The sequence below is a fragment of the Arthrobacter sp. ISL-65 genome, from assembly GCF_018613795.1.
Lineage (GTDB): Bacteria > Actinomycetota > Actinomycetes > Actinomycetales > Micrococcaceae > Arthrobacter.
Window position 1 is genome coordinate 1 of sequence record NZ_JAGGPN010000008.1, and the last position, 102,154, is coordinate 102,154.

General features: G+C 63.8%; 84 protein-coding genes, 7 tRNA genes, 3 pseudogenes and 1 riboswitch. Of the genes and pseudogenes, 42 read left to right on the forward strand and 52 right to left on the reverse strand.

Annotated features, from left to right (window positions below):
- Positions 1-338 precede the first annotated feature (338 nt).
- Positions 339-2,492 (forward strand): annotated as a pseudogene (locus J7I85_RS03670) (glycogen debranching N-terminal domain-containing protein).
- 20 nt (positions 2,493-2,512) lie between these two features.
- On the opposite strand, the gene J7I85_RS03675 reads toward J7I85_RS03670, so the two are convergent.
- Genes J7I85_RS03675 through J7I85_RS03690 form a run of 4 tightly spaced genes read right to left on the reverse strand, consistent with a single transcriptional unit; the run spans position 2,513 to position 6,050 of the window.
- Complete coding sequence (locus tag J7I85_RS03675; protein ID WP_214846755.1) at positions 2,513-3,952, reverse strand: carboxylesterase family protein; 1,440 nt, start codon at positions 3,950-3,952, stop codon at positions 2,513-2,515.
- Between the two features lie 21 nt (positions 3,953-3,973).
- Positions 3,974-5,311 (reverse strand): replication-associated recombination protein A, encoded by a 1,338-nt coding sequence (locus tag J7I85_RS03680; RefSeq protein WP_308159384.1) that lies wholly within the window; start codon positions 5,309-5,311, stop codon positions 3,974-3,976.
- A complete protein-coding gene (locus J7I85_RS03685; protein ID WP_214846757.1) occupies positions 5,308-5,667 on the reverse strand; it encodes an MmcQ/YjbR family DNA-binding protein in 360 nt (119 codons plus the stop codon). Before J7I85_RS03685 ends, J7I85_RS03680 begins: the two co-directional genes overlap by 4 nt.
- Positions 5,664-6,050, reverse strand: a complete 387-nt coding sequence (locus tag J7I85_RS03690) for an MmcQ/YjbR family DNA-binding protein (RefSeq protein ID WP_214846764.1) — start codon at positions 6,048-6,050, stop codon at positions 5,664-5,666. Before J7I85_RS03690 ends, J7I85_RS03685 begins: the two co-directional genes overlap by 4 nt.
- A 77-nt stretch (positions 6,051-6,127) precedes the next feature.
- Between J7I85_RS03690 and J7I85_RS03695 the strand changes: the two genes are divergently transcribed.
- The 9 genes from J7I85_RS03695 to J7I85_RS03735 all read left to right on the forward strand — a co-directional run bounded on the left by J7I85_RS03695 (position 6,128) and on the right by J7I85_RS03735 (position 13,661).
- On the forward strand, positions 6,128-6,721 hold the full coding sequence (locus J7I85_RS03695; RefSeq protein ID WP_214846766.1) for a TetR/AcrR family transcriptional regulator: 594 nt from the start codon (positions 6,128-6,130) through the stop codon (positions 6,719-6,721).
- Positions 6,714-7,514 (forward strand): zinc-binding dehydrogenase, encoded by an 801-nt coding sequence (locus J7I85_RS03700; RefSeq protein WP_214846768.1) that lies wholly within the window; start codon positions 6,714-6,716, stop codon positions 7,512-7,514. The genes J7I85_RS03695 and J7I85_RS03700 overlap by 8 nt, the downstream gene beginning before the upstream one ends.
- Positions 7,515-7,552: 38 nt before the next feature.
- On the forward strand, positions 7,553-7,708 hold the full coding sequence (locus J7I85_RS03705; protein WP_214846770.1) for a zinc-binding dehydrogenase: 156 nt from the start codon (positions 7,553-7,555) through the stop codon (positions 7,706-7,708).
- Between the two features lie 65 nt (positions 7,709-7,773).
- A complete protein-coding gene (locus J7I85_RS25495; protein WP_214846772.1) occupies positions 7,774-8,322 on the forward strand; it encodes a TetR/AcrR family transcriptional regulator in 549 nt (182 codons plus the stop codon).
- Complete coding sequence (locus J7I85_RS03715; RefSeq protein ID WP_214846774.1) at positions 8,319-8,672, forward strand: multidrug efflux SMR transporter; 354 nt, start codon at positions 8,319-8,321, stop codon at positions 8,670-8,672. The genes J7I85_RS25495 and J7I85_RS03715 overlap by 4 nt, the downstream gene beginning before the upstream one ends.
- Positions 8,669-8,998, forward strand: coding sequence for a multidrug efflux SMR transporter (locus J7I85_RS03720; RefSeq protein WP_214846776.1), 330 nt, complete (start codon positions 8,669-8,671; stop codon positions 8,996-8,998). Before J7I85_RS03715 ends, J7I85_RS03720 begins: the two co-directional genes overlap by 4 nt.
- Positions 8,999-9,718: 720 nt before the next feature.
- Positions 9,719-11,233 carry an MFS transporter gene (locus tag J7I85_RS03725; RefSeq protein WP_214846778.1) on the forward strand — a complete coding sequence of 505 codons (1,515 nt, stop codon included), beginning with the start codon at positions 9,719-9,721 and terminating at the stop codon, positions 11,231-11,233.
- Positions 11,234-11,671: 438 nt separating this feature from the next.
- Positions 11,672-12,625, forward strand: coding sequence for an esterase family protein (locus J7I85_RS03730; RefSeq protein WP_214846780.1), 954 nt, complete (start codon positions 11,672-11,674; stop codon positions 12,623-12,625).
- A gap of 97 nt (positions 12,626-12,722) precedes the next feature.
- A complete protein-coding gene (locus J7I85_RS03735; protein WP_214846781.1) occupies positions 12,723-13,661 on the forward strand; it encodes an aldo/keto reductase in 939 nt (312 codons plus the stop codon).
- A gap of 458 nt (positions 13,662-14,119) precedes the next feature.
- Here the strand turns inward: J7I85_RS03735 and istB are convergent, their stop codons facing one another.
- The 5 genes from istB to J7I85_RS03755 all read right to left on the reverse strand — a co-directional run bounded on the left by istB (position 14,120) and on the right by J7I85_RS03755 (position 18,366).
- Positions 14,120-14,917, reverse strand: a complete 798-nt coding sequence (gene istB, locus J7I85_RS03740; RefSeq protein WP_308159385.1) for an IS21-like element helper ATPase IstB — start codon at positions 14,915-14,917, stop codon at positions 14,120-14,122.
- 15 nt (positions 14,918-14,932) lie between these two features.
- The gene (locus J7I85_RS24860) at positions 14,933-15,250 is read right to left on the reverse strand and encodes a hypothetical protein (protein ID WP_374102428.1); all 318 of its coding nucleotides are present in this window, start codon (positions 15,248-15,250) and stop codon (positions 14,933-14,935) included.
- Positions 15,166-15,861, reverse strand: a complete 696-nt coding sequence (locus J7I85_RS24865; RefSeq protein ID WP_251023906.1) for a hypothetical protein — start codon at positions 15,859-15,861, stop codon at positions 15,166-15,168. The genes J7I85_RS24860 and J7I85_RS24865 overlap by 85 nt, the downstream gene beginning before the upstream one ends.
- 543 nt (positions 15,862-16,404) lie before the next feature.
- On the reverse strand, positions 16,405-17,190 hold the full coding sequence (locus J7I85_RS03750) for an enoyl-CoA hydratase/isomerase family protein (RefSeq protein ID WP_285289531.1): 786 nt from the start codon (positions 17,188-17,190) through the stop codon (positions 16,405-16,407).
- A 219-nt stretch (positions 17,191-17,409) separates the two neighbouring features.
- Positions 17,410-18,366, reverse strand: coding sequence for a nitronate monooxygenase (locus J7I85_RS03755; RefSeq protein WP_308159386.1), 957 nt, complete (start codon positions 18,364-18,366; stop codon positions 17,410-17,412).
- A 668-nt stretch (positions 18,367-19,034) separates the two neighbouring features.
- On the opposite strand from J7I85_RS03755, the gene J7I85_RS03760 reads away from it, so the two are divergent.
- The 3 genes from J7I85_RS03760 to J7I85_RS03770 all read left to right on the forward strand — a co-directional run bounded on the left by J7I85_RS03760 (position 19,035) and on the right by J7I85_RS03770 (position 23,043).
- Positions 19,035-20,312: an MFS transporter gene (locus J7I85_RS03760; protein ID WP_214846787.1), complete on the forward strand. Its 1,278-nt coding sequence runs from the start codon at positions 19,035-19,037 to the stop codon at positions 20,310-20,312.
- 1,278 nt (positions 20,313-21,590) lie between these two features.
- Positions 21,591-22,349, forward strand: coding sequence for an IclR family transcriptional regulator (locus tag J7I85_RS03765; protein ID WP_214846789.1), 759 nt, complete (start codon positions 21,591-21,593; stop codon positions 22,347-22,349).
- A 391-nt stretch (positions 22,350-22,740) separates the two neighbouring features.
- A complete protein-coding gene (locus J7I85_RS03770) occupies positions 22,741-23,043 on the forward strand; it encodes a substrate-binding domain-containing protein (RefSeq protein WP_214846791.1) in 303 nt (100 codons plus the stop codon).
- A gap of 922 nt (positions 23,044-23,965) precedes the next feature.
- On the opposite strand, the gene J7I85_RS03775 is transcribed toward J7I85_RS03770, so the two are convergent.
- The 5 genes from J7I85_RS03775 to J7I85_RS03795 form a co-directional block, all read right to left on the reverse strand.
- Entirely contained in the window at positions 23,966-25,420 is a 1,455-nt protein-coding gene (locus J7I85_RS03775) for an APC family permease (RefSeq protein WP_214846793.1), read from the reverse strand.
- A 766-nt stretch (positions 25,421-26,186) separates the two neighbouring features.
- The gene (locus J7I85_RS25880) at positions 26,187-26,285 is read right to left on the reverse strand and encodes a helix-turn-helix domain-containing protein (protein WP_214847001.1); all 99 of its coding nucleotides are present in this window, start codon (positions 26,283-26,285) and stop codon (positions 26,187-26,189) included.
- A 1,527-nt stretch (positions 26,286-27,812) separates the two neighbouring features.
- Complete coding sequence (locus J7I85_RS03785; RefSeq protein WP_214846795.1) at positions 27,813-28,046, reverse strand: hypothetical protein; 234 nt, start codon at positions 28,044-28,046, stop codon at positions 27,813-27,815.
- Between the two features lie 43 nt (positions 28,047-28,089).
- Positions 28,090-29,565 (reverse strand): Re/Si-specific NAD(P)(+) transhydrogenase subunit beta, encoded by a 1,476-nt coding sequence (pntB, locus tag J7I85_RS03790; protein ID WP_251023907.1) that lies wholly within the window; start codon positions 29,563-29,565, stop codon positions 28,090-28,092.
- Entirely contained in the window at positions 29,562-31,118 is a 1,557-nt protein-coding gene (locus J7I85_RS03795) for a Re/Si-specific NAD(P)(+) transhydrogenase subunit alpha (protein ID WP_214846798.1), read from the reverse strand. Before J7I85_RS03795 ends, pntB begins: the two co-directional genes overlap by 4 nt.
- Positions 31,119-31,704: 586 nt before the next feature.
- On the opposite strand from J7I85_RS03795, the gene J7I85_RS03800 reads away from it, so the two are divergent.
- The 5 genes and pseudogenes from J7I85_RS03800 to arfB all read left to right on the forward strand — a co-directional run bounded on the left by J7I85_RS03800 (position 31,705) and on the right by arfB (position 36,722).
- A complete protein-coding gene (locus J7I85_RS03800; protein WP_214846800.1) occupies positions 31,705-32,361 on the forward strand; it encodes a GntR family transcriptional regulator in 657 nt (218 codons plus the stop codon).
- Complete coding sequence (locus J7I85_RS03805; RefSeq protein ID WP_214846802.1) at positions 32,358-33,878, forward strand: MmgE/PrpD family protein; 1,521 nt, start codon at positions 32,358-32,360, stop codon at positions 33,876-33,878. Before J7I85_RS03800 ends, J7I85_RS03805 begins: the two co-directional genes overlap by 4 nt.
- Positions 33,879-34,784 (forward strand): methylisocitrate lyase, encoded by a 906-nt coding sequence (gene prpB, locus J7I85_RS03810; protein WP_214846804.1) that lies wholly within the window; start codon positions 33,879-33,881, stop codon positions 34,782-34,784. It begins immediately after the preceding gene.
- A gap of 28 nt (positions 34,785-34,812) precedes the next feature.
- Complete coding sequence (locus J7I85_RS03815) at positions 34,813-35,949, forward strand: bifunctional 2-methylcitrate synthase/citrate synthase (RefSeq protein WP_214846806.1); 1,137 nt, start codon at positions 34,813-34,815, stop codon at positions 35,947-35,949.
- Between the two features lie 351 nt (positions 35,950-36,300).
- Positions 36,301-36,722: pseudogene (gene arfB, locus J7I85_RS03820) on the forward strand (alternative ribosome rescue aminoacyl-tRNA hydrolase ArfB).
- 1,148 nt (positions 36,723-37,870) lie between these two features.
- Here the strand turns inward: arfB and J7I85_RS03825 are convergent.
- Positions 37,871-38,974, reverse strand: a complete 1,104-nt coding sequence (locus J7I85_RS03825) for an acyl-CoA desaturase (RefSeq protein ID WP_214846809.1) — start codon at positions 38,972-38,974, stop codon at positions 37,871-37,873.
- Between the two features lie 147 nt (positions 38,975-39,121).
- On the reverse strand, positions 39,122-40,246 hold the full coding sequence (locus J7I85_RS03830; protein WP_251023916.1) for an acyl-CoA desaturase: 1,125 nt from the start codon (positions 40,244-40,246) through the stop codon (positions 39,122-39,124).
- 217 nt (positions 40,247-40,463) lie between these two features.
- Between J7I85_RS03830 and J7I85_RS03835 the strand changes: the two genes are divergently transcribed.
- Positions 40,464-41,057 (forward strand): TetR/AcrR family transcriptional regulator, encoded by a 594-nt coding sequence (locus tag J7I85_RS03835; RefSeq protein ID WP_214846810.1) that lies wholly within the window; start codon positions 40,464-40,466, stop codon positions 41,055-41,057.
- A 583-nt stretch (positions 41,058-41,640) separates the two neighbouring features.
- On the opposite strand, the pseudogene J7I85_RS03840 reads toward J7I85_RS03835, so the two are convergent.
- A pseudogene (locus J7I85_RS03840) lies at positions 41,641-42,112 on the reverse strand (ATP-binding protein); the annotation flags it as partial.
- Between the two features lie 295 nt (positions 42,113-42,407).
- Between J7I85_RS03840 and J7I85_RS03845 the strand changes: the two are divergent.
- Positions 42,408-43,598, forward strand: a complete 1,191-nt coding sequence (locus J7I85_RS03845) for an integrase core domain-containing protein (RefSeq protein WP_214846817.1) — start codon at positions 42,408-42,410, stop codon at positions 43,596-43,598.
- 1,079 nt (positions 43,599-44,677) lie between these two features.
- Here the strand turns inward: J7I85_RS03845 and J7I85_RS03850 are convergent.
- The 7 genes from J7I85_RS03850 to J7I85_RS03880 all read right to left on the reverse strand — a co-directional run bounded on the left by J7I85_RS03850 (position 44,678) and on the right by J7I85_RS03880 (position 54,118).
- Complete coding sequence (locus tag J7I85_RS03850; RefSeq protein ID WP_214846819.1) at positions 44,678-44,866, reverse strand: hypothetical protein; 189 nt, start codon at positions 44,864-44,866, stop codon at positions 44,678-44,680.
- Positions 44,867-46,220: 1,354 nt separating this feature from the next.
- Positions 46,221-46,928, reverse strand: a complete 708-nt coding sequence (locus tag J7I85_RS03855; RefSeq protein WP_214846821.1) for a bacterial transcriptional activator domain-containing protein — start codon at positions 46,926-46,928, stop codon at positions 46,221-46,223.
- A gap of 1,063 nt (positions 46,929-47,991) precedes the next feature.
- Positions 47,992-49,638, reverse strand: a complete 1,647-nt coding sequence (locus tag J7I85_RS25715; protein WP_214846823.1) for a PKD domain-containing protein — start codon at positions 49,636-49,638, stop codon at positions 47,992-47,994.
- 53 nt (positions 49,639-49,691) lie between these two features.
- Complete coding sequence (locus J7I85_RS03865) at positions 49,692-51,293, reverse strand: CFI-box-CTERM domain-containing protein (protein ID WP_214846825.1); 1,602 nt, start codon at positions 51,291-51,293, stop codon at positions 49,692-49,694.
- 542 nt (positions 51,294-51,835) lie between these two features.
- On the reverse strand, positions 51,836-52,144 hold the full coding sequence (locus J7I85_RS03870) for a DUF3303 domain-containing protein (RefSeq protein WP_214846827.1): 309 nt from the start codon (positions 52,142-52,144) through the stop codon (positions 51,836-51,838).
- Positions 52,145-52,174: 30 nt separating this feature from the next.
- Complete coding sequence (locus tag J7I85_RS03875) at positions 52,175-52,735, reverse strand: hypothetical protein (protein WP_214846829.1); 561 nt, start codon at positions 52,733-52,735, stop codon at positions 52,175-52,177.
- A 1,301-nt stretch (positions 52,736-54,036) separates the two neighbouring features.
- Positions 54,037-54,118, reverse strand: a tRNA-Leu gene (locus J7I85_RS03880).
- A gap of 206 nt (positions 54,119-54,324) precedes the next feature.
- Here J7I85_RS03880 and J7I85_RS03885 point away from each other — a divergent pair.
- Complete coding sequence (locus tag J7I85_RS03885) at positions 54,325-54,930, forward strand: ANTAR domain-containing response regulator (RefSeq protein ID WP_102973101.1); 606 nt, start codon at positions 54,325-54,327, stop codon at positions 54,928-54,930.
- A gap of 139 nt (positions 54,931-55,069) precedes the next feature.
- Here the strand turns inward: J7I85_RS03885 and pyk are convergent, their stop codons facing one another.
- The 11 genes from pyk to hisI form a co-directional block, all read right to left on the reverse strand.
- Positions 55,070-56,584, reverse strand: a complete 1,515-nt coding sequence (gene pyk / locus J7I85_RS03890) for a pyruvate kinase (protein WP_214846831.1) — start codon at positions 56,582-56,584, stop codon at positions 55,070-55,072.
- Between the two features lie 69 nt (positions 56,585-56,653).
- Entirely contained in the window at positions 56,654-58,111 is a 1,458-nt protein-coding gene (locus J7I85_RS03895) for a glutamate synthase subunit beta (protein ID WP_214846833.1), read from the reverse strand.
- The gene (gltB, locus tag J7I85_RS03900; RefSeq protein WP_214846840.1) at positions 58,104-62,720 is read right to left on the reverse strand and encodes a glutamate synthase large subunit; all 4,617 of its coding nucleotides are present in this window, start codon (positions 62,718-62,720) and stop codon (positions 58,104-58,106) included. Before gltB ends, J7I85_RS03895 begins: the two co-directional genes overlap by 8 nt.
- Before the next feature lie 267 nt (positions 62,721-62,987).
- The gene (gene lgt, locus J7I85_RS03905) at positions 62,988-64,235 is read right to left on the reverse strand and encodes a prolipoprotein diacylglyceryl transferase (RefSeq protein ID WP_214846848.1); all 1,248 of its coding nucleotides are present in this window, start codon (positions 64,233-64,235) and stop codon (positions 62,988-62,990) included.
- 7 nt (positions 64,236-64,242) lie between these two features.
- Positions 64,243-65,061, reverse strand: coding sequence for a tryptophan synthase subunit alpha (trpA, locus tag J7I85_RS03910; RefSeq protein ID WP_214846850.1), 819 nt, complete (start codon positions 65,059-65,061; stop codon positions 64,243-64,245).
- Complete coding sequence (gene trpB, locus J7I85_RS03915; protein ID WP_214846852.1) at positions 65,058-66,383, reverse strand: tryptophan synthase subunit beta; 1,326 nt, start codon at positions 66,381-66,383, stop codon at positions 65,058-65,060. Before trpB ends, trpA begins: the two co-directional genes overlap by 4 nt.
- A gap of 94 nt (positions 66,384-66,477) precedes the next feature.
- The gene (gene trpC / locus J7I85_RS03920) at positions 66,478-67,296 is read right to left on the reverse strand and encodes an indole-3-glycerol phosphate synthase TrpC (protein ID WP_214846854.1); all 819 of its coding nucleotides are present in this window, start codon (positions 67,294-67,296) and stop codon (positions 66,478-66,480) included.
- A 2-nt stretch (positions 67,297-67,298) separates the two neighbouring features.
- On the reverse strand, positions 67,299-67,583 hold the full coding sequence (locus J7I85_RS03925) for an HGxxPAAW family protein (protein WP_214846856.1): 285 nt from the start codon (positions 67,581-67,583) through the stop codon (positions 67,299-67,301).
- A 97-nt stretch (positions 67,584-67,680) separates the two neighbouring features.
- Positions 67,681-68,316 (reverse strand): Trp biosynthesis-associated membrane protein, encoded by a 636-nt coding sequence (locus J7I85_RS03930; protein ID WP_214846858.1) that lies wholly within the window; start codon positions 68,314-68,316, stop codon positions 67,681-67,683.
- Entirely contained in the window at positions 68,316-69,911 is a 1,596-nt protein-coding gene (locus tag J7I85_RS03935; RefSeq protein ID WP_214846860.1) for an anthranilate synthase component I, read from the reverse strand. The genes J7I85_RS03930 and J7I85_RS03935 overlap by 1 nt, the downstream gene beginning before the upstream one ends.
- A 111-nt stretch (positions 69,912-70,022) precedes the next feature.
- Complete coding sequence (hisI, locus tag J7I85_RS03940; RefSeq protein WP_214846862.1) at positions 70,023-70,466, reverse strand: phosphoribosyl-AMP cyclohydrolase; 444 nt, start codon at positions 70,464-70,466, stop codon at positions 70,023-70,025.
- A 139-nt stretch (positions 70,467-70,605) separates the two neighbouring features.
- Between hisI and J7I85_RS03945 the strand changes: the two genes are divergently transcribed.
- Positions 70,606-71,250, forward strand: coding sequence for a TIGR03085 family metal-binding protein (locus J7I85_RS03945; protein WP_214847008.1), 645 nt, complete (start codon positions 70,606-70,608; stop codon positions 71,248-71,250).
- 72 nt (positions 71,251-71,322) lie between these two features.
- Here the strand turns inward: J7I85_RS03945 and hisF are convergent, their stop codons facing one another.
- The 15 genes from hisF to J7I85_RS04020 all read right to left on the reverse strand — a co-directional run bounded on the left by hisF (position 71,323) and on the right by J7I85_RS04020 (position 83,340).
- Positions 71,323-72,099, reverse strand: coding sequence for an imidazole glycerol phosphate synthase subunit HisF (gene hisF, locus J7I85_RS03950; RefSeq protein ID WP_214846865.1), 777 nt, complete (start codon positions 72,097-72,099; stop codon positions 71,323-71,325).
- A gap of 47 nt (positions 72,100-72,146) precedes the next feature.
- A complete protein-coding gene (gene hisG, locus J7I85_RS03955) occupies positions 72,147-73,007 on the reverse strand; it encodes an ATP phosphoribosyltransferase (protein ID WP_214846867.1) in 861 nt (286 codons plus the stop codon).
- A gap of 58 nt (positions 73,008-73,065) precedes the next feature.
- Entirely contained in the window at positions 73,066-73,329 is a 264-nt protein-coding gene (locus J7I85_RS03960; RefSeq protein ID WP_003801526.1) for a phosphoribosyl-ATP diphosphatase, read from the reverse strand.
- A 135-nt stretch (positions 73,330-73,464) separates the two neighbouring features.
- Positions 73,465-73,947: a 6,7-dimethyl-8-ribityllumazine synthase gene (ribH, locus tag J7I85_RS03965; protein ID WP_003801528.1), complete on the reverse strand. Its 483-nt coding sequence runs from the start codon at positions 73,945-73,947 to the stop codon at positions 73,465-73,467.
- A gap of 18 nt (positions 73,948-73,965) precedes the next feature.
- A complete protein-coding gene (ribA, locus tag J7I85_RS03970; protein ID WP_214846869.1) occupies positions 73,966-74,667 on the reverse strand; it encodes a GTP cyclohydrolase II in 702 nt (233 codons plus the stop codon).
- Complete coding sequence (ribB, locus tag J7I85_RS03975) at positions 74,664-75,377, reverse strand: 3,4-dihydroxy-2-butanone-4-phosphate synthase (protein ID WP_214846871.1); 714 nt, start codon at positions 75,375-75,377, stop codon at positions 74,664-74,666. Before ribB ends, ribA begins: the two co-directional genes overlap by 4 nt.
- Complete coding sequence (locus J7I85_RS03980) at positions 75,374-76,078, reverse strand: riboflavin synthase (protein WP_214846873.1); 705 nt, start codon at positions 76,076-76,078, stop codon at positions 75,374-75,376. The genes ribB and J7I85_RS03980 overlap by 4 nt, the downstream gene beginning before the upstream one ends.
- Positions 76,078-77,268, reverse strand: a complete 1,191-nt coding sequence (ribD, locus tag J7I85_RS03985) for a bifunctional diaminohydroxyphosphoribosylaminopyrimidine deaminase/5-amino-6-(5-phosphoribosylamino)uracil reductase RibD (RefSeq protein ID WP_214847011.1) — start codon at positions 77,266-77,268, stop codon at positions 76,078-76,080. Before ribD ends, J7I85_RS03980 begins: the two co-directional genes overlap by 1 nt.
- An 11-nt stretch (positions 77,269-77,279) precedes the next feature.
- Positions 77,280-77,990, reverse strand: coding sequence for a nicotinamide riboside transporter PnuC (gene pnuC / locus J7I85_RS03990; protein WP_214846875.1), 711 nt, complete (start codon positions 77,988-77,990; stop codon positions 77,280-77,282).
- A 95-nt stretch (positions 77,991-78,085) separates the two neighbouring features.
- A riboswitch (FMN riboswitch) is annotated at positions 78,086-78,233 on the reverse strand.
- A gap of 120 nt (positions 78,234-78,353) precedes the next feature.
- Positions 78,354-79,010: a ribulose-phosphate 3-epimerase gene (rpe, locus tag J7I85_RS03995; protein ID WP_214846883.1), complete on the reverse strand. Its 657-nt coding sequence runs from the start codon at positions 79,008-79,010 to the stop codon at positions 78,354-78,356.
- 73 nt (positions 79,011-79,083) lie between these two features.
- The gene (locus J7I85_RS04000; RefSeq protein WP_214846885.1) at positions 79,084-80,733 is read right to left on the reverse strand and encodes an RsmB/NOP family class I SAM-dependent RNA methyltransferase; all 1,650 of its coding nucleotides are present in this window, start codon (positions 80,731-80,733) and stop codon (positions 79,084-79,086) included.
- Positions 80,730-81,650 (reverse strand): methionyl-tRNA formyltransferase, encoded by a 921-nt coding sequence (gene fmt, locus J7I85_RS04005; RefSeq protein WP_214846887.1) that lies wholly within the window; start codon positions 81,648-81,650, stop codon positions 80,730-80,732. The genes J7I85_RS04000 and fmt overlap by 4 nt, the downstream gene beginning before the upstream one ends.
- Entirely contained in the window at positions 81,647-82,249 is a 603-nt protein-coding gene (gene def, locus J7I85_RS04010; protein ID WP_214846890.1) for a peptide deformylase, read from the reverse strand. The genes fmt and def overlap by 4 nt, the downstream gene beginning before the upstream one ends.
- A gap of 57 nt (positions 82,250-82,306) precedes the next feature.
- Entirely contained in the window at positions 82,307-83,152 is an 846-nt protein-coding gene (locus J7I85_RS04015) for a cytochrome (RefSeq protein ID WP_214846892.1), read from the reverse strand.
- Between the two features lie 116 nt (positions 83,153-83,268).
- Positions 83,269-83,340: transfer RNA gene (locus tag J7I85_RS04020), tRNA-Val, on the reverse strand.
- A 304-nt stretch (positions 83,341-83,644) separates the two neighbouring features.
- On the opposite strand from J7I85_RS04020, the gene J7I85_RS04025 reads away from it, so the two are divergent.
- The 6 genes from J7I85_RS04025 to J7I85_RS04050 all read left to right on the forward strand — a co-directional run bounded on the left by J7I85_RS04025 (position 83,645) and on the right by J7I85_RS04050 (position 84,590).
- Positions 83,645-83,717: transfer RNA gene (locus J7I85_RS04025), tRNA-Gly, on the forward strand.
- Positions 83,718-83,764: 47 nt separating this feature from the next.
- A tRNA-Cys gene (locus tag J7I85_RS04030) sits at positions 83,765-83,835 on the forward strand.
- Positions 83,836-83,873: 38 nt separating this feature from the next.
- A tRNA-Val gene (locus tag J7I85_RS04035) sits at positions 83,874-83,948 on the forward strand.
- Positions 83,949-84,004: 56 nt separating this feature from the next.
- Positions 84,005-84,077, forward strand: a tRNA-Gly gene (locus J7I85_RS04040).
- A 56-nt stretch (positions 84,078-84,133) separates the two neighbouring features.
- A tRNA-Val gene (locus J7I85_RS04045) sits at positions 84,134-84,205 on the forward strand.
- A gap of 148 nt (positions 84,206-84,353) precedes the next feature.
- A complete protein-coding gene (locus tag J7I85_RS04050) occupies positions 84,354-84,590 on the forward strand; it encodes an antitoxin (protein ID WP_214846900.1) in 237 nt (78 codons plus the stop codon).
- Positions 84,591-84,708: 118 nt separating this feature from the next.
- On the opposite strand, the gene zapE is transcribed toward J7I85_RS04050, so the two are convergent.
- Positions 84,709-85,749, reverse strand: a complete 1,041-nt coding sequence (gene zapE, locus J7I85_RS04055; RefSeq protein WP_214846914.1) for a cell division protein ZapE — start codon at positions 85,747-85,749, stop codon at positions 84,709-84,711.
- Positions 85,750-85,967: 218 nt separating this feature from the next.
- On the opposite strand from zapE, the gene J7I85_RS04060 reads away from it, so the two are divergent.
- The 3 genes from J7I85_RS04060 to ybaK are packed head-to-tail and all read left to right on the forward strand — an operon-like array spanning position 85,968 to position 87,919.
- A complete protein-coding gene (locus tag J7I85_RS04060; protein WP_214846916.1) occupies positions 85,968-86,891 on the forward strand; it encodes a sulfurtransferase in 924 nt (307 codons plus the stop codon).
- A 51-nt stretch (positions 86,892-86,942) separates the two neighbouring features.
- On the forward strand, positions 86,943-87,401 hold the full coding sequence (locus J7I85_RS04065) for a SufE family protein (protein WP_214846918.1): 459 nt from the start codon (positions 86,943-86,945) through the stop codon (positions 87,399-87,401).
- Positions 87,402-87,415: 14 nt separating this feature from the next.
- Positions 87,416-87,919 (forward strand): Cys-tRNA(Pro) deacylase, encoded by a 504-nt coding sequence (ybaK, locus tag J7I85_RS04070; protein WP_214846928.1) that lies wholly within the window; start codon positions 87,416-87,418, stop codon positions 87,917-87,919.
- On the opposite strand, the gene J7I85_RS04075 is transcribed toward ybaK, so the two are convergent.
- On the reverse strand, positions 87,907-89,178 hold the full coding sequence (locus J7I85_RS04075; RefSeq protein WP_374102429.1) for an alpha/beta hydrolase family protein: 1,272 nt from the start codon (positions 89,176-89,178) through the stop codon (positions 87,907-87,909). The genes ybaK and J7I85_RS04075 overlap by 13 nt on opposite strands.
- Before the next feature lie 118 nt (positions 89,179-89,296).
- Between J7I85_RS04075 and J7I85_RS04080 the strand changes: the two genes are divergently transcribed.
- The 11 genes from J7I85_RS04080 (at position 89,297) to J7I85_RS04130 (ending at position 102,102) form a co-directional block, all read left to right on the forward strand.
- Positions 89,297-89,788 carry a hypothetical protein gene (locus J7I85_RS04080; RefSeq protein ID WP_214846930.1) on the forward strand — a complete coding sequence of 164 codons (492 nt, stop codon included), beginning with the start codon at positions 89,297-89,299 and terminating at the stop codon, positions 89,786-89,788.
- Between the two features lie 14 nt (positions 89,789-89,802).
- Positions 89,803-90,267, forward strand: coding sequence for a peptide-methionine (R)-S-oxide reductase MsrB (msrB, locus tag J7I85_RS04085; RefSeq protein ID WP_214846963.1), 465 nt, complete (start codon positions 89,803-89,805; stop codon positions 90,265-90,267).
- A 145-nt stretch (positions 90,268-90,412) separates the two neighbouring features.
- Positions 90,413-91,816: a DUF6421 family protein gene (locus tag J7I85_RS04090; RefSeq protein WP_214846965.1), complete on the forward strand. Its 1,404-nt coding sequence runs from the start codon at positions 90,413-90,415 to the stop codon at positions 91,814-91,816.
- The gene (locus J7I85_RS04095; RefSeq protein ID WP_214846977.1) at positions 91,813-92,589 is read left to right on the forward strand and encodes an SDR family oxidoreductase; all 777 of its coding nucleotides are present in this window, start codon (positions 91,813-91,815) and stop codon (positions 92,587-92,589) included. Before J7I85_RS04090 ends, J7I85_RS04095 begins: the two co-directional genes overlap by 4 nt.
- Before the next feature lie 21 nt (positions 92,590-92,610).
- Positions 92,611-93,723 (forward strand): low specificity L-threonine aldolase, encoded by a 1,113-nt coding sequence (locus J7I85_RS04100; RefSeq protein WP_214847020.1) that lies wholly within the window; start codon positions 92,611-92,613, stop codon positions 93,721-93,723.
- 68 nt (positions 93,724-93,791) lie between these two features.
- Positions 93,792-94,454 (forward strand): DUF3000 domain-containing protein, encoded by a 663-nt coding sequence (locus tag J7I85_RS04105; RefSeq protein WP_214847022.1) that lies wholly within the window; start codon positions 93,792-93,794, stop codon positions 94,452-94,454.
- 161 nt (positions 94,455-94,615) lie between these two features.
- Entirely contained in the window at positions 94,616-95,467 is an 852-nt protein-coding gene (gene efeU, locus J7I85_RS04110) for an iron uptake transporter permease EfeU (protein ID WP_214846983.1), read from the forward strand.
- 95 nt (positions 95,468-95,562) lie between these two features.
- Positions 95,563-96,759, forward strand: a complete 1,197-nt coding sequence (efeO, locus tag J7I85_RS04115) for an iron uptake system protein EfeO (protein WP_214846985.1) — start codon at positions 95,563-95,565, stop codon at positions 96,757-96,759.
- On the forward strand, positions 96,756-98,123 hold the full coding sequence (gene efeB / locus J7I85_RS04120) for an iron uptake transporter deferrochelatase/peroxidase subunit (protein WP_214846987.1): 1,368 nt from the start codon (positions 96,756-96,758) through the stop codon (positions 98,121-98,123). Before efeO ends, efeB begins: the two co-directional genes overlap by 4 nt.
- Before the next feature lie 141 nt (positions 98,124-98,264).
- Positions 98,265-99,596 (forward strand): HRDC domain-containing protein, encoded by a 1,332-nt coding sequence (locus J7I85_RS04125; protein WP_214846995.1) that lies wholly within the window; start codon positions 98,265-98,267, stop codon positions 99,594-99,596.
- A gap of 352 nt (positions 99,597-99,948) precedes the next feature.
- Entirely contained in the window at positions 99,949-102,102 is a 2,154-nt protein-coding gene (locus tag J7I85_RS04130) for a 3-hydroxyacyl-CoA dehydrogenase NAD-binding domain-containing protein (protein ID WP_214846997.1), read from the forward strand.
- Positions 102,103-102,154: the final 52 nt, after the last annotated feature.

Sequence of the window (102,154 nt, forward strand, 5' to 3'; positions counted from 1 at the left end):
AGTCAGCTCAACGACCTCGTCCAGGATCCTTCCCTTCCGGACCCTGTCCCCGGCCCGATAGGACCTCGCCAGCTGCTTCGTCACGGCCTTGCGCTCAGCCATCGTCAATCCCATCCACCCGGCGTAACCCGCATCCGCCCACCCCGGCAACCGCCGACCCAGCCGGAGGATTATTAATGAGGCAACGTATCCCCCTTCGCGGAGGTTATTTACGACTCAACGCGCACTCTGGCCTAAAAGCACAAGCGAGAGTAGCGTCCATTTCGGAGCAATGTTCACTTGCGACCGTGTGGCGCCTCGGTGGCTAAACGGCGCTGGCCTTTATTCGGAGGGCTGGAATGTCCGGTTGGAATGCTGATAACGCTGCGGGGCCTCTAGGTGCCGGGACGGTTACCCTGGTTGAGGGTTCGTCTTTCTGTATCTCCTTGGGGAATGGAGATATCCATCCCGGGAATCCACATGGGCTTTTCGTCCGAGACACTCGTATCCTGTCGCACTGGGGCTTATCAGTTAACGGCCAGGTGGTAGAAGAGCTGGGGGCCGAAACGAAGGAACCGTACCGCGCGCTATTTGCGGGACGTGTCCCCGGCCTAAACGGGCATGCCGACAGCCCCCCTTATTGTGGAGCGGCTGCGCGAAGTGGGGTCCGGAATCCACGAACAGATCACCGTTCGGAACTACTCGCTGGTGCCAGCCGACTGCGTGGTTTCGCTAAGAGTTGCGGCCGATTTCGCTGATCTTTTCGAAGTGAAGGAGGCGCGAATCAAAAGGCGTTGGGACGAAATGCAGCAGAACCGGGGCAATGAGCTGGTTATTCAGGCCAGCTGGCAAGATGTCCGAAAGGGCGTTAGCATTCATGCGCCTGGCGCAGAGGTTACGCCGGAAACGTTGACATACAGGGTGACCATTGCACCGCACGGCCAGTGGAGCACAACCCTGACGGTGATGCCCGAAACCGAGAGCGGCAGTCGTCCGCCGTCTTTCGTCCACGCGGACGGCGAACTCTCCCCCAGTGACTTGCGCCGACAACAGTGGGTGGCCAAGATTCCGGTCCTGCAGATGGGGAACCGGTCGATTGAACGGACTATGCGGCGTAGCTATGACGATCTGGGTGCACTCAGGATCGAGGACCCTAACCACCCGGACCGGGTTGTCGTGGCCGCCGGTGCACCGTGGTTCATGACCCTTTTGGCCGGGACTCGTTATGGGCCTCGGAAATGTCCCTTCCAATTGATCCCTCCTTAGCGCTGGGCACGCTGCAAACGCTCGCCGACCGCCAGGGCCGCGCAGTTGATCCAATAAGCGAAGAAGAACCCGGCAAAATTCTGCATGAGGTCAGGCTTGATGTCTCCAGCGCACTGGCGCTGGGAGGCAAAGCCACCTATTACGGCAGCGTTGATGCCACCCCTCTGTTCGTCATGGTTCTCGGGTCGGTCAGCCGTTGGGGATTCGCCGCGGACACCATCGCTGCTCTGCTGCCTCACGCAGACCGCGCAATGGAGTGGATTCAGAAATACGGGGACAAAGACGGCGACGGTTTTGTCGAATATGAGCGCCTGAACAATCGGGGCTTGATCAACCAAGGATGGAAGGACTCCTGGGACGGCATTAATTTCGCAGATGGAAGCATGCCTGAGCCACCGATAGCTCCGTGTGAGGTCCAAGCGTATGTCTACGGAGCCTACGCGGCCCGCGCCTGGATGGCTTACGATGCCGGAGACGAGGCCCTGGGCAACGAGTATGCCGATCTTATGGTGAAGTTAAAGAAGCGCTTCAACGAGCAATTCTGGATGCCGGAACGCGGATATTACGCCGTTGCTTTGGACGGAAAGAAGCGCCAGGTCGACGCTTGCGCGTCCAACATGGGTCACTGCCTATGGCTCGGACTTGTGGATGAGGACAAGGCACCGTCGGTGGTGGAACACCTCATGTCCCCAGAGATGTTCAGCGGATGGGGCGTCCGAACCTTGGCCACGGACATGGGCGCCTATAACCCGGCCAGCTATCACAACGGTTCGGTATGGCCTCACGACAACGCAATTATTGCAGCTGGACTCCTGAGATATGGGTTCGTGGACGAGGCGCAACGGATCTCGACTGCCCTGCTGGCGGCGGCCGAGTTTTCCGGCGGCCGCCTCCCTGAATTGTTCTGCGGTTTCAGCCGGGAACAATTCGCCGTGCCTCTGCCCTATCCGACGGCCTGTTCACCTCAGGCCCGGGCGTCAACGACGCCCATACTGCTGGTGACAGGCCTGATGCGGTACGACGCACACGTTTCGCAAGGCGGAGTGTGGATGGACCCAGTCCTCCCTGAGTCTTTTGGCGACGTCCACATCACCGTTGCACCCATGGCCGGCGGCAGGATCAGCATCGACATCGCCGACTCCGTCCCGGTAGTCAAGGGCCTACCAGAGCAGGTGACTTTTCATCGCGGGCACAGGCCATGGATTACGGAGCTAGTAGAGCAAGCTGATCGACGCCGAAAGGGCTAACAGCATACCCGGAACGGTGGTTACGGCCGCTCGATACCTGAGAATGTTTGCAGGACTTCGATCGCATGCCTGGTGGGGTCGTGTGGAGTATCGCCGATGCCCTTTGTCACAGGAACGGTCGTCACCGGTTCCCACAATTGGTCGGTGGTGCCCGATGCGAGGGCGAGAAGAGCGTCCCGAACGAAGGTGTCGCGGAGTACCTGCTCGTCGCTGGCGCCGGGGCGTTTCTGTCCAACGATGCCGTACATCTCCGTGCCGTGCACGGAGGGTGCTCCCTGAACGGGGCCGACGGAGAGCAGGTGCGCGCTCCCTCCGGCCGCGGCGTGCGCGATCGCGCCACGTGCCTGGGGCAGGGTGAAGGAGTAGTCGGTGAGCAGGGCGCCGCGAACCTGGACAGGGGTGCGCCCGCCGGTGTCGTATGCGGCGATGATCTTCCGGGCGCGGCTGCGTGGGAGGCGGTTCCGGGTGGCGAATTCCTCGACCAGGTCGTCGATGCTGCCGGGATCGAAATCCTCGGTCCTGTGAAGGACCCACCAGTCAGTCTCGTGGGTGGTGCTGCTGAACAGAATGTCGACGTCCCGACGCCGTCCGGACTCGAGGACTCGCATGGGATGATCGGCGAGGATCCCGTTCGGCTGGGTGCGGTCATCGACGATGGCGATGACCTCATTGTCGACACCGTGCGCTGCGCCAGGGTCTGAGGATTGCGTCTTACTCATCGTCGCGGCGAGGAGCTCCGCGTCCACGTTCAGCAGCTGTTCGGGATCGTCCCGAATTCCCAGCTCGGTGAGGACTTCCAGCGCGCGCTCTTCTGCCCCCCAGGCCGGCACCAGGCGCGAGGGCATGCCGGAGAAGGCGGCGATGTGGTGGAAGAGCCCGTCGGCCGACGGTACGGCGAGCAGGGCTAAGGCGGAGAAGGCGCCGGCGCTGTGGCCGGTGAGAGTGACGTTGTCCGGGTCGCCGCCGAAGCGGGCGATGTTTTCTCGCACCCACTGCAGGGCGGTGATGATGTCCTGCAGGCCAAGGTTTGTGGCTTCCTCGAGCGCACCGCCGTATTGGGAGAGGGAGAGCGCCCCGAACGGACCGAGCCGGTAGTTCAGCGACACCCCGATGGCGCGTCCGGTCGCGGCGAGTCCGGACGCGTTCGAGGTGGTCTGGGTGTTCGCGCCGAGCATCCACCCCCCGCCGAAGATGTAGACGACGACAGGGAGGGGCGCGTCCCCGGCGGCTTCGGGCGCCCAGATGTTGAGGTTCAGGCAATCCTCACTGAAACCGCTGTCGGCTTCCAGCCATGAGGTGTCCCCAGCTTGCAGTGGCGCGGGTCCCTTCTGGTCGTAGGGCAGGTCCGGGTTGAAAGGCAGCAGAACGGGCCGGCGGAACCGTTCGGCGGTAGCGAACGGAATGCCCAGCCAAGCACGCACTGCGTGTTCATTGGTGAGGGTGCTGCTCGTGTCAATCATTAGCATGTCCTTTCGAAGAGTTCAGTCGGTTTCGGGAGTCGTGGAGTCGTCGCCTGCGACGGCCTTGGGGCTTGTGGAGCGCAGGTTCGCCCAGTATTGGAGTCGTTCGCTGATGGCGCGTTCGTATCCGTTGGTTGTGGGTTCGTAAAAGGTCTGCCGGGGCATGCCGTCCGGGAAGTAGTCGGCGCCGGAGAACCCGGTGTCGGTGTCGGGGTCGTATTGGTAGCCCTTGCCGTAGCCGAGGTCCTTCATCAGCCGGGTCGGGGCGTTGAGGATGTGCGAAGGCGGCATCAGCGACCCGGTGCTTTGTGCTGCGGCGCGGGCCTTGTTGAAGCCGCGGTACACGCCGATCGACTTCGGTGCGGTTGCCAGATACAGCACCGCCTGGGCGATGGCGAGTTCCCCTTCCGGGGAGCCCAGGCGTTCGTAAACGTCCCAGGCGGCAAGGGCTTGCTGTACCGCATTGGGGTCGGCCATGCCGATGTCTTCGGTGGCGAACCGTGTGATGCGGCGGGCGATGAACAACGGGTCTTCGCCGCCGTCGAGCATTCGGGCCAACCAGTACAGGGCAGCGTCCGGGTCCGAGCCGCGCATCGACTTGTGGAGCGCCGAGATCAGGTTGTAGTGGCCCTCCTGTGCCTTGTCGTATAACGGCGCGCGCTTCTGCACCGCGGCGGCGAGGGCGGCCGGGTCTACGGGCGCGGGGAGGGCGTGCACCTGTTCGATCATGTTCAGCAGGTACCGGCCGTCCCCGTCCGCCATCGCGATGAGGGCCTGCCGTGCGTCCTCGTCCAGCGGCAGAGGTGCCCCGAGGATGTCTTCGGCGCGGTTGATGAGGGCGCCGAGAGCAGTATCGTCGAGGCGTTTGAGGACGAATACCTGGCAGCGGGACAGCAGTGCGCCGTTGAGTTCGAAGCTGGGGTTTTCGGTGGTTGCGCCGACGAGGACGATCGTGCCGTCTTCAACGTAGGGCAGGAACGAGTCCTGTTGGGCGCGGTTGAAGCGGTGGATCTCGTCGACGAACAGGAGTGTTCCCTGTCCGATCTCCCGGCGGCGCTGGGCTGCCTGGAACACCTTCCGGAGGTCCGCGACACCGGAGAAGGTGGCGGAGAGCGGTTCGAATGCGAGGTTGGTTTGCGTTGCGAGGAGGCGCGCGATGGTCGTTTTCCCGCAGCCGGGCGGGCCCCACAGGATCATCGAGACGAGTCGTTGCGCGCCGACCATGCGCCCGATCGGGGCGTCTGGGGCGAGGAGGTGGTCCTGGCCGAGGACGCCGGCCAGGGTGCGCGGGCGCAGCCGGTCGGCTAGGGGCCGGGAGGAATCGTCCATCTCGAACAGCGACGGCGGTTGCTCGCTCACGATCGCTGCTCCCGGTGGTGGCCGGAGGCGAGGTCGTAGGAGTCCTGAACCAGGTTCTCTATGAGCCGCTTCGTGACGCCGGGGCCGGGTCCGACGGAGATCCAGTGCAGTTTGTTCAGGTAATGCCCGGGGGTGATCGAGTCGTGGTCGCGGCGGAGCGCGTCGCCGTGGTGCGGTTCGGACTTGACGGTGATGATCTGCTGATCCGGGTCGTCCTCGGTGACGATGAGGAACACCTTGTCACGCACCTTCCACACCTCCAGGTGCGGTGTGAACGGCCGGCCATTGCTGACGTCCCCCAGCGCGGCCGCGGTGTCGCGGGCGGTCTGTTGCAACCGTTCACCGGAGAGGGTCATCGGCCTGTCCTGCCAAACACGGCGGGGTCCACGGGACGCTTCGCCCGGGGCAGGTTCTCGACGACGAGCAGATAGGACTCGGTGACCAGGTCCTCAACGAGGCTCTTCTGCAGGGTTCCGCCGGGGTGCAGCGTGAGCCAGTGCTCCTTGTTCATGTGGTAGCCGGGGGTGATGTCATCGTACTCCTCGCGGAGTGCTTCCCCGTCTTCCGGGTCGGCCTTGACGATCACGATGGGTTGCCCGGTGACCTCAGTCATCAGCATGAAGACCTTGCCCCGCACCTTGAACACATCCCAGTCGGGCCCGAACGGGTGCTCCAGATCCGCGCCGGGGAGCTCTTGTACTCGCGCCCGAGCATGTTCCTGCAGTTCTTCGCCATTCATGCGATCCCACTCATCCTGGACTATATTGAAACCTGGTACGTACGAGTGTACGCACTGGGTCAGACATTGGAGAAACTGTGCGCCGAGGGAAACCGAACGACCCGGGACGTCGCTCCCGGATTCTGCAAGCGACGCTCGACGTAATCAGGTCCGACGGCATAGGTGCGGCGTCTTACCGGGGCATCGCCGCGCACGCCGGCGTTCCGCTGGGGTCGATGACCTACTACTTCCCCAACCTTGAGGGCCTCATCCTGAGTGCACTGGACTCGACCCGCAGTGATCTCGAACCCCGCTATGCGGCCCCGCTCCTTGAGGCGCGCACCCGGGCCGACGTCGTCGACGTTCTCGTCGACGCGACGATCGGTGCGACGAGCCCCAGCCTCGCCGACATCCGCCTCTATGAGGAGATACGCCACCACGGCGCGCGGAACCCGAAGGTGGCAGCCGTGCTCCAAGCGGTCGAGGACGATTCCCTCGTGATGCTCAATCGCGTGCTCCCGAACAGGTCCGCGCTTGCTGTCAACGCCTTGCTGTGGGGCTGGTGGAGCCACCGCCTGGCCCACCCCGATACTGTGCTCGACGAGCTGGCGGTGCGCCAAGCCTACGAAGCCCTGGTCGCACTCCCCGCCTCCGGCCACCCATTCCACAATAAGGAGCAGAATCATGTCTGAACCAATGTGCGCCATCCGACTCACCGGCCCCGTTGACATCAACGGCCTTACCGTCAGCGAGGCCCCAATCCCCGAGTTGCGTCCCGGGTGGGTGCGTATTCGGGTGACGGCGTTCGGGGTCAATGAGTCCGAAATCACGAGCCGTAAGGGTGAATCCGGTCCCGACTTCTGCTTCCCCCGGATCTTGGGCATCGAAGCCGTCGGCGTCGTCGATGCCGTCGGGGACGGCGTCGCGCTTCGCCCAGGGCAGAAAGTCGCCACCATGATGGGTGGTCTCGGCCGCGCTATCGACGGCAGCTACGCCGAGTACACCGTCGTCGACGCGGCCAATGCGGTCCCGTTCGATACGAACCTAGGCTGGGATGTCGTTGGCGCGCTCCCGGAGATGCTGCAAACCGCACACGGTTCTATCACCTCTGGACTAGGCTTAGAAGCCGGACAATCAATCCTCATTCACGGCGGTACCTCCACCGTGGGACTCACCGCAATCGCAATCGCTCACCAGCTCGGCGCCACAGTCATCGCAACAACCCGAAACCCAGCCAGCCTGGAGCTCCTCACCCAAGTGGGCGCCGACCATGCCCTGCTCGATGACGACACCCTGCCGGACGCGATCCGCACGATCGCACCAGGCGGCCTCGACGCCGCACTCGAATTCGTGAGCGCAACAGCCCTCCCAGACACACTTTCTCTCACTCGGCAAGGTGGCACAGTCTGCTTCGTGGGAGCCCTCAGCGGAGTCTGGAGCATCCCTGACTTCTCACCGTTCACCATCCCCACCGTGTCCGGCTAACGAGCTACGCCGGCGAAGCCGAAGATCTGCCCGCAGTCGTGTTGGCACAGTACCTTCGCGCGATCGAAGCCGGCTCACTCGGCATCGTTGTTGCCGGCACCTATGCGGGCCTCGACAAGGTGGCAGAAGCACAGCACGACCTCGAGTCCGGTCATCGCCCCGGAAAGCGCGTCGTCGTCCTCGCCACAGCCTGACAATGAACGACGGGCCAGCCGTTCATCCCCGCCATACTTTACCTTCCGGATGGTAAAGTTTGAGGGTGCGAGAAAGTCAACGCCCCCAAATCCTTGACGCAGGCCTGCGCGTAGCGGGCTCCGGCCAAGGTGCCACGATCACCCTTGAGCGGGTTGCCAGCGAAGCTGGGGTAACCAAGCCGGGCCTGATGTACCACTTTCCGAACCGGGATGCACTCATGGTGGCCCTGGTGGAACATGCCGCCATCCAGCTGCGGCGAAGAATGATTGACCTCCTAAGTACGAGCCTGGAGATGGCAACAGTAGCTGACCGGTACCGGGCCTACGTTCAGGCTGCGGCCGAGGGGGAGAACATGCGCGCGGAATGGGCGCTTTGGTTTCAGTCCGCATTTTGCCCTGAACTGCAGGCGGCATGGACACGCCAACTTGAACCCTGGCTGTCACTGCCCGACGGAACGCCACCCTGGCAGCGCAGCCGGCTCATGACCGCGCGCTTGGCTGCGGATGGATTATGGGCCGCGCAAGCCAGCGGGGTACACAAGCCAAGCGCGGCAGATCGATCCGTAATACTGGCGCAACTGATCGACCTGACCCGGGACGGAGAAGCAGAGTGAAGAAATGGCTATCACTCGGCGGAGCCGTACTAACAGAGGTGAGCGCTACCCTCGCCCTCAAAGCGGCCATAGAAGCGCCGGGCTGGTATGTGCTTGTCGTCGTCGGATACATCGCCGCCTTCGGTCTGCTCACAGTCTGCCTGCGCACGGGGATGACTATTAGCGTGGCCTATGGCGCCTGGGGCGCAGGTGGCGTCACCACCACCGCTCTTTTATCCGCCCTCATCTTTGACGAGACTCTTACGTGGCTGATGGGCCTAGGCATGATGTTCATCCTCGCAGGCGTTGTAACGGTCGAACTCGGCTCGCAAAACGCCAAGCGCCCCCAACAAGAGAGAGACGCGAAATGAGCTGGGTTTTCCTGAGCTTGGCCATCGTCACAGAAGTTGGTGCAACCATGTCCTTGCGGGCTTCGGACGGACTGAAAAAGAAGCTGTGGCTCATTCCCATCGTCGCTGGCTATATCTTTGCGTTCTGCTTCCTAGGTCTGGCCTTGAATGAAGGGCTTGCACTTGGGGTGGGGTACGGAATCTGGGTTGCCTGCGGTGTGGCACTCACAGCAGTATCGGCCCGCATCTTCTTCAACGAACATCTGACACCACTCATGGCATTCGGAATACTGCTCATAGGCGCCGGAGTTTTGGTGGTTGAAATCGGCGCGGGCCTCGCTCACTGAACGCCGAAGCTTCCTGGCCACTAATGACGTGCCCATGACAGCAGCGACTAACGGGACTCCAGGCAAAAACATCCAGGTCGTTGGCAGGCTTCGTCATACGGTCCTATCAGCGTTCGCGTGCTGTCGGCTGTTTCCCATCCTCCTGACCGCCACGCACCTGATTCATTGGGAGTCGAGTTTCGAGACTTCACTGTTCAGCCCCACCCTCTACGGTTCCACTCGAACTTCTGCGACCCTGTCCGGCTTTAACTCAAACGTACGAGCCAAAGATTTCCACCGTTAACGTTCCGCATTTCCGGAACGTTAAAACCCCTGTACCGTCGATTCGGAAGAAGCTGCTTAGGACTCCCAGCCGAAGTTCAAGCTAGCGAAATCCAGAGCACTGGCCGTTTTATCCCAAGCGAACCGTTGGTTGGCGACCTCCGCGCCGAACTCGACCAGGAGTTCTCCGTGCCGCCAAGCAGGATTCCGGCCGACATGCACCTCTCTCGAAGCCGCCGCAGGGTCCATCCTCGGCGTGCGAGACAAGGGATGAGTTTCACACGGCACCATGCAGAGGATCGGGGACTATACAACCTTGCGAGTGTTCCGTTGGCGAATGTCTTATGGTTCACACTGAAGATAGCTGCTTAGGTATCCCTACCGAAGCAAGAACGCGGCCTTTCGGCCTGCGATCCACTGCGACCTCACCTAGCATCAGTGAATCGACGAAGGATACCAATGTCCACTGGAGACCAAAGATTTGGGAGTGCCAACAGCGCCCATGATGGCAAGCGGCGTTTGAAAGTAAGCCACATCCGCATAGTCAACAAGGCCGCCTTGAGGCGCGCTGTTGCCGGAACGGTCGTCGGAAACATTATCGAATGGTATGAGTTCGGTGTATTTGCCTACCTCATAACCGTAATGGGCCCTGTCTTCCTGCCGCAGGCCGACCCGACGGTCCAGGCTTTATACCTATATGGGACATTCGCAGTAACGTTCGTTGCCCGACCGCTGGGCGGCGTATTCTTCGGATGGCTGGGAGACAGGATCGGGCGAAGGAAGGTCCTGACCTTCACACTGCTCCTGATGTCTGTCGCCACGTTTGCTACCGGCCTGCTCCCGGGCTACGCCGTCATCGGCCTCTGGGCTCCGGCGCTTCTCGTGTTCCTGAAACTGCTGCAAGGGTTCTCAGCCAGCGGAGAATACACCGGTGGTGCGACCTTCTTGAGCGAATACGCCCCGGATAAGCGACGGGGTTTCTATGTTGGATTCATGGGCTCCAGTTACCTCGGATTCGCCTTTGGGGCTGGTTTGGTAGCTGTTCTACAGCTAGGTCTTGGTCAGGACGCGATGCAGTCCTTCGGCTGGCGTATTCCATTTCTCATCGCTGGGCCGCTTGCCGTCATAGCCCTGTATTTCCGCTATCGGATCGAAGAGTCACCTACCTTCAGTGCCGTTTTGAAGGAGCGGGCTGAGGAATCCCGGAAAACCGGTGAGTTGGCAAAGGACCCGGGTCTAGTGCAGGTCATTCGGGCCCACGGGCGCTTTATTCTGCCGGTCATGGGCGTCGCGGCCGCCGGCAATGTCATTGCCTACACCATGACGTCGTTCACTCCCACATATCTGAACCAGACGCTGGGGTTCCAAGGATCCCTCGGCACCCTTGTGATCTTTCCCTTGTTCGTCCTTGCGGCCTTCGCAACCCAGTTCTTTGCCTCGCTCTCGGACAAGATAGGCAGGAAGCGGATCCTGTTCAGCGGCGCAATCCTGGGCGTCGTGCTTCCGGTTCCAGCGTTCATGATGATGGCGTCCGGCCAGCTTTGGGGCGCACAGCTCGGGACTCTTTTCATCATGATCTGCGCCACTCTTTTTTCGTCGAGCTACGCTTCTTCGCTGCCCGAGCAGTTCCCGACGCCGTCGCGTTCCAGCGCTCTTGGGCTTGCATACAATGTGGGAAATGCTGCCTTTGGCGGTACAGCTCCACTGGTTATTGCGGCGCTTATCGGAGTTACCGGGAACAAGATGGTGCCCGCCTACTACCTGATGGGTGCTGCCCTTCTGGGACTAATTTCCGTCTTTTTCCTCAAAGAAACCAGTAGGAAACCACTAAATGGGTCCATGCCCAACGTGGAAACAAGGGAAGAGGCTCAGTACCTCGTTGACACCCAGGACACCAACAACCTCCTCGATTCAGCGGAACTGCCTCGCACCCTAGTTGCTCATTCAGACACCGAGCGGGGAAAGCACATTTAATCGTTCCGAGGGCTTCATGACTAGCGAACCGGCGGACCTCACTGGGACGTATCCGCGGCCGCAATAACCCTGATATCGACATGAACTAAGAAGGGGGCGCCTGGACGTCATTCCAGGAGCATCAAAGCCTCCAAGGAATTTGGACCTCAAAGCAGCAGATAAGTGGCCCGGGAGTATCGAACAGCAGTAGTCGACTGGAGACCTTCGCGCAGGGCGACCAGCAGTTAGGGCATGGCAGTTCTGAGAGCACTACCGGGACTTGTTATACAACCCTCCTGCGGAACGGACTGGGTGTAGGCCAAGCCGTTCCCGCCGTTCCTTTGTTGCACAGAGTGCCAGCGGTCGAAGCTCTTGACGAGAACAGTCTCGCTCTCGGCATCACCGACTCCGAGTCGATCCGGATCTTGACCACCTTGAGAAGAAGAAGGGTATTCCACTATGAACCATTCGCAGACAGCCACGACCGAACTCGAACTTGTAGAGCTTGACCATTGGGGGATGTCGTCCGAAGCAAACCTCTTGGATGAGAGTCAGGTCCCGAGCAAGGACCTTGCCGCTGTCGAGTTATCAGAAAACGACTCGGTGTCCGAGTACCGCCTGACATCCGAGTCGGTGCCGCAGGAGGGCGTTCCTGCCGGAAAGTATTACCACTTCAGGTGGACCAGCCACACCGCTTACCCGGACGTGACGAGCAGTGTCTACCTCTACCTGCCACATGGTGCCGAGGATGCCGAATCGGTCAACCTGATGATCTGCCTGGACGGCCTGGAGTACACCGGAGAGAAGTGTCGCGCCACCACAGTGCTGGACAACCTCGTGCACACCGGCGAGATCCCCATGACCGTCGGCCTGTTCCACAACCCAGGCGAGACCGGACCGGGCTACCCGCTCATGGGCGGGAGCACCAACCGTGCTGTTGAGTACGACACGGTCAGTGAGGACTTCGCCCGCTACCTGGTGGAGGAGCTGTTCCCTTTCATCCGGACCAAGGTCAGGCTCACGGACGACCCGAAGGGCCGCGTCATCTGCGGCTTCAGTTCCGGTGGCGCCGGGGCCTTCACCGCTGCCTTCCATCGCCCAGACGAGTTCGGGAACGTGATCTCGCACTGCGGCAGCTTCATCAATATTCTGGGTGCGAACAACCTGCCCAGCATGGTCCGGCGCACCCCGCGCAAGCCGATCCGGGTCTGGCACCAGTCAGGCAAGCGCGATCTCGACATCGTATACGGCAACATCCCCATCGCCAACCACGACCTCGACGCGGCCCTGAAGTATCGCCGCTACGATTCGATGTTCGTATTCGGCACGGGCGGACACAGCCTCAGGCACGCCGGCGCGGTGTTCCCCGAGACACTCCGCTGGATCTTCCGCGACCAGGTCGAAGACAAATGATCCCGGCTACCAGAGCGCAAGGAATGAGTAGCAACGAAACGATGCTGCATGAAATGGAGCCTCCAAACAATGAGGCGCGGAGGAAGGTACTTACTTCATGAATTGCTTCGAAGAACGCCCCCTTACAAGCTCAGGGTTGCGCAGCACACTGTTGGGTTTTGGCGCCATGGAGTTACGGGGGGCCTCGCACCGCGTGCCTCGTCTACTCGATGCGGGAGTTGCAGAATTACTCCTCAATACGGTGCTGGACGAAGGTATCCGATTCATCGATACTTCGATCGACTATGGAGAGAGTGAGAGGCTCATCGGGCGCCATATAGGTCATCGTCGGTCGGAGTATCTGCTTGCGTCCAAAGTGGGCTGTCCGCTGGACCATCAGCCTAATGGCCCGACCAACGGCCCTCTCGTCCATGACTATTCGCCTGCGAATATCCGGGCAGGAATCGAGCAAAGCCTCTCGCGTCTACGCACTGATTACTTGGACCTGGCACAGGTCCACATTGGACCCTCTGTGGAGGTACTTCAACGTTATGACGTGCTGGGCACACTGGAACGTGCACGAAAGGAGGGCAAAGTGCGGGCGATTGGCATATCTTCCACACTTCCGGACCTCCCTGACCACATCGACCTCGACGTGTTCGAGACGTTCCAAGTCCCCTATTCCGCACTCGACCGTTCTCTCGAAAATTGTCTTCCGCTTATCAACGCCACCGGAGCGGGCGTCATAGTGCGGGGAGGAACAGCACGCGCGGCACAGGCCAAACGGACAGTAGACAGCCGGGATGTGACTCCGGCGGATCTTGCCCTGGACGATCTGCTGGACGGCGACAACTTGCAGGGATTCCTCCTTCGCTTCGTGATGTCCCGCACCGAAGTTTCCACCGTGATCGTAGGAACAGCCTCTCCGGAGCATGTCCGGGAGAATGCCAAGGCTGCAGCTCGAGGAGTTCTGCCGGAGGACGTATATGCAGAAGCACGGCGTCGATTGGATATTGCTGGATTCCGCAGTTCGGATCCACGCAACCAAACCTTTTGATTACGCCCTACCCATGGAGCCGGCTTGAGACGTGCACACGTATGGAGCATGGACTTCCTCAAGCGAATCAATAGATGGAACGTTGACATCCCGTCGATCACATCAACGTCTCCGTCTCATTAGGGAAGCTTGGGTTCAGCCGGTCCCGCCGCGAGGGCAATGAACGCCTCTTCTCGCGGAGCTGGACCGCGGCCACGCGCGATCCTCCGACGCACCAGCTTCTTTGATCTACACCATGACCTGGCACACAGGCCCCGACGAAGACACCATGCAAGCATCCACGAAGAACTACGGCGGCCAGCCTGGAGCAGAGACGCGGGTCGTGCAGCAGCGTCGGCCAGTCCCAACATCACCTTTGGCAGGAAGCGGGTTCGGGGTCCCTTCGCCGAGGACGGGCCTATGCAATCTCCCCTCAGTCGCGCTGAACCAGTACCTCCGCGGCATCGAGGCCGGCACTGTTACGCCAGCCGAAAATAGGGCCAGTTTTGCCAAGTGAAAACAGGGCCACGGGTTGCTGTTCTATTGTGCTGAAGCTGGGTTCTTGTCTTGTTCCGGAGTCGGTAGCTGCTGCCCGTGAGGTTCAGGACTTCTGCGTGGTGAACGATCCGGTCGATCATTGCTGAGGCTACTGTCGCGTCGCTGAAGACTTCGCCCCACCTGCTGAAGGCGAGGTTGCTGGTATGCACCAGGGAGGCGTGTTCGTAGCGGGATGAGACCAACTGGAAGAAGAGGTTGGCGGAGTCCTGGTCGAAGGGGATGTAGCCGACTTCGTCCACTATGAGCAGCTTGTAACGGCGCAGCTTGGCCAGTTCCTGGGGCAGGCGTCCGCGGTCGTGGGCTTCGGCCAGTCTCGATACCCACCCGGTCGCTGTGTCGAACAGGACGCGGTGCCCGGCGCGGGCGGCCCGGATCCCGATTCCGACGGCCAGATGGGTTTTCCCGGTGCCGGGCGGGCCGAGCAGGACCACGTTCTTGGCTACTTCCAGAAAGACCCCGGTGCCCAGCTGCGCGACGAGGTTCCGGTCCGCGGCAGGCTGGTGGTCGAAGTTGAACTCTTCCAGGAGCTTGTGTCCGGGGAACCTCGCGGCCCTGATGCGCAGGGCGGCGCCGGAGGCTTCGCGTTCGGCGACCTCGCGGGAGAGGACAGCTGCGAGGTATTCCTCGTGTGACCAGCCGGCCTCCCGTGCGCGGTCTCCGAGAGACCGGTAGCCGTCGGCGATCCGCGGTGCACGAAGCGCGCGCGTAGTAGTCGATATCCTTCACCGCCCCGTTCACCGACCGGCCCCGGAGAGCTCGCGGGCATCGTCGAGGATGGCGACGCCGAACAGTTCGTCGTACATCGACAGGTCCCGTTCCTCCACCACCGTGGACCGTCCGGCCTTGACGCTCCGATGGAGCCGTCGGAGGGAGGCGGCCTTGTCCACATGCACGGGGTCAGTGAAGATTTGGTGCCTGGCCCATCGCCGTTCGTGGCTGGCCAGCAGCCGCCCGTCGGCGCTCACGGTCACTTTTTCCAGGTCCGCTTCGACGTCCACGATCCGCCCCATTGCACCCGGATCCACCGAATAGTCGTTGGAGAAGACCCGCACATAGTAGTCCCGAGGCAGACGGACGCTGCTACGGAAGGCGAACTCGGGGCCACCGGAGTTAACGGACGCATCGCTTCCCTGTCCCGGACGAAGAGCTCGGCCGGGCGGCCGTGCCTGGTTCGGGAATAGCGGCCGTTGGCCCGCGGTAGCCAGTCGGCGAGCTGGTCATTGAAATCCAATGGAGAAGCGAAGGTCCGGCCCGGCATGAAGCCCTGGCGGAAGTATCGGTTCATCCGCTCCACCATGCCCTTGGACTCCGGATCCCGCGGCAGCAACTGCCGGATCTCGCAGCCCAATACGCCGGCGAAAGCAGCCGCCGGCTCGGTCAGCCGGCCCTGTCCGATCCCCGATTCGTTGTCCCAAACCAGCTGCCTGTGCACCGCCCCGGCTTCCCGCAGCAGCAACCACATCCCGCCCAGCAGATCAAAACTCGTGCGCATCGGCAGCATCCTGGCCTGAGTGTATCCGGAGAACGCGCTCGTCATCACCAACACCGGAGGCTTACCCTCCTGCCCGTGACCCAAGGGCAGCGGATCGTGCGGGAACCACAAATCGCACTGCATCGCCTGGCCCGGTTGATGGACCAGCCGATCCACCGGATCCGCCGGCACGTACTCCCACGCGTTCGGCCAGTACCGAAGCCGGCATAGTCGGCGTCACCGCCAACAAAGCCCGCACCTGCGGCGCGTAAGCATCAAAGCTCGAACCAGCCACTTTCCACTGATACTTCGGCGGACGCTCCGCCTTTAACGCCCGGTCCACCGTCCCCCGGGAAACCCCGAGCTGCTTGGCCAGCTCCCTCTTGGAGATCTTCTCCGTCGCGTATCGGTGGCGTGTTTGCGCCCAAACATCCAAAGTGATCACCTTCCATAATGGTCAGTGGACTCATTTTCAGTCGGCGTTCTTGGCCCTATTTCCGGTTGGCGTCAACAGGCACATTAAGGATCGTCATTGCGGGCGTCTACGAAGGGCTCGAAAAGGTGGCCCAAGCCCAACACGACTCAAATCCGGACACCGACCCGGAAAACGCGTCGTCGTCTTAGGCACAACCTGAACCCAACCGGCCAGCGTTCTGGATCAACGGTTCCGTTCTTCCGGACAGTCAGCGACGACGCGTCCTATTGCTGCAACCCACCGAGATCCGTTTTGTCCGGTCAATTACCGGTGAACTCGATTGCATCGAGGTCGCCTTTGTTCCGAAACGTGCTTACGGCAAGTTTGTGGTCTTCAGTGGCGGCCAGGACTCCCTGCGCAAGGCCCTCGCGGTCCAAGGCATCTCCGAGGGTGCCGTCCACTGAGCGGCTGGTAAGGAACTTTGTCAGTCCCAGTGCCAGAGGGGCTCGTCGGGAAAGCGACGCACAGTACGCCACGGCTTGGTCGTCAAAAGACTCACCCTCCAAAACTTCGGCGACGAAACCCAACTGTTTTCCTTCATGCGCGGAGAACCTGCGCATGTTTAGCACTGCGTCCTTGGCACGGTGCAGCCCGATGGATTGCGCGAGAAGGTAAGTTCCGCCCATATCCGGCATTAGTCCCATTTTCACGAAGGACTGCTGGAACCAAGCCTGGGGGGCGGCCAAGATAAGGTCGCAGGCAAGTGCAAGGTTGAACCCAGCTCCCGAAGCAATGCCGTTCACGGCGGCCACGACCGGCTTCTGCAGGTTATACAAGCCTTCTGTGATCTGGCGGCCGTACGTAAGCACCTGGTTCATCTCGGCTGGAGTGCGTTGTCCCATACCGCGAATATCACCACCGGAACAGAACGCGCGGCCTGCACCTGTCAGCAACAGCACCCGCACCTCGGAATCAGATGCCGACCGGGCAATTTGCTCCACCAATGCACGCTTGACTGGATCATCAAGTGCGTTCAAGGTGTCCGGTCCGTCCAGGCGGCAGCGGAGCACGCCCGGTGCTGGGCGGTCAATCCTGAGCTCTGTCATACTGGAGTTCCCCCAGGGAAACGGCGCCCCAACCTTTGGTTCGGGTCGTGGTGCAATTCGGCGTGCTGGACGGGCCGTCGACCACTGCCCCCAAGCAGGCTGTCCGCACCTCGGACTGCTGTCGCGATTGGAGCAATCCACGCCGTCGAATGGATAGTTGGCGCCACGCCGGCATGGTTCACCGCGTGGGTCTTTCGCTCCGTCAGGGCCTCCACATTGCTAGGCGTCAACAGCATCGCCAACATCACTATTCTCATGGATCGGGCGAAATTCGGGAATCTGGCAGGCAGCGCGGTACTCAATACGTAGGCGTTGAACCAAGTCAGACACTGAAGGAGCATCGTCGATGAGGTCGATGCCTTGGCCAGCACTCCAGATGTCACGCCATGGTCGAGTCTTGGGCGGCAGATGGTCATAATTACCGCGGCCGGATGAGACCGGAAGATCCTCAGGATCCAAACCGATTGAGGCGAGTGAGGGCTTCAACCAATTGGCGGGAACAGCAGTTACACTGCTCGTGTAGATCAGATCAGTGGACCTCGACTTTACAAGCATCCGCCGATAGGCCTGGGGTACGTTGGCCTCTTTAGTCGCAATGAAGCGAGTCCCTAGGTACGCCAGGTCGGCGCCGAGGATCTCAGCGGACCTTATCGCGGCACCGGTTGAGATTGTCCCGGCTAAAAGGATAGTTCCATCGAACATACTTCGCACCTGCGGAATGAAGACGAAAGGGCTGAGTAGCCCCGAGTGGCCACCTCCTCCGCCCACAATGCAAGTCAGGCCGTCGACGCCGGCAGAGATCGCCTTCTCCGCGAAACGCATGCTCGTGACATCATGAAAGACCTTGCCACCCCACCCGTGCACAGTCCGGGTGAGTTCGGTGGGATCGCCCATGGCACTGACGATGACTTGCACACCGTACCGGGCGCAGAGATCAAGGTTTGCTCTCATTTCATCATCGGTCCAGCGTCGAGAGAAATTTACTGCCAGAGGACCGATGATCGCGGCAGGATATCGTTCTTGATGCTCATCAAGATCTCTGCGGATCTGGCGGAGCCAGTCCCCGAATTGGGCCAGGTCTGCGGCGTTGTGTCGGGGCAAAACGCCCATGATTCCCGACTTGCATGCCTCGCGGACCAAGTCGGGCCCGGACACCCCTGCCATGGGGGCGCACACAACAGGAAGAACGAGCGATCTACTTAGTGTTGGATCCAATGACAATTCTGGCCCTCTACTCTCTGTGTCGATGTGACCTCGATCGGCGTCCTCGAAGCTCGCTTCCGAGGCCTAAGTCGAGACTAACATAGTTGCGAGTCACAAAGTAAGTATCTGTGGAGTGATCCACTTCGGAAATGATGATCGCCAACTAATCGACGCAGCGCAGTGAAGCCGTTCTGCGAGGTTCTTCAGCATCGCGAGCATGTCAGGGGCTTTGAAAGACCCGTCCGACTGCAGCCTCGGCCGGCGCTGAAGAAGCGGTTAGGCCGGCCGCACTGCTAACAAAGGCGCAAATGGGTCCACGAGCCCCGCATCGGTCAGCGTTCGCCGCCCACGTGCGACTGGAACGCGTTAGGGAGCTCGTTCTCCAAAATAGACGAGCGAGTTCAGCGGCGCTTTTTCTCGATTTCACTCGTAGGGGCGCTCGACCATTGACAGGCCATGTTTGTGACGGTCATCATGGGTGTGCCGTCTAACGGAACATTGTGCCAATCTGGCAAGCGGGTGGGGCCTACCGACCACCCGGGCTAATCGGAGGTTATCCAGTGAGTTATCCAACGCCGCCTAGTGCGGCTCATACGCAAGCAACTAAGGCCGCCCATCGTCGTGTCGGACCCGCAGTTGTCGTGGGCACCGCTCTCGAATATTTCGATTTCTTTCTGTACTCGGCGATGGCCGGACTAGTCATTGGCCCCACGTTCTTCCCATCATCGGACTCGACTGCAAGCGCAATGGCCGCCCTTGCGACGTTCGGCGTCGGGTTCCTAGCCCGGCCACTTGCGGGGCTGGTGTTCGGAATTATGGGAGATAAGTTCGGACGCAAAATGGTGTTGTCCTGGAGTCTTATCCTGATGGGCGGATCCACGGGACTGATGGGATTGATTCCTTCGTACGACTCGATCGGCGTGGCAGCGCCAATCCTGCTAGTCCTGCTTCGCATCTTGCAAGGTGTGGGCGCAGGCGCAGAGTTCAGCGCTGCGATAACGGTCTCCTACGAACATGCCGCGGAAGGCAAGCGCGGGCGGTTCGGCTCGCTCCCGACGCTGGGAGTCAACTTGGGTGTCTTCTTCGCCTCGCTCGCGGTGGCAGGGTTGGCCCTTATCGGTGACGACTTTTTCTACTCATGGGGTTGGCGCATCCCCTTCGTATTAAGCTTTCTCGTTGCCATTGTGGGATTTGTTATTCGCCGGAAAATGCCGGAAACTCCCGATTTCGAGGCCATGCCAGTGGCCGAAACCCGGAGAAGCTGGTTCCGCGTTCTGGCCGACCTATTCAGGTCCGACTGGAGAGGCCTGGTCATCGTGTTTGCCACTTACGCCGGCTACGCACTCATCGCGACTCTGTGGAAGACGTTCTCTATTTCTTACCTTGCTGAGTTCAAAGACGTAGGTGGTGCCGTCAGTAGCTTCGGCATAACTTTGGCCAGCGCGACCGCAATTTTGTGGACACCTATTTGCGGCCGACTCTGCGACAAGGTCCCTGTTCAGAGAGTCCTGGCGTTCGGCGGCCTTATGGTCATCCTGTACGCGTTCCCTTTCTTCTGGCTACTCAACACAGGAGTCTCGCTGTACATCTGGATCGCCTTGATTCTCGGGACGGGCCTTCTTGCGCCACTTCTCTCCGTAGCGGCGAGCCCCTTCATGGCGCGCCAATTTGCGACCAAAACCCGTGTGACTGGAGTAGGCGTGGCCAAGGAATCCAGCGGCGCAATTACCGCCGGGTTCGGTCCGGTGCTGGCCCTGGCACTTATAGTGTCTTCCGGGACCGACAGCACGGCCGCTGTTTCTGGCATGTTCATCCTCGGCGGCATTCTGTTCGTGTTCGCTGCCTGGCAAGGCCGTACAACACCACCCTCCATCGCTAAAACCGGACCAATTGCTGATAAAGCAGGTTTGATCCTGTAAACCCGTTACAGAAGGCTGCGTCACATCAGCACGCGAGTGATACGAGCACCGCGTTCAGTCGCTAGCCGATGGCGATGCCGCAATTGAGCAGGCACCTTCGCCTTCCAGCTATTTCAGGCGCATGCAGCCCGTCCTGGCGCCGAAGATGTCCGGGGGCGCCTCTATCGTCAACGCCATTAAGACCATCGGCGATGTTGCCTGTGGACAATTGGTCAGCGCTATCCTTCAGGCCGACGCTTTCCTTCGTCACCTGCCCGATATGGTGTTCAGTTGGGCAGCCGTGGACGCTTAGATCTGTGCATGCTGGCCGCTTCCAATCGGGCCCAGTGGTTATTGACGCGACTGACTGAGGCGGCTTTGAGCGAGCTGTGGCCTGTGGTGATTGTCGTGCTCGATGAAGTGTGGGCAACAGGCCCGGTGTTCGGCTCCTGAGGTCTAGGCCCCGGTCAGTACTCGGGCCAAGCCGCGGGAACGGTAGTTGGATCCGTCAACGGTCATAAGCCGGCGGATTCCACACCCGGCTTCAGTGGCCCACCTACAAGGGTGATGGCGGCTCCGCCCTCATTCCCGCCTCCGAAATCTGCGGTCGCTTGCTCTCACTGAATCGGATTTCGAAAGAACGCGAAGCCGTTCAACGAGACCACGACCCCAAGGTCCTGGTGCATGCCCATCGTGAACACTCCCCAATTTGTGTTCTCAAAACGTATCTATGTCGGTACTCCTAAACCGATGGGAAACTTTGCTGTGTCATCTCGGAAGCCCAAGGGCTGATTCACGGCCCCGGCCCTCACTAGGGCCGGGGCACATCACCCAGGACATAGGCACAAGCACGCGATCGCCTGGCTGCGAGAGCTGCTTGCATTGCTTTTGACGTGACGGAGAGATCATGCTGGCAATGGTCACTCGCCAGTTAGTAATGGGAATTCCCCTGATGAGGGCTATCTCGTTGGTTGTTTTCATGCTGAGCTCGCTTACCCCGGGCACCGTCGGGCAGGCAAATCCTCAGCCCGACCGCTTCCCCCACTGGGCGGTCCTGAACATCCTGAGCCCTCGCTCACGGCGGGGCAGTGTTCCCAGAGAGATTCCGTTGACCCCCGCGGCCGGGTCGAATACGAGTAACCCGACTCGGCAAAGCGTCGTGGCTGATAAATCCCATAGTGGAATCACAGCTCGATTCAGCGGCGTCCGTGCAGGTGGAGTTCGACGTCCCGGCTGGTACTACGGGACGCAGTAAGCTGGCGAGATAACCTAGGGTGTCGGCAAATTGGGAGGAATCGGGTGGCCAGTGACGGCGTGAGAAGCGTGTTGACGGCAATGCGGGTGCTGGAGCGGCTTACCGAGCCCGGTCTGGTGGGCGTATCGCAGCTGGCCAGGGACTTGGAGCTCCCGAAGTCGTCCGTACAGCGGATGCTCCGCACGCTTCAGGAGGGAGGTTGGGCCGCCGAGGTCCACGGCCAAGTGACACGCTGGACGCTGACGCCGAAGATGTTCCAGTTGGGACAGCGATACCAAGCTGGCAATGATCTCCGCACGATAGCGCTGCCGGTGATGGAGCAACTTCGGCAGGAGACCCGAGAGACCATACATCTCGCGACGGTTAAGGGGGACTCTGTCTTTGTCCTTGAGACACTCGACAGCCCTCAAGCGGTGCGCGCGCACGTCTCTCCGGGTATGTCGATTCCACTGTTGGCCTCCGCCCACGGGCAAGCCCTTCTCTCGACGCGGTCTGACAACGAGGTCCAAGGAGTCCTGCTCCGGGGATTGACCGCCTACACACCATTTACCATCACGGATGTTGATACTCTTGCCGCTGCCATTCATCAAGCACGGGTGCGCGGATACGCAGTGAACGACCAGCAGTGGCAAGAAGGCGTCCACGGTATTGCAGCGCCCATCGTTGTCGCCGGGGTAGGGGTCGCTGGGATAGGCATCTCAACCCCGATTCATCGAATGTCTGCTGAGTTGCAAGACAAGTTCGGGGGAATGTTGGTGAAGGCCGCCATGGCCATCGCCCATGGCCTGGGAGAAGCGCTCTGAGCCTGGGGCTGCCTGAGTCTGTTGCCGCCCTACAGACTTCGTCGAACCCCGCCCGTCCCCGGGCGGGGTTCCACCTCTCGACCTTCTCGCGATCTGCGCAATAGACGGGCACATGCGCTGACAGCACATGTTTCTGAACTCTCGTCCGGCGGTGACGATGCCGCGTCGGCATTCGATGTCTCGAATCCGGTCCCAGGCTGCAAATCGAACATCTGCTTGACCTGGGCCATCCGCGGATCGGCTTTGCCTGCCCGCCTGATCCACGGCTGGCTTCCCTCGTTCAAGCCAGGCTTGATGTCGTCACAAAGGTCTGCGCAGAAGCACGAATCCCCTTGCTAGTTGTTCGGAAGGTCGACTACCGGGACCGCTCCAACGCTTCAGCTGCAGCGCAATGGATCGCCGACGAGGTTACGCCGTTGTCGCATACAACGATGACGTCGCTGCCGACGTCATCGCGGGAGCAGTTCGGTCAGGCTTCAACGTCCCTGGAGACCTCTCCGTAATCGGGCATGACAACTCAGCGCTGTCCGCGCGCTTCGTGCCCCCTATTTCCAGCGTCGAGATAGACATGGAAAACCCAGGCAAGCAATCAGCGCATTTGGCCCTCAACCTGGCCGAGGAATACACAATGCCCCCACTACCTGTAGCCACCGCGTACCTGCTTCACAGGGAATCCACAGGCCCGCGCCAGTAACGCCGTTGGAGCGGACGACGCGCCGCGGCTCGCTGCACCAAGCGTTATTCGCACATCAGCAGCTTCGCTTAGGCATGCACCGCAAAGAGCTGTGGGACTCACCCCGCAGTTTGCGTCGGGCACGAGCGCCTGGTGCGTCAGGCCCACCGTTTTCATGACGGTTTCCGGTTCCTCGCTGAGGCCGCCTGCGTGGCCTGTGACCATGCCGCAGGCATCGGGGAAGGCAGGCGGAGGCACACGCAAACCGCTTCGCCTACATGGCAGCGGGCGCCTCCTGCCATTCCTACGCCCTTCCAGGCGTCCTGCGGCCCCAGGCTAAAAACCGGAACCCCGCCCGGGGGCCTCGGCCAGAGTGACGAGTGGTTCTAATCGGCTCGCAGATGCTCCGGCATCCTCTCACCAATCCGTATTGCACTCTTAATAAGGATTTTGAGCTCCACCCGACCGGAGTGTGACGGTCCTTTTGAGCGTTGGGAATTCCTCTCGACCACGCGGCGCTGTGATATCCACTGTAACGACGCTCCGCGTTTCAACCGGAATCTGACGCGCGACGTCGGCCGAGCTGTGATGTGAGGAGCAAGTCGAGGTCTGGGCTCACAAAATGTCATAGCGCTGCAGCCTCCTTCAGACATCTCATTGATGAGGACATGACCCGAACCTTGCCGAACAGACGGCATCAGACAGTCACAAGGCCCAGCGCGTTCCCGCCATAACGGAATCACGGGGATCGGCGCTTGCCCATGACCGGCATGGGGTCTGACTGCGTCCTCCGTTGTGGCTGCCCGCGTTGTTGGCGAACTGCCAAAGTGCCGTGCGACAGAGGATCCCAAGTGGCCAGCCACCTGCGGCCGGCCACTTGGGATCTAATCAACTCCCCCGGGCGCACTCATAGCGGCGAAGGGCTACGTCATCCGTGGTTCCGTCACTGCCGGCCGATGCTACTGTACGTTTCCGGCTTGGCCTTGCGGTAAACGGCGGCCATCACGATACCTGCAACAAACAGACCCACGATCAGTGTCATCAGAGCGGCGGCGAGCACTGACGATCCTCCAACGAGTGCCGTGAAGTCCATGGCGGCCAGAATCAGCCCTGCTCCCAGCCCAGCGATTCCCAGAATCGGGAATAGGATCCTACTCCATACCGTGTGACCCATGCCGTGCCGCCGCAGGTAGAGCGGGACAGCGATGCTAGCCACAAAAATAACGGCCAGGATAACGAAGCTCGTGATGCCGAGCATTGCCGCGTACACCTCGATGGCACCCAACCCGACGACAGCGACGATGAGGTTGAGGACCAGGCCCGCACCGCTCGTTGCCACTGATGCCAAATAAGGCGATCCGTGCCGGCGGTGTACGGTGCTAAGCCTTCGTGGAAAGATTTTGTCTGCACTGAGATTGAACAAGTAGCGGGCAGTGATGTTGTGCCCGGCCAAAATAACAGCAAAAGTACTGGTGTTGACCAAGATCGTGGCCACGTCGGAGAGCACCGTGCCTCCGAAGTTCACCAGCGTGCCGGTCATGGATCCGGTGGGGTCGGCAGCGGCGAGTTCTACCGCTTTATCGATGCCGAGAGCGTTGATAAACCCGAGCGACGACACGGCATAGATGGTCATCGCAACCGCGATGACCGCAAACGTTACACGCGGAATGACCCGATTCGGATTCCGGACCTCTTCGCGGAACAGCACAGTAACCTCAAAGCCACCGTACATGCCCAGGGCCAGGAGCAGCCCGGAGCTGAAGGAACCGTCAAACCAGTGAGTCGGGAGAATGGGGGCCAGCGAGATCCCGGAATGGTTGGCTCCGCCATTGACGAAGACAACGAAGTCGTAGGCGACGATGACGATGATCTCTAGAAAGAGGAAAATTGTCAGGAACTTGGCGGAAAGTTCGATGTTGAAATAGCCCAAGACTGCGGCTCCGGCCCAGAATAGGGATCCCCAGACCCACCACGGGAGATCGGGGCCACCCATGGTGTTGTGTACCAGTTCACCCAGAACAATACCGCCGAACGGGAGGGTGCCCGCATAGACACAGAAGTATCCGAGCAACGCTATAAGCCCAGACCCTAGACCGACTTCTGGTCCGAGTCCTGCCGTGATCATGGAGTAGAAGCCGCCTGGTTTCGGCATGATCTTGGACATACGGGTGAAGCCCACGGCGAAGCACCCGAGGATGAGGCCCGCCACGACGAACGAGATGGGGGTCCCCAGACCGCTGCCGGTCGCAACCATGATAGGGATGATTCCAATCACGACCACCATAGGGGCGTTGTAGGCCATCACGCTGAAGAAGAGTTCAAGCGATCCCATTTTGCCGGTCAGATGTGGCTCTGCCTGTGGCGCCCTTTGGGTCGTCATTTGATTTGAAATGTCCATACCAGTGCCTTCTTGATGAGTACGTCAATTGTCTCGGGCCGGGGTGATATCCTGGACTGTTGCCTCGACCGCCCCCGACATATGGGGTTTGCCTAAGAGCTCGTGGCCCCGGCGGATTCCATCCGTGTGGCGTTCGCCACTGCCTGCTTAGACAGATAGTGCCGTCTTATCGCTGCCATCGGATACTAGAGAACTGCCAAAGGCATGCCGTCCATGTTGGCAGCAGTCCAACGGCAGTTGCTCCCGAACGTGACAGCTACCACTTCAATCAACGCTGAATTCGTCAACCGCGGCAGCACCATCGAACCAGCGGACCCCTTCACCCCAGGCCGCCGACGCTGTCGACAATCACCTACAGGCCATCCACGGGAACGAACCCGGCGGATGCGCTCGAACGAAGCGAGGGAGCGGTGGGAGAGGCCACCACTCGTCATACCCACCACGTTAGAAAGTTGCCCGCGGGAAGACGGTGCCCCTTCCAAAGGCCGACCCAGAAGTGAGCGGTAAGTTAGGGTCGGGAAAACCGAAGTCTTGACATCCATGCTGGCCTGGGGTTGGTGCCGCAGCCGGTCTTCAGCTCTCGGGCATGACCGAATCGTACTTCGCGTCGCAGGAGCCCACAGTGCCTGAACCCGACGCCCACGCCCCTGCTTTAAAGGGCCAATTGTTCTGCTGGCTGCTCAGGCGCTCATCCGGTCTACTCACGCAGTTTCCCGGGTTCTGCAAGCTTACTGTCCTTGGGCCGTGCCCGGGCGGCGGTCGCGGCCTAATGGGCGCTGTAGGGCCGCACCGGGTGGCTGTTGCGTTTGATCTCCCTGCTGATCGACCCCTGGTTCCTGCCCAGGTCCCGCGCAATGGCCCGGATTGACGCGCCTTAGCGAGCTGATCCGCGATTCTCTCGCGCTCGGGCAGGGACAGATAACGGCTGCCGATGGGCTGTTCCAGACCGCCCAACGCCACCGGCACGGGTGAAGGCTCCGCTGCCGCGACCGCCGTCAGTTCCGGCGCCGCTGCGGGGGCGGGAGGTTGCGTAAATGTCGTTGTCACCTCCTGTTTATACGGCAGAACTGGAGCACCGATGCTTGCAGCGGTCGTGCCGCTGTCGGCGATGGCTAGTTGCCTGTCCCAAAGGTAGGAGCTTTGTTTGCTGGCCCCGACCGCCACGGCTGCGTCTCTGCGGCTCACGACCTCTTGGCGCAGGCGCAGGTAGCGAAGCTGTTTCCCAGATGGACGTCGCGGTTTAGTGGAGACAAGACCGGCATCAGCGGCCCAGTTAGAGCAGGTGGAACGGTTCAGGCCGAGCTGCCTGGCGGCCACGGTGACGCTGCCAACATCCCGCAGCACGCCTAGAAACTCCTCGATCACCGCCGGCGAGTAGCGCTGAACGGGCCCGGCGTTCGCGGTTCGATTCGTCCGTACTTTGCTGGGCACCGGATTGATTCGGCCTGCCCATGTGTTCGCCGTGCTGGTATTCAGTCCAAGTTCTCTGGCCGCGTCCACGATGTTCCCGGTCCGATCCAGAACAGCGCAGAACTGGTCCTTGTCAGCCTGCGAATACTGGCGCTTGCGCCGGATCCCGGCAGCATTGGCCCACTTCTGGCACGTGCTTCTATTGAGTCCAAGCTCCTTCGCCGCCTCGGCAACGGTTCCCAGCCGTGCCACGGCAGAAAGATAATCCTGTCTTTGCGCCGCGGTATGGGATTCCTGCCGGCGCTTCCGAGGTGCCTCGGCAGGGCGAACCCACTTCGCGGCGCAAGGAGATTTCTCCGCCGTGAAAGAGCCATTTCCTGATGGTGATTCCAGGGTCTTGCAACTCCCGATTTATCGGGGGCGTTGCAACGATCATTAGAGCTCGCCCGGTGGGCAGAAACTACTGGCCATTGACAATCGGCTCGGTTAACGAAACCGGTGGTGTCCGCCAGAGGGCCGAGGGTGAACGGATACCGTCGACCGAAGTCACGATCCGGCTCGGGCACGCCTACCACCTGGCGGAGCCTGCTGGCCGAGGGTGAACGGATACCGTCGACCGAAGTCACGATCCGGCTCGGGCACGCCTACCACCTGGCGGAGCCTGCTGGCCGAGCGTGATTCCCGTCGGTGGTCGAAGCGTGGTTCCAAGGCATGGTCCCGCAACAGGATGACGTTGCGCCGGCGCGGCTGCTGCGGGAAAGCCACGTTGGTGAGGCTGCACAGCAGGTCCTCGCCGCGGCGCTGGCTTTCGCGGCCGCCGGCTAGGGCATGGAATCGAAAGAACTCACCATCCTTCCTGCCTCCGGGACGGTCTGGCGGATAGGCTTCCGCCCGGACCCGTGGGCCTGGAGCGGCCGGCGTGGTCCACCAATGGGCGCTTTCCCGGACGCTCGGACGACCGGTGGAATCCGGTGTCATCGCCTCAACCGCGCCCCAGCGGGCCGGCCTGCTCACCGATGCGCTCCAATAGTTCGTGCCTGTAATGAAGCAGTGACTCATACCGGTAGTGAAGCCCAATCCAGGGGGATGCATCGAATGCGTCAATATCGAAGGCCGGATCCGGAACCCGATCCCTTCTGCTTCCGGCCAGCTCTAGTAAGGGTGCTTTTACATCATTCTGATGACTGTCACCACTAGGAGACTGATCTTTGGACATGATGACCTCTCATCCTTGTAGCTAAGGTCTGAGGTGGATGGCGTTAGAAGGCTTTGAGGATGTCTTCGACGCGTTGTTTGGCGTCGCCGAAGAGCATTTGGGAGTTGTCGCGGAAAAACAAGGGGTTTTGAACGCCGGCGTAGCCGGCGGCCATTGAGCGTTTGAACACCACGACGTTATCTGCTTCCCAGACGCGGAGTACGGGCATACCGGCGATGGGGCTCCCCGGGTCTTCGGCCGCCGCCGGATTGACGGTGTCGTTGGCCCCGATGACGAGGACCACGGACGTTCCGTCCAGGTCGTCGTTGATTTCGTCCATTTCCAGGACGATGTCATACGGGACTTTGGCCTCGGCGAGGAGGACGTTCATGTGCCCCGGCAAGCGTCCGGCGACGGGGTGGATGCCGAACCGGACGTCCACGCCGCGCTCGCGCAGCTGGTGGGCCAGTTCGGCCACAGGGTACTGGGCCTGGGCGACGGCCATGCCGTAGCCGGGGGTGATGACGACGGTGGAGGCGTTGGTCAGCATCTCCGCTGTTGCCTCGGCCGTGATTTCCCGGTGCTCGCCGTGGTCGGCGTCAGCTGTGGTGGGTGCGGCGATGCCGAACCCACCGGCGATCACGGAGACGAAGGACCGGTTCATGGCTTTGCACATGATGTAGGAAAGGTAGGCGCCGGAGGAGCCGACCAAGGCGCCGGTGATGATGAGAAGGTCGTTGTTGAGCAGGAAGCCCGCGGCGGCCGCTGCCCAGCCGGAGTAGCTGTTGAGCATGGACACGACGACGGGCATGTCGCCGCCGCCAATGGAGGCCACGAGGTGCCAGCCCAGCCCGAGGGCGAGGACGGTGACGACGACGAGGAGCCAGAGCTGCGAATCGTTGACATACCAAACGGTCAGGGCGACGAAGGCGGCGAGGGCACAGAGGTTGATGGCGTTCTTACCGGGCAGCATCAGCGGCGAGGACTTCATCCTGGCGGAGAGTTTCAGGAACGCCACGATGGAGCCCGTGAAAGTCACGGCGCCGATGAACACGCCGATGAAGACCTCGGCGTGGTGGATGTCGTTCAAGGCCCCGGTCAGGGCGGGGGCTTCGAGGTGGCCGTTCCAGCCCACGAGCACAGCGGCGAGGCCCACGAAGCTGTGCAGCAGCGCGATCAGCTCGGGCATGCCGGTCATTTCCACTACGCGGGCGCGCCAGAGCCCTATCGCACCGCCGACCAGAACCGCTGCAACGAGCAGGCCCAGGCCGGTGAGGGCGTGGGTTGTGCCCCAGGCGTCCTGGAGAGTCAGCCAGATGGTTGCGGCCAGCGCGATGATCATGCCGGCGATGCCGTAGATGACCCCGGCCTTGGCTTTCTCGTGCTTGCTCAGGCCGGCGAGGCTGAGGATGAAAAGCAGGGCCGCGACGATGTACGCTGCGCCGGCGATGGATTCTGCGGTCAAAGGACCGGCGACGGTGTCGGACACGGTGAAGCTCCTCGATAGGACTGCTGCTGCTGTTTCGGCGGCGGCGCTCATGCACGTGCCTTATTTCCGCGGGAGAACATCGCGAGCATGCGCCGGGTGACGGCGAAGCCACCAAAGATATTGATGCTGGCCAGCAGGACCGCGACGGCGGCGAGGACCTGCATGACCGGGTTCTCGGAGGTTACCTGCAGCAACGCACCGACGACGATGATCCCTGAGATCGCGTTCGTCACCGACATCAGCGGGGTGTGCAGGGCGTGGTGGACTTTCCCGATGACGTAGAAACCGACCACGACCGAGAGCATCAGCACGGTGAAATGCTGGGGCAACGGGGCCGGAGCGACCGTGTTGATACCAAAGAGGACTGCGATCCCCGCAGCTATGAGTGCCGCCTTGCCGGCAGCACTGATGCCCGCCTTCTTTTCGACTTTCCCGCCTTGTGAAGTGGCCGCGACTGTTTGTGCGGCCGGTGCGGCTGAGACCTGAACCCGGGGCGGGGGCCAGGTCTTTTCCCCGTCCCGGACAACAGTAACCGAGCGCTGGACCACGTCGTCGAAGTCAATGCTCAGCATCCCGTCCTTCTCTGGGGTGAGGAGTTTGAGCAGGTTCAGCAAATTCGTTCCGTATAGCTGCGATGCCTGGGCGGGCAGACGGGCCGGCAGATCTGTGTACCCAAGGATCACCACGCCGTTATCGGTCACCACGCGTTCTCCGGCGACTGAACCTTCGACGTTTCCGCCTTGGCCGGCAGCCATGTCCACAATCACACTGCCGGATTTCATCAGGGCGACATCCTCGGCCGTGAGCAGCTTCGGCGCGGGCCTGCCAGGGATGAGTGCGGTGGTGATGATGATGTCCACTTCGCGGGCCTGTTCGGTGTAGATCTCCGCGGCACGGCGGTTATAGGCCTCGGATGTGGCTTTGGCATACCCGTCGGAGGACTTCATCTCCTCCTCCACTTCGACCTTCAGGTAGGTCCCCCCGATGGACTTGACCTGGTCAGCGACCTCCGGCCGGGGATCCGTCGCCCGGACGATCGCGCCGAGGCTGCTCGCCGCGCCGATTGCCGCCAGACCGGCGACACCGGCCCCGGCGACCAGGACCTTCGCTGGCGGCACCTTGCCCGCCGCTGTCACCTGACCGGTGAAAAACCTGCCGAATTCGTGGGCGGCCTCAATGACGGCACGGTACCCGGCGATGTTCGCCATCGAACTGAGCACGTCCATCGACTGCGCCCGCGAGATCCGCGGCACCGCATCCAACGCCAACGCGGTAATCGGCCGCGCTGCCAAAGCCTCCACCAGCTCCGGCCGCAGACCCGGGCTCAGCGTCCCGATCAGGGTTGCCCCCTCGGCCAGCCGGCCGATCTCATCTTCGGTGGGCGGATTGATCCGGAGCACCACGTCACTGCCCCACGCCTCATCGGCGCCCACAATCAGGGCGCCGGCCGATGCATAGTCGTCGTCACGGAAGGACGAAGATTCCCCCGCACCCTTCTCGACCACAACCTCGTAGCCCAAACCCAACAACTGCCTGACAGTGGTGGGCGTTGCCGCCACCCTCGTCTCGTGACCCAACTCGGCCACGATGCCAATACGTGTCACTTGTTACTCTCTTTCATCCACCATCCGGCTTGGGCAGCAATCCACTGCCCGGCGCGCCAGGAATCGATTCATTTTTCTTCAAAGAACTAGCCAGCCTGGAAACACCATAGGGCCAATGCCAGGACGTGCGTCTCCCTCGGTCCCGACATCCGCACAGTCCTGCCCACTGTTCTGACTCTGCTCGATTGACAGCCTCCAGGCTTACCCATTGGCCGGGTTCTCCTGGCCTTTGTCCTCCTCGGTTCGGCCTCTAAGAGCCGCAGCGGAGACCCATGACCAGCAGTGTATACACAAGACGCTCGAATGCTCTATAACTCTCGACAATATCGCGGGGGGTGTATACAACGTGGAACTGCGGTGATATTGACGGCAGGCGACTGGCCCGTCCGTCCAAGATCCAGCCACACGCTCTGTATCGGGCTATCCGTCCCGAGGCCACCGCCTAGCCCCTCTTGCGGCTTGGTGGGAGTACGCTGTATACAGAGCTGAGACTAATCCGCCATTCCCACGTGTTTTCGTTTGGCTTTTTTCCTTTCTTGTATACACTGAGTGTTGATGATCATAGTCCGGAGCGGAAGGAACAACCTTGCGTGCGAGTGAACGCGCTTACTTAACCTTGCTTGAGGATATTCTCGAGTGGCGCCTGCCACCTGGGACGGTCCTTGCTGAGGTCGAGCAGTCCGAGAGGCTGGGCGTGTCGAGGACCCCTCTCCGGGAGGCGCTGGGACGCCTTGCCGCGGAAGGACTGACAGCACCCCACAGCGGGCGCGGCGTGGTCGTAACAGAATTGTCGCTCGACCACGCCGATGAGCTGTTCGAGCTCCGTGAGGCACTTGAATGCAAGGCTGCCTCCCTCGCAGCCCGCCGAGGTAATCCTCTGGTCTTTTCCCAGTTGCAGAAGGAGTTTTCCTCGGCTGCTGTACTCGTCAACGGTGACGAGGCAGCCAAAGGCAACTACTACTCCCTGGTGCAGCGACTGGATGACGCGATCGACCAGTCGATGGACAATTCCTACCTGCTCCAGTCGTTGAAAAGCCTGCGAGTACATTTGGTGCGCATACGCCGCCTCGCCAAGGACAATCCTGAACGCCTCCTTGCCTCAGCGATGGAGCACGCCAACATAGCCGGGGCAATTGCGGCCGGTGATGCCCAGCTGGCAGCGGCATGTACAACCGTCCACTTGAATCAAAGCCTTAACCACCTGAAATCAACCCAGCACCAGACCGAGAGGACAGCCTCATGACTGTCAACCATTCAGTACGTGTGTATAAGAGCGAGGAAAACCTGCCCCGCGAGGACCAGTTGGCGCACAAGATTGCAGTGGTCGCCGCTGACCCGGTTGAGGTTACACCGGAGGTGACCGAGATGGTGATCAACCGGATCATCGACAACGCATCGGTGGCAGTCGCCTCGCTCAATCGTGCCCCGATCGTCGCGGCCCGTGCCCAGGCATTGACGCACGCACCGACTACCAACGGCAAGGGCGCCGGCGTCTTCGGCATTACGGACCGTGTCTCCCCCGAGTGGGCTGCGTGGGCCAACGGCGTGGCCGTCCGCGAACTGGACTACCACGACACGTTCCTCGCGGCGGACTACTCCCACCCCGGTGACAATGTCCCGCCGATCCTCGCCGTGGCCCAGCACGTGGGTTCCAGCGGCAAGGATCTGATCCGCGGCATCGCCACCGGTTACGAGATCCAGGTGAACCTCGTGAAGGCGATCTGCCTGCACAAGCACAAGATCGACCACGTCGCCCACCTCGGCCCCTCCGCCGCGGCTGGCATCGGCACGCTGCTGGGCCTGGACGTCGAAACCATCTTCCAGTCCGTGGGCCAGGCCCTGCACACCACCACCGCCACCCGGCAGTCCCGCAAGGGCGAGATCTCCACCTGGAAGGCCCACGCCCCGGCCTTCGCCGGCAAGATGGCGGTGGAGGCGGTCGACAGGTCCATGCGCGGACAGACCTCCCCCGTGCCGATCTACGAGGGCGAGGACGGCGTCATCGCCTGGATGCTGGACGGCCCGGACGCCTCCTACGAGGTTCCGCTGCCCACACCAGGCGAGGCCAAGCGCGCCATCCTGGACACCTACACCAAGGAACACTCGGCCGAATACCAGGCCCAGGCCTGGATCGACCTCGCCCGCAAGCTCCACGGCGAATACCCGGAACTGAAGAACCCGGACAACGTGGCCTCAGTGTTGATCCGGACCAGCCACCACACCCATTACGTGATCGGCTCCGGCGCCAACGATCCCCAGAAGTACTCCCCCACCGCCTCCCGGGAGACCCTGGACCACTCCATCCCGTACATCTTCACGGTCGCGCTGCAGGACGGGGCCTGGCACCATGTGGACTCCTACGCCCCCGAACGCGCCGCCCGCCCCGATACGGTGGAGCTGTGGCAGAAGGTCTCCACGGTGGAGGACCCGGAGTGGACCCGTCGCTACCACTCCCTGGACATCAGTGAGAAGGCCTTCGGCGGCTCAGTGGAAATCACCCTCACCGACGGGACACGCATCCTCGACGAGATCGCCGTTGCCGACGCCCACCCCCTCGGCGCCCGGCCCTTCGCCCGCCAGCAGTACATCAACAAGTTCCGCACCCTCGCCAAAGACCTGGTGACGGAGGACGAAATCGAAAGGTTCCTCGCCGCCGTCGAACGCCTCCCCGAACTGGCCGCAGGAGAACTGGACCAGCTCAACATCGCAGCCGCCCCCGGCGTGATCGACCTCTCGGCAGCCCCGAAGGGACTGTTCTAAATGCTGTATTCGACCACCACGCCGGAACAGAAGCGCGTGAAGCTACGGGAGATCCTCGCTTCCGGGACCATTCAACAGTTCCCCGGCGCGTTCAACCCGCTCTCCGCCCGGCTGATAGAGGAGAAAGGCTTCGCCGGGGTGTACATCTCCGGCGCCGTCCTGGCCAACGACCTCGGCCTGCCCGACATCGGCCTCACCACCCTCACCGAAGTCGCCACAAGGGCCGGGCAGATCGCCCGCATGACCGACCTGCCCTGCCTGGTGGATGCCGACACAGGCTTCGGCGAACCCATGAACGTCGCCCGCACCGTGCAGGAACTCGAAAACGCAGGCCTCGCCGGCTGCCACATCGAAGACCAGTTCAACCCCAAACGCTGCGGCCACCTCGACGGCAAAAACGTCGTAGACCTCGACACCGCCACCAAACGCATCAGGGCCGCGGCCGACGCACGCCGGGACCCGAACTTCCTCATCATGGCCCGCACCGACATCCGCGCCACCGACGGACTCAACGCCGCCAAAGACCGGGCCAAAGCCCTGGTGGACGCCGGAGCAGACGCGATCTTCCCCGAGGCCATGCGGGACCTGCACGAGTTCCGGGCCATCCGGGACGCCGTCGACGTGCCGATCCTGGCCAACATGACCGAATTCGGCAAAAGCGACCTCTTCACCACCGCCCAGCTCCAAAATGTCGGCGTGAACATGGTCATCTACCCCGTCACCCTGCTCCGAAGTGCCATGGGCGCCGCCGAACGGGTCCTGGACACACTCAGGAGCCTGGGAACCCAACAGGTGCGCGTGCCCGAGATGCTCACCCGCGCCCGCCTCTATGACCTCGTGGACTACGAGGCCTACAACAAATTCGATTCCGGCGTCTTCAACTTCCAGATCTCCGACATCCACTAAGACAAGAACTGCAACGAAGGAGTTCAGCATGACTGACACAGACATCAAAAAGGGCCTCGCCGGCGTCGTGGTGGACTACACCGCCGTCTCCAAGGTCAACGCCGAAACCAACTCGCTGCTCTACCGCGGATACCCGGTACAGGAACTCGCTGCGAAATGCAGCTTCGAAGAGGTCGCCTACCTGCTGTGGAACGGCGAACTGCCCACCCAGGAGCAGCTGGCCGGCTTCACCGCCCGCGAAAAGGCAGGCCGCGCCCTCGACCCGGCACTCAAGGCCATCATCGACGCCCTGCCCACAGACGCCCACCCCATGGACATCTGCCGCACCGCCGCCTCGGTACTGGGAGCACGGCACCCGTTGGCGGAGCACTCCTCGCCCGAAGCCAACATGAAAAAGGCCATCGACCTCTGGGCGGCCATGCCCGCCGTGGTGGCCTACGACCAGCGCCGCCGCCACGGCCAGGACATCGTGGAACCCCGGACCGACCTCGGCTACTCCGCGAACTTCCTCTGGATGACCTTCGGCGAAGAACCCGTAGACGAGGTCATCGAGGCCTTCAATGTCTCGATGATCCTGTACGCAGAGCACTCCTTCAACGCCTCGACATTCACCGCCCGGGTCGTCACCTCCACCCTCTCGGACCTGCACTCGGCCGTCACCGCAGCCATCGGAGCCCTCAAGGGCCCGCTGCACGGCGGCGCCAACGAAGCCGTCATGCACACCTTCGACGAAATCGGCATCCGCTCCGAAGAATCCCTGGAGGAAGCCGCGACCCGCGCCAAAGCGTGGATGGACGATGCCCTGGCCCAAAAGAAGAAGATCATGGGCTTCGGGCACCGCGTCTACAAGAACGGTGACTCCCGGGTCCCCACGATGAAGGCCGCCCTGGACAAGATGATCGCCCACTACGGCCGGCCCGAACTCCTCGGCCTGTACAACGGGCTCGAATCGGCCATGGACGAGGCCAAAGCCATCAAGCCCAACCTTGACTACCCGGCCGGGCCCACCTACCACCTCATGGGCTTCGACACCCCCACGTTCACACCCATCTTCGTCGCAAGCCGCATCACGGGCTGGACCGCACACATCATGGAACAGGCAGCAGCCAACTCCCTGATCCGCCCACTGAGCGCCTACAACGGCCCCGAACAGCGATCCCTCTAAACCGGCAGTTCAACTGCCCCAATTCCTGCGGTGAGGTGTCCGATGATCACCCGGATCATCAACTATTCGCAACGTTTGTGACACCTCACCGCCGGCTCGCGCAACGCGCTCAGCTGTTCCAGATCCGACTCCCGTGCATTTAGGTTCGCCGCCCCGCTCAGCCGCACAGAGGCAAGAAGCGGCTCGCAAGAGGACGTTCTCAACGCAACCACCGGCCGCCCTCAACGACATGGCGTCCGTCGGCTACACAGAGCAAATGGCACCTCCGATTCAGCGCATCCGCTATCGGTTAGTTAGTGGTTGAGTGGTGACAGAGCTTCGATCCAGCCAATATTGTGCAAGGCTGTTCTCATGGATCTCGAGGTGTCGCCCACGCTCAGGATTCCAATGTCGGAACTCGGCTGGCGGTTCTCGCGTTCCTCGGGGCCAGGCGGTCAGCATGTCAACACCTCGGACAGCCGCGTCGAACTCTCCTGGAACGTCACCGGCTCCGCGGCCATCTCCGACGGCCAGCGCGCGATGCTACTCACGCGTCTCGGCCGGCGAATCACCGCCGGGGTGATCACTGTGACCGCCTCCGAGAGCCGCTCCCAGCTACGCAACCGCGAGATCGCCCTCGCCAAGCTCGCCAAGCTCCTGGCAGAGGGCCTTGCTCCCGAAGCTGCCGGCCGCCGCGCGACCAAGCCCACCCGCGGTCCAACCGCCGGCGCCTGGCCGCGAAGCAACAACGGGCGGCCACCAAAAGGCAACGGCAACGACCCTCCGCCGAGTAGCATCATCCACACCATGTTCCGCCCCGAGCAGCCGGAGGATGCACTCGCCACTTGTCACCACCAATTGGCCAACCCGACGACACCGAGAAACTGTTCCGGGTCCGGGCCCGGGCCACGCAATGACGCACTGAAGAACGCGACCGACGTGGGGTGGAAGCCGTTCTGCCGCCCCGATCAGATCTTGTCGCCCGGAATCGGTACGACCATTGAGTCACGTGGCAGGGTCGTACGCCGGCGGCCGAGCCATTCCAGTCCCGCGACGTCCGGGCAGCTAGCTGGACGGATTCCTGCCGCACCCAAATCAAAGACCTTGCCGGCTTGCGGTCTACACGTCGTACAGCTTCTGGCCGCAGCACTCCGCCCGGAGCGGCCTCGCAAATAATCGCATCTCAGGGCGTGCGTCACCACAAAAGGCCACGGCACGTCAAGACCTGCCTTCTTGAACAAGCCCCTGAGTCCCAAGCCAGCCAGCAGTAGAACCTGCCAGGGAGGGACTCGCATTACCGGTTGTTCGAAACCGCTGGAGTACACCCCAACCTGACGTCAGGCTGCCACTCAAAAGCCCTCAGATTAGTGTCCCTGTTCCTTATTGCCGACTCACCCTTCCGAAGGCCCTGAATTTCAACCTGACACTTCCGGCTTGTTCCCGGCACCCGGCGACGGCGGGAGCCACGTGTGGGTTTGGGTCACCGAGGCGGTGTCAGTGAATCACCGTTCCGTCATGCAGTCATCCAGCAGGTTGGCCATGAAGGAAGATGAAAGACCAGCCAGGCGGAAACCTCAATTCCGGACGCCGCGCCAAAAACCTCCACCGCATCATGCAGTAGACGCCGAAGGTAACCATGAACAGGCAACGACGCGAAAACCAGAGACGCACGGAAGGATGGGTATGTCAACCTGATTCAGGACCACTAAGACGGTCTGATCCAAGGCCAGCCGACCCAGGCTGATTTGTGCCGAATGTAATTCCAGGTCCCGTCCTAACCGGAGCGCTGGCCCATGCCACCGCCCCTACCCGACCTGTGCATTCACGAGCACGCCTGCGTAAAGTCTTGCTACTTGCAGGCACCCGGCGTCCGCCTACTTCCAGGACCGGCAGGCACTCGTCCGCAACGACGGCCTGCAGAACCACGTGCTGGAGAATTTTGCTAGCTGCGAGGGCGTAGCTGTGCGACCATCGGGCAGACGAACGGGTCCGTGTTGGAGGACAGGCCGACCTTGTTCAGGTAGCTGATTACCAGACCATATGACTGGAACAGCCCCTTTTCGGTGTAGGGAATGTTCTTTTCCTTGCAGAACTCAATGACGATCTCCCGCGCACGGGCAAGAGAGGGCCGTGGCATCGAGGGAAACAGGTGGTGCTCGACTTGATAGTTCAACCCGCCCATCAGGTTGTCTTTTAGCCATGAGGGGCGGATGTTGCGGGAGGTCAGTACCTGACGCTCAAAGAAGCTGATCTTAGAGTCCTCTGGAATGAGGGGCATACCTTTGTGATTGGGAGCGAAGGCACCTCCCATGAAGAGGCCGAAGGTCAACATGAAGGCCATCCATAGGATGCCTCCAAAGATCGGCCCGAACAAAAGCATTAGGGCTGCAATCGGAACTCCCTGCCGAAACACCATCATGGTGAACTCTCCAAACCGGCCCTTCAGGGGCTTCCCGTTCTTGCCCTTGCTGAAGATAGCGGCGAATGAATCGAGCAGCAGGTCGAAGCTTGTGAGTGTGAGAAGAATCGGGAATAGCCAACCTTGGTTCTTGGTGATGATCCGCTCCGGCGCTGGCTTGGCCTCCATGTCCTCAGTCCGGAAGGCGAGCACTCGAATGTGAATGTCAGGGTCTTTGTGAATTTGGTTAGGGGTCCGGTGGTGCTGATTGTGCTTCTTCATCCAGAATCCGTACGACAGGCCGGCAAACAGATTGGCTGTAATCTTCCCGTAGAAGTCGTTGCGCTTGTTGGAGAGGAACACTTGACGATGTGAAGTCTCGTGGGCAATGAATCCGTACTGGGCTGCGGCGACTCCAAGCAGAACCGTTGCAGGAATCGCTATGGCCCACGAGAGTCCGGTCGCTGCAATCGTTACGACCAGCGCCCACATAGCCGCAGCACCCAGTGAGATGATGACAAACCGCTTGATGTAGAAGGCGGGATTCTTTGCCAGTAGGCCTTCATCCTTGACCTTGCCGAGGATTTCGGAGTACAGGGTTGCACCAGTGGTTCGTGAGGGAGACCGGCGGGGCAGGGTGATGCTCATTTTTGATCCTAGGGTCGGTTCGTCAATCTTCAGGCCGCACGGGGTTCCGGCGGTCTTCTCAGGGTCCAGCCCTCACCCGGGAGCGTGCTCGCTTCAGGACAGGCCATTCCACCGGCATTTCGCTTCGCTTGGGGCCTTCACTGAAGCTTAAGTGCTGGCTTTCCTGGGTGGCAGAGCCAATTTGAAGACCTTGGCCCAGGCGGAACCGACCTGTTTCAGCAGCGGACCGGTGGTGTATTTCAGACCGTAGCGCCGGCAAATTTCCCGGACCTGCGGAGCGGCTTCCGCGTACCGGTTGGAGGGCAGATCCGGGAAGAGGTGGTGCTCGATCTGGAGTGAGAGGTTCCCTGTCATCAGATGCATGAACCGTGACCCTGAAATGTTGGCAGATCCAATCATTTGGCGGATGTACCAGTCCCCGCGCGTTTCGCCTTCTGCCATTTCCTCGGTAAAGGTGTCCGTGCCTTCGGGAAAGTGCCCGCAAAAAATCACGGCGTGGGCCCACAGGTTGCGGACCACGTTCGCGGTCAGGGTTCCGAACAACGCCTGTTTCCCCGACCCTGTGAGCATGGCCACCGCCGGGGTAGCAGCGTAGTCCTTGGCGAACTGTTTGATGGCCTTGCGCCCCAGCGCCTTAAGGTCCCTCTTCATGGCTTCCTGTGATTTGAGGCCTTCCTGATATTCAGGGAGCTCCAAGTCGTAGATCGCGATACCCCATTCGAAAACCGGCGCCAGTAAAGCGTTATAGAGCGGGTTTCCCAAGTTGAAGGGCTTCCACTCCTGGTCCGGGTCCATGCGCAGCAGGTTGTATCCGACGTCGCGGTCCTTACCCACAACGTTGGTCCACCGGTGGTGCAGATCGTTGTGGGTGTGCTGCCAGGACCGTGCCGGGGTAACGAAGTCCCATTCCCAAGTAGTGGAATGGATATCAGGATCCCGCATCCAGTCCCACTGGCCGTGCAGGATATTGTGGCCCAGCTCCATGTTCGCCAGTATCTTGGCTGCACTGAGCATGGCGGTGCCGGTGACCCAAGCAGCCTTGTTCTTGCTGACCAGGAGAGTTGCACGGCCGGTTATTTCCAAGCCGCGCTGGATCTTGATCATCCGGCGGATATACGCGGCGTCGCTGGCACCGCGTTGTGCCAGGATCCCGTCACGTACCGCGTCGAGTTCGCGGCCCAGCTCTGCCACCTGCTCGTCAGTCAGGTGCGCGGCAGCTGGCGGGCGCACCGTCGGGCTGCCGGACTCGGCGAGGGCGCCCGGACGCGTCATGCCGGCGGCCGCCTTCTCCGAGGGAACATCCGCGGCTACTTCCGCGGTGTTGTTGGCGACGGTCATGCGCGGCAGTCCGTTGGGGTCTCGGCGTCTGCTGTAACCGTGATGACGGTCATGGCTCTCCTTCGTTATAACGTTCGTCATATGACGACCGTTATAACCCTAGGGTAAGGTTGGTACTCCGATCAATCCGATGGGCACACGGGAGGCCGGAATGAGCGAGGATCCGCGGACCAGGATGCTGGCAGGAGCGGTGGACTTGATGAGTAGGGGCGGTTTGCCTGCTGCGAGCATGCGGGATCTGGCCCGCCACTCGGGCACTCCGCTGGGTTCGACGTACCACTACTTTCCTGGCGGAAAGCGCCAGCTTGCCCTTGAGGCAGTGCGCTTCGCCGACGATCAGTTGAGGTCCTGGTTGGGTCGGTCACTTGAGCAGGGCCCGGTGGCAGGTCTGCGCGAATTCCTGGCCGTGTGGCGTCAGATCCTGATTGACAGCGACTTCGAAGCCGGATGTCCGGTTCTGTCCGTTGCCGTGACCGAGCCCCGGGCGGAGGAAGCCGTGTCTGCGACCAGGGATGCTTTTGTGCACTGGTGTGAGCTGCTGAGTGGGAGTTTGCGCGAGCACGGGACGCCTGCCGACACTGCAGAGGCACTCGCGCTGCTGATCGTGACATCGGTGGAGGGCAGCATAGCCATGTGCCGGGTTGAAGGTTCGCCCCGTGCGCTTGATGTTATAGCCCGCACCCTGGAAGAGCTCACTGAAAACGCCCTCGCTCAGTGCACGTTGACACGTACGCTTGACTCGTGAACTAGCCCCAGGTTGGTATGGCGGGTCCGTCGGGATGGGAAGTCCCCGGAAATAAAAGCCCTGGGCACGATTACGGCGGCCCTTCGCACCGGAGTCATCCCCGCTGACCTGCGCGGCGCCTTATATAAGGCCGCCGCGCTCATCCCAGGCGTCACCGTCGCAGACAAGCAGGACAATTGACGGCAGGACCGGCGTAGCCATCGGCATCGCGTCCCCGGATGGAGGATCCCGGCAGGGGACCATTATCGATCCGGCCACCGGGCTGCTGATCGGGGAACGGAACGTCCTGCTGAAGGACTATCCCGGTTCCCCCGCCGGCACCATAATTACCTGGACTTCCGTACGCACATCAGTGGCGAACGCAGCGCCCTAAGCTCCTGACGACAACAGACGCTGAGACGGCCGGTCACTATCGGGGCCACAGGCCCTCTCAGTCGACTGTCCCGCCAGCCTTGCAAATGTTGAGAAACGCACCCATCTCTGCTGAAGCCCAAATCCCTGTGCCATGGTTGACCAACGGCTGCGAGGCCGCCGTGAACGCGGGCCAAGTAGCCGTCCCGGATGGCGAACCAAGACCGCCCGGCTAACCTGCGGTTTGTTGGGCGAGGGTGTGGGCGAGGCGGTAGGAGTCGGTGCCGGTTTCGATGATGGCACCATTGAAGGTCAGCCGATCGACTATGGCGGCGCAGAGGCGCGCGTCGGTGAAGGTCTTGGTCCAGCCGGAGAACGATTCGTTGGAAGCGATGGCGATGGAGTTTTTCTCTTCCCTTTCGGTGAGGACCTGGAAGAGGAGTTCGGCGCCGTGCCGGTCCAGCTCCATATAGCCGAGCTCATCGATGCAGAGCAGGTCGACGCGGCCGTAGCGGGCGATAGTCTTGGCTAGGACTTTCTCATCCGCAGCCTCCACAAGCTCGTTTACGAGCCTGGTGGCCAGGGTGTATTTGACCCGGTAACCCTTCTCTGCCGCGGCGGTGCCGAGGCCGATTAGCAGGTGGGATTTACCGGTTCCGGAGTCCCCGATCAGACACAGGGGTGCCTTTGCGGATCCAGTCCCCACGGATTCACCGCAAAACAACGCACAACTGTCACCGATGTCCTGACACACGAACCGTCACCGATGTCCTGATGCAGAATTGTCACCCATGTCCCGAGACATCACACAACCGAATCCGAAGTGTGATGTCTCAGGACATCGTTCACAGTTCTGCGTCAGGACACCGGTGGCACTATCAGGGTTCTTGGTGGTGACACTTCTGCCGTTTTGATCGGTGGATGAGTGGAGTTGAACCTGTTGATCCTCGTGTCCGGTTAGCCATCTCGGGGTGGCCGGATGACGCGCCCCGTGGTGCTGTGACCTCGTTCTGTGCCGAGCATGGCATCTCTCGTAAGACGTTTTATGTGTTACTGGGCAGGGCCCGGACTGAGGGCCCGGCTGCGGCGTTGGAACCGCGGTCCCGCCGGCCGCGCACGAGCCCGTCCAGGATCAGTGATGAGGTCAAGGGGCAGGCCTGCCAGGTGCGGGCGGCGTTGGAGCGCTCGGGCCTGGACCATGGACCGATCAGCGTGTTCGAGAAGATGAAGGCCATGGGCCTGGAACCAGTGCCGTCGGTTCCGTCGCTGGCCAGGATCTTCCGTCAGACCGGTGTCGCGAGGTTGGAGCCCCGGAAGAGGCCCCGGGCCGCGTATCGCCGGTTCGTTTACCCTGCCCCAAACTGTCTGTGGCAGCTGGACGCGACCGAGTACGTCCTTACCGGTGGCCGTAAATGCGTGATCTTCCAGCTCATCGATGACCATTCCCGTGTCGCTGTCGCCTCCCATGTCGCCACCGGGGAAACGTCTGAGGCCGCGATCGCGGTCGTGCAGAAGGGCATTACCGCCCGTGGGGTGCCGCAGAAACTGCTCACGGATAACGGGGCCGCGTTGAACCCTTCGCGGCAAGGCCGGCAAGGCCGGCTCGTCACGTACGCGACCTCTCTGGGGATCGAGGCGATCACCGGGAAACCGTACAAACCGACCACGCAGGGCAAGAACGAACGCTTCCATCAGACCCTGTTCCGGTTCCTGGACAAACAACCTCTCGCCGGGACACTTGAGCAGCTCCAGGACCAGGTCGACGCGTTCGACGAGCTCTATAACACCCACCGCCCGCACCAGAGCCTGCCCGGGCGGATCACCCCGCAGCAAGCATGGGACGCCACACCGGTCGCTGCACCACCACACCCGAAACCTGCTCTAGTCCTCCCGCAGGGAATCGACCAGGGCAGCGGCCAGGCCACCCGCATCGCGTACCCCAACGGCAGAGTCACAATCAATAGCGTGGTCTACATGATCGGCAAACCCTACGCCCGGCAGAGCATCCACGCGTGCTGGGACGCCGAAACGATCCAATTCTTCGATGTCCAGGGCACCCACATCACTTCCTACCCCCGACCAGCGGCCGGGACCAAAGCAGTCGGAAACGGCAAGCCACCCGGATTCACCGCAAAACAACGCACAACTGTCACCGATGTCCTGACACACGAACCGTCACCGATGTCCTGATGCAGAATTGTCACCCATGTCCCGAGACATCACACGGCCCAGTCCGAAGCCCGGGGTGTGCACATTGTGCACACCCCGGTTTTTGCGACGGCGGTAGGACATGGGTGGTTGGGAGCGGACGGCGGAGCCAATACGTGGATCATGGACTCACGGCTCGACGTTCAGCGCATGACTGATTAGTTCCGGAAGCGGGTTGCCGCCGCCACTGGTGTTCGGCCCTCCCGTGCCGCCCCAATTCTCTGCGCTTTGCGACGCGACGACACGAGGCCACGGGTCGCCGGCCCACCACCCGAAGTAGGGCCCGCCGGACTGCCCTGGGACGGCGTCAATCCGGTGACGGAGCCCGAGAGAATCGCGTCCACCGATGGTGCGGGTAGAGTCGCTGTCGAAGGCGCCATTACCGATGAAAGCAGGCCGCACACCTCCGGCCAGGTCTGACGGATACCCAACATGAGCCCAATGCGCGCCTCCATTCCACGACGTCGCGTATGCTCTCGATCCCATCCAACCAACGGTGTCTCCCAGACGGCGGTCCAGAACACATATCACGTAGTCGAATGCGCACTCGTCAGCAGAGATACCGTCTCCCGCATTCGCTTGGTTCCACCAATAGACGCGTGTAACACCGGCACGTCCGAAAGGCTCACTCTCATCGAACCGGAGGGGGGTGAACCTCATCCAGCCGGCAGTATTGTTCGGCCCCCAATTGACGACGTGGCTGGCTGTCATCATGTGACGCGGGCCCACCATCACCCCGGAACCCCATCCTGCAGCGGTGTTCACGATGCCGCAGGCAGACCACGGAAACGAGGTATCGGAGAACGTGAACCTCGAATCCGGCGCGAAGACGGCAGTAGGGTCGCCGCGTTCTTCACCGTCAGCGACGACGCCCAGCCCAGATGGAAATCTAGGGGGCGACTGAAGCTCGTGGGAGAGCTCATCGGGGAACACATGGAGGGGGCGGTACGGGCTAGCAAACCCGTCGGTGGCATACAGGCCAGTCTGCACGTTCGCCCTGCTGAGATCGACAGTCTCCAGTGGACGGGGAAAGCGGTGCTCGCCGGGGCGGCGACCCCGGGCTACGACAACAATCGCATCATCGGACCGGCGGACCTCACGTCGACGTCTTCGTCCGGGCGGACCGTTATGCGAGCGACTTCCTCCTCCCCGCCCTCCTCCGCTGGCGCCTCCGCTTCCCGGTTGCCGATCGCGTCGGCCCATTGCCCTACCTCGAGCGGCGGCACATCTGCATCAATGGCTTGCGTCACGTCATCCCCATGGGTACATGAGACGGGCAGGGTTCCCTCTCTCGTGATCAGCCTGCCAAGTGGGACGTTACTGCCGCGTTACCGGGCGGCACGACATTCGAGCGCCTGCCTGGATTTCGGTCAGCGGTTCTCGGGCCGTGCCTCCGTGGCTTCGACCCGGCCGGCATCTCACTGGACCCGGGTGCCGCCCAGGATGCAAGTTGCCCGGCAGCGGGAGAACGCTGACGGTCAAGCTCATACCTGTGGCCATCATGCAGGCAGTACCTACCGGCGTCGCTGGGGAGAGTCGTCTCAAAGACAATCCACCGTTTTGCTGGGAGAACGCTACTGACCGGATCCTCGTCGTCGCTGAATGCCTGCATTTCATGGAGTCGAGGCGCCGCGCCCTTTGACCGGCAGGAAGCTCAGCAAGGGGCTCAAGTAGCGTGTTCAAGCTCGACCCTCGAAGAGCGCCATCATTGAAACCACGCAGCGCACCAGTAATGCGGAAGTCACCTAAAGACGCTAATAAAGGCCTCACGGCTGCAGGTCCTAATGGAATACAAAGGTAATCCATTGGAATGTCGAATAGATTTGCACATTCGATGGTCATATGACTAAATTTGTCACATGACCATATTTGGGGGATCATACTGATGTCTGAAGCGGTCTCAAGAGCCGAAGCGACAAACAACGAAGCGTCCTATGAGACAACGCGCATTCGGGTCCTCGCACGATCGTCTCAGCCAGCAATCTTGAGCAAACCTTTTGCGAACGTTGGTGAAGTCCTGATTCATGTGCAGCAGGATCAAGATTGCCGGCGCATGCCGGTCCTCGGGTCTTCCTTGGCAGAACTCGCCGGGCCACTGTCGGCGGACAGACGAGGCGGCCCCGGGCATGGAGACTCCGCGATTGTCCCGCAGGTGGGTGATCGCAGACTGAGAGTAAGGTGAATTGCCGTGATAAGCGATGATCGTTCGTCAGGAATATCCGGGCAAGACGGGGCAGGCGCGGCGATGCCCCCTATGGGCACGCTAGTCATTCGTACCTGGTACGAGCCGGACCAGGTTTCCGGATTCCGCGCCAGGGTAATGTATGGTCAGGGTCCCGACGGTGAAGCCAACACGGCTGCCACCGCCGACCCAGACGAGGTCCTAAGTATCGTGCGTGAGTGGCTCTCGGCCCAGCCTGGCTCTTCAGGCGGCTAAAGGGCACAGATCCGAAGATTATGAGCAAGATCGGCGAAACCGTACCGCGGGACTCTCCAAGCGCCGTCGTTGTCGGCCGCGGAGGATCAGCATGGCCCAACTAGAGCCGCCTGCGTGTCGGTGGCCCGGGCCATGGAAAGGTGTCTCTCATTCCGTTCCGTTGCCCCTCACCGAACATCGGCAACAAGCCTTCGAATCGCTTCTGATGGAGCAATCCGCATGTCCGTCTTCAGCTGCGCTTCGTACTTCTCGAAGGCCCGAAGTGCTGAGGCGTTGTTACCCTGCAGCCGCTCAGCCTGAATTAGGAGTCCAACCGCTCTTTCGTAGAGTGGTTCAAGCTCCAGCGCTGCCTCGGAGGCTTCCAGTGCCACCTCGTATTCGCACCGTGCCAGCGACTCTCGGGCTATCACGAGAAGGGCGTGCAGACGGTCATGTCTAAGTCGGGTTTGCTCAAAAATAACCCAGTCTTCATACCAGCCTGGGAGAAGTTCCGCATATCGTAACTCGTGAAGGCAAGAAGCAGCATCACCGTTGAGCCCGACTTGGCTCAGATGCCGGATTTGCGACCGGACGCGGTGAAGGTCGACGTCCACCAGTTCGCTGAGTGATAGCACACCCCCGCCATTGATCAACAGGCCAGGCACCTGCCTTGAAATGAGATGCAGGCTCACACGCAGGCTTTCCATGGCTCGCGACTCAGAATGCTCCGGCCATAGTAGCCCCACCAGATAGCTCCGGGGGCGCGGTCCATTTAAGGCCAGCGCCGTAACCAGCCGCTGTTGGCGGGCTGCGACGTGCACGATATTGGCGCCGCAGAGAAGTTGCCATGACTGAAACAGGCTTAACTGAAAATCACCATAGTCACCGTTGCCCATGGTTACCCCCAAATCCAGTGGCTCTAGAGATCTGGGACAGATCTACGAACGAGGATCCGCAGTTTCACGAGTCATGTCAATGATCCGACGAGACTTACGAATAGTGCTCGCGAAGTGGGGCACGTGCCTCACTTGGCCAACCTCACGAAACGAGGGCCGGAGTCAAGGCGCTGCTGGGACCATCATGGACGGTCAGGCTTGTCGATGTCAGCAGGGGGAGGCAGCCTGAACCGCGCAGCGGCGAACCTTGGCAGCCTCGGTCCTGGAACTGGATCCAGGACACATGCACGTGGTGGTCGTGGAAGGGCATAGACCGGATCCCTGTTCGCCAGCAAACAGTAGAAACTCCTTCCCGAATGTGGCAATCTCGAGTCGCCCGCAACGGCTTGGTATGGAAACATCCCAATCGAAAGAATTCGACATCACATGCATGATTCGTGCCCAATTTCCATGAGCCATGGTTCCTAAGGAAACCTTTCCCCGGGGTGAGTTCCCCAGTTTCTAGCACGAGTCCTCAATATTCCTCATCGTCTTGAACGAGCGACACCAAGGATGGCGTTTCGAGAAATGTAGGTAAGTGCCACCGCGGGCGGTGACTTGAAGAAAACCCCTTCCGCTGGACAACTAGGTGTATTGAGCCGACGCACTGCGGCCACATCTAAGTGAGAAGCTCGGCCAATGTTCTACGAGGGCTTGAAGCCGGCGCAGGCCGAGTACAGAGTGAGCAAACCTGGTCAAGCTCGCTTCTGCGTCGAAGTAGCTAACTGGAACGAGCAGGCAGTCAAGTCCGCCAAGAATTACCTCGAATAACCGTCCTTCTCGCGTTCCGGGCTGATCGACCAACTGAAGACGGGTCTCTAGTGGCCCGTTTCAGTTCCAATTGTGGTGGTGTCGAGGCCGACGCGGCCGCTGGAACTGAGCCATACGGCAACCCGGAACCTAAGCCCGCAGATGCTCGACACAGGACTTGCACTGCAGCCATCCCGGCCGCCGGCGGGGGTGCCCGCGCCACATAGTGCGTCGACCTGCCGGCCGAGATCCTGTTCCTGGTACACACACAGCTTCATCGGACAGTAAAAGTTGCACTCTTCATGGCCATTCCGCCGCTAATGTCTGTCACCTTGAGCACGGCCGTATAACGCCCGGGGAGGTATTGGTGAGTTGTGACGAGGGCAAGGTTGGGGCCTCCGAGTTGCTCGGACTTGCCGTCCCCAAAGTCGAATTCGACAGCTTCCAGTCGTCCTCCCGGAGCCCACGAATCCATGGCGTACAGGCGCACCCGTCCGGCGTCAATGGACTGGGCATGTACCCGCGCCTGGGGGGCACGGCTGCTTGGGCTGTTCACCGTCCCCGACACGACGACTCCGTGGCGCTGGACGTTGATGCTGGATAATCGGACCCCCAGCTGCACTCGGGCATCAGTCCCCAGCGCAGCGATGCTGCGAGCTGCGGGGCTCCGAAGGAGTGTGCCGATGCCGCTAACTGCTGGATCGAAGCTCTGCCGAACGGTATGCGCGATCAATTTGCGGATCGTACCTCCGGCGAAGAAGTCTGCGACATGTGCGTACCACTCGTTCACGGTGACCGCAACCGACTCAATCTTGGCCGTTACCCGGGCGGAGCCGGCGTCTAGGAGGGAGACGTCGACGATGAACGTGGCGGAGACCGGTGGCACGCTTTGGCTGCGGCTGCTCCCGGAGAACACGATTCCTCCATTACGGAGGTCCGCGTCGAAGCTGGTGAGGGTCAACTCGGCATTGATCGGCACCTCGCCAGGGCCGTATGGAGGGGGGATTCCGCCGAGCTGATCTCCGAGCGCTGTGACGATGCGACGTTCCACGTTGTCCGATTGTAGACCGAGCGACCAGTCGCCTACTGCTAGGGCAGGAGGAGGACCCGACACGAATCGACTGTCTAAATTGCCAGTGATTCGTGCGCGCATTTGACCGCCGGAGGAGACGAATGAGAGCACGGGACTGGAAAGATCGCTCAATCCTACATCCCGATCTTTGACTACGAATCGTCCACCGGCAGCTGACTTCGCCCACTCCGTCAATGCCTCTGCGGCCAGTCGCTCAGTCTCGGCGTTGTCACCGCTGATCGCGGAAGCGTCCAATGGGGCCTGTGACCAGTCGGTAACTATTGAAAGCTCGTGGTCATCTTCGACGAGGAAGTAGCATTGAACTACAGCTGTGACCGTCCCTCGCGCCGAGTTGCCGGGGTCTCCTGAATTGTCGGCTCGGCGAAGCCATGCCACAACAGGGACTCTTATCGTCGCTGTGGCGATCTCGCCGTCCATCGCCATCGCAGAAAGCTCGTGGCTACCCAGGTTCAGTTCGACTATTTGGCCCTCAATAGCGATGACTACCTTGTGCCCTATCGACTCAGCTGCGTGCATTGCAGCGAGGGCGCGCTCGAGGGCATCCTGGGCGACTTCGATGAAGACGTCCCCCGCCGCCGCGTCGAGTTCGTTCGGAAGACTGTCAAGGTTGTTTTCAGTCTTCGTGTCGTGACTCGACCTCAGATAGCGACCTCGCGGTCCGCTTACGACCACGACGGTGTGACGGTCCGCAGGATCTCCGGTGTAATACGAGTGCAGGCCGGTGAGGATATGACTAATGGCTCGGTCGGAACTGACGGGGGACCAATCCTCGGCGCCGTTAGCTAGCCCCTGAACTCGCCCTCTGATGTCCCGAATAGCTGCGATCACCCTACGATCCGTCATCACATCTCCCGACTTCCACTACACGAGCTTGAACATTCTCAGAACGTGAACTGAAAACTGTCTTCACATGGAAAAGTGTCCGTGGGATTCACAACGCTGGCCCGTGCCGGCGTCATAGGCCCCTGCCCCGGCCACTCGAATGTCCCGCTGGCTCCGCCTTCCTCGACGAACTCACCCTCCAATGTGTAGGACAGGAGGTCGGAGCAGACAGATAAGGGAAAGACCACCACATCACCCGGATTGATGACGCCGACTTCCGTGACGCCCATGTTGTCAGGGTTGCCTGGCTTGACCAGATAGAAACAACGGACTTTCTGGAACGTGTCGGTGGTGCTGTTCCTCAGGGTGACGGTGTAGATCCATCTGCTCCTGTCGGCCGGGGCACTGGTCGCAACGTGCACCTTACCGAAACCAGTGAGCGCCGGGGGTGCCGGATCTGCAACACCGAGGGTGTCGCCTTCTGCGGCAGCTCCAACTCGATGCCGGGGTACCAGGCCGTGGATCTCGCCCTTCGGAATTCCCGCTCGGCGGAGGACGCGACGGGCCTCAGCCAAGTCCGTGTCGTTGCCGGACAGGGGGATCTGACCGCGCTGGCGCAGGTCACGGAGCCACGTCTGGCGGCTGTCCTCGTCACGGAGTATAAACCGCAGCGCAATGGCTATGTCAGATGCCGCCTCGGCGGGCGGGACACCTCCCAAGTCGTACGGGAGGGGTAGGGGCTCCGCGAACTCCGAGAGCATCGTTCGCAGCTCAATGAGGAATGTACGCCAAGGCTCGTCTGCGCTCGAGGGGTCCGCGTCTGGAAACATGCGCGCGATGCGCAAGTAGTGCACCAGCGGCGTCACGATGGCCCAACGCGTGAGCTCGCGGACCCGCGGGTCATCCTCCATTGCTTGGACAATCGGCTGGCTTACGTTTGCATATACAGGAAAGAACTCATCCCAGAAGGCGCGGCCGTAGCGGCTGGATCTCAACGCCTCCTCCCGGAACTTTCGCAGTTCCACGACGGAAAGCTGCAAACCGGTGCCAAGGGCCGCCATCGCCAGAAAACAACCACTGGACCGCGGTGGCGTAGCAGGCTTCGGCGGCGGCGCGGCGCACCCTCCGTCGACCAATGCCGGGAACGATGACACGTCGCGCAGGGGCAGGCCGAACAACTTCCGGACTTTGTTCTCTTCAGTCACGGCGAAGCGCTCAGCGGCCTCTACAGTTGTGAACTGGCCGCTGGTGATCTGCGCTGCGTGGGCGAGCTCGTGTGCCAGCAGGACATGCCCTGGAAATGGGATGAGTGAACCATCAGATCCGCGCACTTGATAGCCGTTGCCGTAACACTGGGTAACGTCGTACCCCACCAAAATCACTGTCGCAGGGTTGGCATCTGCTTGAGTGATCCCGCCAACGCCGCGTAACTCGACCACTTGTCCATTAAGTACGAATTTTGACCCACCCTCGTCGCCCACGAGTAAGACCCGGACCGAACTCTGGGTCAGCGCGTGGAGTAACTGACCCATTACCGTCGTTGGGTTCGTGACCGCGACGGTGCCGAACAGGTCGACCGACAGCTGGGTCGAAGGGACGATCTTGGCAAGATCTATTAGAAGTCTGGGCCTATACATATTCGGCTGAATCGTCACGGTCATCGGTAGTCCTTCCGAAGGCGTGCCGTCTTATCGACGGGTGGCCCCTCTCGCAACCGGAGGAAGCGCTCCAGCAATGCTCTGTCGTCGCCCTGAAAGTCGTCGGGGTTAAGGGCTTCGAAAGAGGCCGTGCCAGCGAAGAGTGCGCGGATCCGCTCGTCCTCAGGATAAGGTGAAGTGGTCAACGCGGACCTCTCTCTCGCTCCCGGTCGGCCCATTTGACCTTCATTGCCAGCGGGTCGTCTCCCACACTGCTCTCCTTATGCTTTAGCGATCTGCTTGTCACCGGCGTTACTGACCTGCTGGAGGCGGCGATTCGATCTCCGCCGGCGTGAGGGGCCACGTCGGGGGAATCCTCTACCGCTAGTAGGGCTGAGATCTGATAGGCCGCTACAGTCTGAGCGGCGCGTCCTCCGAGGGTTCGCGTATGGGGCAGCTTTGCTTGCCATGTGCAACCCCAGATCCTCGGCAGGAACGAGCGCTGCCATGCCGGTCGTCGGGCGACGTCGGGGCAGCCGAGGGCAAGGAAACTCTTTGCCACCTGGTCAGATGAATGGCTGCAGATGCCAACGCGCCAGCTCTTCTGGTTCCAGCTGAAGCCCCTCCTCCGAAGTAATGGCTGGGCTGATTCTGATGTGAAAATACTCTTCCCACGCGTTTCGTACGGCGTCCACAGAGCCAGTGTCATCGGCCTCGAACGCTACAATCACTGCAGGTGATCCGCTCGCAGGCCACAGCTCGAGGATCGGTCGCACGCCTTCTGGATAAGTCCATTTCGACCGGAGTGCTCGCGCGTTCTTTTCCTGATCATTGTCGGTGCTCGGCCGCCAGTCCGCCAATAGTACGTATTGCATGTAATTGCAGATCCTCTCCGGTTGGTAGTATCAGCCCGTCGCATCCATGCTGATATCGCCGCTCGAGTCGATGTATATTGCCCGACTCCCACGAACTTCGGAGCGTCCAGCAATCGGTGCGCCAGGGTCAGCCCATAGCGCAATTTCCTCGTTGCGAGAAGCACGCACCCGATCGTCGTGGTCGACGTTTCGTTGCCAGATCGCCCAAACGATGTCTGGCTTGGGGTCGGGGACCCTGAGTCTGACTGCCATGTGTCTGGCGTAGAACTCAGTCTCGGTCGCTGCCCAAGGAACACGGTCGTCGTAGGGGATACTACCGCCGTTCGCCGGAACCACATCAAACTTCCCGGCCTCGTTCTGCTCGACCTGGGCCTCGTACGGAGAGTTGTTTCGAATGAGCTTGATCTGTGTCAGCGCTCCCACTGTCGTCCTCTCTCGGAATTCAATCGGTGAACGATTCGGATCTTGCCACTGCGGCGTTACTGCTGCGTTATCACGATGTCCGAGCAAGGCTTGAACCACCTCGGGGTCGACTTGAATATTGTCCCGTAGCTCCGTCCTGGGACCTGTTAATCGGAGTATCTTCGCCATCAGCGGAGCTAGCCAAGGACGCACCGATGATTGCGTTGTCAATCTCGATCCTGGGATACGTCCTCGTGCCAACTCTTCTTGGGCTGCTCGTAGGGGACAACAGAAATCCTCGTGCAGAGTCGCCTTGCTCCACTCGAACAGTTGCTCGAAGAGGCGCGCCACTTGCTGGGAGAGCAATCGCAAAACTCCCATTCGTCCGGATCGAGCGCCGAGGCTGTGCCATGACGGATTGGAACGGGCTGGACCCGCACGAGTGTCCGATGTCATAGCTACAGTCGAATTAGCTGGACAGAAAGAGGCGTGGAACCAAGACTGCTATGGCACCAGGTACGGCTTTTCAACTTCGGAGGCCAACAACCCGTCAACTGGCACGGCGACGTCCTTGGCCACTTTCCCGAAGTAACGCTCGACGCCTACCCCTGGCGGTGGCACGACTACAATCCGGAACTTGGTCACTGGCTCCTTTCAATCAGGGAGCCCCTGTCCCGAGGCAACCCGACCGACCTGACCGGTTCGCCTGTTAAATGGCTAAGGATGCCCAGCGATCAGCGGTTCAAAGTAAAGGAACAAGCCAGCGCCTGCTTCCGGTCACCGCAAACCGGTACTACGGTCGCCCTGGGTCGGTTCCGGCACGACATCCTGAGTCCCGCCCTGCGATGAAAACGATAGACGCGCGTCCAACTACGGACAGGTCTTACGGATGAACCAAACCAGGACCGCCCCCGGAAGAAGAGTCCGGATCCCACACACCTTCGCACTGTCGACGGCTCGCACGCCGGCCACAGATAGAGGTTCCCGCTGACAGAAACGTCCAACGACGCCGACGATCCAGGCGCAAAGTCATGTCGCCTGAAACAGAGAACTGCATGAAGTAGTGAAGGCAGAACCAGGAGGAAGGGATCAAAATGCAGGCCGAAAAGCCGCCGTGCACAAACGTGTGCACAAAGTGCACACGCCCTTTGGCCGGACAAACACGCGATGAGCGCACGCTACCTGGCTCGCAGAAAGCAGCTATCCGAGGAAAATCCTCGAGAAATTCAGCTTCGTCATGTCGTCACCACAAGCCTTGGCCATGAATGAGTGACGGCCAGCGACTGGCCACCGGAACAGCCAGATAGGACGGCACATACCCCAGATTCCAGCAAGCGAAGGGCCCACCAGCCAAGACCCTGAACCCGCTCCCCCACAACCGAACAGGCGACCGCGGCGCCAGCTACAGACCGCGGCCAGTGCCAGAGGGACCCGCCGAGGGACAATGTCCACACATTAAAGCAAAAACCCCTCTGACGAGGGGTCATGCGTGCCCGAGGTGGGACTCGAACCCACACACCTTTCGATACCGCATTTTGAGTGCGGCGCGTCTGCCAATTCCGCCACTCGGGCGCGGAGTACACGGAGTAACAATCGTGGGCTCACAGCTAAGTGTGATCAACGCAGCCACTACCAGTGCGCGGATTTACTCTACATGGAGATAGGCTAAAACCCAGAATCGCGCCACCGCCGTCGCAACAAGCCATGCCGATCCAAGTACAAGCGCGGGGCCCAACTAAGATAGTCATAGTCCCGCCGTACCTTTTCAAGGAGATCCCGTGTCAGAACCGACGGAGTCAAACAAAACGTCCCAGCCGGCGCGCCGCGTAATTGTGGCCGAAGACGAAACCCTCATCCGCCTGGACATCATCGAAATCCTGCGCGGCGAAGGCTACGACGTCATCGGCGAGGCTGACAACGGTGAGAAGGCCGTGCAGCTGGCCGAGGAGCTCAAGCCGGACCTGGTCCTCATGGACGTCAAGATGCCCGTTATGGACGGCATCTCGGCAGCCGAGAAGATCGTCAAGGCGCGCATCGCCCCCGTGGTGCTGCTGACCGCCTTCAGCCAGAAGGAACTGGTGGAGCGCGCCCGCGACGCCGGCGCCATGGCCTACGTGGTGAAGCCGTTCACCCCGGCCGACCTGATCCCCGCCCTGGAGATCGCCCTGTCCCGGCACGAGGAGATCAAGGCCCTCGAAAGCGAGGTCACCGACCTGCAGGAGCAGTTCGCCACCCGCAAGCTCGTGGAACGCGCCAAGAGCCTGCTGACCACCAAGATGGGCCTGACGGAGCCGGAAGCTTTCCGCTGGATCCAGAAGACCTCGATGGACCGCCGCCTCAGCATGCGCGAAGTGGCCGAGACCATCATCAACCAGGTCAACTAGCCAACAAGCTACACAAAGCGGAAGGACCCCGGCAACCTGCCGGGGTCCTTCCGTTTTCCGTGCCAAAAACACAAAACAAAAAAGGAGGACCCCCGCCACCAATGAACCGATGGCGGGAATCCTCCCCTTCAGGACCTAGCTACTCAGCCGGAGCGGCTGCAGCCCTGTTCTTCTTCTTCTTTTCAGGCCACGGGCCGAGCTTTTCCTTCTTCTCGGCGGCTTCGCCGAGGCGCGGAGTGTCGGCGAGGTCGCCCACCTTGTGGACCTTCAGCGAGTTGGTGGAACCGGCCTTTCCGGGAGGGGAACCGGCAGCGATGACCACGAGGTCGCCGTCTTCCACCAGTCCCATGTCCAGCAGGCTGCGGTCCACCTGTGCGGTCATCTCATCCGTGTGGCCCACCATGGCAACCAGCTGCGGCTGGATGCCCCAGGTCAGCGCCAGCTGGTTCCACACCTGCTCCACCGGAGTGAACGCGAAAACCGGCTTGATCGGGCGCAGGCGGGACAGGCGGCGTGCCGAGTCACCGGACTGCGTGAACGTACAGATGTACTTGGCGTCCAGCTGGTCGGCGATTTCGACGGCGGCACGGGTGATCGCGCCACCACGGGTCTTGGGCTTGGTGCCCAGCGGGGGGACGCGCTCCAGGCCGTGCTCCTCGGTGGACTCGATGATCCGGGCCATGACCTTGACCGTCTCGATCGGGTACTTGCCCACGCTGGTCTCGCCGGACAGCATCACTGCGTCGGCGCCGTCGAGCACGGCGTTGGCGCAGTCGGAGGCCTCCGCACGGGTCGGGCGCGGGTTGTCGATCATGGACTCCAGCACCTGGGTAGCCACGATGACCGGCTTGGCCCAGCGGCGTGCCAGTTCGATGGCACGCTTCTGCACGATCGGCACTTCCTCGAGCGGAAGCTCCACGCCCAGGTCACCTCGGGCCACCATGATCGCGTCAAACGCGTCGATGATCTCGTGGAGCTGTTCCACGGCCTGCGGCTTTTCGATCTTGGCAATCACCGGAACGCGGCGGCCTTCTTCGTCCATGATCTCGTGGACGCGCTTGATGTCTGAGGCGTCACGGACGAAGGACAGGGCTACGAGGTCTACGCCGCGGCGCATGGCCCAGCGGAGATCGTCCTCGTCCTTTTCGCTCAGTGCGGGGACGTTGACGGCAACACCGGGGAGGTTGATGCCCTTGTTGTTCGACACGAAGCCGCCCACGGTCACCTTGGCCACAACCTTGACGTCGTCGACCTCGATGGCGCGCAGCGCAACCTTGCCGTCGTCAATCAGCAGGGCGTCGCCCTCGTTGACGTCCTCGGTGAGGCTCTTGAGCGTTGTGGAGCAGATCTCCTTGGTGCCGGGTACGTCCTCGGTGGTGATCGTGAAGATGTCACCCACCGCCAGCTCGTGGGGACCGTCCACGAAGCGGCCCAGGCGGATCTTGGGTCCCTGCAGGTCGGCCATGATGGCCACAGCCTTGCCCAGATCGGACGCGGCCTTGCGGACATTCTCATAGGTGTTGTCATGCACGGAGTAGTCGCCGTGGCTCATGTTCATGCGGGCTACATCAACGCCGGCTTCCAGCACCGCGAGGGTGTTTTCATAGCTGGCAATGGCCGGTCCGAAGGTGGCCACAATCTTTGCGCGTCTCATATACCTACCCTATTTGTCACTTGCATTGTTTAAGTTGTCGCGGAGATGAATTCCATCTCCGGGTCGGCGCTACAGGACGGCTATGGCGCGGTCCGTCGGAGCCACAGGCGCAGGAAGGATGGTGCTTCCCATCAGATATTTGTCCACCGCCGCCGCGGCGGCACGGCCTTCGGCGATGGCCCACACGATCAGGGACTGTCCGCGGCCGGCATCGCCTGCCACGAAGACACCCTCGGTGTTGGTCATGTAGTAGCCGTCGCGGGCCACGTTGCCGCGTCCGTCGAACTCGGCGCTGACCTGCTCGGTGATGCCTGCCGGTTCAGGTCCGGTGAAGCCCAGCGACAGGAAGACCAGGTCGGCGGGGATGATCCGCTCGGTGCCTGCCTTGGGGAGGCGCTTGCCGTCCACGAATTCAGTCTCTGCCACCTTGACGCCGGTCAGCTTGCCGTCCTCGCCCACAAACTCAACGGTGGAGGCGAGGTACGTGCGCTCACCGCCTTCCTCGTGGGCACTGGCGACCTCGAAGAGGGTGGGGAACGTCGGCCACGGCTGGTGGCCGGCGCGCTCCACCGGGGGCTGCTTGCCGATGGCCAGGGTGGTCACCGAGGCTGCCTGGTGGCGGTGGGCCGTCCCGATGCAGTCCGCACCGGTGTCGCCGCCGCCAAGGATGACGACGTGCTTGCCGCGGGCGTCGATGTGGTTCTCCGGCGTCTCCCCTGCCACCACGCGGTTGGAGGGTACGAGGTAATCCATGGCGAAGTGCACGCCGTCGAGGTCGCGGCCCGGGATGGGAAGGTCCCGCGGCACGGTGGCGCCCGTGGCAATGACCACGGCGTCGTAGCGCCGGCGCAGCTGCTCCCAGGTGACGTCCGTACCGACGGCGACGCCGGTGCGGAAGCGGGTGCCTTCCGCCTTCATCTGCTCGAGCCGGCGGTCCACCTGCTCTTTTTCCATCTTGAAGTCGGGGATGCCGTAGCGCAGCAGGCCGCCGATCTTGTCGTCCCGTTCGTAGACGGCCACGGTGTGGCCCACGCGGGTCAGCTGCTGTGCAGCCGCCAGGCCGGCAGGGCCGGAACCGACGACGGCGACCGTCTTGCCGGTGAGACGGTGCGGCGGCAGCGGGTTGACCCAGCCGTTGTCGAAGGCCTCATCGATGATGGACACCTCCACCTGCTTGATGGTCACCGCGGGCTGGTTGATGCCCAGCACACAGGACGCCTCGCACGGGGCGGGGCAGAGCCGGCCGGTGAACTCGGGGAAGTTGTTGGTGGCGTGCAGCCGCTCAATCGCTTCCTCGCCCTTGTCCCGCCACATGAGGTCGTTCCACTCGGGAATCAGGTTCCCCAGGGGGCAGCCCTGGTGGCAGAACGGCACGCCGCAGTCCATGCAGCGGCCGGCCTGGCTCTTCAGGACACCCTTTTCCTGGGCCTCGTAAACTTCCTTCCAGTCCATGATGCGGACGGGAACGGGACGGCGCGGCTGGGTTTCACGCTGACGTACTTTCAGAAATCCGCGTGGATCAGCCACCGGTCACCTCCAGGATTCTAGACCATACTTCTTCGCCGTCGGGGTCAAGGCCCTCTTCGATGGCGTCAAGACGGGTTTGCAGCACTGCAGCGTAGTCACGCGGCAGCACCTTGGTAATGCGGGCAGCGGTGTCGTCGAAGTTGTCGAGCAGACGCGCAGCCAGCTGGGATTCGGTTTCCTCCACGTGCTTGACCAGCAGGCCGTGGACGATGTCGCGGTCCTCGGCGTCCAGCTCAAGGAGCTGGAGTTCGCCGGACTCGAGGGCCTGCTTGTTGACGCGTTCAGTCCGCAGGTCCAGCACGTAGGCCGTACCGCCGGACATGCCGGCGCCAAAGTTGCGGCCCGTGCGGCCGATGATCAGCGTCTGGCCGCCGGTCATGTACTCGCAGCCGTGGTCGCCGATGCCTTCAACAACCGCGGTGGCACCCGAGTTGCGGACCAGGAAGCGTTCGCCCACCTGGCCGCGCAGGAACAGCTCGCCGCTCGTGGCGCCGTAGCCGATCACGTTGCCGGCAACGACGTTGCGTTCGGCCTGGAACACGTTGGTGCGGTCCGGGCGGACGATGATCCGGCCGCCGGAGAGTCCCTTGCCGACGTAGTCGTTGGAGTCGCCGTACATGCGCAGCGTGATGCCGGCAGGCAGGAAGGCGCCCAGCGACTGCCCGGCGGTGCCGTTCAGCGTGATGTCAATCGTGTCCGTGGCCAGCACGTCCGTGCCGAACGTCTTGGTCACGACGTGGCCCAGCATGGTGCCCACCGACCGGTCGGTGTTGATGACGTCCACCGTGATCTTCACCGGGGCACGGTCGGTCAGCGCCTCGGCGGCCATGGTGATGAGCCGCTGGTCGAAGTGCTTGTCCAGCTCGTGGTTCTGGCCGGTCAGGTTCCGCAGCGGGGCGTCGTCGTCAAATTCGAGGCCGTGCAGGATCGGATCCAGGTCCAGGCCCTCGGCCTTCCAGTGGCTGATGGCGTCCTGGGTGTCCAGCATTTCGGCGTGGCCGATCGCTTCCTCAATGCTCCGGAAACCGAGCTCCGCGAGGATCTCGCGGACTTCCTCGGCCAGGAACTCGAAGAAGTTGACCACGAACTCCGGCTTGCCGCTGAAGCGGGCGCGCAGCTCGGGGTTCTGCGTGGCAACGCCCACCGGGCAGGTGTCAAGGTGGCAGACGCGCATCATGATGCAGCCCTCAACCACCAGCGGTGCCGTGGCGAAGCCGAATTCCTCGCCGCCTAGCAGCGCCGCGATGACGACGTCGCGGCCGGTTTTGAGCTGGCCGTCCACCTGCACCACTACGCGGTCGCGCAGGCCGTTGAGCATGAGGGTCTGCTGGGTCTCTGCGAGACCCAGTTCCCACGGAACACCGGCGTGCTTGAGCGAGTTCAGCGGCGAGGCGCCGGTACCGCCGTCGTGCCCGGAAACAAGCACGACGTCGGCCTTGGCCTTGGTGACGCCGGCGGCAACTGTGCCAATGCCCACCTCGGAGACGAGCTTGACGTGCACCCGGGCCGAGGGATTCGCGCGCTTCGCATCGTAGATGAGCTGCGCGAGGTCCTCGATCGAGTAGATGTCGTGGTGCGGGGGCGGGGAGATGAGTCCGACGCCGGGCGTCGAGTGGCGCGTCCGGGCAACCCAGGGGTAGACCTTCTGGGCCATCAGCTGGCCGCCTTCGCCGGGCTTCGCACCCTGAGCCATCTTGATCTGGATGTCGTCCGCGTTGGTCAGGTAGAGGCTCGTGACGCCGAAGCGGCCCGAGGCAATCTGCTTGACGGCGGAACGGCGCTCGGGGTCGAGCAGGCGGTCCACGTCCTCACCGCCTTCACCGGTGTTGGACTTGCCGCCCAGCCGGTTCATGGCGATGGCGAGGGTCTCGTGGGCTTCCTTGGAGATGGAGCCGTAGCTCATGGCACCCGTGGAGAAGCGCTTGACGATGCTGGAGACCGGCTCGACTTCCTCGAGCGGCACGGCGGGACGCGCGCCGTCCTTGAACTTGAGCAGACCGCGCAGGGTCATCAGGTTCTCGGACTGGTCATCCACGCCCTTGGTGTAGGCCTTGAAGATGTCGTAGCGGCGCTCACGCGTAGCGTGCTGCAGCCGGAAGACGGTCTCCGGGTTGAAGAGGTGCGGCTCGCCGTCGCGTCGCCACTGGTACTCGCCACCGCCCAGCAGGGGACGGTGCGGCTGCTCGATGCCGCCCTCGGGGTAGGCCATCTGGTGCCGCGCGGAAACTTCTGCCGCGATGACGTCCAGGCCCACGCCGCCCAACTGGGAATGCGTGCCGGCGAAGAACTCGTCCACCAGTTCCTGGCCCAGGCCAAGCGCTTCGAACGTCTGGGCGCCGGTGTAGGACGCAACAGTGGAGATGCCCATCTTGGACATGATCTTCAGGACGCCCTTGCCGAGGCCCTTGATCAGGTTGTAGACGCCGTCCTGCGGGGTCACGCCCACGACGTCGCCGGCGGTAATCAGCTGCTCCACGGATTCCATGGCGAGGTACGGGTTGACGGCGGAGGCACCGTAGCCGATGAGCACGGCCACGTGGTGCGTCTCGCGGACGTCGCCGGCTTCGACCACCAGGGCGGTCTTGGTGCGGTTGGCGCTGCGCAGCAGGTGGTGGTGCACGGCGCTGACCAGCAGCAGCGACGGGATCGGGGCCCACTGCGCGTTGGAGTCGCGGTCCGACAGGACCACATACTGCACGCCGCGGTTGATGGCGCCGGACACCTGCTCGCAGATTTCGGTGAGCCGGGCACGCAGCGCGTTCTCGCCGCCCTCGGGGCGGTAGAGGCCGCGGACCTTCATGGCCACCTTGTCGCCGTCGGCGTTCTCGATGTTGGCGATCTTCGCGAGCTGGTCGTTGTTGATCACCGGGAACGGCAGGGAGACCTGCGGCTGGCGCACCTGCTTGGTATCCAGGAGGTTGCCGTTGGGGCCGATGGCGCAGGTCAGGGAGGTGACCAGCTCTTCACGGATGGCGTCCAGCGGCGGGTTGGTCACCTGCGCGAAGGACTGCACGAAGTAGTCGAAGAGCAGGCGGGGGCGCTTTGACAGCACAGCCACCGGGGTGTCGGAGCCCATGGCGCCCAGCGGTTCGGCGCCGGTGCGGGCCATCGGGCCTAGCAGGATCTTGAGCTCTTCGGTGGTGTAGCCGAAGGTCCGCTGACGGATGTTCACGGACGCGGCGGTGTGCACCACGTGCTCGCGTTCCGGCAGCTCGTTGAGGTCAATCAGGTTGTCCTTGACCCACTCGGCCCAGGGGTTCGCCGCGGCGACCTCGGCCTTGACCTCGTCATCGCCGATGATTCGGCCGGCCTCGGTGTCCACCAGGAACATCTTGCCGGGCGAGACGCGGCCCTTCTTGACCACCTTGGAGGGTTCGACGTCGATGACGCCCACCTCGGAGGCGAAGACGACCAGGCCGTCCTCGGTGATCCAGTAGCGGCCGGGGCGCAGGCCGTTGCGGTCCAGGGTTGCGCCCACGAGGGCGCCGTCGGTGAACGACACGGCGGCGGGGCCGTCCCAGGGTTCCATCAGGAGGGAGTGGTACTCGTAGAACGCCTTGCGTGCCGGATCCATCGTGGCGTGGTTTTCCCAGGCCTCGGGGATCATCATCATGATCGAGTGCGTGATGGGGCGGCCGGACAGCCACAGCAGTTCGGCCACTTCATCGAAGGACGCGGAGTCGGACGCGCCCGGGGTGCAGATCGGGAACAGCTCTTCCGGCGAGTCGCCCAGCAGCGGGTTCGCGAGCTGGGACTGGCGGGCGCGCATCCAGTTCCGGTTGCCCTTGACGGTGTTGATTTCGCCGTTGTGGGCGATGGTGCGGAACGGCTGGGCCAGCGGCCAGGACGGGAAGGTGTTGGTGGAGAAGCGCGAGTGGACGATCGCCAGCTTGGTCTTGAAGCGCTTGTCCGAAAGGTCCGGGTAGAACGGCTCCAGCTGGGCCGTGGTCAGCATGCCCTTGTAGACGATGGTCCGCGAGGACAGCGACGGGAAGTAGACGCCGAACTTGTTCTGGGCGCGCTTGCGGATGCGCCAGGCGCGGCCGTCCAGGTCGTTGCGGTCAAGCTGCTCGCCGGTTGCCGAGGCGAAGAACGGCTGGGAGAAGTACGGCATGCAGGCGCGCGCCATGGCACCGACAAGATCGGCGACGACGGGAACCTCGCGCCAGCCAAGGACCGTCAGTCCCTCGTCGGCGGCCAGGCCCTCGATGCCGGCCTTTGCGGCGTTGGCCTCGCGCTGCTCAGCAGGCAGGAAGGCGGTGCCCACCACGTACTGGCCGGGGGCCGGAAGTTCGAATTCGGTGACGGCACGGAAGAACTCGTCCGGCACCTGCATCAGGAGGCCGGCCCCATCACCCGTTCCCTCATCTGCGCCGACAGCACCGCGGTGCTCGAGGTTGCGCAGGGCGGTAAGGGCGGCGTCAACAATGTCGTAGCCGGGCTCGCCGCGCAGGGTGGCGATAATCGCAAGACCGCAGGCGTCCTTCTCCTGCTCCGGGTTGTAGAGCCCGGCTGCCTCGGGGAGCGCCGCGAACCGCTTGAACGGCGACATGGCGGCGTCCGGCTGGTTCGCTTCGGACCAGCTGGGGCTTGAAAGAGTTTGGGTCATGGGAGACGTCCTTCCTCCTGATCGTGCGTATGGAAGGGACAACGTTGGCCCCACTAAGAGCGCTACTGTGATGGGCGCTACAAAGTGTTATTGCTTACTGGAAATTGTAGGGCAGGCATACCTGCTGAACTAACAGTTACGCAGGCTTCCGCCCCGGGGCTTGACCGGTCAGCAGCTCTATGCTGACCGAAGTGGGCCTCTGCCACGACGCTGTGGGTGTCGGGCGCTCCGAGCGGTAACTCTCTGCTGCCCTGGTACCGGTGCCTTCTAGCGTGAGCTGTCGGCCTCCGGTGCGGTCCCGGTGTCTGTGCCACCGGACTTTCCGGTGTTCCGCGACTCCGCGGCGGTTGGGGTTCCGCCGGTGGATGCCGGGACTGCTTCCGTTTGGGCAGAAGCTAGCCCGGAACCGTTTTGGTTATCAGGGAGATTATCACGCGATTCACTATCTGAGACAACAGGGTCCGTATCACGGACCGGATTGCCGGTCACATTTGGAGCGGACCCGGGGTCCTTTGACCCTCCCCCGACCACCGACGAACCGGCGGCTTCAGCACTGGCCGGCGTCCCGCCGTCGGCTTTTGCGGCAACCGCGGGGGCCGGCTCCCGGCCCGGCAGGTAGACACTGTCCGCGTTGCCGTCCTTGCGCCGGCCGAGCCAGATGAACACGGCCAACGCGGCGAGGAACACGAAGATGCTGGTCCAGACGTTCAGCCGGGTGGTGATGCCGAACAGGCTGATCTGCTCGGCGTCGTCGATCCGCATGGCCTCGATCCAGACCCGTCCCAGCGTGTAGTACATGGCATACAGCCAGAAGAGCCGGCCGCGGCGGAAGTGGAACCGGCGGTCGAGGGCCAGGAGGATCAGCACACCCGCGATGTTCCACAGCGATTCATAGAGGAACGTGGGGTGGAAGAGGGTATCCGCCGGGTAGCCGGCCGGGAAGTTCGCGTTGTCCGCGTCCACCTGGAGTCCCCACGGCAGCGTGGTGGGGCCGCCGAACAGCTCCTGGTTGAAGTAGTTTCCCCACCGGCCGAGGGCCTGCGCCAGCAGAAGCCCGGGAGCGGCTGCATCCAAGAATGCCGTGAGCTTGACCCCCGCGCGGCGGCCGCCGATCCAGGCGCCGAAGGCCCCCAGCACCACGGCGCCCCAGATTCCGAGGCCGCCGCGCTGGATCTGCGGGATCAGGGACAGGTCCCCGGTGCCGTCGAAGCCCGGACCGAAGTACGCGTCCGGGGACGAGAACACGTGGTAGAGCCGGCCGCCGATGATGCCGAAGGGGATGGCCCAGATGGCGATGTCCCAGACGCTGCCTTCAGGCGCTCCGCGCTTGGCCCAGCGGACCGACGTCAGCCACAGGCCGACGACGATGCCCGCCAGGATGCACAGGGCGTAGGCGTGGATGCGGAGCGATCCCCACGGCAGCGGAATATCGAACCCGGACCAGTCCGGGCTCGGGATGCTTGCGGGCACCATGCCGGCTGGAACCAGCGCGGCTGCGGTGAGGAGCGTCTGCATGGTTGCGTTACTTCCTGGTCAGACCGGTACTGAGGTCTTTGGTGAGTTTGGCGACGGCGTCCACGCCGCCGTCGCGCACGGCCGCAACGAGCGCTGAGCCGACGATCACGCCGTCCGCGTAGGCCGCAATTTCCGCGACCTGCTCGGCGGTGGAGACACCGAGGCCCACGCACACTCGTTCAGCGCCGGCGGCCTTGGCCGCGGCCACGACGTCCTGGGCCGCCGAGCTCACCGACGAGCGGGCGCCGGTGACGCCCATGATGGAGACGGCGTAGACGAAGCCGCGGCTCGCGTCCACGGTCCGGCGCATGCGCTCGGGGGTGGAGGAGGGCGCTACCAGGAAGACACGGTCCAGGCCGTACTTCTCCGACGCGTCCATCCACTCGACTGCCTCGTCCGGGATCAGGTCCGGGGTGATGAGCCCCGCTCCCCCGGCCTCTGCCAGGCGGCGCGAGAACTCGTCCACACCCATGCGGACCACGGGGTTCCAGTACGTCATGACCAGGACCGCGGCGTCCGTCTGGCTGGTGATGCCGGCGACGACGTCAAAGACCTGGCGGACGGAGAACCCCTTCGCCAGGGCCTCGGTGGTGGCCGCCTGGATGACCGGGCCGTCCATGACCGGATCGGAGTACGGAATGCCGATTTCGATCAGGTCGGCGCCGTTGCGGGCCAGTGCGATGCCGGCGGCGATGGTCTCCTCGGCGCTGGGGTACCCGGCGGGCAGGTAGCCGATCAGGGCCGCGCGGCCTTCCGCGCGGGCCTTGTCGATGGCGATGGCCGACTTGCTGGTGGCCGACTTGCCGGTGGTCTGCGCCGTGGTCACAGCTGCTCCCCTTCCTTGCCGATGGCTGCTTCGGCCGAGTTCTTGTCCAGGAGGTCGAACCACTCCGCGGCTGTGGCCACGTCCTTGTCTCCCCTGCCGGACAGGTTCACCACCACGATCTTGTCCGACGCACCGGCGGCGCCGCCCTCTGCTGCCAGCCGCTGGCCCACCTTGATGGCGCCCGCGAGGGCGTGCGAGGACTCGATGGCCGGAATGATGCCCTCGGTGCGGCACAGGAGCTTGAAGGCTTCCATGGCTTCGCTGTCCGTGATGGGCTCGTAGCTGACGCGTCCGATGTCGGCGAGGTAGGAGTGCTCCGGTCCGACGCCGGGGTAGTCCAGGCCGGCCGAAATGGAGTGCGACTCGATGGTCTGGCCGTCGTCGTCCTGCATGAGGTAGGACCGTGCGCCGTGCAGCACGCCGGGCCGGCCGAGCGTGATGGTAGCCGCGTGGCGGCCGGTTTCGACGCCGTCACCGCCTGCTTCAAAACCGTAGATCTTCACGGAGGGGTCATCGAGGAAACCGTGGAAGATGCCGATCGCGTTGGAGCCACCACCGATGCAGGCGCAGACGGCGTCCGGCAGCCGGCCAGCCTGCTCAAGGATTTGGGCGCGTGCCTCTTCGCCGATGACTTCGTGGAAGTAGCGGACCAGGGCCGGGAACGGGTGGGCGCCCGCTGCCGTGCCCAGCAGGTAGTGGGTGTTGCCAACGTTGGCTACCCAGTCCCTGAGGGCTTCGTTGATGGCGTCCTTGAGGGTCTGCGAACCGTTGGTGACGGGGATGACCTTGGCGCCCAGGAGTTCCATCCGGGCCACATTCAGAGCCTGCCGGCGGCAGTCTTCGGCGCCCATGTAAACGACGCATTCCAAGCCCAGCAGGGCGGCAGCAGTGGCGCTGGCTACGCCGTGCTGGCCGGCGCCGGTTTCGGCGATGACACGGGTCTTGCCCATCCGCTTGGCGAGCAGTGCCTGGCCCAGCACGTTGTTGATCTTGTGGGAACCGGTGTGGTTCAGGTCCTCGCGCTTGAGGAAGATCCGGACGCCGCCGGCATGCTCGGCAAAGCGCTTGGCCTCGGTCAGCAGTGAGGGCCGGCCGGAGTAGTTCTTGTTCAGGTCCGCGATCTGCGCGATGAACCCGGGATCGGCCTTGGCCTTCTCGAACGTGTCCTCAAGCTCGTCCAGGGCGGCGATCAGTGACTCAGGCATCCAGCGGCCGCCGTAGGCGCCGAAGTAGGGTCCCGGGGCGTGGCGCAGCGAGGTGCCTCCCTGCAGGAATGCATCCACCGTGCCCTCGTCAGAGCCGGCTGTTGGCGCGTCGGCCATCAGTCTCACCATCCTGTTCACTTTTTCTAATTGATGTCAGGCACCATCTGCCCGCACAGCGTGTGGACAGACGGTGCCGCGGTTGGGTGGGAGCTCAGGCCCGGGCGGCGATGGCCGCGGCCCCGGCCGCCGTGAACTCCGCAATGCGTTCACGCGGGGTGGCGTCGCTGACGAGCGCCTCCCCCACGAGGATGGCGTTGGCGCCGTGCGCCGCGTAGTGCGCGACGTCGTCGGCGTTCCGAACGCCCGACTCCGCCACCACTACGGCGCCGGACGGAATACTGCCGGCGAGTGAGGCGAAAACCGAACGGTCGACGTCGAGCGTCTTGAGGTTGCGGACGTTGACGCCGATGATCCGGGCATCGGCGGCCACGGCGCGCTCGACTTCCTCCGGCGTGTGCGTTTCCACCAGCACGTTCATGCCAAGCTCACGGCTCAGGCCGCTGAATTCGCCCAGCTGCTGGTCGGACAGGGCTGCCACGATCAGGAGGATGAGGTCCGCGCCGTGGGCGCGGGCTTCCCAGATCTGGTACTCGTCCAGCGTGAAGTCCTTGCGCAGCAGCGGGACGTCCACCCGGGCGCGGACTGCGTCCAGGTCGGCCAGCGAACCGTTGAAACGGCGCTGCTCGGTGAGCACGCTGATCACCGCGGCTCCGCCGTCGGCGTACTGCACGGCCAGGGACGCGGGGTCCGCGATGCTGGCGAGGTCGCCCCTGGAGGGGCTGCGGCGCTTGATCTCGGCGATGACTTTGAGCTCGCCGCGGTCCGCGGACGTGCCGCCGAGGGCGGCCCAGGCGTCCCGGGCAGGAGCCGCCGCCAGGGCGCGGTCCTTCAGTTCCGCGAGGGACACGAGGCGCTTCCGGCCCTCCATGTCCTCCCTGACACCGGCGTTGATGTCGTCGAGAACCGTCACGGTTAGTGGCCGGTGTTCTTGATCTTGCTGCCGCCCACGCCGTAGCCGGCCTTGCGCATGATGAAACCGGCCAGCAGGCCGACGAACATGACGGCAATGCCGGCCCAGAAGATCGGGGAGTTGGCAATGACGAACGCGATGGAGGCTACGAGGGCGCCGATGAGCATGACGATCACGCAGGTCCAGGCGGCCGGGCTGTTGCCGTGGCCCAGGTCAATGCTGTGGTCGATGCCGTGGTGCTCCTTGGGGGCGGCAGGCTTTGTACCGGAAACAGTGGCTTTGCTCATGTGAATCTCCTCAGGATCAATACTGGTTACATTCTGCCATTTTTTGCCGCGGCCTTCGGCATCGCAGCCGGGGGGCGTGGCTGCGTGACCCGCCGGCTCAGGTGGGGTCGTCGCCCCGGGAGAGCCTGTCCCAGCTGTCGATCTCGTCCACCGGGCCGCTCTGGTCGGCTGCGGGACCCGCCGCGGCGGCATCGTACCTGGTGCGGGACTTCCAGTACCGCCCCGCCGGAACCACCAGCAGGCCGCCGATGGCCAGCAAGGAACCTGTGACGACGGCGAGCACCGGGAACGCGCTGACGCTCACGTCCGCGCTCCCGCCCGAGACCCCGGTGGCCGCGGCGATGGATCCCTGCGCCGCGGCGAGGGGATCAGCGAGGACCGTGGCGGCCGCGGCGATGATGCCGGCCGCCGCCAGCACGATGATGGCCGTGATGACCCAGCGTGCGATCTTCCCGGCGATGGAGGCCGCGAGGCCGCCCGCAAGCGCCACGAGGGCCAGGGCCGTGACCGTGGTGGCGGCTTTGCTGCCCTGGACCTGGAGGCCGCCTTCGTTTCCGGCGGCCTGGCCCAGCTGCTGGGGGTCGAGGTGGACCGTCAGCCAGGTCTGCGTCGTGGTGCCGAAGACCGCCAGCGCCAGGGCCGCGATCAGCAGCACCACCGTGGACTTGCGTGCCCAGCCCGGCACCGTGCTGCGCGTTCGGGCCGGGGTGGCGGATCCTGCGGGTACCGCCATCAGGAGTTTGCCTCCGTGACGGAATCAGGACTGCTGGCGGAGTCGGGGGCGCTTACGGAATCCGGGATGATGTTGTGCAGCGAGCCGGCCGTGTGCACAGCCCGCAGCGGGGCCGCCGCCTTGTTGACTGTCTCCTGCGCCTCGGCCGGGTTACTCGAGTCCGCCACGATGCCGCCGCCCGCCTGGACGTAGGCACGTCCCTCGCGCAGCAATGCCGAACGGATGGCGATGGCCATGTCCATGTCGCCGGCGAAATCCAGATAACCCACAACTCCCCCGTAGATGCCGCGCCGGTGGGGCTCGAGTTCATCCAGGAGGCGCAGGGCGCGGGGCTTCGGGGCGCCGGAAAGGGTTCCGGCCGGGAAGGTGGCCTTCAGGACGTCATAGGCCTTGGCTGTGGGAGCCAGGCGTCCGACGACGGTGGAGACCAGGTGCATGATGTGGCTGAAACGCTCCACCTCCATGAACTGGGTGACGTCCACGGAACCCGCCACGCAGACCTTCGACAGGTCGTTCCGGGACAGGTCCACCAGCATGAGGTGCTCCGCCCGTTCCTTCTGGTCCGCGAGGAGCTCCTCTGCCATCGCCTTGTCCCCGTCCACGGTCTTGCCGCGCGGCCGGGACCCGGCAATCGGGTGGGTGATGACGTCCTCCCCGGTGACGGTCACCAGCGCCTCCGGCGACGAGCCGACGATCGAATACTGGCGGCCAGCGGCGTCCTCGAGGCTGAAGATGTACATGTACGGGCTCGGGTTGGTGTTACGCAGCACCCGGTAGACGTCCAGCGGCGACGCCCCGCATTCCATCTCGAAGCGGCGGGAGATGACCACCTGGAAGACTTCGCCGTCCACGATCGCCTCCTTGCCGCGGTCGAGGGCGGCGAGGTACTCGGGCTCGTGCCAGCGTTCCTGGACGCTGGCGGCAAAATCGAGGGCCGCAGGCTCCAGCACGGACACCGGCTGGAGCACCGGAGTGCTGATGCGTGCCAGCAGTTTCTTCACCCGGGCGACGGCGTCATGCCAGGCCTCGTCGACCCGCTCGGAGCTGTTGTCGAAGTTGATGGCGTTGGCGATCAGCAGCACAGTGCCGTCCATGTTGTCGTGGACGGCCATGTCCGTGACGAGGTTCAGGGCCAGCTCCGGAAGCTGCAGGTCATCCTCGGGCGGGCTGGTCAGCTTTTCCCAGTGGCGGACCGTCTCCCAGCCAAGGAAGCCCACCAGCCCGGAGGTGAATGGCGGGAGCCCGTCGAACCGGTCAGTGCGCAGCGCCTCGATGGTGTCGCGGATGGCATCAACAGGGTTTCCGTCCACCGGCACCCCGGCGGGCGGCTCACCCAGCCAGTGCGCCTGCCCGTCCTTGGTGGTCAGCGTGGCCCGGGACCGGGAACCAATAAAGGAGTAGCGGGACCAGGCGCCTCCGACAGCCGCCGACTCCATGAGGAACGTGCCCGGCTGGCCCTGCGCCAGTTTCCGGTACAGCCCGATCGGCGTTTCGGCATCCGCCAGCACCTTCAGCCGGACAGGGATGACGCGGCTGTGGGCGGCGAGTTCCCGGAATTCTTCGAGGCCAGGGCTGATGATTCCGAGGTCCTGCATCGCTATTGGTTCTCCGTCTGTTCTTGGATAGTGCCTAGTGGGTGGAGGTGCCTGTTGGGTGGAAGAGGCCTGTCGGGGTGGAAGAGGCCTGTCGGGGGATAGCTTAGGCCGCTAGCTGGCCGGACCCGCCACAACGTCGAAGGCCCGGCCGTCAAAGCAGGTCCGTGTACCGGTGTGGCATGCTGCGCCCACCTGGTCCACCCGCACGAGGAGGGCATCGCCGTCACAGTCCAGGGCCACCGACTTGACCCACTGCACGTGGCCGGAAGTGTCACCCTTGCGCCAATACTCCTGCCGGGAGCGCGAGTAGAACGTCACGCGGCCGGTGGTCATGGTCCGGTTCAGGGCTTCGTCGTCCATCCAGCCCAGCATGAGGACCTCATTGGTGTCGAACTGCTGCACGATGGCAGCTACAAGCCCGGCGCCGTCGCGCTTCAGCGCCGAGGCAATCCCGGCCGGAAGGGGGCTTCCGGGCAGGAGGCTTTCGCCGGCGTCGGACGAAGGGGCACCGGCCGTTGGGGCGGGGGCGGGGCTGGGGGCGGGCTGCTCAGACATCACGTCAAGTCTAGTGCCCCCGCCGGGACGCTGGCACGAGGGCTGTTTGTCACACTGCCGCCCCTGTGAACAAGGGCACAAATTCAGCTATATCAACAGACTGCGCAACTCTCCCGGGGACGTGCTAGTTTTCCAAGTGATGCATTTCGTCGATCCGTCCCGAGAAGTTCTGGCCGAGACCCTGCTGGCGGCCGGTCCTGACTCCCCCACGCTCTGCAAGGGGTGGCAAACCAGGGACCTCGCAGCTCACCTGTACCTGCGGGAGCGGAAAGCCGCCGTCGGGCTCGGCCTGATTATCAAGCGCCTGTCCAAGGCCTCGGACAAGGCAACCGCCCGCCTGGCCGGAAAGCTCCGGACCGCCGACGAGTATGCCAAGCTCGTGAACTCCTTCCGCGCCGGACCGCCCGCGCTCTCGCCCATGAAGATCAAGGCGCTGGATGAGAGCTCCAACCTGATCGAATACTTCGTCCACACGGAGGACATCCGGCGCGCCGTTGACCGCTGGGCCCCCCGCGCCCTCGACGAGGAATACTCGGACGCCCTGTGGGATGAACTCGTCAAGCGGGCAGCCATCCTCTACCGCGGCGTGGACCTCGGCATCGTCCTGGTCAGCCCCTCGGGCCCCAGGCACGTCGCCAAGCGCGCACCTGTGTCCGTGGCCATCGTGGGGGAACCCGGCGAGCTGCTGATGCACGCCCACGGCCGCACCCGCCATGCGCTGGTCACCTTCGAAGGCCAGCCGGACGCCGTCGCGCTCCTCCAGTCAGCCGAAGTCGGGCTTTAACCCAACTGACTCGCAGTTGTGGTCGTTTTGAGCGCTCATAACGACAACAACTGCGAGTCAGTTGGGTGGGGATTAGCGGACCTCGAAGCCGGCGTCGCGGATTGCGGTCTTGACCTGGGACATCATGTCGTCAGGGCCCCAGTGGAAGATTGAGGCGGCCAGGACGGCGTCCGCTCCGGCCTGGACGGCGGGCGGGAAGTGCGCGGGTTCGCCGGCCCCGCCGGAGGCGATGATCGGAACCTTCACTGCGGACCGGACCAGCCGGATGAGCTCGAGGTCGAAGCCGTCCTTGGTGCCGTCGGCGTCGATCGAGTTCAGCAGGATCTCACCGACCCCCCGGTCAGCCGCTTCCTTGGCCCAGGCAATGGCGTCGATTCCGGTGCCCTGCCGGCCACCGTGGGTGGTCACTTCAAAGCCCGACGGCGCGGGCTGGGATCCGGGGCGGACACGCCGGGCGTCCACGGACAGCACCAGCACCTGGGAACCAAAGTGCCGGGTGATTTCGTCGATGACGTCGGGCCGGGCCACGGCGGCGGTGTTGATGGAGGCCTTGTCGGCGCCGAAGCGCAGCAGCTTGTCCACCTCGGCCACGCCGCGGACGCCGCCGCCGACGGTGAGCGGGATGAACACTTCCTCGGCGGTGCGGCGCACGACGTCGAACGTCGTCTCCCGGTTGCCGGAGGACGCTGTCACGTCCAGGAAGGTGAGTTCGTCAGCGCCGGCGTTGTCGTAGCGGTGCGCCAGTTCGACAGGGTCCCCGGCGTCGCGAAGGCCTTCGAAATTGATGCCCTTGACCACGCGGCCGGCATCAACATCCAGGCAGGGGATAACGCGGACGGCTACAGCCATGACTTCTCCTGTTGTACTGCTGAGGTGTGCTGTCTGGGGAAACCGGGTCAGATCCGGCAGGCGTGGATGCTGCTGACCAGGATGGCGCGGGCGCCGAGGTCGTACAGCTCGTCCATGATCCGGTTGGTTTCCTTCTTGGGCACCATGGAGCGGACGGCCACCCACTCGGAATCGCGCAGCGGCGAGACGGTGGGTGATTCCAGGCCGGGCGTGAGGCCGGCGGCCTGCTCCACGAGCTCCTTGCGGATGTCGTAGTCCATGAGCACGTACTGCCGCGCCACCAGCACACCCTGCAGGCGGCGGATCAGGACCTCGATCTCCTTGGCCGTGCCGTTGGCGGCCCCGCCGTCGCCGGTGCGGCGGATGAGGACGGCCTCGGATTTCAGGATCGGATCCCCGAAAATTTCCATGCCGGCGGCCTTGAGGGTGTTGCCCGTTTCCACGACGTCGGCGATGGCATCCGCGACGCCGAGACGCACGGAGGATTCCACCGCGCCGTCCAGCCGGACCACCTTCGCCTTGATGCCGCGCTCCGCCAGGTAATCGCGCAGGAGCCCGTCGTAGCTGGTGGCAAGGCGCTTGCCTTCGAGTTCATCTACCGTGCGGAAGTCACCGATCGGACCGGCGAAGCGGAACGTCGAGGCGGCGAAGCCGAGCGGAAGCAGTTCCTCAGCCTCCACTTGCGCGTCCAGCAGGAGGTCACGGCCGGTGATGCCGACGTCGAGCGTTCCCTGCCCGACGTAAACGGCGATGTCCCGGGGGCGGAGGAAGAAGAACTCGATGTCGTTGTCGGGGTCCACCATGACCAGCTCGCGGGTGTCCCGGCGCTGGCGGTAGCCCGCCTCGGACAGCATCGCGGACGCGGCTTCGGACAGGGATCCCTTATTGGGTACGGCTACACGCAGCATGAGGAGGTCTTTCTGGTTTGGAAGTTTGTGTCAGGCAAGCGGGGCCACGCAGAGGCGGCTAGAGATGCTTGTAGACGTCTTCCAGGCTGAGTCCTTTGGCGAGCATCAGGACCTGCAGGTGGTACAGGAGCTGCGAGATCTCCTCGGCGGCGGCTTCGTCGGATTCGTACTCGGCTGCCATCCAGACTTCGGCCGCTTCCTCCACGACTTTCTTGCCGATGCCGTGGATTCCCGACTCCAGTTCAGCGACGGTGCGGGAGCCCTCGGGGCGGGTCGCTGCCTTCTCGCTCAGTTCTGCGAACAGCGTCTCGAAATTCTTCACGCCCTCCAGCCTACTTGCTCGGGGCCGGGGCCCGCCTGTCGGGCAGTTCCATGACGGCGGGGATGTGAGCGATTACACACGCCGTGTGCTTGCGCCCGCATCCCCGCACCTGCCCCGGAAGTGGGAAAATACTTTCTAGTAGTTCTTGAGCAACAGTGCCGTGGACAGTGCGGCCGTGACGGCCTCATGCCCCTTGTCCTCGGAGGATCCGGGCAGTCCTGCCCGGTCCAGCCCCTGTTCTTCGGTGTCGCAGGTGAGCACCCCGAACCCCACCGGCACGCCGGTGCTGACGCTCACGTCGGTGAGTCCCGACGTCGCGGCCTGGCAGACGTAGTCAAAGTGCGGCGTACCGCCGCGGATGACGACGCCGAGGGCGACGACGGCGTCAAAGTGCGGTGCCAGCCGCGCGGCAGCGACCGGAAGCTCAAAACTGCCCGGTACGCGCAGCACCGTCGGCTCGTTGATGCCGGCGTCCTTGGCCGCCCGCAGGGCGCCGTCCAGGAGGCCGTCCATGATCTGCGTGTGCCAGCTTGCCGCCACGATCGCCAGCTTCAACTGCGAGGTCTCAGCGGGGTCGAGGGTGGTGAGGTCAATCTGGGGTGCGCCGTGTCCGCTCATAAAGTCTTCGTGATCCGTTCAGTCTTGTTCGAGGTCAAAAGTGTCAGTGCCGGTGCGGTGCAGGCCCGCGGTCTGGGTGTCGAGGGTCAGCAGGTGGTCCATGCGGTCCTTTTTGGTCTGCAGGTACCGGAGGTTCTGTTCGCGGGACGGCACCTCCGTGGGCACCATCTCGACGATCTTGACACCGGCCGTGGCCAGGCGGTTCTGCTTGTCCGGGTTGTTGCTCAGCAGGCGGATCTCGTGCAGGCCCATCTCGGCCAGGATCTGCGCCGCAGCCTTGTAGCAGCGGGCATCCACGGGCAGTCCCAGCTGTTCGTTGGCCTCGACGGTGTCGAAGCCGGCCTCCTGCAGGGCGTAGGCCTTGATCTTGTTGGCCAATCCGATGCCTCGGCCTTCCTGGCCGCGCAGGTACAGCAGCGTGCCGCCGTTCTCGGCGATCAGCTCCAAAGCGTAGGCGAGCTGCTCGCCACAGTCGCAGCGGTAGGAGCCAAAAACATCGCCCGTGAGGCATTCCGAATGCAGGCGCACGAGGGGCGCCTTCCCGTCCTTGGTCGGATTCGGGGAACTGACGGCGAGGTGTTCGGCGCCGGTCACCAGGTCGGTCCAGGCCTGCGACACGAAACTACCGAACGCCGTAGGCAGCTGCACCACGGGTCCTTTGCTCACCGGATGCGGGGACCGGCCGTTGCTGCTCGGTTCCGCTGCTTGAGATGCCGTCATCGTGTTTCCCCTTCTCCGGCCGGACTGACTTCCAAAATGCTCTCCTGTGAAGATACACGGTGGCCAGCTCCCAGATAGGCAACCAGATCCTCGATCGAGATCAAGGGGCAGCCGTGCTCAGCAGCGAACACCCGGAGGCCGTCCAGCCGCATCATCTCACCGTCGTCGTACACCACCTCGGCGATCACGCCCACCGGCTCCAGGCCGGCGAGCCGGCAGAGGTCGACGGCCGCTTCGGTGTGGCCGGGGCGTTCACGCACTCCCCCATTAACGGCCCGCAGCGGGAAAATATGCCCGGGACGGGTCAGCATGTCCGGGCCGCTCTGCGGATCGGCGATGACGCGGGCGGTGAGTGCCCGGTCGGTGGCCGAGATGCCCGTGCTTACGCCGGTGGCGGCGTCGCAGGACACGCTGTAGGCCGTACCCTTGGAATCCTGGTTGACCTCCACCATGGGCGGCAGTTCCAGCGCGTCGGCCCGGGCACCGTCCAGCGGCACGCAGATGACTCCAGAGCTGTACCGGATAGTCCAGCCCATGAGCGCCGGGGTGGCGTGCTGGGCGGCGAAGATGATGTCGCCTTCGTTTTCCCGGTCCTCGTTGTCCACCACCAGGACCGGCCGGCCAGCCGCCATGGCGCGGACGGCGTCCTCGATCGGGTCCAGGGTGAGTGCGCCGGAAACCGCCGCGTCGAGCTTTGCCGTGCCGTTCACCGCTGGACCTCGCCTTCCATAGCTGCTGTGCCTTCCGTAGCTGCTGTGCCTTCCGTAACTGCTGTGCCTTCCGCGCCGAACTCCGTGCCTTCCGTGCGGAATGCGAGCAGCCGCTCGGTGTACTTGGCCAGCACGTCCACCTCAAGGTTCACCCTGCTGCCGGCAGGCTTGGCTCCAAGACCGGTGTCGGCCAGGGTGGTGGGGATGAGCCCCACCTCGAACCACGGCGCTGTCTCTGCTGCGGGGCTGACCTCGGTGACGGTGAGGGAGACGCCGTCGATGGCGATGGAACCCTTTTCCGCGATGTAGCGGGCAAGCCGCTGGGGCACTCCGAACCGGAGCCGTTCCCAGTTTCCCTGCGGCTCGCGTTCGAGCAGTTCGCCGACGCCGTCCACGTGCCCCTGGACCACGTGGCCGTCAAGGCGCCCGCCGGCCGGGACGCAGCGTTCCAGGTTGACGGGGTCGCCCGCCGCGAGCTCGCCGATGGTGCTGCGGATGAGTGTCTCGCCCATGACGTCGACGCTGAAGTCCTTCCCGTCGATGGCCGTGGCGGTGAGGCAGACGCCGTTGACCGCGATGGAGCCGCCCAGCGGCAGCCCGTCAGCGGTTCCGGGGGCGTGCAGGCGCAGCGTTGCGCTCGAGTCCCCGTTCCGGTCCACGGACAGGACCTTTCCCTGTTCGGCGATAATTCCGGTGAACATCAGTAGCCTCCCATGGCTGTGCCCGCTGCTGTGCGGACAGGTAGTGAATCGATTGACGTTGATGGTGTTGATGTTGACTGTGTTGATACTGGCTGTGCCGTTGCGGGCGGGTCTTGGGTCTGCTGGGGCACGGTGGCTTCTTCCGGGCGCAGGTGCAGGCGAATGTCCCTGCCGAGGAACTGGACCGCGCCGCAGGACGCTGCATCCCATTCCCAGCGCTGCGCCTCCGCCAGCGTTCCGATGCCGAGGCCGTTAAGTGCCGGCGTTCCGGAGCCCAGCAGCGTAGGGGCCAGGTAGACGATGAGTTCATCCACGAGTCCTTCGGCCAGGAAGGCGCTGAGGATCCTCGATCCGCCCTCCACCATGACGTGCCTGGTGCCCGCGGCGAACAGCATGGCCAGGGCCTCGTGCGGGTCCCGTGTGGGCAAGTGCAGGACCCTGCCGTCGTCACCGCGCACGGCCGCGTCTTCCGGCACGTCGCGAAGTCCCATGACCGCGCGCAGCGGCTGCTTTCCGGTGACGTCGCCGTTGGCGTCGCGGGCTGTCAGGCGGGGGTTGTCCACCAGCACGGTCTGCGTTCCAACCAGGATGGCGTCGATCCTGCTCCGGATGCCGTGGTTGTCCGCCAGCGACTCCGGGCTGGAAATCCACTGGCTGGTTCCATCCTCGGCCGCGATCCGGCTGTCCATGGTTTGGGCGATATGCAGGGTGACGAAGGGGCGCTTGGCGTCGACGGCCTGGAACCAGCGGCGGTTCAGGTCTAGCGCACGCTCGGCGGCCAGGCCGCTGCGAACGCTGACTCCCGCCGCCCGCAGGGTGGTGGCCCCGCCCGCGGCGGGGTCATGGGGGTCGTCGACGGCGTACACGACGTTCGTTATCCCGGCGTCGATAATGGCCTGGGCACACGGCCCCGTACGGCCCACGTGGTTGCACGGCTCCAGGGTGACCACCATGGTGGACCCGTGAAGGTCGACGCCGGTGCTGATCGCCGTCGCTATCGCGTCGGCTTCGGCGTGCGCGGTGCCGGCACCGCGGTGGTATCCCGTGGCCAGCTGGCTTCCGTCAGGTCCGACGACGACGGCGCCCACCAGCGGATTGGCGCCCCGGGGCCCCTGCAGGGCAGCCTCAAGTGCTGTGTCCATGGCGGCTGTCTCAGCGGCTGTGAAGGCCGATACGGGCTGGCCGTTCATTTGGACGCCGCTCATTTGGACACCGCCGGGCCAGGGAAGGCCGTCTCAACCTTGACGGCCGGGGCGTCCGTCATCGTCTGGGTCCGGGAGGCCCGCCACCAGACGATGAAGCCGGCCAGGGTAAAGAAGCCGTAGAAAAGGTACATAAAGGCGCTGGCGAAGTATCCGGCGCTGAAGAGCAGCGGAACGCCCACCACGTCCACGGCAACCCAGATCAGCCAGAACTCGGTCCAGCCGCGGGCCATGCCGTAGGTGGCCAGGAGCGAGCCCATAAAGGTCCAGGCGTCAGCCCACACCGGCGGGTAGGAGCCCAGGGAGTCGAAGACCGGGGTGAGGGCAGCGGTGCCGGCCACCAGCGCGAGTACCAGCGCCACCCGGGTCCTGGCGCTGGCCCAGGCGGGCGCAATCGCCGTCGAGGATCCTGCCGCCCGGCGGCTCTGCTGCCAGCGCTGCCAGCCGTAGACGGCCACGATGATGAACATGGCCTGCCGCCCTGCCTGGCCCCAGAGTGTGGCCGGCGTGGCGGAGCCGAAGACGTTGCCCAGAAAGACCGTCAGCAGAAGAAGGTTGCCGGCGATGCCCACCGGCCAGGCCCAGATCTTGCGCCGCATGCCGCCGAGGGCACTGGCCAGACCAAAGATGTTTCCCAGCACTTCGCGGAGAATGAGCACTGATCCGCCCACGGGGATCTGTGCCTCGAAGAGCCAACGCAGGATGTCCATGCGTGCGTATCGTTCCTTCCCTCAAGAGCCGAGACTGCTCCGGGGGTATACGACAGCGAAACGCAGCGGCGTTGTGGAACGCCACAAGTACAGCTGTACGTGCTTCTCTCATCCAGACTTTAACTGTCGGTACCGGAATTTCACCGGTTCAACCGTCTGCCGGGCTTCCGTGAGGAAACACCGGCTCGCGGGTCGCGGACTGTCACCGCCGGTTCGGACTTACACCGACCCCGGAGCACGTATTGTGTGTTGCTATTCTGACACAACTTGGCGGGTGCCCAGGCTATTCCCGCTACAAACCGTCACGCGGCGGTCATGGAGGCCGGTTGCGGCCTCCATGACCGGGCCCTTGGGGACCGAAGGCTAGAGGCTGCCCGCCTTGCGCAGCCGGTCGATGGCTCCCGACGGGTCAGCGGCACCATACACAGCGGACCCGGCGACGAAGACGTTCGCTCCGGCTTCCGCGGCCCGGACAATGGTTTCCTCGGTGATTCCGCCGTCAACCTGGATGGCAACGTTCACGCCGGATCCTTCGATCGCGGCGCGGGCACGGCGGATCTTGGGCAGCGTGAGGTCAAGGAACGCCTGGCCGCCAAAGCCGGGCTCCACCGTCATGATCAGCAGCATGTCCAGCTCCGGAAGCATGTCCAGGTAGGGCTCCAGCGCGGTGGCGGGACGCAGCGCCATCCCTGCCTTCGCACCCCGCGCCCGCAGCTCCCGGGCCAGCTTCACCGGCGCGATGGACGCTTCGGCGTGGAACGTGACGGAAGCAAGGCCGGCGTCTGCGTAACCTGGCGCCCAGCGGTCGGCGTCGGAAATCATGAGGTGGGCATCCAGCGGAACCGGGCTGACCGCCTGGATCCGCTGGACCACGGGAAGTCCCATAGTGAGGTTGGGGACAAAGTGGTTGTCCATCACATCCACATGCACGGAATCAGCGTTGCTGATTTTCTGCAGCTCGGCTTCGAGGTTCACGAAGTCGGCGGAGAGGATGCTGGGGTTGATGCAGCACTGCGTCATGCGGGGTCCTTTCGCGGGACGATGGTCCGGGGTTTGGGATCAGTCGGTGGGAAGTCAGCGCCTGCGTGGGAACTCAGCGCTTGCGGCGGATGAGAGCGAGGAACATCGCATCCGTGCTGTGGACGTGCGGCCACAGTTGGGCGGTCTTCTCGTGCCCCGCGCCCAGGCCGCCGCCCAGGCTGACCGCATCCAGCACGCTGCCGGCGTCCAAGAGTTCCAGGTCCTCGCGTTTCCGCAGGGCGTCGCTGACCACCGCGGTGGTTTCGGCCGGGTGCGGCGAGCAGGTCACGTAGGCCACCACGCCGCCGGGCCGTACAGCCGCCAGGGCTGAGTTCAGCAGTTCGCGCTGCAGCGGCCCCAGATCGGCAAGGTCCTTCGGCGTGCGGCGCCAGCGGGATTCGGGCCGGCGGCGCAGGGCTCCAAGTCCGCTGCAGGGCACGTCCACCAGCACACGGTCAAAGGCGGCAGGCTGTTCCGACCCGACCTCGCGGCCGTCGCCGGTCCTGACCGTCCAGACGTCTGACGGAACAGCGGACAGCGCCTGGCTGACCAGTTTGGCCCGGTGCGGGGCGGGCTCGTTCGCCACAAGCGTAGCTCCGCGTTCGTTCGCCAGTGCGCCCAGCAGGGCTGCCTTGCCGCCCGGTCCGGCGCAAAGATCGAGCCAGGCCTCCCCTGCGGCGCTTTCCCCTTCTACCGCGTTTTCGCCGTGCGCTGCACCTTCGCCAGCCCCTGTCTCGAGGCTGGCAGCCGCCAGGGCCCTGGCCACCAGCTGGGAGCCGACGTCCTGCACACGTGTGGTGCCTGACCGGACGGATTCCAGCCGGCCGAGGTCACCGCCGCTGGAAAGGGCGGATCCTTCCACCAGTTCGCCGGGGACGGCACCGTTCTCCAGGGCCTCGTCCAGGCTTCCCAGCCCGGGAAGCGCCACCAGGTTGACCACGGGGGCCGCGTTGTCGGCTTCCAGGAGGTCATTGATTTCGCCGACCGGGCGGCCGTGGGCCACCAGCGACTGCCGCAGGGCGCGGACAATCCACTCGGGGTGGGCGTACCGGACGGAGGCAACCTTGGTCTCGTCCTGCTCGCCGGCAACCAGCTCGTCCAGCCACTCGTCCAGGCTGCGGGCCGCTACCTTCCGGAGCACGGCATTGATCAGGGCGGACGGGCCGGCGCCGATGACCGCACGGGCCAGGCCGACGGTCTGGTCCAGGGCCGCGTGGGCGGGTACGCGCATTGCCACCAGTTGGTGGGCCCCGATGCGCAAGGCATCCAGGACAGCCGGATCCAGCTTGTCCAGGTCCCTGTCCACGCAGCGGGCGAGGATGGCGTCGTACGTGCCCTGGTTACGGAGCGCACCGTAGCTCAGTTCCGTGGCGAATCCGGCGTCGCGGCGGTCGAGGCCGTGCTGCCGGATGCGCCCCGGCAGCACGAGGTTGGCATAGGCGTCCTCGGCCGCAACCGCACGCAGCACTTCAAAGGCCACCAGCCTGGCGGGGTCCGCCCTGCGGGTGCGCTGCGACGGGGCGCTCTCGGTGAAGCTGCGCTGCGGGCCTCGGTTTCGCTCCCTGCCCTGCGCATCGCGCCGGCTGGCTCCTCCGCCGCCCCGGCGCTGGTCAGAACCGCCAGACCCTGAGCCGCCGGTACCTGAACCACCGGCGCCCGAACCGCGCTGGCCGCCGCGGCTGGAACGTCCCTGCCCGGATCCGCTTCTGCCGGAGTCACTCATTGAAATACCACGCTTTCGAGGGAGGCCTGGCCGCGCGCCCAGTCGGCTGCGGCCATCATTTTCTTGCCGGCAGGCTGCACCTTGGTGAGTTCGACAGCATGCGAACCCGTGCCCACCAACACGCTCTTGCCGGCCAAAGACAGTTGTCCCGGCTGAACATCCGTGACGTCGGGACGCAGCCGTACCGGCTCAAGCTTCAGCCGCTGGCCATCAAGGGTGGTCCAGGCTCCCGGTTCGGGCGTCACGCCGCGCGCGCGGCGGCCCACGGACAGGGCCGGCTCCGACCACTCAATGCGGCCGTCGTCGAGAGTGAGCTTGGGCGCGAGGGTCACTTCGCCCTGCTGGGGACGGGGCGACGCCGCACCGGACCCGACGGCGGACAGCGTCTGGGCGAGCAGCACGGCGCCACTGTGGGACAGCCGTTCAAGCAACGCCCCGGAGGTGTCCTCCGGGCCGACCGCTTCGGTCAGCGTGCCAATGACAGGGCCCGTGTCGAGCCCCTCCTCGAGCTGGAAAGTCACGGCGCCCGTGATGTCATCGCCCGCGATGACGGCCCGCTGCACGGGAGCCGCACCGCGCCAGGCCGGCAGCAGTGAGAAGTGCAGGTTGATCCAGCCATGCTGCGGAATGTCCAGGGCCGCCCGGGGCACAAGCCCGCCGTAGGCGACGATCGCCGCTACGTCGGGACGGGCTTCGGCGATCCGTTCGGTGACGGCAGCGTCCACCCGGGATGCGTGAATGACGTCGATGCCGAGCTCGGCGGCCCGGGCAGCAACGGGCGACGGCGTGAGTACACGCTTGCGCCCCACCGGCGCGTCCGGCCGGGTCAGCACCGCGACGATCTCGAAGCCGGCGGCCACCAGCGCATCCAGCGAGGGGACAGCGACGGACGGTGTTCCGGCGAAGAGGACCCTCATCCGGCAGCGCCGAAGCTGCCGGTTCCGGACGTTGCCGCGCCGAAGCTGCCGCCGCCGAAACTGGAGCCGACGGTCTTGGCGCGCTTGGCAGTGGTCTGTTCGGTGATGGAGTCGTAGTTGGCGTTGCGGATGGAGCGCAGTGCGGCCTTGCGGTCCTCACCTTCGAGCCGGTCAGTGAAAAGGATGCCGTCCAGGTGGTCGGTTTCGTGCTGGAAGCATCGGGCAAGCATTCCCTCCGCCTCCACCGAGACGGGGTTGCCGTTGATGTCGACGCCGGTCACGCGGGTGCTGCGGTAGCGGCGGACCGGGAAGCCCAGGCCGGGGATGGAGAGGCACCCCTCTACCTCGTCCGCCTGATAATCCTCGCTGTTTTCCAGCACCGGGTTGATGACGTGGCCCTCAACGCCGCCGATCCGGTAGGTGAAGACCCTGAGGCTGACTCCGATCTGTGGCGCGGCAAGGCCTGCACCCTCCACGTCCTCCATCGTTTCGGTCATGTCGGCAACGAGCCTGGCCAGCTCCGGCCCGAAATCCGTGACAGGGTCGGCAACCGTGCGAAGCACGGGATCGCCGATGATACGGATATTCAGAATTGCCATGTGCAGTCATTTCCTCACGGTGAACGGGTAAACGGATCCAGTCCAGTTTAGTGGCTCTCAGGAGAACACCGGCGGTGCCAGCGGCAGCAGTGCCGGTCCGGCGCTGACGGTGTCCGCGGACATTTCCCACACCCGCCGCAGCGCACAAAACTTCCACCAGTGGTGCTTCAGGACTTCCGGATTTGCGCGGACGGGCCGCACCTCGGTTTCACCGATGGCGACGGCGAGCAGGACCGGGGTATCGCCGTGCTGCCACGGTTCCCACTCCCCTGCCACGGGATCCACCAGGCTTTCCTCCGCCTTCATGCCGGCAACAAGCTGCATGACCACCTTGTCGTCCAAAGGCTTGACCTGCCCGTCACGCGTTGTGCCCTTGGTCTTGTAGTCGATGAGGCAGGTCCGTCCGTTGATCCTCGCGACGAGGTCCAGTGTTCCTGCATATCCCACCGACTTGTTCCACACGGTGATCTCCGGGGCGATTGGCTCCACCCGGAACAACTCCCACCACTCATCGAAGCGGGCGGCAAAGGCCTCCTCGCCGTTGGAGGCCAGCGCTTCACGGGCTTCCTTCATCTGGTGCGGCCTGCCGAGGGCGCGCAGCGCCACCTGCTCGCAGTAGTAGTGCACCCGGTCACCGCGCTGCGCGGCCTCGTCCCGGTAGGTCTCGGCCGCCTTGGCCGCACGGCTAACCGCCTGCCGCACCCTTGCGGGGCTGCCCAGGATCTCCGGCAGCGAGGGATCCTTGGCGAGGCTGCTGGCGCCCATGTAGCCGAACCAGCCGTCCAGTCCGTGGGGCTGCTGCCCAATGACGGTGGTAATGGAGGGAACCGTGAACTGCTCCGTGGTGGAGCGGGCGTACATGCGGCCATATTCCGTGGCGTGGGCGAGGAGTGGAGCGGTCATGGTGAGACTCTTTCACGGGGGTCAGACAGAAATGCGAATACCGAAACGTTGACGCAGAAACAGAAAAGCCCGCCCCTCCCAGTTCTATCTCCTGGGCTGAACGGACTTTCCATCGGTGGGCGATACTGGGTTCGAACCAGTGACCTCTTCGGTGTGAACGAAGCGCGCTACCACTGCGCCAATCGCCCCGATGCATTTGAATGCTAGCGGACGATCGCGGGTTAAAGGAAATCGGCGTGCTGACCCACGGAAAAGGTCAGTGGAGCAAGGTGTCCAGGGAGCGCCCCAGGCCAGGGACGATGACGAAGCCACCGCCCCAGGCATCAGAACTACACAAGTAATTTAAGAATTTCCCTAGAATTCAAGGAAGTAGGGCTTCCGCGGCCATGCCGCCAGTCCTCGATTTGGAGTTTCCCGGAACCTCCTATAGAGTTCTTACTCGTTGGAACGCGACGAACTGCCGAATACGGCAAGCAATCACGGCTCCGAAATGCGGACGTAGCTCAGCTGGTAGAGCACCACCTTGCCAAGGTGGATGTCGCGAGTTCGAATCTCGTCGTCCGCTCGCAGGACACTGTCACGGCACTGATTCTCCGGAATCGACGCCTACACGGTGGGTTGGCCGAGAGGCGAGGCAGCGGCCTGCAAAGCCGTATACACGGGTTCGAATCCCGTACCCACCTCGGTGAAAACCATGGTTTCCGGTTGTACCGGATGCAATGGGCGATTGGCGCAGCGGTAGCGCGCTTCCCTGACACGGAAGAGGTCACTGGTTCGATCCCAGTATCGCCCACCAGAGCAAGGAAACTTGCTTGTAGTTGAACGCTCGGCCACACGGCTGGACTTCAAAATGCGGACGTAGCTCAGCTGGTAGAGCACCACCTTGCCAAGGTGGATGTCGCGAGTTCGAATCTCGTCGTCCGCTCTCTTTTGATTCTTAGGATCTGAACCCTGGAATACCACCGGTTTTCCGGATGCAATGGGCGATTGGCGCAGCGGTAGCGCGCTTCCCTGACACGGAAGAGGTCACTGGTTCGATCCCAGTATCGCCCACAAAACAGAGCAGCTCTCCGGAGCTGCTTTTTTCTTGTCCTCACAGTGTTTGACAAATTTTGTCAAGAACTCCTTGGCACGCACGGCCTTCGCGGCTAGGATCGAATGCGGAGGAGCGAACTGGCTCCGCGATTGAAGGGAGGTGCTCGTGGGTTTACTTGACGATCTAAAGGGCAAAGCTCAGGGTCTGATCCGCGGCAACGAGCAGGCCATCAAGGACGGCATCACCAAAGCAGGTGATTTTGTCGACACCAAGACGGGTGGCAAATACACCAGCAAGGTGGATAAGGTCCAGACTGGCGCTTCCACTCTCGTTGACAAAGCCAATGAGAGGCCAACCCAGGGACCGGCGGACAACGTGCCGCCGGCTGAGAAGGCTCCGTAGCCAGGACTTACCGGGCTTCGCCCCTAAACGTCAAAAAGGGTGCCGGTCCCGCCGAGAGGCGGCGCCGGCACCTTTCGCGTTCCCGAAAGAAGACTTGCCTGTTTACAGAAGCCCTTTTCTAGGAGGGCTCGTGGTTCTGGCCTTCTCGGGCCAGCGCTGTAAGCCGGGAGACCGCCCTGAAGTACTTCTTCATGTAGCCACCGTTCATCATTTCCTCGGTGAACAGTTTGTCGAACGGCACGCCGCTGGCAAGGATGGGAACGTCCTTGTCGTACAGGCGGTCGGCCAGCACCACAAACCTCAGCGCCACCGCCTGCTCGGTGATGGTTTCCACGTCCCGCCAGACAACGCCGTCCACACCGTCAAGCAGCTTGCGGTAGCGGCTCGGATGGACACCCGCGAGGTGGGAGATGAGGGTGCCGAAGTCATCCTCGGCAACAGTCTTGCCGTCGAACTCCGCCTTCATGTGGGCGTGGAGTTCGCTGTTTCGCAGCGGTGCCGGCGCAGCCGGGAGGCCGCGGTGGCGGAAGTCCTCGCCGTCAACCCTGATGACGTCAAACTGGTCCGCCAGGACCTGGATCTCACGCTGGAAATCCACGGCGGCAAAGCGGCCGTCGCCCAGCGAGCCGGGCAGGGTATTGGAGGTGGCCGCGAGCTTCACGCCGGCGTCGGCCAGTTCCCGCATGAGGCGGGACATCAGGACCGTGTCGCCCGGATCGTCAAGTTCAAACTCGTCAATGCAGACAAGCTTGTAGGAGCTCAGTGCGTCGACGGTCTTCCGGAAGGACAGGGCACCCACCAGGTTGGTGTATTCCACAAAGGTGCCAAAGGCCTTGGGGCCGGGGGCAGCGTGCCAGAGCGATGCCAGCAGGTGGGTTTTCCCCACGCCGAATCCGCCGTCGAGGTAAATGCCGGCGCGGGTGGTGGCGTCCTTCTTGCCAAAGAGCTTTTTGAACAATCCCCCGCCGTCTCCCGCGCCGATTCCGCCGGCGAAAGCCTGCAGTGCGTGCACCGCCGCCGCCTGGCTTGGCTGCTTCGGGTCGGGCCGGTAGCTTGCAAAGGACACCTGCCCGAACCTGGGCGACGGGTAGAAACCTTTGAGGAGCTCATCCACCGACACCGCCGGCGTCCGGGTGGCGAGCTTTTCGATCTGTACCAAGGTGGTCCATTCTGCTGGTGATTTGTCCCCAGCAAGAATACCGGCATTGGCCGCCCGCCCCGCGGGCAACGCCTTACTCCCGGCGAGGCCGTGAGCAAGCACACATTTCGTCCTGTTAACACACAGGAGCATTCGTACCGGCCCGTGGCTAGTGTTGGAGCAGTGACCCGCCGTCCCCCGGCGGTCTGACCTGACCGTTTCAGTGAAAGGCCATACGCATGTCCTACCCCGTTGAACAGAACGAGAAGTTCGCCGCCTACGCGCACCCTGAGCGGCTTGTTTCCACCGAATGGCTGGCTGCGGCCATCGATGCCGGCGCCCTTAACGACGGCAAACTCGTCGTGGTGGAGTCCGATGAAGACGTCCTCCTCTACGAAACCGGCCACATTCCCGGCGCGGTCAAGATCGACTGGCACACCGACCTAAACGACGAAGTGACCCGCGACTACGTTCAGGGCCAGGAGTTTGCCGCTCTGGCCGCCGCGAAGGGCATTACCCGCGACACAACGGTGGTCATCTACGGCGACAAGTCCAACTGGTGGGCCGCCTACGCTCTCTGGGTCTTCAGCCTGTTCGGCCACGAGGACGTCCGCCTGCTCGACGGCGGCCGCGACAAGTGGATCGCGGAAGGCCGTGCCCTGACCACCGATATCCCGTCGCCGGAGGTGGCCGACTACCCCGTGGTGGAGCGCAACGACACCCCGATCCGCGCCTTCAAGGAAGACGTCCTGGCCCACCTGGGCAAGCCGCTGATCGACGTCCGCTCCCCCGAGGAGTACACCGGCCAGCGCACCCACATGCCGGCCTACCCCGAGGAAGGTGCGCTGCGCGGCGGCCACATTCCCACCGCGGCCTCAATCCCGTGGGCGCGGGCAGCAGCAGAGGACGGCACCTACCGCAGCCGCGCCGAGCTTGAGGCGTTGTACCTCGGCGAAGCCGGTCTGGCCGAGGGCGACGACGTCGTGGCCTACTGCCGCATCGGCGAACGTTCCAGCCACACCTGGTTCGCGCTGAAGTTCCTCCTGGGCTTCGAAACCGTCCGCAACTACGACGGCTCCTGGACGGAATGGGGCAACGCCGTGCGCGTGCCGATTGCCAAGGGCGCGGAACGCGGCTCGGTACCGGCAGTTGCCGCTAGGTAAATCATCCGTAAAAAAGCGGCGGACGGGGACAACCTGCGTAAGCTGGAAGTGATGAGTACTCAAGCACTTCCCACCGCCCTGGCGGAGATTGTCGACGACTTCCAAGCACTGAGCGAGCCCGAACGGCTGCAGCTCCTGCTGGAGTTCTCCCGCGGCCTGCCGGAGCTTCCGGCGCGCCTGAACGACCACCCTGAGCTGCTCGAGCAGGTGGTGGAATGCCAGTCGCCTCTTTTCCTTACCATTGAGACGGAAAAGAACGACGGCGGGTCCCCCGCCTTCCGGCTGTTCTTCAAGGCGCCGCCGGAGGCCCCCACCACCCGTGGTTTCGCCGGAGTGCTCCACGAAGGACTGGACGGCCTCACCGCCGAGGAGATCCTGGCTGTTCCCGACGACATGCCGGAACTGCTCGGCCTGACCCGCGCCATCACGCCGCTGCGCATGCGCGGCATGACCGCGATGCTCGGGCGCATCAAGCGCAAGGTAGCCGCCGCGGCCCGGCTCCACGCCTAGGAACCGGACCCCGGGTGGCGCGCAAGAACACGTCGCAGGGAACGCCTGCCACAGCCGTACTGGCTGCGGCAGGCGTTTCCTTTAACCTGCACCCATACAGCCACGATCCGGCCGCGGCCAGTTACGGCATGGAGGCAGCCGAGGTCCTGGGGATCGATCCGGCAAGGGTCTTCAAGACGCTCATGGTGGAGGTCGACGGCAAACTGGCGGTCGGCGTCGTGCCTGTCAGCGGAAGCCTGGACCTCAAAGCGATAGCTGCGGCGCTGGGCAGCAAGAAGGCCGCCATGGCGGACCCGGCCGCGGCTGAACGGCGCACCGGCTACGTCCTGGGCGGAATTTCGCCCCTGGGACAGCGGCAGCCCTCCCCCACGGTCATCGACGAAACCGCCCTCACCCTGGACACCATCCTGGTGTCCGGCGGCCGACGCGGCCTGGACATCGAACTGGATCCCCGCGACCTAGTGCGCCTCACCAAGGCCGTCACGGCCGCGATCGGAACAGGCTCTCAGGCAGGCTGAACCGGTTCCGGCTGGCCGGGATTGCGGCGCGGTGCCAACTGCTGCTGCAGCCACGCCCGGACCAGCCCTTCCCAGCGGACCGGATCGGCATTCCACTCCTTGGCATGCCGCGCCCCCTCGAACGGCTCGAACGTGACCATTTCCGGGTTCTTTTCGGCGAGCAGGGCCGAGGGCTGGTAGGGAACGTATTCGTCGTCCACGCTGTGGATGATGAGCGTCGGCGTCCTGAGTTCAACGGCACGCGACACCCAATCCATGGATTTCAGGTCCACGGGTGCAGCGAGCCCGGTGAGCCTGCGGCCCACCTTGTGCCCCATCATCAGCTGGCCGTACCGGCCAACGGCCGACGGGATCCGGTTAAGCTCCGCGTGGTGGGCCAGCACGTTGACCCAGTCGATGACCGGCGCGTCCAAGACCATGGCCCGGATGACATGCCGGTGCTCCGAGAGGTCCGCCGTCTGCAGGCAGATGGCCCCTCCCATGGACCAGCCGAAAAGCACGACTTCCCGGGCACCGCGGGCGAGGGCAAAGGCGATGGCAGCGTCGATGTCCCGCCACTCCGTGGAACCCAGCCCGTACCTGCCGTCGAATGCTGCCGGTGCCAGGCCGTCGTTCCGATAGGAAACCAGGAGATTGGGCAGTCCGAGTCCGTGGGCCACCCGCGCTCCACGGAGGCACTCCTGCCGGGTTGCCCCGCGCCCGTGGACCATGATGGCCCAGGTTTCGGCGCCGGCATCACCAGGGATCAGCCAGCCAGGGGCATTTCCGCCCTCAACGTCAATGCCGACGTCTTCGGCCGCCAGGCCCACGTCCGAGGGGTGCTGGTACGTGGCGCCTCCCCACCAGGCGCGCCCTGCGGTTGCCAGGTTGCCGCTGTAGACAGCCTCCACCTCACGCAGCACGGTGCGCTCGGCCGGGGAATAGGACAGGATCCTGCCAATCCGGGCATGCCCGGCACCGGCGTCGAAGAAGAGGCTGTACGTTCCATCGTGTGTTGTCTCCGGCGTGGCCGCGAGGATGACCTGCAGTTCCCTGCCCTCCCGGATGACCGCCAGGACTTCCTGGTCCGCCGCCCGCACGCGGGCTGGGGTGAGGACGCGGCGGGCAAAGTAGAGCGCGAGGGCTGATGATCCGGCACCGAGCAGGGCAGCGGCCGTACCGCCGGCAATGATTCCCCCGAGGGTCCACTTCGCCTTCAGGGGCATCGCATTGCCCTGGGTAGTGGACGGGGGTGTCAAAGCAGCCTGCGCGGAATCCATGCCACCCATCTTGACGGATCCGGCCCCTTCCGGCACATTTACGGCCGAATGCAAGGGGGGCCAAATGCATGCGTGCCAAATACATGCGGGCACTGGCGGGCGGGACTAGGCTGATGCCATGAGCGATCCAATCGTCATTCTGACTGAAGAGCCGCTGGGTGCGGACGACCGCGTGAACATCGAACGCCTGGTGGACGGAGGTGACGCGCCCCTGGTTGTGCTGGTGCCGGCCAATACGGAACGGCATCTGCTGGTGGACTTCCTCGAGAACCTTTCGATGCTGGACATTGCCAAGGCTTTCCGCGAGCTGACGGCCCATTCCCCGGACCCCACGGAGGAACGGGCAGCGGCAGACGCCACGCTGGCCACCTCGGTCAGCGCACTGGAAGGCATCGGCGGCGGTGTTGCAGGCGAGGTGGTGGCCGGCGGCGCCGTCAACGGTCTCGTGGCCAAAGTCAAGGAGCTTGGCGCCGCCCAGGCCGTCGTGATCACCAGGCCGCATGCCGTTTCGGACACCTTTCATACCGACTGGGCCAACCGGGCGCAGGACAAGCTGGGCCTCCCGGTGCTGCATCTATATGCGGGCTCGGGATTTATCGGGGACTCCTGAGCGTTGGTCCGGTTATGAGCACTCCTGAGAAATCCGACCTGACCAACACCGCCGGCGAAGCATCTCCTGCCGCCGGCCGGTCCGACGACGACTGGCGCCACGAACTGACGCCGGAGGAATACCACGTGCTGCGCCAGGCCGGCACGGAACGCCCTTACACCGGCGAATACTGGGACACCCACACCGCCGGCGCCTACAACTGCCGCGCGTGCGGGACCGAGCTCTTCACCAGCAAGGAGAAGTTCGATTCGCACTGCGGCTGGCCGTCATTCTGGGCGCCCCTGGCCGAAGAACGGGTGCGGTACATCCACGACCGGACCCTGGGCATGGAACGCGTCGAGGTGCGGTGCGCCAACTGCGACTCGCACCTCGGGCACGTCTTCGAGGGTGAGGGCTACGGGACTCCAACGGACCAGCGTTACTGCATCAACTCCATCTCACTGAAGCTGGTTCCGGCCGCCGACGACACCCAGGCCTAAGATTGCCCGGCGCTGCGCCTAGCGGTTCTTCCGACGGCCCCGAGCCCTACAGTTTCTTATGCTCACGCCTTTGATCGATTAGGAATCCTGTCTGCTTGCTACGCTCGCCGTAGAAGCTCAGGTAACCAGAAAGGCGAGGCCAGCGATGACCGTAACCGTACACACAGCACCAGCCCGAATCTCCGCGGAACACCCTGAATGGCAGCGCCTCAAGGCCGCGGCCATTGCCCTGCGGGACCTGCAGGTGCAGGACGGCTCCATCCCCGACCAGGCTGCCCATACGGCAGCGCACGGCCACGTCGAAGCCCTTGTCAGCGCCGTCGAGGCGCTGGCAACGGCGTTCCCCCACGACGCCCTGTACCTGGACCTGGTGTGCCGCGACTTTGGCCGCTGGGCCGAGGGCGGGTTCGGCGTGCCGGATTTCCTGGACTCCCTGCTGGCGTTCCAGCCGCAGGCGGACCGCGAGAACGGCCTGCAGCACCTGGTGGTCTTCCCCATGTACACGCAGAACGGAAGCAGCGGCAGGCTCGTGGAGGCCGTCCTCATCGACGTCGTGTGGCCGGACTTCATTGCAGGCCTGGAAGAGGGCGACTACTCGAACCGCCTGTTCGTGCCCATCCGGTTCATTGACTTCACCCCAGGGTACGACACCAACTCCGCTGTGCTGTTCCCCGAAACGGTGGGGGTGCGCGCGACGCCCCGGTTCACCTGGGGCGCCATTTTCGCGGACCGGGAAGCGGCACGCTTCCGCCGCGTCCTCCGGGCCGCGGCCGACATCACTTCGCTGGAGCTGCCGGCGGGAGCCGCTGAACTCCTCGAGGACCAGGAACTCACCGAAAAGACCTTTGTCATGTGGGACCTGATCCATGACCGCACGCACATGCGCGGGGACCTGCCGTTCGATCCCTTCATGATCAAGCAGCGGATGCCGTTCTTCCTGTACTCCCTCGAGGAGCTGCGCTGCGACCTGACGGCCTTCCGGGAATCCGTGACGATCGAAAAGGACGAAGCAGCGGACCCGGAAGCCCGCCGGCATGCCAAACTCGTGCAGTACGCCGTCATTTTCGACCGCATCTTCCGGTTCGCCATCACCGGCAGCCGCGTGCGCAACTATGACGGGCTCGGCGGCCAGCTGCTCTTCGCGTGGCTGCACCAGCACCGCGTCCTTCACTGGACCGACAGCCGCCTGACCATCGACTGGGAACATGTCGCCGGCGTCGTCATGGAGCTGGGTGCCCGGATCGAAGAGCTCTACTGGCGCTCCATCGACCGGCCCAAGACCGCCCACTGGCTGGCGGCCTATGAGCTGATCTCGGGCACCGTCACGCCGAACCCGGCATCAGTGTGGGCGAAGGGACCAGGCGCCCTCCCTCTCGACGGGCCGCCCCGGGGCCTTACCGATCAGGTCCTGGACGACGAGTTCCCGCTGTCCATGTTCTACGAGGCCCTGGAAAAGAAGATGCGCCCCGTTATCGAATCCACCGCAGGCATTACCGGCTCCTCCGACCCTGCCCTGGCGGCGGGCAGCCCGGCCGCGATGGCAGCATGACAGACGGCAGGCCACTGCGCGTGCTGGTCACGGGCGGCAGCTCACCTTCAGGGATCGCGGCGGCCCGTGCACTGCTGCAGGCCGGCTTTGCCGTCTTCACGGTGGGTTCGGACAAGGCGCGCATCGAGGAGGCCGCGGAAACCGGGGGCGGCGCCACGCCGCTCGTGTGCGACCTCGCCGACCTCGCCGCAGTGCGGGAGCTGCAGCAAGAGCTCGCCCGCACCGCCGGAAGGATCGACGGCGTCATCCACCTCGTGGGTGGCTGGCGCGGCGCGCAGGGCATCACCAGCCAGACCGATGAGGACTGGGATTTCCTGGAACGCAGCGCCGTCACGACGCTCCGGAACGTCTCCCGGGTCTTCTACGACGACCTCGCCGCCTCGCCCTGCGGGCGTTTTGCCATGGTGTCCTCGACGGCGGTGGGCAGTCCCGCCGCCGGCGTCGCCAGCTACGTGGCGGCCAAGGCCGCCGCTGAAGCGTGGACCATGGCAGTGGCCGAGGGCTTCCGCCAGGACGCCCAAGGGCCCGAAGACCCGGCCCGCGACGGCCAGCACAGTGCCGCCGTCGTTTTCGTGGTGAAGGCGCTGGTGGACGCGAGCATGCGCAGCAGTCAGCCCGAACGGAAGTTTCCCGGCTACACGGACGTCGAGCAGCTGGCCGCGGCCGCCGTCGGACTCTTTAGCCAGCCCGCCGCGGAGCTGAACGGGCAGCGGCTGCTGCTGGCCCCGGTGCCCGCCGGCGCTGCAAGTACGCAGAGCGCCGCAACTACCTAGACTGAAAGCGTGACCAAAGAGATGACAACAACTGTTGAAACTGCCGGCAGCGGCACCATGTCCAGGCTGCACGACGCGTCGGTCCGCGGCTTTGCCTCGGACAACTACTCAGGGGTGCACCCCGAGGTGCTGGCCGCGCTGGCCGCCGCCAACGAGGGGCACCAGGTCTCCTATGGCGAAGACGCCTACACGGCCCGCCTGCAGGAGCTGATGGAGGAGCACTTCGGGCCGGGTATCGAATGCTTCCCGGTCTTCAACGGCACGGGCGCCAACGTCCTGTCCCTGCAGTCCCTCCTCCCGCGCTGGGGCGCGGTGGTGTGCGCGTCCACGGCACACATCAACATGGATGAGAACGGCGCCCCGGAGCGTGTGGGCGGCATAAAGCTGCTGCAGGTGCACACCCCGGACGGCAAGCTGACGCCGGAGCTCATCGACCGCGAAGCGTGGGGCTGGGGCGACGAGCACCGCGCGCAGCCGCTGGCCGTCTCCATCACCCAGACCACTGAACTGGGCACCTGCTACACGGTGGATGAAGTCCGGGCGATCGCCGAGCACGTTCACGCCAAAGGCATGAAGCTGCACATGGACGGCGCGCGGCTGGCCAACGCCGCGGCGCACCTTGGCGTTCCGCTGCGGGCCTTCACCCGCGACGCCGGCGTGGACATCCTGTCGTTCGGCGGAACCAAGAACGGGCTGCTGTTCGGCGAGCTGGTGGTGGCACTGAACCCCGACGCCGCCCACGGGCTGCTGTTCCTGCGCAAAATGAACATGCAGCTGGCCTCCAAGATGCGGTTCATGTCCGCGCAGTTCATCGCCCTGCTCGAAGGTGACCTGTGGCTCCGTTCAGCCGGCCACGCGAACGCCATGGCCGCGAAGCTGCGCGCAGCGGTGGATGACATTGACGGCGTGGAACCCACGCAGAAAACGGAGTCCAACGGCGTCTTTGCGGTTTTGCCGGCAGGCGTGGCGGACAGGCTCCGGGAGTCCTTCCGCTTCTATGACTGGAATGAAGCCACCCGCGAGGTCCGCTGGATGTGTTCCTTCGACACCAGCGAGGAGGACGTCGATGCCTTCGTGGCAGCCATCAGGGACGAACTCGCCCGGCACGGGACCTCGCCCGCGGCAGCGCACTAACATGCGCGGGATTGCGTAAGCAGGCGGCGAGCCTGCCGGAATTGGCGGTTTCCATTGCGTACCCTGCGATTGTGAACGCACTTGCCCAGGTTCCCGCGGATTTTCTGTATGCGCTGGGAACGCTCCGCAAAGCACGCTGCCGCAGCGAACTGCGCCTCGACGAGATCCCGGCGCCCGCCCGGCTGGCGCCATTCGCCGTGGCCCTCGGCGCCGAGGTCATCGTTCCCAGCGGCGTTAAGGACCGCTCGCCGGTTCACGGGCCGGCGGCCATGGCGCTGGCCCGGTCCGCCGCCGCCGGGGGTGATGCCGACGACGACGGCGAGGAGCTCGCCACCGGGCGCTTCATCCTGCTGCACGACCCCGACGGCTCCGCGGTGTGGGATGGCGAATTCCGGATCGTGACCTATATCCGGGCCCAGCTCGACGCCGAGATGGGCAACGATGAAATGCTGGGGTCGGTGGCGTGGACATGGCTCGTGGAAGCCCTCGAAACCCACCATGCCCCCTACCGTGCGGCCGGCGGCACCGCCACGCGTGTGCTGTCCGAAAGCTTCGGAACGCTGGCGGACCGGCCCGCCTCGATCGACATTGAACTTCGTGCCTCGTGGACCCCGGCAGGCGCCGACGTCCAGGCGCACCTCGAGGCGTGGTCTGACATGGTGTGCACCTTCGCCGGCCTCCCGCCGCTGCCCGAGGGCGTCTCCGCGCTCCCACGCAGGCGCCGCAACTAAACTGCCTCCACCAAACCGGCACCGCCCAAACGGCGCCCAAACCGGTGGAGTAATTTCCACAGCAATTACGGCACGATTCTTTTGCCTAATCGCCTTCGCCGTGTAAAGTCCCGTGCTTAGGTGAGCCTAAGACGGGCTCCCCCTGGCAGAAGGTGCTTTACATGACAGCCAACTTCCTCATCGGCCTCCGGGAGGGCCTCGAGGCGACGCTCATCGTCGTCCTGCTGATGGCCTACCTCACCAAGAGTGGCCGGCGCGCGCTGCTCCCGCGGCTGTGGGCGGGCGTTGGAATCGCTGTCGCCGTGTCCGTCGGCTTCGGCGCCCTGCTGACCTTCGGCCCGCGCGGCCTGACCTTCGAAGCGCAGGAAGCCATCGGCGGAGGCCTTTCCATCATCGCCGTCGGGCTGGTCACCTGGATGGTCTTCTGGATGGCGCGCACCGCCCGCACGCTCGGCAGCGAACTGCGCTCCCGCGTCGACGGCGTGGCCGACGGCGCCGCCTGGGGCCTGGTGCTTGTTGCGGCTTTGGCCGTCGGGCGGGAAGGCCTGGAGACGGCACTGTTTCTGTGGGCCGCAGCCCAGGCCAGCGGAGAATCCGGAACCCCTCTGTTCGGCGCCCTCCTGGGCCTCGCCGTGGCTGCCGGGCTCGGTTACCTCCTGCACCGTGGCGCCCTGAAGGTCAACCTGTCCCGCTTCTTCACCTGGACCGGCGTCGCCCTGGTGGTCATCGCCGGCGGCGTCCTCGCCTACGGCGTCCACGACCTGCAGGAGGCCGGCATCCTGCCGGGGCTGCACAGCCTCGCCTTCGACGTCTCAGGCGCCGTCCCGGCGTCGTCCTGGTACGGCACCCTGCTGAAGGGGACCCTGAACTTCTCCCCCGCCACGACATGGCTGGAAGCAGCCGCCTGGGTCCTGTACGCCGTCCCCGTCATGTTCTTCTACCTTCGCGCCAGCTTCCGCCCGCCGCTCCGGCCGGCGGAGGCCCCTGCCGCAGCTGTCGCCGTGGCCTCATAACCGGCAGCCCCGCCCCCAAACCAAACGCCGCACCCCAACATCCCCGCTGCACCCCCACATCCCCGCTGCACCCCCAACACCCCCAAGGAATTCACATGTCCGCCTTCACCTCGCCCAAAACCCGCCGGACTGCCGGTGCCCGCCTCGCCGTCGTGGCAGCCACCGCAGTCCTCCCGCTGGCCCTCGCATCCTGCACCGACAACGCCAGCGCCAACGCATCGGGCACCACCGACGGGCCCATCCAGGTCACCAGTACCGATGCCGAGTGCAAGGTCTCCACAGTTAATGCCCCCAGCGGGAACCTCACCTTCGCCGTTAAGAACGACGGCGCCGAGGTCACCGAGTTCTACGTGCTCGCCGAAGACGGCCTGCGGATCGTGGCCGAAGTGGAGAACATCGGCCCCGGGATCACCCGCAACCTGGTGCTCACCGCGCCGGCGGGCAAATACATCACCGCCTGCAAGCCGGGGATGAAGGGTGACGGCATCCGCGCGGACTTCAACGTCAAGGACTCCGGCAAGCAGGCCACCGTGGACGCCGACCTCCAGAAGCTCGTGGACACCGGAGTCAGCCAGTACACGGCCTACGTCAAGGACCAGACCGAGCAGTTGGTGGCCGGAACCAAGGAATTCGCCGCCGCATACGCTGCAGGCGACGCAGCTAAGGCCAAGAACCTCTACGCTGCCACCCGCATGCACTGGGAACGGATCGAACCCGTGGCTGAATCCTTCGGGGATCTCGATCCCAGGCTCGATGCCCGTGAGGCGGACCTCGAACCGGGGCAGAAGTGGACCGGCTGGCACCGTGCCGAAAAGGACCTGTTCCCGCCGGCCGGATACAAGGCACTGACCGCGGCCGAGCGTGGCGCAATCGCCAAGCAGCTGGTGGCCGACACGGCGGAACTCAGTACCCGCACCCGAAGCGTGGAGCTCAGCGCGGACAAGCTCGGCAACGGCGCGAAGGAACTGCTGGACGAGGTGGCCCGCGGCAAGGTCACCGGCGAGGAAGAGATCTGGTCGCACACCGATCTCTGGGACTTCCAGGCCAACGTGGACGGCGCCCGGATCGCGTTCGAAAACCTCAAGCCCGCCCTACAGCAGAAGGACTCCGCCCTGGCCAAGGACCTCGACGCCAAGTTCAGCGCCCTCCAGGCTGAGCTGGAGAAGCACGCCAAGGGCGACGGCTTTGCCTACTACAACGAGCTGAGCAAGGACGAGGTCCAGCAGCTCAGCGCCCTGGTGGACGCCCTCGGCGAGCCGCTGTCCAAGCTCACCGCGGCAGTGGTGCTGTGAGCGGCTGCCCCTTCGGCGGCGACCAGCAGCCGCCTGCCAACGCGCAACCCAACGGCTCCGGAGCGTCGCCGGAGACGTCCGACGGCGTCAGCCGCCGGTTGTCCCGACGCGGACTTCTGGGACTCGCCGGCGTGGGCGGCGCGGGAGCGGTGGCGGGAATCGCCGCCGGCCTGCTCGGTCATGACGCCATCGCGGCTGCAGCAGCGCCGCCGGCTGCCAACGATTCCGTCGTCCCCTTCTTCGGCGACCGGCAGGCGGGGATCACCACGGCTGCGCAGGACCGCCTGCACATGGCGGCCTTCGACGTCACCACCGACGACCGTGCGGCACTCATCGAACTCCTCAAGGACTGGACCGCCGCCGCGGACGCCATGACCGCCGGCCGGACCACCGGAGCCACCGGCGCCGTCGATGGCCCGTATGACGCCCCGCCGGAGGACACCGGGGAAGCCCTGGACCTCGACGCCGGCCGGCTCACCCTCACATTTGGCTTCGGCGCTTCCCTGTTCGAGAAGGACGGCAAAACCCGCTTCGGCCTCGACGGGAAGCGGCCCGATGCCCTGACCGATCTGCCGCACTTCCCCGGCGACGCCTTGGAGCCCGCCCGCACGGGCGGCGACATCGTGGTGCAGGCATGCGCCGACGACCCCCAGGTGGCCGTGCACGCCATCCGCAACCTGGCCCGGCTTGGCTTCGGCAAGGCCCGTGTCCGCTGGTCCCAGCTGGGATTCGGCCGCACCTCGTCGACGTCGCGGGCGCAGCAGACGCCCCGCAACCTCTTCGGTTTCAAGGACGGGACCAACAACCTCAAGGCCGAGGACACCGCCCTGCTCGACGAGCATGTGTGGGCCGGCGCCGGATCCCGTACAGGCGAAGCGTGGATGGAGGGCGGCAGCTACCTGGTGGCGCGGCGCATCCGGATGCACATCGAAATCTGGGACCGCACCTCGCTCCGCGAACAGGAAGGCCTGATCGGCCGGACCAAGGGAGAAGGCGCACCCCTGTCGGGCGGCAAGGAGTTCACAGCCCCCGACTTCGCCATCAAGGGCAACGACGGCGAGCCCCTCATCGCCATGGACTCCCACGTCCGGCTGGCCCACGCAGACCAGAACGACGGTGTGCGAATGCTCCGCCGCGGATACAACTACACCGACGGTTCTGACGGCCTGGGCCACCTCGATGCCGGGCTGTTCTTCATTGCCTTCGTCAAGGACCCGCGTACGCACTACGTGCCCATGCAGATGAGCATGGCCAAGGAGGACGTCCTGGCCCTGGAATACCTCAAGCACACGGGTTCCGGTCTCTTCGCCGTGCCGCCGGGCGTCAAGCAGGGCGGCTTCATCGGGGAAGGCCTCTTCGCCTGAGACTTCTTAACCTGGGCACTCTTCAGCTGGGCTCCGGAATATGGCGCTGTGGCATTAACACCGCGCCGCCGTCGCTTCCGACGGCGGCGCGTGCCGGCCCGGAACGGCCCTTGGCCCTGCTGCCGGTAAACTAGGGACATCATGACCGCTCAAAATTCGGATAACACCACAGCCGGCGCTCCGGCTGCTGAAACCACAGCCCATATAACGGTGGAAGGCTTTGACAGCCTGGTCCCCGTTGTCATCGATCTCGAATCCCCCCGCGACGGCGTCCCTCTGGTCATTGAAACCCAGGCGGGGCTGGAACGCTGCGCCGCCGCGATCGCCGCGGGCACGGGCCCGGCCGGTGTTGATGCAGAACGCGCCTCAGGCTTCCGCTACGGGCAGCGCGCGTTCCTCGTCCAGATTCGCCGGGAAGGTTCCGGAACATGGCTGATCGATCCCGAGCCATTCGGGGACCTGCGCATCATTAACGATGCCCTGCGGGGCGTCGAATGGATCCTGCACGCCGCCAGCCAGGACCTGCCCTGCCTGTCCGAGCTGGGTATGTGGCCGGACAAGCTTTTCGACACTGAACTCGCAGCACGTCTGGCAGGCCTTCCCCGCGTCGGCCTCGCTGCCGTGATCGAGCAGCTGCTCGGTTTCGGACTCGCCAAGGAACACTCGGCAGCCGACTGGTCCACCCGGCCCCTGCCGGAGCCCTGGCTACGGTACGCCGCGCTCGACGTCGAAGTCCTGACCGAACTGCGCGAGGAACTCATCGAACTCCTCGAAGCGGACGGAAAACTCGAGTACGCCGAGCAGGAGTTCGCCGCGATCCTGTCCGCCGGGCTCGCAGCACCCAGGGTTGACCCCTGGCGCAAGACATCCGGACTCCACCAGATCAGGGACCGCCGCCAGCTCGCCGCGGTGCGGGAGCTGTGGCTGGAACGCGACGCCCTGGCCCAAAAGCGCGATGTCGCCCCGGGACGGCTCATCCCCGATTCTGCCCTCGTCGCCGCAGCCAAGGCGATGCCGACGACGGTACCGCAACTGCTCGGCACCAAGGGATTCCACGGCAGGGCCGCCCAGCGGGAGGCCCCCCGCTGGCTTCGGTGCATCGCTGCGGCCCGGGCCCTCGAAGACCTTCCCCCGCTCCACCTGCCCACCAACGCCCCGCCACCGCCGCGGGTCTGGGCCGACCGCGACCTTCCCGCGGCCGAGAGGCTGCAGACCGCCAGGCCACTGCTGCAGGAGAAGGCGGACGAACTCAAGCTCCCGCTCGAAAACCTGCTGACCCCGGACTACCTTCGCCGCGTCGCGTGGCGGCCGCCGGAGGACATCACCGAGGCCGCCGTCGCCGACGACCTGCGCGGGCTGGGTGCCCGACCGTGGCAGGTGGGACTGGTGGCGCCGCTGATCACCGCGGCATTCCTCAACCCCCAGCCGCTTCCGCCCAAGGAAGCCAGGGAGCCAAAGGAAGCCTCCGCTTAGGACGGCTTAGCCGCATCAGGGCGGGGACGGTGGCGCGCCGCGTGCGACGGCGGTGCTGGCCGCGGTTTGGGCTTTTCGCTCCACCTAAGTGCCCAACTAGGTGGCAGCTCAGGGCGTTCTCAGAGCTGGGAACGCCCTGAGCTGCTACCTAGTTTTCGTTCTCGAGTGGATCAAAAGGATTTTTGATCCGGCCCGCATGTACCGAGCCAATACCGGCGCCGAACCAGGTACCGGGCCGAATCAAGTACCGGCGCCGGTTGCAGCCAATGTTACTCACGAGTAACGTTGGGTTTACTGATGCCCGGTCCCGGCCGTCCGGCCTAGGCATCCCGTCTCAATGAGGAGCCACAGAATGAGCGCCGCAGATTTCCGCAAGCTTGCCGATCTCTTTCCGGATGAGGCGGTCACTCATGCCTCCGTGCAGGATATTGAACTTCCCGCCACCGACGGCAAGGCCAGCCCGGGCGTCCTCGCCCTGATCACGCTGGACAACGGGCTGGACCACTCCAGGCCCACGACGCTTGGCCCCAACACCCTCGTTGAATTGGGCGGCGTCCTCGAAGGGCTGCGCGAGCGGGCGGCCACGGGCGAGATCGCGGCGGTAGCCGTGACGGGTAAGCCGAACTTCTTCGTTGCCGGGGCCGATCTGTCCGCGGTCACGAAGCTGCAGCAGCGGGAGCATGGCCTGTGGATGGCCCAGCTGGGACATGATGTCTACTCCACGCTGGCCAACCTGGGCGTTCCCAGCTTCGCCTTCATCAACGGCGTGGCCCTTGGCGGCGGCCTGGAGATCGCCCTGCAGTCCACCTACCGCACGGTGTCCACCCGCGCTGGAGCGCTGGCTCTTCCGGAGGCCTTCCTGGGGCTCGTGCCCGGGTGGGGCGGCGTTTACCTGCTGCCGCGGCTCATCGGCCCGGAGAATGCGGTGAAGGTGATGATCGAGAACGCACTGAACAATAACCGCACGCTGTCCGGCCCCGAAGCCTTCCAGCTCGGCATCGCCGATGCGCTGTTCGAGCCGGAGGACTTCCTGGCGCAGTCGGTCGCCTGGGCTGCGCGCGTCGTCGCCGGCGCAACACCCGAACGGCCCGCGGCCGTCGATCCCGCCGACCCCGCTGTTGCCGCCCGCTGGGCGGACGCCGTGGCCGCCGGCCGCGCCTACGTCGAAACCAAAACATCCAACGCCTCCCCGGCACCGGCCGAGGTGCTGAACATCATGGCGGTTAACCGCACCATGGCCCAGGCGGAGTCCGCCGCGCTCGAATGCGAAACGCTGGCCGGCCTCATGCAGACCGACGAGTTCCGTGCAACCGTCTACGCTTTCCTGGACCTCGTGCAGAAACGGGCCAAGCGGCCCGCAGGCGCCCCCGGCCGCGAGCTCGCCCGGCCCGTTACGAAGATCGGTGTGGTGGGCGCTGGCCTCATGGCCAGCCAACTCGCCCTGCTGTTCGCGCGCCAGCTTGGGATCCCTGTGGTTCTAACCGACATCGACCAGGACCGCGTGGACAAGGGCATTGGCTATGTCCACAACGAAGTGGACAAGCTGGTGGCGAAAGGCCGGCTGGGCACGGACGCTGCCACCAAGGCCAAGTCGCTCGTGACGGGGTCCGTATCCAAGGAAACGTTTGCGGACGCCGACTTTGTCATTGAGGCGGTGTTCGAGGAACTGAACGTCAAGAAGCAGGTGTTTGCCGAGCTCGAGGCCATCGTGTCACCGGAGTGCATCCTCGCGACGAACACGTCCTCGCTGTCCGTGACCGCCATGGCCGCGGACCTGCAGTACCCCGAGCGGCTCGTGGGCTTCCATTTCTTCAATCCCGTGGCCGTCATGCCGCTGCTGGAAATCGTCCGGGCGCCGAAGACCGACGACGCCGTGCTCGCCACCGCCTTCGAACTCGCCAAGGGCTTGAAAAAGACCGCCGTCCTGGTCAAGGACGCCCCCGCATTCGTGGTCAACCGCATCCTGCTGCGGCTCATGGGCGAAGTCACAGCCGCCTTCGACGAGGGCACGCCGGCCGACGTTGCGGATGCCGCGCTGCGCCCCATGGGTCTCCCCATGACGCCGTTCACCCTCCTCGCCATGGTGGGTTTGCCGGTTGCCCAGCACGTACAGGAATCCCTGCATGCGGCCTTCGGCGACCGCTTCCCGGTCTCGCAGAACCTGCAGAAACTCGTCGACAACAAGATCGGATCCCTGTGGTCCACGGCAGCGGACGGCGGGCAGGAGATTCCGGCCGCCAGCTCTGCGCTGATGTCCTTTGGCAGCACTCCGTCTACCGCAGAGGAAGTGCTGCGCCGGACCCAGGACGCCCTTGCCGAAGAAATTGGACTGATGCTCGAAGAGGGCGTGGTGGCCGGGCCCCAGGACATCGACCTGTGCATGATCCTGGGCGCCGGCTGGCCGATGTTCCTGGGCGGAATCACCCCCTACCTCGACAGGGTGGGAGCCTCGGAGCGCGTCAACGGCAGGCGGTTTCTGCCGCCGGGCGTGGCATCCCGTTCCTGAAACAGCGCGACGGACACTTGAGGCCCTGGTGGAGGGGCCTCAAGTGTCTGTG

What these genes read in the sequence shown, in the direction of transcription:
- J7I85_RS03675 (WP_214846755.1), bottom strand. Translation starts at nt 3,952, where the DNA reads ATGATTGACACGAGCAGCACCCTCACCAATGAACACGCAGTGCGTGCT.
- J7I85_RS03685 (WP_214846757.1), bottom strand. Translation starts at nt 5,667, where the DNA reads ATGACCCTCTCCGGTGAACGGTTGCAACAGACCGCCCGCGACACCGCG.
- J7I85_RS03690 (WP_214846764.1), bottom strand. Translation starts at nt 6,050, where the DNA reads ATGAATGGCGAAGAACTGCAGGAACATGCTCGGGCGCGAGTACAAGAG.
- J7I85_RS03700 (WP_214846768.1), top strand. Translation starts at nt 6,714, where the DNA reads ATGTCTGAACCAATGTGCGCCATCCGACTCACCGGCCCCGTTGACATC.
- J7I85_RS03720 (WP_214846776.1), top strand. Translation starts at nt 8,669, where the DNA reads ATGAGCTGGGTTTTCCTGAGCTTGGCCATCGTCACAGAAGTTGGTGCA.
- J7I85_RS03725 (WP_214846778.1), top strand. Translation starts at nt 9,719, where the DNA reads ATGTCCACTGGAGACCAAAGATTTGGGAGTGCCAACAGCGCCCATGAT.
- J7I85_RS03730 (WP_214846780.1), top strand. Translation starts at nt 11,672, where the DNA reads ATGAACCATTCGCAGACAGCCACGACCGAACTCGAACTTGTAGAGCTT.
- J7I85_RS03735 (WP_214846781.1), top strand. Translation starts at nt 12,723, where the DNA reads ATGAATTGCTTCGAAGAACGCCCCCTTACAAGCTCAGGGTTGCGCAGC.
- J7I85_RS03750 (WP_285289531.1), bottom strand. Translation starts at nt 17,190, where the DNA reads ATGACAGAGCTCAGGATTGACCGCCCAGCACCGGGCGTGCTCCGCTGC.
- J7I85_RS03770 (WP_214846791.1), top strand. Translation starts at nt 22,741, where the DNA reads ATGGATCGCCGACGAGGTTACGCCGTTGTCGCATACAACGATGACGTC.
- J7I85_RS03775 (WP_214846793.1), bottom strand. Translation starts at nt 25,420, where the DNA reads ATGGACATTTCAAATCAAATGACGACCCAAAGGGCGCCACAGGCAGAG.
- J7I85_RS03785 (WP_214846795.1), bottom strand. Translation starts at nt 28,046, where the DNA reads ATGTCCAAAGATCAGTCTCCTAGTGGTGACAGTCATCAGAATGATGTA.
- pntB (WP_251023907.1), bottom strand. Translation starts at nt 29,565, where the DNA reads ATGAGCGCCGCCGCCGAAACAGCAGCAGCAGTCCTATCGAGGAGCTTC.
- J7I85_RS03805 (WP_214846802.1), top strand. Translation starts at nt 32,358, where the DNA reads ATGACTGTCAACCATTCAGTACGTGTGTATAAGAGCGAGGAAAACCTG.
- prpB (WP_214846804.1), top strand. Translation starts at nt 33,879, where the DNA reads ATGCTGTATTCGACCACCACGCCGGAACAGAAGCGCGTGAAGCTACGG.
- J7I85_RS03815 (WP_214846806.1), top strand. Translation starts at nt 34,813, where the DNA reads ATGACTGACACAGACATCAAAAAGGGCCTCGCCGGCGTCGTGGTGGAC.
- J7I85_RS03825 (WP_214846809.1), bottom strand. Translation starts at nt 38,974, where the DNA reads ATGAGCATCACCCTGCCCCGCCGGTCTCCCTCACGAACCACTGGTGCA.
- J7I85_RS03830 (WP_251023916.1), bottom strand. Translation starts at nt 40,246, where the DNA reads ATGACGCGTCCGGGCGCCCTCGCCGAGTCCGGCAGCCCGACGGTGCGC.
- J7I85_RS03835 (WP_214846810.1), top strand. Translation starts at nt 40,464, where the DNA reads ATGAGCGAGGATCCGCGGACCAGGATGCTGGCAGGAGCGGTGGACTTG.
- J7I85_RS03855 (WP_214846821.1), bottom strand. Translation starts at nt 46,928, where the DNA reads ATGGGCAACGGTGACTATGGTGATTTTCAGTTAAGCCTGTTTCAGTCA.
- J7I85_RS03865 (WP_214846825.1), bottom strand. Translation starts at nt 51,293, where the DNA reads ATGACCGTGACGATTCAGCCGAATATGTATAGGCCCAGACTTCTAATA.
- J7I85_RS03870 (WP_214846827.1), bottom strand. Translation starts at nt 52,144, where the DNA reads ATGCAATACGTACTATTGGCGGACTGGCGGCCGAGCACCGACAATGAT.
- J7I85_RS03875 (WP_214846829.1), bottom strand. Translation starts at nt 52,735, where the DNA reads ATGGCGAAGATACTCCGATTAACAGGTCCCAGGACGGAGCTACGGGAC.
- pyk (WP_214846831.1), bottom strand. Translation starts at nt 56,584, where the DNA reads ATGAGACGCGCAAAGATTGTGGCCACCTTCGGACCGGCCATTGCCAGC.
- gltB (WP_214846840.1), bottom strand. Translation starts at nt 62,720, where the DNA reads ATGACCCAAACTCTTTCAAGCCCCAGCTGGTCCGAAGCGAACCAGCCG.
- lgt (WP_214846848.1), bottom strand. Translation starts at nt 64,235, where the DNA reads ATGCAGACGCTCCTCACCGCAGCCGCGCTGGTTCCAGCCGGCATGGTG.
- trpB (WP_214846852.1), bottom strand. Translation starts at nt 66,383, where the DNA reads ATGGCCGACGCGCCAACAGCCGGCTCTGACGAGGGCACGGTGGATGCA.
- J7I85_RS03925 (WP_214846856.1), bottom strand. Translation starts at nt 67,583, where the DNA reads ATGAGCAAAGCCACTGTTTCCGGTACAAAGCCTGCCGCCCCCAAGGAG.
- J7I85_RS03930 (WP_214846858.1), bottom strand. Translation starts at nt 68,316, where the DNA reads ATGGCGGTACCCGCAGGATCCGCCACCCCGGCCCGAACGCGCAGCACG.
- J7I85_RS03935 (WP_214846860.1), bottom strand. Translation starts at nt 69,911, where the DNA reads ATGCAGGACCTCGGAATCATCAGCCCTGGCCTCGAAGAATTCCGGGAA.
- hisI (WP_214846862.1), bottom strand. Translation starts at nt 70,466, where the DNA reads ATGTCTGAGCAGCCCGCCCCCAGCCCCGCCCCCGCCCCAACGGCCGGT.
- J7I85_RS03945 (WP_214847008.1), top strand. Translation starts at nt 70,606, where the DNA reads ATGCATTTCGTCGATCCGTCCCGAGAAGTTCTGGCCGAGACCCTGCTG.
- hisF (WP_214846865.1), bottom strand. Translation starts at nt 72,099, where the DNA reads ATGGCTGTAGCCGTCCGCGTTATCCCCTGCCTGGATGTTGATGCCGGC.
- hisG (WP_214846867.1), bottom strand. Translation starts at nt 73,007, where the DNA reads ATGCTGCGTGTAGCCGTACCCAATAAGGGATCCCTGTCCGAAGCCGCG.
- ribH (WP_003801528.1), bottom strand. Translation starts at nt 73,947, where the DNA reads ATGAGCGGACACGGCGCACCCCAGATTGACCTCACCACCCTCGACCCC.
- ribA (WP_214846869.1), bottom strand. Translation starts at nt 74,667, where the DNA reads ATGACGGCATCTCAAGCAGCGGAACCGAGCAGCAACGGCCGGTCCCCG.
- J7I85_RS03980 (WP_214846873.1), bottom strand. Translation starts at nt 76,078, where the DNA reads ATGTTCACCGGAATTATCGCCGAACAGGGAAAGGTCCTGTCCGTGGAC.
- ribD (WP_214847011.1), bottom strand. Translation starts at nt 77,268, where the DNA reads ATGAACGGCCAGCCCGTATCGGCCTTCACAGCCGCTGAGACAGCCGCC.
- pnuC (WP_214846875.1), bottom strand. Translation starts at nt 77,990, where the DNA reads ATGGACATCCTGCGTTGGCTCTTCGAGGCACAGATCCCCGTGGGCGGA.
- rpe (WP_214846883.1), bottom strand. Translation starts at nt 79,010, where the DNA reads ATGACGCAGTGCTGCATCAACCCCAGCATCCTCTCCGCCGACTTCGTG.
- J7I85_RS04000 (WP_214846885.1), bottom strand. Translation starts at nt 80,733, where the DNA reads ATGAGTGACTCCGGCAGAAGCGGATCCGGGCAGGGACGTTCCAGCCGC.
- fmt (WP_214846887.1), bottom strand. Translation starts at nt 81,650, where the DNA reads ATGAGGGTCCTCTTCGCCGGAACACCGTCCGTCGCTGTCCCCTCGCTG.
- def (WP_214846890.1), bottom strand. Translation starts at nt 82,249, where the DNA reads ATGGCAATTCTGAATATCCGTATCATCGGCGATCCCGTGCTTCGCACG.
- J7I85_RS04015 (WP_214846892.1), bottom strand. Translation starts at nt 83,152, where the DNA reads ATGACCGCTCCACTCCTCGCCCACGCCACGGAATATGGCCGCATGTAC.
- J7I85_RS04060 (WP_214846916.1), top strand. Translation starts at nt 85,968, where the DNA reads ATGTCCTACCCCGTTGAACAGAACGAGAAGTTCGCCGCCTACGCGCAC.
- J7I85_RS04065 (WP_214846918.1), top strand. Translation starts at nt 86,943, where the DNA reads ATGAGTACTCAAGCACTTCCCACCGCCCTGGCGGAGATTGTCGACGAC.
- J7I85_RS04075 (WP_374102429.1), bottom strand. Translation starts at nt 89,178, where the DNA reads ATGGATTCCGCGCAGGCTGCTTTGACACCCCCGTCCACTACCCAGGGC.
- J7I85_RS04080 (WP_214846930.1), top strand. Translation starts at nt 89,297, where the DNA reads ATGAGCGATCCAATCGTCATTCTGACTGAAGAGCCGCTGGGTGCGGAC.
- msrB (WP_214846963.1), top strand. Translation starts at nt 89,803, where the DNA reads ATGAGCACTCCTGAGAAATCCGACCTGACCAACACCGCCGGCGAAGCA.
- J7I85_RS04090 (WP_214846965.1), top strand. Translation starts at nt 90,413, where the DNA reads ATGACCGTAACCGTACACACAGCACCAGCCCGAATCTCCGCGGAACAC.
- J7I85_RS04095 (WP_214846977.1), top strand. Translation starts at nt 91,813, where the DNA reads ATGACAGACGGCAGGCCACTGCGCGTGCTGGTCACGGGCGGCAGCTCA.
- J7I85_RS04100 (WP_214847020.1), top strand. Translation starts at nt 92,611, where the DNA reads ATGACAACAACTGTTGAAACTGCCGGCAGCGGCACCATGTCCAGGCTG.
- efeU (WP_214846983.1), top strand. Translation starts at nt 94,616, where the DNA reads ATGACAGCCAACTTCCTCATCGGCCTCCGGGAGGGCCTCGAGGCGACG.
- efeO (WP_214846985.1), top strand. Translation starts at nt 95,563, where the DNA reads ATGTCCGCCTTCACCTCGCCCAAAACCCGCCGGACTGCCGGTGCCCGC.
- J7I85_RS04125 (WP_214846995.1), top strand. Translation starts at nt 98,265, where the DNA reads ATGACCGCTCAAAATTCGGATAACACCACAGCCGGCGCTCCGGCTGCT.
- J7I85_RS04130 (WP_214846997.1), top strand. Translation starts at nt 99,949, where the DNA reads ATGAGCGCCGCAGATTTCCGCAAGCTTGCCGATCTCTTTCCGGATGAG.